The sequence below is a fragment of the Roseovarius sp. SCSIO 43702 genome (assembly GCF_019599045.1).
Taxonomy (GTDB): domain Bacteria; phylum Pseudomonadota; class Alphaproteobacteria; order Rhodobacterales; family Rhodobacteraceae; genus Roseovarius.
Genome location: NZ_CP080623.1, coordinates 3490176 through 3605518 on the forward strand (window position 1 = coordinate 3490176; position 115343 = coordinate 3605518).

General features: G+C 64.0%; 103 protein-coding genes, 3 tRNA genes and 2 pseudogenes (2 of these 108 cut by a window edge). 53 read left to right on the forward strand and 55 right to left on the reverse strand.

The window, feature by feature from the left end; genetic code table 11:
• On the reverse strand, positions 1-43 hold the start of the coding sequence (locus K1T73_RS17175) for an NAD(P)/FAD-dependent oxidoreductase (RefSeq protein WP_220601870.1). The gene continues 1169 nt to the left of window position 1, outside the view; the window shows 43 of its 1212 coding nt (coding positions 1-43); the start codon lies at positions 41-43; the stop codon falls past the left edge of the window.
• 86 nt (positions 44-129) lie between these two features.
• Between K1T73_RS17175 and K1T73_RS17180 the strand changes: the two genes are divergently transcribed.
• On the forward strand, positions 130-618 hold the full coding sequence (locus K1T73_RS17180; RefSeq protein ID WP_220601871.1) for a peroxiredoxin: 489 nt from the start codon (positions 130-132) through the stop codon (positions 616-618).
• 76 nt (positions 619-694) lie between these two features.
• On the opposite strand, the gene K1T73_RS17185 is transcribed toward K1T73_RS17180, so the two are convergent.
• Both K1T73_RS17185 and K1T73_RS17190 read right to left on the reverse strand, forming a co-directional pair.
• Positions 695-768: transfer RNA gene (locus tag K1T73_RS17185), tRNA-Gly, on the reverse strand.
• Positions 769-806: 38 nt separating this feature from the next.
• Positions 807-2018 carry a bifunctional alpha/beta hydrolase/OsmC family protein gene (locus K1T73_RS17190; protein ID WP_220601872.1) on the reverse strand — a complete coding sequence of 404 codons (1212 nt, stop codon included), beginning with the start codon at positions 2016-2018 and terminating at the stop codon, positions 807-809.
• A gap of 398 nt (positions 2019-2416) precedes the next feature.
• Between K1T73_RS17190 and K1T73_RS17195 the strand changes: the two genes are divergently transcribed.
• Positions 2417-2977 carry a hypothetical protein gene (locus tag K1T73_RS17195; RefSeq protein ID WP_220601873.1) on the forward strand — a complete coding sequence of 187 codons (561 nt, stop codon included), beginning with the start codon at positions 2417-2419 and terminating at the stop codon, positions 2975-2977.
• Complete coding sequence (locus K1T73_RS17200) at positions 2974-4068, forward strand: CsgG/HfaB family protein (protein WP_220601874.1); 1095 nt, start codon at positions 2974-2976, stop codon at positions 4066-4068. The genes K1T73_RS17195 and K1T73_RS17200 overlap by 4 nt, the downstream gene beginning before the upstream one ends.
• A 9-nt stretch (positions 4069-4077) precedes the next feature.
• On the opposite strand, the gene dddP is transcribed toward K1T73_RS17200, so the two are convergent.
• Positions 4078-5427: a dimethylsulfonioproprionate lyase DddP gene (dddP, locus tag K1T73_RS17205; protein WP_220601875.1), complete on the reverse strand. Its 1350-nt coding sequence runs from the start codon at positions 5425-5427 to the stop codon at positions 4078-4080.
• A 143-nt stretch (positions 5428-5570) separates the two neighbouring features.
• Between dddP and K1T73_RS17210 the strand changes: the two genes are divergently transcribed.
• Together K1T73_RS17210 and K1T73_RS17215 are read left to right on the forward strand one after the other, a co-directional pair.
• Positions 5571-6293, forward strand: coding sequence for a DUF3445 domain-containing protein (locus K1T73_RS17210; protein WP_220601876.1), 723 nt, complete (start codon positions 5571-5573; stop codon positions 6291-6293).
• 35 nt (positions 6294-6328) lie between these two features.
• Positions 6329-6937, forward strand: a complete 609-nt coding sequence (locus K1T73_RS17215) for an SH3 domain-containing protein (RefSeq protein ID WP_220601877.1) — start codon at positions 6329-6331, stop codon at positions 6935-6937.
• Positions 6938-6941: 4 nt separating this feature from the next.
• On the opposite strand, the gene K1T73_RS17220 is transcribed toward K1T73_RS17215, so the two are convergent.
• Together K1T73_RS17220 and K1T73_RS17225 are read right to left on the reverse strand one after the other, a co-directional pair.
• Entirely contained in the window at positions 6942-7763 is an 822-nt protein-coding gene (locus K1T73_RS17220) for a lytic transglycosylase domain-containing protein (protein ID WP_220601878.1), read from the reverse strand.
• Between the two features lie 119 nt (positions 7764-7882).
• Entirely contained in the window at positions 7883-8293 is a 411-nt protein-coding gene (locus K1T73_RS17225; protein WP_220601879.1) for a hypothetical protein, read from the reverse strand.
• Positions 8294-8534: 241 nt separating this feature from the next.
• Here K1T73_RS17225 and K1T73_RS17230 point away from each other — a divergent pair, with 241 nt between their 5' ends.
• Positions 8535-8960 (forward strand): hypothetical protein, encoded by a 426-nt coding sequence (locus K1T73_RS17230; RefSeq protein ID WP_220601880.1) that lies wholly within the window; start codon positions 8535-8537, stop codon positions 8958-8960.
• A 201-nt stretch (positions 8961-9161) separates the two neighbouring features.
• Here the strand turns inward: K1T73_RS17230 and glnA are convergent, their stop codons facing one another.
• Both glnA and K1T73_RS17240 read right to left on the reverse strand, forming a co-directional pair.
• On the reverse strand, positions 9162-10568 hold the full coding sequence (gene glnA / locus K1T73_RS17235) for a type I glutamate--ammonia ligase (protein ID WP_220601881.1): 1407 nt from the start codon (positions 10566-10568) through the stop codon (positions 9162-9164).
• 91 nt (positions 10569-10659) lie between these two features.
• Positions 10660-10998, reverse strand: a complete 339-nt coding sequence (locus K1T73_RS17240) for a P-II family nitrogen regulator (RefSeq protein ID WP_220601882.1) — start codon at positions 10996-10998, stop codon at positions 10660-10662.
• A gap of 173 nt (positions 10999-11171) precedes the next feature.
• Between K1T73_RS17240 and K1T73_RS17245 the strand changes: the two genes are divergently transcribed.
• Both K1T73_RS17245 and tig read left to right on the forward strand, forming a co-directional pair.
• Entirely contained in the window at positions 11172-12788 is a 1617-nt protein-coding gene (locus K1T73_RS17245; RefSeq protein ID WP_220601883.1) for an NAD(P)H-hydrate dehydratase, read from the forward strand.
• A 202-nt stretch (positions 12789-12990) separates the two neighbouring features.
• On the forward strand, positions 12991-14322 hold the full coding sequence (tig, locus tag K1T73_RS17250) for a trigger factor (RefSeq protein ID WP_220601884.1): 1332 nt from the start codon (positions 12991-12993) through the stop codon (positions 14320-14322).
• A gap of 111 nt (positions 14323-14433) precedes the next feature.
• On the opposite strand, the gene K1T73_RS17255 is transcribed toward tig, so the two are convergent.
• Positions 14434-15105, reverse strand: a complete 672-nt coding sequence (locus K1T73_RS17255) for a TIGR04283 family arsenosugar biosynthesis glycosyltransferase (RefSeq protein ID WP_220601885.1) — start codon at positions 15103-15105, stop codon at positions 14434-14436.
• Positions 15106-15173: 68 nt separating this feature from the next.
• Here K1T73_RS17255 and K1T73_RS17260 point away from each other — a divergent pair, with 68 nt between their 5' ends.
• Entirely contained in the window at positions 15174-15905 is a 732-nt protein-coding gene (locus tag K1T73_RS17260; protein ID WP_220601886.1) for a folate-binding protein YgfZ, read from the forward strand.
• Positions 15906-15914: 9 nt separating this feature from the next.
• On the opposite strand, the gene efp is transcribed toward K1T73_RS17260, so the two are convergent.
• Positions 15915-16478: an elongation factor P gene (efp, locus tag K1T73_RS17265; protein ID WP_220601887.1), complete on the reverse strand. Its 564-nt coding sequence runs from the start codon at positions 16476-16478 to the stop codon at positions 15915-15917.
• Between the two features lie 218 nt (positions 16479-16696).
• On the opposite strand from efp, the gene K1T73_RS17270 reads away from it, so the two are divergent.
• Both K1T73_RS17270 and K1T73_RS17275 read left to right on the forward strand, forming a co-directional pair.
• Positions 16697-17020: a DUF6280 family protein gene (locus K1T73_RS17270; RefSeq protein WP_220601888.1), complete on the forward strand. Its 324-nt coding sequence runs from the start codon at positions 16697-16699 to the stop codon at positions 17018-17020.
• 87 nt (positions 17021-17107) lie between these two features.
• On the forward strand, positions 17108-18565 hold the full coding sequence (locus tag K1T73_RS17275) for a cobyric acid synthase (RefSeq protein WP_220601889.1): 1458 nt from the start codon (positions 17108-17110) through the stop codon (positions 18563-18565).
• On the opposite strand, the gene K1T73_RS17280 is transcribed toward K1T73_RS17275, so the two are convergent.
• The 4 genes from K1T73_RS17280 to K1T73_RS17295 all read right to left on the reverse strand — a co-directional run bounded on the left by K1T73_RS17280 (position 18566) and on the right by K1T73_RS17295 (position 23763).
• Positions 18566-19465 (reverse strand): hypothetical protein, encoded by a 900-nt coding sequence (locus tag K1T73_RS17280; RefSeq protein ID WP_220601890.1) that lies wholly within the window; start codon positions 19463-19465, stop codon positions 18566-18568.
• A 118-nt stretch (positions 19466-19583) separates the two neighbouring features.
• The gene (locus K1T73_RS17285; protein WP_220601891.1) at positions 19584-21020 is read right to left on the reverse strand and encodes a TolC family outer membrane protein; all 1437 of its coding nucleotides are present in this window, start codon (positions 21018-21020) and stop codon (positions 19584-19586) included.
• Positions 21021-21055: 35 nt separating this feature from the next.
• The gene (locus tag K1T73_RS17290; protein WP_220601892.1) at positions 21056-21709 is read right to left on the reverse strand and encodes a protein-L-isoaspartate O-methyltransferase; all 654 of its coding nucleotides are present in this window, start codon (positions 21707-21709) and stop codon (positions 21056-21058) included.
• A 104-nt stretch (positions 21710-21813) separates the two neighbouring features.
• Entirely contained in the window at positions 21814-23763 is a 1950-nt protein-coding gene (locus K1T73_RS17295) for a nucleoside-diphosphate sugar epimerase/dehydratase (RefSeq protein WP_220601893.1), read from the reverse strand.
• A gap of 312 nt (positions 23764-24075) precedes the next feature.
• Here K1T73_RS17295 and glpD point away from each other — a divergent pair, with 312 nt between their 5' ends.
• Both glpD and glpK read left to right on the forward strand, forming a co-directional pair.
• Positions 24076-25665, forward strand: a complete 1590-nt coding sequence (gene glpD, locus K1T73_RS17300; protein WP_220601894.1) for a glycerol-3-phosphate dehydrogenase — start codon at positions 24076-24078, stop codon at positions 25663-25665.
• Between the two features lie 10 nt (positions 25666-25675).
• A complete protein-coding gene (glpK, locus tag K1T73_RS17305) occupies positions 25676-27160 on the forward strand; it encodes a glycerol kinase GlpK (RefSeq protein WP_220601895.1) in 1485 nt (494 codons plus the stop codon).
• 42 nt (positions 27161-27202) lie between these two features.
• Here the strand turns inward: glpK and K1T73_RS17310 are convergent, their stop codons facing one another.
• From K1T73_RS17310 to K1T73_RS17345, 8 genes are all read right to left on the reverse strand, one after another.
• Positions 27203-28462 carry a TRAP transporter large permease gene (locus tag K1T73_RS17310; protein ID WP_220601896.1) on the reverse strand — a complete coding sequence of 420 codons (1260 nt, stop codon included), beginning with the start codon at positions 28460-28462 and terminating at the stop codon, positions 27203-27205.
• Positions 28459-29001: a TRAP transporter small permease gene (locus K1T73_RS17315; protein WP_220601897.1), complete on the reverse strand. Its 543-nt coding sequence runs from the start codon at positions 28999-29001 to the stop codon at positions 28459-28461. The genes K1T73_RS17310 and K1T73_RS17315 overlap by 4 nt, the downstream gene beginning before the upstream one ends.
• Positions 29002-29074: 73 nt before the next feature.
• A complete protein-coding gene (locus K1T73_RS17320; RefSeq protein ID WP_220601898.1) occupies positions 29075-30058 on the reverse strand; it encodes a TRAP transporter substrate-binding protein in 984 nt (327 codons plus the stop codon).
• Between the two features lie 269 nt (positions 30059-30327).
• The gene (locus tag K1T73_RS17325; RefSeq protein ID WP_259400538.1) at positions 30328-31992 is read right to left on the reverse strand and encodes an amidohydrolase; all 1665 of its coding nucleotides are present in this window, start codon (positions 31990-31992) and stop codon (positions 30328-30330) included.
• 73 nt (positions 31993-32065) lie between these two features.
• On the reverse strand, positions 32066-33091 hold the full coding sequence (locus K1T73_RS17330; RefSeq protein WP_220601900.1) for an extracellular solute-binding protein: 1026 nt from the start codon (positions 33089-33091) through the stop codon (positions 32066-32068).
• Positions 33092-33143: 52 nt separating this feature from the next.
• On the reverse strand, positions 33144-33944 hold the full coding sequence (locus tag K1T73_RS17335; protein WP_220601901.1) for an ABC transporter permease: 801 nt from the start codon (positions 33942-33944) through the stop codon (positions 33144-33146).
• A complete protein-coding gene (locus K1T73_RS17340) occupies positions 33937-34818 on the reverse strand; it encodes an ABC transporter permease (RefSeq protein ID WP_220601902.1) in 882 nt (293 codons plus the stop codon). Before K1T73_RS17340 ends, K1T73_RS17335 begins: the two co-directional genes overlap by 8 nt.
• Before the next feature lie 13 nt (positions 34819-34831).
• On the reverse strand, positions 34832-35908 hold the full coding sequence (locus tag K1T73_RS17345) for an ABC transporter ATP-binding protein (protein ID WP_220601903.1): 1077 nt from the start codon (positions 35906-35908) through the stop codon (positions 34832-34834).
• A 256-nt stretch (positions 35909-36164) separates the two neighbouring features.
• Between K1T73_RS17345 and K1T73_RS17350 the strand changes: the two genes are divergently transcribed.
• The 12 genes and pseudogenes from K1T73_RS17350 to K1T73_RS17405 all read left to right on the forward strand — a co-directional run bounded on the left by K1T73_RS17350 (position 36165) and on the right by K1T73_RS17405 (position 47355).
• A complete protein-coding gene (locus tag K1T73_RS17350; RefSeq protein ID WP_310794400.1) occupies positions 36165-37460 on the forward strand; it encodes a nucleotide sugar dehydrogenase in 1296 nt (431 codons plus the stop codon).
• A gap of 13 nt (positions 37461-37473) precedes the next feature.
• Positions 37474-38421 (forward strand): Gfo/Idh/MocA family protein, encoded by a 948-nt coding sequence (locus tag K1T73_RS17355; RefSeq protein WP_259400348.1) that lies wholly within the window; start codon positions 37474-37476, stop codon positions 38419-38421.
• Entirely contained in the window at positions 38418-38990 is a 573-nt protein-coding gene (locus tag K1T73_RS17360) for an acyltransferase (protein WP_220601905.1), read from the forward strand. Before K1T73_RS17355 ends, K1T73_RS17360 begins: the two co-directional genes overlap by 4 nt.
• Before the next feature lie 5 nt (positions 38991-38995).
• Positions 38996-40087 (forward strand): DegT/DnrJ/EryC1/StrS aminotransferase family protein, encoded by a 1092-nt coding sequence (locus K1T73_RS17365; RefSeq protein ID WP_220601906.1) that lies wholly within the window; start codon positions 38996-38998, stop codon positions 40085-40087.
• Positions 40084-41244, forward strand: a complete 1161-nt coding sequence (locus K1T73_RS17370) for an O-antigen ligase (protein ID WP_220601907.1) — start codon at positions 40084-40086, stop codon at positions 41242-41244. The genes K1T73_RS17365 and K1T73_RS17370 overlap by 4 nt, the downstream gene beginning before the upstream one ends.
• A complete protein-coding gene (locus K1T73_RS17375; RefSeq protein ID WP_220601908.1) occupies positions 41241-41999 on the forward strand; it encodes a hypothetical protein in 759 nt (252 codons plus the stop codon). The genes K1T73_RS17370 and K1T73_RS17375 overlap by 4 nt, the downstream gene beginning before the upstream one ends.
• A gap of 292 nt (positions 42000-42291) precedes the next feature.
• Positions 42292-42594 (forward strand): annotated as a pseudogene (locus tag K1T73_RS17380) (glycosyltransferase); the annotation flags it as partial.
• Positions 42591-43679: a non-hydrolyzing UDP-N-acetylglucosamine 2-epimerase gene (wecB, locus tag K1T73_RS17385; protein WP_220601910.1), complete on the forward strand. Its 1089-nt coding sequence runs from the start codon at positions 42591-42593 to the stop codon at positions 43677-43679. The pseudogene K1T73_RS17380 and the gene wecB, both read left to right, overlap by 4 nt.
• The gene (locus K1T73_RS17390; protein WP_220601911.1) at positions 43679-44911 is read left to right on the forward strand and encodes a glycosyltransferase family 4 protein; all 1233 of its coding nucleotides are present in this window, start codon (positions 43679-43681) and stop codon (positions 44909-44911) included. Before wecB ends, K1T73_RS17390 begins: the two co-directional genes overlap by 1 nt.
• The gene (locus K1T73_RS17395) at positions 44908-45510 is read left to right on the forward strand and encodes a sugar transferase (RefSeq protein ID WP_310794401.1); all 603 of its coding nucleotides are present in this window, start codon (positions 44908-44910) and stop codon (positions 45508-45510) included. Before K1T73_RS17390 ends, K1T73_RS17395 begins: the two co-directional genes overlap by 4 nt.
• A gap of 2 nt (positions 45511-45512) precedes the next feature.
• The gene (locus tag K1T73_RS17400; RefSeq protein ID WP_220601912.1) at positions 45513-46133 is read left to right on the forward strand and encodes an acetyltransferase; all 621 of its coding nucleotides are present in this window, start codon (positions 45513-45515) and stop codon (positions 46131-46133) included.
• Position 46134: 1 nt separating this feature from the next.
• Positions 46135-47355, forward strand: coding sequence for a DegT/DnrJ/EryC1/StrS aminotransferase family protein (locus K1T73_RS17405; protein ID WP_220601913.1), 1221 nt, complete (start codon positions 46135-46137; stop codon positions 47353-47355).
• A 165-nt stretch (positions 47356-47520) separates the two neighbouring features.
• On the opposite strand, the gene K1T73_RS17410 is transcribed toward K1T73_RS17405, so the two are convergent.
• The 9 genes from K1T73_RS17410 to K1T73_RS17450 form a co-directional block, all read right to left on the reverse strand.
• Positions 47521-47901, reverse strand: a complete 381-nt coding sequence (locus K1T73_RS17410; protein ID WP_259400350.1) for an H-NS histone family protein — start codon at positions 47899-47901, stop codon at positions 47521-47523.
• A 334-nt stretch (positions 47902-48235) separates the two neighbouring features.
• A tRNA-Thr gene (locus tag K1T73_RS17415) sits at positions 48236-48311 on the reverse strand.
• A gap of 122 nt (positions 48312-48433) precedes the next feature.
• Positions 48434-49045, reverse strand: a complete 612-nt coding sequence (gene cobO / locus K1T73_RS17420; RefSeq protein ID WP_220601914.1) for a cob(I)yrinic acid a,c-diamide adenosyltransferase — start codon at positions 49043-49045, stop codon at positions 48434-48436.
• 83 nt (positions 49046-49128) lie between these two features.
• Entirely contained in the window at positions 49129-50250 is a 1122-nt protein-coding gene (locus K1T73_RS17425; protein ID WP_220601915.1) for a P1 family peptidase, read from the reverse strand.
• Positions 50247-51164 (reverse strand): MurR/RpiR family transcriptional regulator, encoded by a 918-nt coding sequence (locus K1T73_RS17430; protein WP_220601916.1) that lies wholly within the window; start codon positions 51162-51164, stop codon positions 50247-50249. Before K1T73_RS17430 ends, K1T73_RS17425 begins: the two co-directional genes overlap by 4 nt.
• Positions 51161-52765, reverse strand: coding sequence for an ABC transporter ATP-binding protein (locus K1T73_RS17435; RefSeq protein ID WP_220601917.1), 1605 nt, complete (start codon positions 52763-52765; stop codon positions 51161-51163). Before K1T73_RS17435 ends, K1T73_RS17430 begins: the two co-directional genes overlap by 4 nt.
• A complete protein-coding gene (locus tag K1T73_RS17440) occupies positions 52762-53565 on the reverse strand; it encodes an ABC transporter permease (RefSeq protein WP_259400351.1) in 804 nt (267 codons plus the stop codon). Before K1T73_RS17440 ends, K1T73_RS17435 begins: the two co-directional genes overlap by 4 nt.
• Positions 53562-54500 (reverse strand): ABC transporter permease, encoded by a 939-nt coding sequence (locus K1T73_RS17445; protein ID WP_220601918.1) that lies wholly within the window; start codon positions 54498-54500, stop codon positions 53562-53564. The genes K1T73_RS17440 and K1T73_RS17445 overlap by 4 nt, the downstream gene beginning before the upstream one ends.
• 79 nt (positions 54501-54579) lie before the next feature.
• Positions 54580-56079 (reverse strand): ABC transporter substrate-binding protein, encoded by a 1500-nt coding sequence (locus K1T73_RS17450; protein ID WP_220601919.1) that lies wholly within the window; start codon positions 56077-56079, stop codon positions 54580-54582.
• A gap of 120 nt (positions 56080-56199) precedes the next feature.
• Here K1T73_RS17450 and K1T73_RS17455 point away from each other — a divergent pair, with 120 nt between their 5' ends.
• The gene (locus K1T73_RS17455) at positions 56200-56994 is read left to right on the forward strand and encodes a M55 family metallopeptidase (RefSeq protein WP_220601920.1); all 795 of its coding nucleotides are present in this window, start codon (positions 56200-56202) and stop codon (positions 56992-56994) included.
• Between the two features lie 16 nt (positions 56995-57010).
• Here K1T73_RS17455 and ligD read toward each other — a convergent pair whose 3' ends face one another.
• From ligD to K1T73_RS17490, 7 genes are all read right to left on the reverse strand, one after another.
• The gene (gene ligD / locus K1T73_RS17460; protein WP_220601921.1) at positions 57011-59485 is read right to left on the reverse strand and encodes a DNA ligase D; all 2475 of its coding nucleotides are present in this window, start codon (positions 59483-59485) and stop codon (positions 57011-57013) included.
• Entirely contained in the window at positions 59485-60318 is an 834-nt protein-coding gene (locus K1T73_RS17465; RefSeq protein ID WP_220601922.1) for a Ku protein, read from the reverse strand. The genes ligD and K1T73_RS17465 overlap by 1 nt, the downstream gene beginning before the upstream one ends.
• A gap of 182 nt (positions 60319-60500) precedes the next feature.
• A tRNA-Cys gene (locus tag K1T73_RS17470) sits at positions 60501-60574 on the reverse strand.
• Between the two features lie 67 nt (positions 60575-60641).
• Positions 60642-62411, reverse strand: a complete 1770-nt coding sequence (locus K1T73_RS17475; RefSeq protein ID WP_220601923.1) for a TRAP transporter fused permease subunit — start codon at positions 62409-62411, stop codon at positions 60642-60644.
• Between the two features lie 64 nt (positions 62412-62475).
• Positions 62476-63426 carry a TAXI family TRAP transporter solute-binding subunit gene (locus tag K1T73_RS17480; RefSeq protein ID WP_220601924.1) on the reverse strand — a complete coding sequence of 317 codons (951 nt, stop codon included), beginning with the start codon at positions 63424-63426 and terminating at the stop codon, positions 62476-62478.
• Between the two features lie 91 nt (positions 63427-63517).
• A complete protein-coding gene (dacB, locus tag K1T73_RS17485; protein ID WP_220601925.1) occupies positions 63518-65026 on the reverse strand; it encodes a D-alanyl-D-alanine carboxypeptidase/D-alanyl-D-alanine-endopeptidase in 1509 nt (502 codons plus the stop codon).
• Between the two features lie 67 nt (positions 65027-65093).
• The gene (locus K1T73_RS17490; protein WP_259400353.1) at positions 65094-65699 is read right to left on the reverse strand and encodes a nicotinate-nucleotide adenylyltransferase; all 606 of its coding nucleotides are present in this window, start codon (positions 65697-65699) and stop codon (positions 65094-65096) included.
• 169 nt (positions 65700-65868) lie between these two features.
• Here K1T73_RS17490 and K1T73_RS17495 point away from each other — a divergent pair, with 169 nt between their 5' ends.
• Complete coding sequence (locus K1T73_RS17495; RefSeq protein ID WP_259400354.1) at positions 65869-67674, forward strand: bifunctional diguanylate cyclase/phosphodiesterase; 1806 nt, start codon at positions 65869-65871, stop codon at positions 67672-67674.
• A 44-nt stretch (positions 67675-67718) separates the two neighbouring features.
• Positions 67719-69374, forward strand: coding sequence for an energy-dependent translational throttle protein EttA (gene ettA, locus K1T73_RS17500; protein ID WP_220601928.1), 1656 nt, complete (start codon positions 67719-67721; stop codon positions 69372-69374).
• 86 nt (positions 69375-69460) lie between these two features.
• On the opposite strand, the gene K1T73_RS17505 is transcribed toward ettA, so the two are convergent.
• The 8 genes from K1T73_RS17505 to K1T73_RS17540 form a co-directional block, all read right to left on the reverse strand.
• Positions 69461-71203, reverse strand: coding sequence for a SulP family inorganic anion transporter (locus K1T73_RS17505; protein ID WP_220601929.1), 1743 nt, complete (start codon positions 71201-71203; stop codon positions 69461-69463).
• A 97-nt stretch (positions 71204-71300) separates the two neighbouring features.
• On the reverse strand, positions 71301-71864 hold the full coding sequence (locus tag K1T73_RS17510) for an HdeD family acid-resistance protein (RefSeq protein ID WP_220601930.1): 564 nt from the start codon (positions 71862-71864) through the stop codon (positions 71301-71303).
• A 4-nt stretch (positions 71865-71868) separates the two neighbouring features.
• Positions 71869-72795 (reverse strand): carbamate kinase, encoded by a 927-nt coding sequence (arcC, locus tag K1T73_RS17515; RefSeq protein ID WP_220601931.1) that lies wholly within the window; start codon positions 72793-72795, stop codon positions 71869-71871.
• Positions 72796-72798: 3 nt separating this feature from the next.
• Positions 72799-73800 (reverse strand): ornithine carbamoyltransferase, encoded by a 1002-nt coding sequence (argF, locus tag K1T73_RS17520; RefSeq protein ID WP_220601932.1) that lies wholly within the window; start codon positions 73798-73800, stop codon positions 72799-72801.
• Between the two features lie 12 nt (positions 73801-73812).
• Positions 73813-75042, reverse strand: coding sequence for an arginine deiminase (locus K1T73_RS17525; protein ID WP_220601933.1), 1230 nt, complete (start codon positions 75040-75042; stop codon positions 73813-73815).
• A gap of 15 nt (positions 75043-75057) precedes the next feature.
• Positions 75058-76506, reverse strand: a complete 1449-nt coding sequence (locus tag K1T73_RS17530; RefSeq protein ID WP_220601934.1) for a YfcC family protein — start codon at positions 76504-76506, stop codon at positions 75058-75060.
• 147 nt (positions 76507-76653) lie between these two features.
• Positions 76654-79296 carry a cation-transporting P-type ATPase gene (locus K1T73_RS17535; RefSeq protein WP_220601935.1) on the reverse strand — a complete coding sequence of 881 codons (2643 nt, stop codon included), beginning with the start codon at positions 79294-79296 and terminating at the stop codon, positions 76654-76656.
• A gap of 136 nt (positions 79297-79432) precedes the next feature.
• Entirely contained in the window at positions 79433-80062 is a 630-nt protein-coding gene (locus tag K1T73_RS17540; protein WP_259400355.1) for a TetR/AcrR family transcriptional regulator, read from the reverse strand.
• 270 nt (positions 80063-80332) lie between these two features.
• Between K1T73_RS17540 and K1T73_RS17545 the strand changes: the two genes are divergently transcribed.
• On the forward strand, positions 80333-80821 hold the full coding sequence (locus tag K1T73_RS17545; RefSeq protein WP_220601937.1) for a cytochrome c: 489 nt from the start codon (positions 80333-80335) through the stop codon (positions 80819-80821).
• A gap of 27 nt (positions 80822-80848) precedes the next feature.
• Here K1T73_RS17545 and K1T73_RS17550 read toward each other — a convergent pair whose 3' ends face one another.
• From K1T73_RS17550 to K1T73_RS17565, 4 genes are all read right to left on the reverse strand, one after another.
• Positions 80849-83965: an efflux RND transporter permease subunit gene (locus tag K1T73_RS17550; RefSeq protein ID WP_220601938.1), complete on the reverse strand. Its 3117-nt coding sequence runs from the start codon at positions 83963-83965 to the stop codon at positions 80849-80851.
• Complete coding sequence (locus tag K1T73_RS17555; protein ID WP_220601939.1) at positions 83962-85350, reverse strand: efflux RND transporter periplasmic adaptor subunit; 1389 nt, start codon at positions 85348-85350, stop codon at positions 83962-83964. The genes K1T73_RS17550 and K1T73_RS17555 overlap by 4 nt, the downstream gene beginning before the upstream one ends.
• An 828-nt stretch (positions 85351-86178) precedes the next feature.
• Positions 86179-86664 (reverse strand): hypothetical protein, encoded by a 486-nt coding sequence (locus tag K1T73_RS17560; RefSeq protein ID WP_220601940.1) that lies wholly within the window; start codon positions 86662-86664, stop codon positions 86179-86181.
• Positions 86664-87536, reverse strand: a complete 873-nt coding sequence (locus K1T73_RS17565) for a DUF6731 family protein (RefSeq protein WP_220601941.1) — start codon at positions 87534-87536, stop codon at positions 86664-86666. The genes K1T73_RS17560 and K1T73_RS17565 overlap by 1 nt, the downstream gene beginning before the upstream one ends.
• A 416-nt stretch (positions 87537-87952) precedes the next feature.
• Here K1T73_RS17565 and K1T73_RS17570 point away from each other — a divergent pair, with 416 nt between their 5' ends.
• Positions 87953-89212 carry a site-specific integrase gene (locus K1T73_RS17570; protein WP_220603808.1) on the forward strand — a complete coding sequence of 420 codons (1260 nt, stop codon included), beginning with the start codon at positions 87953-87955 and terminating at the stop codon, positions 89210-89212.
• A 26-nt stretch (positions 89213-89238) separates the two neighbouring features.
• On the opposite strand, the gene K1T73_RS17575 is transcribed toward K1T73_RS17570, so the two are convergent.
• Positions 89239-89835, reverse strand: a complete 597-nt coding sequence (locus tag K1T73_RS17575) for a hypothetical protein (protein ID WP_220601942.1) — start codon at positions 89833-89835, stop codon at positions 89239-89241.
• Positions 89836-90277: 442 nt separating this feature from the next.
• On the opposite strand from K1T73_RS17575, the gene K1T73_RS17580 reads away from it, so the two are divergent.
• The 14 genes and pseudogenes from K1T73_RS17580 to K1T73_RS17640 all read left to right on the forward strand — a co-directional run bounded on the left by K1T73_RS17580 (position 90278) and on the right by K1T73_RS17640 (position 104737).
• Entirely contained in the window at positions 90278-90523 is a 246-nt protein-coding gene (locus K1T73_RS17580) for an AlpA family transcriptional regulator (RefSeq protein ID WP_220601943.1), read from the forward strand.
• Positions 90520-90792, forward strand: a complete 273-nt coding sequence (locus tag K1T73_RS17585; protein ID WP_220601944.1) for a hypothetical protein — start codon at positions 90520-90522, stop codon at positions 90790-90792. The genes K1T73_RS17580 and K1T73_RS17585 overlap by 4 nt, the downstream gene beginning before the upstream one ends.
• Positions 90789-91181 (forward strand): VRR-NUC domain-containing protein, encoded by a 393-nt coding sequence (locus tag K1T73_RS17590; RefSeq protein WP_220601945.1) that lies wholly within the window; start codon positions 90789-90791, stop codon positions 91179-91181. Before K1T73_RS17585 ends, K1T73_RS17590 begins: the two co-directional genes overlap by 4 nt.
• Positions 91178-92203 carry a helix-turn-helix domain-containing protein gene (locus tag K1T73_RS17595; RefSeq protein WP_220601946.1) on the forward strand — a complete coding sequence of 342 codons (1026 nt, stop codon included), beginning with the start codon at positions 91178-91180 and terminating at the stop codon, positions 92201-92203. The genes K1T73_RS17590 and K1T73_RS17595 overlap by 4 nt, the downstream gene beginning before the upstream one ends.
• A 71-nt stretch (positions 92204-92274) precedes the next feature.
• Positions 92275-92676, forward strand: a pseudogene (locus K1T73_RS18095) (DNA cytosine methyltransferase); the annotation flags it as partial.
• 43 nt (positions 92677-92719) lie between these two features.
• Positions 92720-93373 (forward strand): DNA methyltransferase, encoded by a 654-nt coding sequence (locus K1T73_RS17965; protein ID WP_259400357.1) that lies wholly within the window; start codon positions 92720-92722, stop codon positions 93371-93373.
• Positions 93370-94023, forward strand: a complete 654-nt coding sequence (locus K1T73_RS17605) for a hypothetical protein (protein ID WP_220601948.1) — start codon at positions 93370-93372, stop codon at positions 94021-94023. Before K1T73_RS17965 ends, K1T73_RS17605 begins: the two co-directional genes overlap by 4 nt.
• Positions 94024-94102: 79 nt before the next feature.
• Entirely contained in the window at positions 94103-94516 is a 414-nt protein-coding gene (locus tag K1T73_RS17610; RefSeq protein ID WP_220601949.1) for an MbcA/ParS/Xre antitoxin family protein, read from the forward strand.
• Positions 94513-95202 carry an RES family NAD+ phosphorylase gene (locus K1T73_RS17615; RefSeq protein ID WP_220601950.1) on the forward strand — a complete coding sequence of 230 codons (690 nt, stop codon included), beginning with the start codon at positions 94513-94515 and terminating at the stop codon, positions 95200-95202. Before K1T73_RS17610 ends, K1T73_RS17615 begins: the two co-directional genes overlap by 4 nt.
• 117 nt (positions 95203-95319) lie before the next feature.
• Complete coding sequence (locus tag K1T73_RS17620) at positions 95320-100191, forward strand: type ISP restriction/modification enzyme (RefSeq protein WP_220601951.1); 4872 nt, start codon at positions 95320-95322, stop codon at positions 100189-100191.
• The gene (locus K1T73_RS17625; RefSeq protein WP_220601952.1) at positions 100188-100571 is read left to right on the forward strand and encodes a hypothetical protein; all 384 of its coding nucleotides are present in this window, start codon (positions 100188-100190) and stop codon (positions 100569-100571) included. Before K1T73_RS17620 ends, K1T73_RS17625 begins: the two co-directional genes overlap by 4 nt.
• Positions 100572-100670: 99 nt before the next feature.
• Entirely contained in the window at positions 100671-101681 is a 1011-nt protein-coding gene (locus tag K1T73_RS17630) for an exonuclease domain-containing protein (RefSeq protein WP_220601953.1), read from the forward strand.
• Positions 101682-102149: 468 nt separating this feature from the next.
• Positions 102150-103412 (forward strand): site-specific DNA-methyltransferase, encoded by a 1263-nt coding sequence (locus K1T73_RS17635; protein ID WP_220601954.1) that lies wholly within the window; start codon positions 102150-102152, stop codon positions 103410-103412.
• Positions 103409-104737: a site-specific DNA-methyltransferase gene (locus K1T73_RS17640; protein WP_220601955.1), complete on the forward strand. Its 1329-nt coding sequence runs from the start codon at positions 103409-103411 to the stop codon at positions 104735-104737. The genes K1T73_RS17635 and K1T73_RS17640 overlap by 4 nt, the downstream gene beginning before the upstream one ends.
• Here the strand turns inward: K1T73_RS17640 and K1T73_RS17645 are convergent.
• The 3 genes from K1T73_RS17645 to K1T73_RS17655 all read right to left on the reverse strand — a co-directional run bounded on the left by K1T73_RS17645 (position 104730) and on the right by K1T73_RS17655 (position 106138).
• The gene (locus K1T73_RS17645) at positions 104730-105110 is read right to left on the reverse strand and encodes a hypothetical protein (protein WP_220601956.1); all 381 of its coding nucleotides are present in this window, start codon (positions 105108-105110) and stop codon (positions 104730-104732) included. The genes K1T73_RS17640 and K1T73_RS17645 overlap by 8 nt on opposite strands.
• A 110-nt stretch (positions 105111-105220) precedes the next feature.
• The gene (locus K1T73_RS17650; RefSeq protein ID WP_220601957.1) at positions 105221-105772 is read right to left on the reverse strand and encodes a DUF3489 domain-containing protein; all 552 of its coding nucleotides are present in this window, start codon (positions 105770-105772) and stop codon (positions 105221-105223) included.
• 96 nt (positions 105773-105868) lie between these two features.
• Positions 105869-106138, reverse strand: coding sequence for a hypothetical protein (locus K1T73_RS17655; protein WP_220601958.1), 270 nt, complete (start codon positions 106136-106138; stop codon positions 105869-105871).
• A 121-nt stretch (positions 106139-106259) separates the two neighbouring features.
• Between K1T73_RS17655 and K1T73_RS17660 the strand changes: the two genes are divergently transcribed.
• Genes K1T73_RS17660 through K1T73_RS17700 form a run of 9 tightly spaced genes read left to right on the forward strand, consistent with a single transcriptional unit; the run spans position 106260 to position 114312 of the window.
• On the forward strand, positions 106260-106796 hold the full coding sequence (locus tag K1T73_RS17660; RefSeq protein WP_220601959.1) for a hypothetical protein: 537 nt from the start codon (positions 106260-106262) through the stop codon (positions 106794-106796).
• Positions 106744-108825 carry a phage terminase large subunit family protein gene (locus K1T73_RS17665; protein ID WP_220601960.1) on the forward strand — a complete coding sequence of 694 codons (2082 nt, stop codon included), beginning with the start codon at positions 106744-106746 and terminating at the stop codon, positions 108823-108825. Before K1T73_RS17660 ends, K1T73_RS17665 begins: the two co-directional genes overlap by 53 nt.
• Before the next feature lies 1 nt (position 108826).
• On the forward strand, positions 108827-109042 hold the full coding sequence (locus K1T73_RS17670) for a phage head-tail joining protein (RefSeq protein ID WP_220601961.1): 216 nt from the start codon (positions 108827-108829) through the stop codon (positions 109040-109042).
• A gap of 3 nt (positions 109043-109045) precedes the next feature.
• The gene (locus tag K1T73_RS17675) at positions 109046-110521 is read left to right on the forward strand and encodes a phage portal protein (RefSeq protein WP_220601962.1); all 1476 of its coding nucleotides are present in this window, start codon (positions 109046-109048) and stop codon (positions 110519-110521) included.
• Complete coding sequence (locus K1T73_RS17680) at positions 110521-111867, forward strand: S49 family peptidase (RefSeq protein ID WP_220601963.1); 1347 nt, start codon at positions 110521-110523, stop codon at positions 111865-111867. The genes K1T73_RS17675 and K1T73_RS17680 overlap by 1 nt, the downstream gene beginning before the upstream one ends.
• 35 nt (positions 111868-111902) lie before the next feature.
• The gene (locus K1T73_RS17685; RefSeq protein WP_220601964.1) at positions 111903-112283 is read left to right on the forward strand and encodes a head decoration protein; all 381 of its coding nucleotides are present in this window, start codon (positions 111903-111905) and stop codon (positions 112281-112283) included.
• A gap of 52 nt (positions 112284-112335) precedes the next feature.
• Positions 112336-113358, forward strand: a complete 1023-nt coding sequence (locus tag K1T73_RS17690) for a major capsid protein (RefSeq protein WP_220601965.1) — start codon at positions 112336-112338, stop codon at positions 113356-113358.
• Between the two features lie 10 nt (positions 113359-113368).
• A complete protein-coding gene (locus K1T73_RS17695; RefSeq protein WP_220601966.1) occupies positions 113369-113683 on the forward strand; it encodes a hypothetical protein in 315 nt (104 codons plus the stop codon).
• A complete protein-coding gene (locus K1T73_RS17700) occupies positions 113680-114312 on the forward strand; it encodes a DUF6441 family protein (protein WP_220601967.1) in 633 nt (210 codons plus the stop codon). The genes K1T73_RS17695 and K1T73_RS17700 overlap by 4 nt, the downstream gene beginning before the upstream one ends.
• 10 nt (positions 114313-114322) lie before the next feature.
• Here the strand turns inward: K1T73_RS17700 and K1T73_RS17705 are convergent, their stop codons facing one another.
• Positions 114323-115343, reverse strand: partial view of a permease gene (locus K1T73_RS17705; RefSeq protein WP_220601968.1) — the 3' portion only. It continues 11 nt past the right edge of the window; 1021 of the gene's 1032 nt are visible here — the last part of the coding sequence; its start codon lies off the right edge, out of view; the stop codon is at positions 114323-114325.

Sequence of the window (115343 nt, forward strand, 5' to 3'; positions counted from 1 at the left end):
ACGATCCCGCCTGCCCTGCCCCGATCACGACGATATCCGACATGTCCCCTCCCGATTGTCATGGTCACGCGCGTGGACGCGATCTATATATGCGGGAAAGATCACACGAGAACCAGACAGGAACCGACCATGAGCATCTCGACCGGCGACAGGATACCCGAAACCACGCTTCTCAAGCTCGGCGCGGAAGGGCCCGAACAGGTGGACCTGGGCGAGCTGGCCAAGGGCCGCAAGCTCGTGATCTTTGCCGTGCCGGGGGCGTTCACCGGCGTGTGTCACAATGCGCATATGCCGAGTTTCGTGAAGAACATGGACGAGATTCGCGGGAAGGGCGTGGACGAGGTTATCTGCGTGTCGGTTAACGATCCCTTCGTGATGGGCGCGTGGGGAGAGATCACGGGCGCGACCGAGGCAGGGATCACCATGCTTTCGGACGCCGAGTCGGAATTCACCAAGGCGATGGGAATGGATTTCACCGGGCGACCCGCGGGCCTGATCGACCGGTCGAAGCGCTACGCGATGATCGTCGAGGACGGCACCATCACCGCCCTCGAGGAAGAGGAAAACCCCGGTCAGTGCGATCTGTCATCGGGCGATTCGATCCTCGGCAAGCTCTGACGGGAGCGGCCGGAGGCTCTTGAGACGAGACCGCCTTCGGGCGGTCTTTTCGTTTCTCTGGAAGACCGGGAGATCCTGGAGCGGGTAGCGGGAATCGAACCCGCACCTTAAGCTTGGAAGGCTCTTATGATACCATTTCACCATACCCGCCCGGGCATCCCGTCACGTAAGAGATGCGCGCCCGCGCGTCAACCCGCCCGTGTCTCGATCTGCGAGGTTTTCTCGAGCGTTTTATGGACCGGGCAGCGGTCGGCGATCTCCATGAGCCGCGCGCGTTGATCCGCATCCAGATCGCCCTCGAGCGTGATGGTGCGCACGAACCTGTCGATCTTGGCATCGTCCGACATCTCGGCGTCCTGCGCATGCACCTTGTCGTGACAGACATCGACGCGCACATGGTCGAGCGGCCATTTCTTGCGGCGGGCATACATGCGTATCGTCATCGAGGTGCAGGCCCCGAGACCCGCCGCGAGAAACCCGTAGGGTGACATGCCCCGGTCGGTGCCGCCATAGCTGCGCGGCTCGTCTGCGAGGACGTGATGATGCGGGCCCGCGTTGATGTCCTGCAGGAACCCGTCGGGGTCGGCCTCGGATACGCGGACGATGCCCTCGGGGGCGCCCGGAGGGGGCGCGGGCGGCGCAAGATCGAGATAACGCGCGGCCCATGCTGCGATCACCTCTGCGGCGTATTCGGCATCGCGGGGGCGGGTGATGAGATGATCGGCGTCGTCGAGGGTCACGAAGCTCTTGGGATGCTTGGCGGCACGGAAAATCTCGCTGGCGTTGTCGATGCCGACGATGGCGTCGCGGGGGGCGTGCAATATGAGCAGCGCCTTGCGCAGGTTGGCGATTTCGCCGCTGAGGGTTTCGGCCTTCACGTCCTCGACGAAATCCCTGCCGATGCGGATGGGGCGGCCGCCGAGATCGACCTCGGCCACGCCGTCGCGGTCGATGGTCGAAAGGGCATCTCCGAAATTGCGGGTAACGTGGTCGGGATCGAAGGGCGCACCGATGGTGACGACGGCGCGCACGCTGTCGATGCTGCGCGCGGTTGCCAGGGCCGCGGCGCCGCCCAGCGAATGCCCGATGAGCAGGCCGGGAGCCATGCCGCGATCCGTCAGCGCCTCGGCGGCGCGGCGCAGGTCGTGGATGTTGGAGGTGAAGGTCGTGTTCTCGAACTCGCCGCCGGAATGGCCGAGACCGGTGAAGTCGAAGCGCAGGACGGCGATGCCCGCCCCGGCAAGCCGGGCCGAGATGCGCCGCGCGGCGGGGATGTCCTTGGAGCAGGTGAAGCAATGCGCGAAGAGCGCGGTCGCCAGGTGCGGGCCGTCGGGCAGGTCGAGCCGCGCAGACAGGTCGTGCCCGTCATGGCCGGTGAAGGTGAAACGTTCGGTGGGCATGGCGTGGGCTCCTCCCTGGGGATGATGCAGGAAAGGTAGGAAGCCCGCCGCCTGGAGACCAGCCGCATCGGGCCGGTTCACGGCATGGTGAGGCCCGAGGGGCACGGTGAGACATTAAGAGAACGTGAAGAACGGTGCGGGGAGTGCGGCGGGGTGGGCGCGGACAGGAGGCGCGAATCACCTGTTAACGCTGGGTTTCGGGGTGCGTTCGCAACGTCGGTATCTACGTCGGTATCCACGTCGGTATTGCGTCGGTGCAAATGGCTCCGGTGGGCAGGATTAACGGTGCGCACGGTCGATCGGGCGCTGCGGGCACGCTCGCGGCACCGGATTGACGCTGGACCGGATGGCGAAACGGCCTGTAGGCTGAGGCAAAGTCATTTTCGGAGAATGTCCCTTTGGCGGGCCGGTCGGCAAAAATCGTGACTGCGACCATTTTCGGCGGAGCGGTGCTGGGCGCGATTTACGATGGGGTCGGGCTGATGGACCGATGGCGGGCCACCGGCAGCAGCACGCCCGAGAAGGTCGAGCCGACCACGCCGGAGACGGAAAAGTCGGTGGTGATCACGTCGGCAGATGTGGTGCCGTCCGCGCCCACCCCGACCACGCCGCAGCAGGACGTGGTGTTCGCGCCGGCCGATCCTTTCGCGGCGCGCGTGGCAAAGCGGCTTCGGCTCGAGCTGGAGCGGTTGGGCTGCACGGGGGTCACGCTGACCGAGTTGAGTGTCGATCCGCGTTTTACCGAGGCCGCCGACGCAACATCGGGTTTCGACAGCCTCTATGTCGGGGTGACGGCGACCTTGCGGGCGGAGGAGGCGATCGCGGTCGTCGATCTTGCCGGTTCGGGGAAAGGCCCTGCGCGTGAGGCGCGGGCGCTGGAGGGCGTGGCAAGCGGCCTCGGGCGAGCGATGGGCGAACAGGGATTGGAGTATTCATGCAGCGGATTGGAAAGCAAATGACGGCACTTGCGAAGAAATTGATCTGGTCGCTGGTGGCAGGCGCGTGGTGCCTCGCCCCTGCGCAGGCGGCCGGCACCGTGGATGGCAGCCTCGAGGAGGTGGCCGCGCAGATCGTCACCCGGACCCAGGCCGACGAGCCGCCGACCATCGGCATATCCACCTTCACACATGGCGATGGCACGTGTTCGGAACTGTCGAATTACGTGACCGAGTTCATCGTGGACAGCCTGTTCAACGCGGGCGAGGGCAAGATCAACATCATCGAGCGGTCACAGCTCAGCGCGATCTTTCGCGAGATGGAGCTTGTCTTTGACGGAACGATCGCGCCGGACGCGGCCAAGCAACTGGGCGAGATCGAGGGTGTGGACGCGATCGTGACAGGATCGCTGATCCAGTTCGGCGAACAGGTGAAGATGCAGGCGCGGTTGATCAGCACCGAAAACGGGCGTCTCTTCGCCACGGCGCGGTCGAGCTTTCCCAGCGTCGGGAGCGTGGCGAACATGATGGCGACGCGCAGCCGTGCGCAATGCGGCTTCAGCCCGGAGGCGGACGATGCGGGCACCGGGACCGGCGCCGGCGGCACGCAGGTTGTCGTGGTCGATACCGGCGGCGCCGCAGGCGGAGGACAGGCACAGGGCCTGGCCGAGCCGTCGCGGAGGTTCTCGTCGGATGTCTACGAGGCGGAGGTGTCGAGCCTGGTCTATTCGAAATCCAAGGGCGAAATGAGCGTTTCCATGAGGTTCAAGAACACCTCCGAGAACCCGATCGGCCTGTCCTTCGTGCCGAAGACGTTGTCGGTGGCGGATGGTGCGGGCGGCTTCATGGAATACAAGGACAACTGGTCCGGTATCCGGACATGCTACAGCGCCAGCGCGCTGCATTACTGCAATACCAGCAGCCCGCAATATGCCACCACGGTCCAGCCCGGCAAGGTCAGCCAGCTCAACTTCCTCATGCAGGGCGCCAAGGACCTCGAGAGCCCGAAGATATCGCTGGCGATGGAGTTCGTGGTGACACCGAACACGGCGGATATCGACAGCTACGAGGTGCAGTCGGTGGGGTTCTACGACATGGTGCCGGACGGGGCCTGACGCCCCGTTCTAGGCCGGAACCTGTCCCATCAGCGCGGGATCGAAGGGATAGCGTGTCAGGTTCTCATACCCGTTTTCGGTGATGAGAACCTGGTCCTCGAGCTTGATCGAGAAATCGCCGCCCACCGCGCCGACCGCCGCCTCGACGCAGAGCACCATGCCCGGCTCGAGCGCGTAGTCGAAGGCGCCCGGCACGGCCTGGTCGGGATAGGCCACGAGGGGCCATTCGTCGCATAGGCCCACGCCATGCATCAGGCAGCCGTATTTCTGCGCCTGGAATTCTTCGTCCAGACGGTGCGCGTTGGCCGTCAATTCGGGGATCGTCACGCCGGGCTTCAGCATTTCCATGTTGGTCATGATGTGGTCATGCGCGTGCTGCATCGCATAGACCATGTCGGGGCGCGGGGCCTCGTCACCCACCCACCAGGTGCGCGAGATGTCGACGCAGATGCCGTAGCTGCCGATGAGATCGGTGTCGAAGGCGATGATCTCGTTGTTCTGCACGATGCGGGGGCCGCATTCCTGGAACCAGGGGTTCGTGCGGGGGCCGGAGGCCAGAAGGCGTGTCTCGATCCACTCGCCACCGCGGCGGATGTTCTCGGCGTGAAGCACGGCCCAGATGTCATCCTCGGAGGTGTTGCCGCGCGGAACCATTTCGCGGGCGTAAGCCTCCATCGCGGCAAGGGAGGTTTCGCAGGCGTGGCTTGCGCAGCGCATCGCGGCGATCTCGTCGGGGCCCTTGATCGCGCGGGTCTTCTCGGTCAGTTCCTCGCCTTCCATGATCTCGAAACCCTGCGCCTCGAGCGCGCGCAGGCCGTGCAGCATGATCTTGTCCACCGCAAGGCGCATGTTGCCACCGCCGTGGTCGGCCACGAGCGCGCGCACCTCGTTCGAGAAGACGTCGGCCGCCACGTCCACCTTGTCGCCGCGATCGAAGTAGAAGAGGTCCGCGCCCGAGCGTTGTTCGCGCACCAGGGGATTGAACGTCGAGAGGAAGGGCGAGTTCTTGTAATCCCAGATCACCATGTAGCCATCGGCGCAAAGCAGCACGGCACGGAAAGGGTTGTGCGTGTTCCAGAGCTGCATGTTGGTGGAATCGGTGGCGTAGCGGATGTTGAGCGGATCGAAGAGCAGCACCGCGCCGTAGTCGCGTTCCACGATGGCCCGCGTGAGGCGGTTCCAGCGGTATTCGCGCATGCGCGGCAGGTCGGGCAGCGCGAGACCGGCTTCGGCCCATTCGGAGAAGGCGAGCCGTGTCGGGCCGATCTCGATCCGGTCACTGTCGTTCGGGGTCATGTCGCCCAGCGTGGCGCCACGGGTCGGGTCGATCTTGCGCGTATCGCGGTAATGTCGGTTCATCTCGGTCCCTCCCCCTTCGGGTCAAGGATGTCGGGCCGGGGCGGCGCCGGCTTGTCAAAAACCGACATGCGCGGTCGTGGCTTTCGCACCGGCGCGGAGGCCGCTACATCTTGGCCGAGGAGAGGCGACGCGAAGGGGAAGCCATGCCCGAGATCCTGCAAGATGCCCTGCCCGCCGAGGCGCGGGATCGCCCGCGCCTTCCCGGCGTGAGCCCCGTGGCGATGGCAGACTGGATCGTCACCGACGAGGCCTTCGCCGCGCAGATGGCGCTGCGCGAGCGGCTGGTGTCCGAACGGCGGGACGTGGTGATCGACTTGCTTTCCGAGGGGCGGGCGGCGGCGGACGAGTTGCTGCGCGTGGTGCTCGGGCAGTTGTCGGAGCATCCGGGCTATGCCGTGGAGCACGCGCGGGTGACGCGGCCCGATGGTGTGACGGTGCAAGTGGACGAGAGCGACCCGCTCGGCACGCTGGGGCGGCTGGTGCAGGAAGATTTCTGCATCCTTCGCAAGCAAGGCGCCGAGCATGTGCTGGTGGGCGGTGTCCTCTGCTTTCCGTCAAGCTGGCGGCTGGCGGACAAGATCGGGCGGCCATTGGTGGCGATTCACGCACCGGTGGCCGAGTATGACGCCGATATCGCGCGGCGGGTCCAGCGGCTTTTCGACGGGGTGCGGGCGGGGCGGCCACTCGTGCGGCAAAACCTGTTACACTACGCCACGCCCGAGCTTCACCAGCCGGGCGGCAAGGCGCCGTTGCCCGAGGGGCCGCCGCCCTACCTGCGGTCCGAGCGGCAATGCGTGCTGCGCCTGCCCGAGACCGGGGCGGTGGTGTTCTCGATCCATACCTGGGTGACGCGGGCGGAGCCGTGAAGCCCGGCGCGCGAACTGGACGAACGGAGGTAATCATGCGGTTTCGAGACTGTTTCATCGCGCTGGCGCTCGCGCCGGTCGCCTTTTCCGCCGCGGCGGCGGAGCGCGCGGATTACCGCTGCACGGCGATGGGCGACGGGGCCTATCGCGTCACGCTGGCGGGCGATGAGCCGGACAGGGCGGTCGCGGTCTACGTGCTGAACGTCGGGGGCGCGCGGAGCGGGGAGATCGTGCTCGAGCGCGCGGTCGCGGGGTCGGGGTTCCTCTATCGCGGAGAGGGACTGGAGTTCCGGGGCGAGGGCGAAGTCGCGACGCTGAGCGACGGCGAACTGGAGGCAACCTGCGTGATCTACGAGGCCGGGGAGGACGAGGCGGACGGTGCCGCGGACGAGCCCGGCGAGGTGAGCGGCCCGGCGATGGCGCTTGGCGGGAACGTGCGCACGGGCCCCGGCACGCAGCATGACAAGATCGGGCGGCTGACGCGGGGAACGGAGATCACCCTGGTGGAGAGAACCGACGCGATGCTCGACGGTCATCCGTGGTTTCGCGTGACCCTGCCGAACGGGCGCGATGGGTTCGTCTGGGGCGGTATCCTCTGCGCGCCCGAGGGCGGTGTCGCGGGGTTGGCCGAAACCTGCGACTGAAGGCTCAGCCGCCCACCCGCTCGGCGGCATAAGCGATCGCGCGCTGGTAGTTGCCGCTGTCGTTCCACGCGGAAAGGACCTGGAAGTTGCGCGTTCCCTGGCCGAAGGGCTGCCCCGGCTGCCAGCCATGGGCGCGCAGCATATTGGCCGCCGAGGCGAGCGCATCCGCCGCGCTGTAGGGATCGGCGCGACCGTTGCCGTCACCGTCGACCCCGTATCTGAGCCAGTTACCCGCGAGGAACTGCATGTGTCCCAACTCGCCCGAGGGGCCGCCGCGGGTTCCGCTTGTGATCGTGCCGCGATCGACGAGCTTGAGCGCCGCGATCGCGTGCGGTTCGAAGCGGGGATAGCGGCGGCAATAGGAGGAGAGCGTGACCGCGCCGCTCACCACGGGTGTCTTGCCGAGATAGCCGCCCCAGCTCGTCTCGAGGCCCCAGATCGTCGCGAGCACGCTTGCCGGGACGCCGTAGCGCGCCTCGATCGAGCGGAAGGTGTTGGGATTGCGCGCGATGCGGTTGCGGACCTGTGCGATGAAGTTCTGCGCCGAGGTGCCGGAGCGCTTCGCGAGGAAGCGCGCCGGATCACCCTGTGCAACGCCGGTCTGGCTCGACGGGTTCGACTCGAACCGCCACGTGATCCCCGAAAGCTGCGCCGCACCAAGTGCCTGGAGGCCGCGCTGCCCGACGCCCGAGGCACGGGCCTTTTGCCCGAGATGCTGCTTGTATTGCGGGAAGGCCCCGGTCTGCTTGATGCATTGCGCCTGTGCTTGCGTCGTCAGCATGAGGCCCGCGATCAGCGCGGTCGGAAGGGAAAGGATACGAAACATGGCAATCATCCATCTGAAATGTCGGGTTCGAGTGTAGCGGTGCCGCGTGTATCTGCCTAGCCTGCATGAGGCAGGGCGCGATCCCGGGCCGCGGCACCGGCATCGCGGTCGGGCGATTGTCACTTGCAGCGGCGCAGGCTGACCTTGCCCTCGGGAGTGGTCGCGGTGATTTCGTCCTCGCCCGCGTCGTTGAAGATGATCTCGCGATCCTCGACCTCGATCGCGCCGTCGCGGCAGGCCGAGAGCGGAACGACCAGCCCGTCATCGGACCACGTCATCTTGCCGATGTCCTGACAGCGCACGGAGCCCGCATCGACGGCAAACGCGCTCAGCACCCAGACATCCGCCGCCTCGTCGTCGCAGGATCCGTCGTCCGCGCCATATCGGCCGATGAAGCGCGTCTCCCACGCTTCTTCATTGACCCGCGTGTCCTGACGGTCGCCCTCGGTCGCGCCGATTGCGGGTGAGGCGAGCAGGAGCGTGGTCAACGCAGGGGCGAGCGGGCGCAGGGCGGCTGTGAAAACGGGCATGGGGTCCTCCTGTCATTCCTGCTGTCAATGCGGGGAGGTCAGGATGGTTCCTTGCGGTCGGGCCGGAGGGGTCGGCAGGAAAAGGAGGCGCCCGTGCGAGTAGGTCCTTTGTCGGATGTGGGTGCGGATCAGCCCGCGCTGAACATGGGGTGGTGGCCGTTTCGAGCCCAGAGTGGCTAATGCTGCACGCGGCCGCAATGTCTGCTATCAGGCGAGGGCAAGGCAAAGGGAGACTTAGTGCATGTTTGGATTTGGCCGGCGATCAAAGGCAATGCCGTCTCTAGAGGGCAACTTGAAATGGTGGGTCATCGAAAGTGAGAGGTTCAATCTGGAAACGAAAGCTTCTTTCAGAGTCTTTGAAGCGGTGGTCGCACAGAGCGAAGAGATGGCAATTGAGCACTTGCGAATTTCTGACGAGAAATTGGACAAGACCCTCATGAATGCCGCCATTAGAGCGGGCAGAATCGAGGATGAATTTGATTGGGAGCCTGTCAGCACACATGTACAACACTTGTCGGTTTCATCGGTTACGACCGAGGCGGAAGTCGCTGAACACGATGAAGTGCTTCTAGGTATGTTGAAAGAGCACGACTTCTTTTTGGACGATTTCAAGGAAGACCCGCAGATGGCTGTCGGCGGCGGAATCTACGACTGGCCGAAGACTTAAGTAGACTTTGGTACAAGCGCAGCGAATTGGCGCTTTGTCCCGCACACCTGACATCCGAGACGACGACGCCCTAGCGGATTTCTGCGAGGGCGTCTGCATGCTGACACTTCATCCGCGCTGCGCGTTCGTGGTGGTGGTGCAACACATCTGGGAAGGGGCGCCCCGGCGAGGCGCCCCCTTGATCCCTGTTCGGGTGGCAGGTCAGCAGCTGTAATACATGCCGAATTCGACCGGGTGCGGCGTGTGTTCGTAGCGTTCGACCTCTTCCATCTTGAGCGCGATGTAGCTGTCGATCTGGTCCTTGGTGAACACGTCGCCGCGGAGCAGGTAGTCGTGGTCGGCCTTGAGTTCGTCCATCGCCTCGCGCAGGGAGCCGCAGACGGTGGGGATGCCCTCGAGCTCTTCGGCGGGCAGGTCGTAGAGGTTCTTGTCCATCGCCTCGCCCGGATCGGTCTTGGCCTTGATCCCGTCGAGACCGGCCATGAGCAGCGCCGAGAAGCAGAGATAGGGGTTGGCCGAAGGATCGGGGAACCGCGCCTCGACGCGCTTGGCCTTGGGCGACTCGGTCCACGGGATACGCACGCACCCCGAGCGGTTGCGCGCTGAATAGGCCCGCAGCACCGGGGCCTCGAAGCCCGGGATGAGCCGCTTGTAGCTGTTGGTCGAGGGGTTCGTGAAGGCGTTGAGCGACTTGGCATGCTTGAGGATGCCACCGATGAACCACAGCGCCTCCTGGCTCAGGTCGGCATACTTGTCACCGGCGAAGAGCGGCTTGCCGTCCTTCCAGATCGACATGTTCACGTGCATCCCGGTGCCGTTGTCGCCATAGATCGGCTTGGGCATGAAGGTCGCCGACTTGCCGTAGGCATGGGCGACATTGTGGATCACGTACTTGTACTTCTGCATCTCGTCGGCCTGCTTGGTCAGCGTGCCGAAGATGAGACCCAACTCGTGCTGGCACGAGGCGACTTCGTGGTGGTGCTTGTCCACCTTCATGCCGAGCCGCTTCATCGTGCTGAGCATTTCCGAACGCAGGTCCTGCGCGTCGTCGATGGGGTTCACGGGGAAGTAGCCGCCCTTGACGCCGGGACGGTGGCCCATGTTGCCCATCTCGTACTCGGTATCGGTGTTCCAGGACGCATCCTGTGCGTCGAGTTCGAAGGACACCTTGTTGATGGTGTTGGAATACCGCACGTCATCGAAGATGAAGAACTCGGCCTCGGGTCCGAAGAAGGCGTCGTCGCCGATGCCCGACGACTTGAGATAGGCTTCGGCCTTCTCGGCGGTGCCGCGCGGGTCGCGGTCGTAGGCTTCGCCCGTGTCGGGCTCGACCACGGTGCAATGCACGCACAGCGTCTTCTCGGCATAGAACGGGTCGACATAGGCGCTGTCGGTGTCGACCATCAGTTTCATGTCCGAGGCTTCGATGGATTTCCAGCCGGCGATGGAGGAGCCGTCGAACATGAAGCCTTCCTCGAGAAAGTCCTCGTCGACCATGTCCACGTCGAGCGTGACATGCTGAAGCTTGCCGCGGGGGTCGGTGAAGCGGACGTCGACATAGGCGATGTCCTCGTCCTTGATCGTCTCGAGCAGTTTGTCTGCGCTCATCGGGTCGGTCCTTTCGGTTTCTGATCTCGCGCCCCGGGTTTCGTCCGGGGCCATATGGGCGGGGATCCCGGGGCCAGGCCCGGGACGGGTATCACAGGGCGTCCGAGCCGGTTTCGCCGGTGCGGATGCGGATGGCCTGTTCGACGGGGCTCACGAAGATCTTGCCGTCGCCGATCTTGTCGGTGCGGGCGGCTTCGGTGATGGCCTCGATGGCAGCATCCACCTGATCGTCGTCGAGCACGACCTCGATCTTCACCTTGGGCAGGAAATCGACCACGTATTCGGCGCCGCGATAAAGCTCGGTATGGCCCTTCTGGCGCCCGAAGCCCTTGACCTCGATGACGCTGAGACCTTGCACGCCGACCTCCTGAAGCGCCTCCTTCACCTCGTCGAGCTTGAAGGGTTTGATGATGGCTTCGATCTTCTTCATGGGGGAATCCTCGTCACGGGTGCGTTGCGCGTGTTGCATCACGTCGCCCGAGCCGGAACAATCGAAGAGCGGTCGCGAATGCGGCGCGATGGTGCCTGACCGGCCACGCTGCACAAAATTTGTGCAGGTCGCCTGAATTTCAGGCAGAGATGAGATGCGAGGGAATACGAGACATGACCGAATTGCTGACCGCCGCGCAGATGCGGGCCATCGAGACCGCCGCGATCGAGTCGGGCGCGGTGACGGGGCTCGAGCTCATGGAGCGCGCCGGGCGGGGCGTGGTGGAGGCAGTGTTCGAGGAATGGCCGGAACTGGCCGCGACGTCGCATCGCGCGGTGATACTTTGCGGTCCGGGCAACAATGGCGGCGACGGGTTCGTCGTGGCGCGGCTCTTGAAGGCGTGGGGCTGGGAGGTGGACGTGTTCCTCTACGGCGATCCCGAGAAGCTGCCGCCGGATGCGAAGGTGAACTACGAGCGGTGGCGGGAGATGGGGGAGGTCGATGACCTGAGATACGCCCCGAAATTCGCGCATCAGGCCGATTTGTTCGTTGACGCGCTGTTCGGCACCGGGCTGGGGCGGCCCTTGGAGGGAGCCGCGCTTGACTGGGCCGCCGATCGCGTATCGGACCCGGACAGTCAGGCCAAGACGGTGGCCGTGGACATGCCCTCGGGGCTGTGCAGCGACAGCGGGCGCGAATTGGCCCGCGGCACAGAAACCGTGCTGGCGGCGCTGACCGTGTCATTTCATGCCCCGAAACTCGGGCATTACCTGGGCTGGGGTCCGTTCAAATGCGGCCGGACGGTGGTGGCCGATATCGGACTGAAGGGAGCGGAAGGGCGCGCGACCGCGCGGCTGGTTCAGGCGCCGGCAACGGGCCGGTTGGGCAAGGCCGACTTGGCGCACAAATACTCCAGCGGCCACGCGCTGATCCTGTCCGGCGGGCCGGGGCGCACTGGCGCGGCGCGGCTTGCCGCGCGCGGCGCGCTCAGGATCGGCGCGGGGCTGGTGACGCTGGGTGTGCCGGGCGCGGCGCAGCAGGAGGTGGCGGCGCAAGTCACGGCGGTGATGCTCGCCCGCGTGGACGATGCCGACGGGTTGCGCGCCGTTCTGGAGGATGACCGGATCAACGCGCTCTGCCTCGGGCCGGGGTTGGGGGTGGACAGGGCGCGGGAGTTGGTGCCGGTGGCCTTGAGGCAAACCCGCCCCGGCCCCCGGGCCGGGGCCTCCGGCGAAGAGGTCCCGGGTCAAGCCCGGGACGGGGGGTGCGTGCTCGATGCCGATGCGCTGACAGCCCTATCGCGGGAGGCCGCGCTTTTCGATTTGCTGCACGACCGCTGCGTGCTGACCCCGCATGGCGGCGAATTCGCGCGGCTCTTTCCCGACATCGCCGAGCGGCTCGACGCCACGCCCGTGAAAGGCCCCGCCTATTCCAAGATCGACGCCACCCGCGAGGCGGCGAAGCGGGCCGGTTGCGTCGTGCTCTTCAAGGGGCCGGACACGGTGATCGCCGCGCCGGACGGGATGTGTAGTGTCAATTCCGCAAACTATGATCGTGCCGCGCCGTGGCTCGCCACCGCCGGGGCGGGCGACGTGCTGGCGGGGTTCATCGCGGGATTGCTCGCACGCGGGTTTGCCCCGATGCAGGCCGCTGAAAGCGCCGCCTGGCTGCACGTGGAATGCGCGCGGTCCTTTGGGCCGGGTCTCGTAGCCGAGGATCTGCCCGAGGAACTTCCGAAGGTGTTCCGCGCTTTGGGAGTCCAGGGCGGGGCGTCTTGCTCTCGGCGGTGATCGGAGCGGTCTGAGGGAGGCGTGGTCGAGGCCCTGTCATGCGGGAACCCGGTGCGCTCATGGGCGAGCGGATGCGGGCCGCCCGGCCCCGTCGCGAGAGAAGACTCCGCTTGCGCCCCGGCAGCCCCAGCCATAGAAGGGCCCCTGATTTTGACCGCCGCGGACGCCTCCGCGGCCCGAATGCAATGGACAAGGACGAACGATGCAGGTCACCGAAACCCAGAACGACGGGCTGAAGCGCAGCTATGAGATGGTGCTCACGGCCAAGGAACTTGACGACAAGGTCACCGAGAAGCTGAAAGAAGCCCAGCCCGAGATCGAGATGAAGGGCTTTCGCAAGGGCAAGGTACCCCTGCCGCTTCTGAAGAAGCAATTCGGTCAGCGTGTTTTGGGCGAGGCCATGCAGGAAGCCGTCGACGGCGCGATGACGAAGCATTTCGAGGAAAGCGGCGACCGCCCCGCCGCCGAGCCCGCCGTCAAGATGACGAACGAGGACTGGAAAGAGGGCGACGATGTTCATGTCGAGATGTCCTACGAGAAGCTGCCCGACATTCCCGAGCCGGATCTCAAGTCGCTCAAGCTCGAACGGATGGTGGTGAAGGCCTCCGACAAGGACGTGGACGAAGCGCTTGAAAACCTGGCCGAGACCGCGCAGGACTTCGAGGATCGCAAGAAGGGCTCCAAGGCGAAGGATGGCGACCAGGTCGTGATCGACTTCGTGGGCTCGGTCGACGGCGAGGAATTCGAAGGCGGCGCCGCCGAGGACTATCCCCTGACGCTTGGCTCGCAGAGCTTCATCCCCGGCTTCGAGGAACAGCTTGTCGGCGTGAAGGAAGGCGAGGAGAAGGACGTCGTCGTTTCGTTCCCCGAGGACTACCAGGCCGAGCACCTGGCCGGCAAGGAAGCGACCTTCAAGTGCACCGTCAAGGCCGTGAAGGCGCCGAAAGCCGCCGAGATCAACGACGACCTCGCGCAGAAGTTCGGCGCCGAGTCGCTTGATGACCTGAAGCGTCAGGTGCGTGAACGGCTCGAGGCCGAGTATGTGGGTGCGGCCCGCGCGGTGGTGAAGCGCAGCCTTCTCGACCAGATGGACGAGATGGTGAGCTTCGAGCTGCCGCCCTCGATGGTCGAGGCGGAGGCCAAGCAGATCGCGCATCAGCTCTGGCACGAGGACAACCCCGATGTGAAGGGTCATGACCACGGCGAGATCGAGGTCAAGGACGAACACCAGAAACTCGCCGAGCGCCGCGTGCGCCTCGGGCTTCTCCTGGCAGAGATCGGGCGCCGCGCCGAGATCCAGGTCTCGGATTCCGAGATGACGCAGGCGATCATGAACGAGGCGCGCCAGTATCCCGGCCAGGAGCGCCAGTTCTTCGAGTTCGTGCAGCAGAACCCGCAGATGCAACAGCAGATGCGCGCGCCGATCTTCGAGGAGAAGGTGGTGGATTACGTGCTGGAACGCGCGGAAGTGACCGACAAGGAGGTGTCGAAGGACGAGCTCCAGAAGGCGGTCGAGGAACTCGAGGACGAGTGAGCGCGCCCAAGGTGACGCGGAAGGCCCCGGATCCGGCGATCCGGGGCTTTTTTCATGCGAGGGCGCTGCCCTCGCGCTCCCGGGATATTTCGGGCAAGAAGAAGGGGCGCGTCAGTAGCGATCCCGGAGGTCGCGCGGATCGGCGCCGGCGAGATAGCACAGCAGCAGCGACAGGTTGCGCGCGCCGCGCCGGAGCCAGCCTTCGCGCCGGTATCGTTCGGCCGAGGTCGTCGCGGTGGCATCGAGCGGGCGCAGGCGGCGACCGAGTTTGCGGGCGAGCGCCACGTCCTCCATCAGCGGGATATCCTCGTAGCCGCCCGCCACGTCATAGTCGCGGCGCGAGATGAGAAGGCCCTGGTCGCCGTAGGGCAGACGGAAAAGACGCGCCCGGAGGTTGGCCCAGCCAGCCACGAGCCGAGCGGCAGGCGATGCCTCGTCGAAGCGTAGCCGGAACCAGCCAGGGCGCCCGTCACCGAGGCGCGCTTTCACCGCCTCGCTCCAGCCCGGCGACAGCCGCGTGTCCGCGTGGAGAAACAGCAGCCAGTCGCCCGAAGCGGACGCCGCGCCGCGCCGCATCTGCCCCCCGCGCGAGGCCGGGCCGGTGACGAGGATCGCGCCGGTCGTCCCGGCAATGTCGCGCGTGGCATCGCCCGAGCCGCCATCCGAGATGACCAGTTCCCGCACGAGACCCGCTTCGACCCCTTCCGAGAGCGCCGCGAGGCAGCCGGGCAAGGCATCGCCCGCGTCGAGCGTGGGTATCACCACCGAAATCCCTGCCTGCATCCTGCCGCCCCCCTGTTGCGCCCGACAGGGCGATCTATATCTAGAAGGCGAACCGAAGGGGAGGGAACATGACGCGGCGCATCATCGAGATCACCGGCTCGGAGGCCACGGATTTCCTGCAAGGTCTTGTCACCAATGACGTCTCGAAGGTGAAGGATGGCCTTGTCTATGCCGCGTTGCTGACGCCGCAGGGCAAATACGTGGCGGATTTCTTCCTCGTGCCCGCAGAGGGCGCGATCCGGATCGACGTGGACGAGGCGCTGGGCCACATGCTGATGCAGCGGCTTTCGATGTACAAGCTGCGCGCCGACGTGCAGCTTGCAGAGCTGCCTGTCAAGGTCAGGCGGGGCACCGGCACGCCGCCGGAGGGAGCCTTTGCCGATCCGCGCCACGAGGCGCTGGGCTGGCGGCTCTACGGCGAGGAGGGCGGCGATGACGGCACCCGGTGGGACAGCATCCGCGTGGCCCATTGCATCCCGGAGACCGGGATCGAACTGACCCCCGACACCTATATCCTCGAGGCCGGGTTCGAGCGGCTGAACGGCGTGGATTTCCGCAAGGGGTGTTTCGTCGGGCAGGAGGTGGTGGCTCGGATGAAGCACAAGACGGAGCTTCGCAAGGGCCTTGCCACCGTCGAGATCGAGGGCGAGGCGCCGGTGGGCACGGCGATCACGGCGGGGGACAAGCCGACAGGAACGCTTTACACGCAGGCCGGAAGCCAGGCGATCGCCTATCTCCGCTTCGACCGCGCCAAGGGGGACATGACGGCGGGGGACGCGACGCTGCGCCTGGCGGAGTGAGCGCCCGGATTAGGCGCGCTCGGCATACTCCATCGTCTCGGTGTTGACGACGACATCCTCGTCCTGGCCGACGAAGGGCGGCACCATGATCTTGACCCCGTTCTCGAGCGTCGCGGGCTTGAAGCTGTTGGCGGCCGTCTGTCCCTTGACCACGGGCTCGGTCTCGGCGATGCGGCAGACGACCTTCTGCGGCAGCGTCGCGTTCAGCGCCTCGCTTTCGTAGAATTCCACGGTGATGGTCATGCCGTCCTGCAGGAATGGACGCCGTTCGCCGAGGATGTCGGCGGGAAGCTCGATCTGCTCGTAGGTCTCGGAATCCATGAAGACGAGCATGCCGTCGCTTTCATAAAGGAACTGCTGGTCCTTCTGCTCGAGCCGGACGCGCTCGACCTTGTCGGCGCTGCGGAAGCGCTCGTTCAGTTTCGAGCCGTTGCGGAGGTTGCGCAGCTCGACCTGGGCGAAGGCGCCACCCTTGCCGGGCTTCACGTGGTCGACCTTCACGGCGGACCACAGGCCCCCGTCATGGTCGAGGACGTTGCCGGGTCGAATTTCATTTCCGTTGATCTTGGGCATTGTGGCGAAACCTTGGCGAAAACTTGATCGGAGACTGGCGAGGTCTATATCTTGCAGACGGCATGGGGGCAAGTAGACGACATATCGTGCTGCACGTGCAGCAGACATGCGCCAAGCGCATAATAGCTATGCGTTTGCGGCCTATCCGAATCGGTCGAACTTCGTCATAACCATCGCCAAGCCCGAAAACACAAGAGCAATAAAAACAAGGACGGATCATGAAGGATTTCGTTGACGGTGCCGCTTTCAACAACGAGCAAGGCAATCGCGCACGCAAACTTTTCGCAGCCGTGGTACTGGCTGCACTGGACGACGCCATCTCCGACGACAAGAAGTATGGCAATGGTCCCGAACAGATCGCCCGCTGGGCCCGGTCGCGCGACGGGCGCGAGGTGCTGAGCTGTGCCGGTATAGACCCCAACGAGCGGGTCGTCGCCGGGCTGATGGAATTCGTGTCCAAGGGCGTGCGCACCTCGGTCGCATTGTCCCGCGAGGAGAGCGAGCGCCGCAATGCGGCCGCCGCCGCGCTCGAGGCGGCCTGAGCTGCCCCAGGTCGGGTATTCCCGGAATAGACCCCGCCGACGCGTTCGGCGGGGTTTTTTCATGCGGGCCGAGAGCCGGGCCGTCGCATGACGCGCGCGATCATGATCCAGGGCGCGGGATCGAACGTGGGCAAGTCGATGCTTGTCGCGGGGCTGGCCCGGGCCTTCACGCGGCGTGGCCTTTCGGTGGCGCCTTTCAAGCCGCAGAACATGTCGAACAACGCGGCGGTGACCGTGGATGGCGGCGAGATCGGTCGCGCGCAGGCGCTTCAGGCGCGCGCGGCACGTCGCCCGCTTCATTCCGACATGAACCCCGTCCTTCTGAAACCCGAGAGCGAAACGGGCGCCCAGGTCATCGTGCAGGGCAAGCGCGTCGGCACCACGCAGGCCCGCGATTTCGGCCGGGCGAGACAATCGCTGCTGGTGCCGGTTCTCCAGAGTTTCCGGCGGCTCTGCTCCGACGCTGAACTCGTCCTGGTCGAGGGGGCCGGAAGCCCCGCCGAGATCAACCTGCGCGAAGGCGACATCGCCAACATGGGGTTTGCCGAGGCGGCGGGCGTTCCCGTGATCCTGGTGGGCGATATCGACCGCGGCGGCGTGATCGCGCAGATCGTCGGGACGCAGGCGGTTCTGGCGGCCGGGGACGCGGGGCGCATCCGTGGCTTCGCGATCAACAAGTTCCGGGGCGACATCGCGCTGTTCAGCGGCGGGCTCGACGAGATCGAGGCGCGCACGGGCTGGCCATCGCTGGGCGTCGTGCCGTGGTTCGAGGCGGCATGGCGACTTCCGGCCGAGGATGCGCTCGACCTGGCGTCGCGTCCGGGTGGCGCGTTCAAGGTCGCGGTGCCGCGCCTTGGCCGGATCGCGAATTTCGACGATCTCGACCCCCTTGCCGCCGAGCCCGGTGTCTCGGTCGAGATCATCGAACCCGGGCGTCCGTTGCCCGGTGACGCGTCGCTGGTGTTCATTCCGGGAAGCAAGTCGACCATCGCCGACCTCGCGCAGTTCCGAGCCGAGGGATGGGATATCGACCTTGCCGCGCATATCCGGCGGGGCGGCGAGGTGATCGGGCTTTGCGGCGGCTACCAGATGCTCGGGCGCTGGATCGAAGATCCGGCGGGCATCGAGGGCACCGCCTGGCGGGTCGAGGGGCTGGGGCATCTCGATGTCGAAACGGTGATGCACCCCGAGAAGCGGCTGCGCGAGACCGAGGCGTGGTGCCGCCTGACCGGAACGCCCGTGACCGGCTACGAGATACATCTCGGGCGCACCACCGGCCCGGACTGCACGCGGGCATGGCTTGAGATCGACGGACGCCCCGATGGTGCAGCCGACCGGACCGGGCGGGTCCGCGGGTGTTATCTGCACGGTCTTTTCGCGTCCGACCGGTTTCGGAGTGCCTATCTGGCGCCCGGGGGTGCGGCGTCAGGACTTCGTTTCGAGGAAGGTGTCGAGGCCACGCTGGATGCACTGGCCGCGCATCTCGAGGCGCACATGGATCTCGATCTGCTGCTCAGCCTTGCGGAGCTGCCAGCGACGGCATGATCACTCGAGGTCCTGGATGGCGAGGGCGCGATGGATCTCGCGCCGGACCAGCTTGCGCACGTTCCGCGTGATCTTCTCGCCAAGGGTACCCTGGAGTTCCTCCCGCACGATCTCGGCCACGAGTTCGCGCAGGGTCTCCTCGTCGAGGATGTCTTCGGCGCCCGCCTCGTCACGGCGGTCACGCCGCTCGGACCGCAGCCCTTCACCAAGGTCCATCGGCGCCGGATCGGCCATCGGCTCGCCGTCGGCGGCTTCGTCGGTGTCCCATGTTCCGCCGCTCTCGGCGGGGTCCGCGTCAGACGTCCCTTCGGACTCGTCCGAATCGTCTTCGAGCGCGTCGAGCGATTCCTGGCCGGGTGCGTCTTCGGGCTCGTAATCCTCCCATGGGAGCGGCTCGACCGGCCCGCCTGCGTTGGCCCCCTCGCTGAGGCCATCGGGCTCCCACTCTTCCTCGCGGGCGGCCACGGCGATCTCCATCTCGGCGACGCGGGCCTTGAGCGCATCTTCGGCCGCGGTCGAGACAAGCGCGTCGGAGGTCATGACGAGTGTCTCGGGCGCAGCCTCGTTCGTCGCGTCGTCCTCGTCGCGGTCGGCGGGCGCGGTCTCGGGCGCGTCGTCTTCGTGATGGAGTTCCGTTTCGGCCTGGTCCGGCTGGCCGGAGTCCCGCGTGTCGGGCGACTGTGAGTCGGGAGGCGCTTCGCCGCCTGCGTCCTTCGCAGGATCGACCCGCAGCGAGGGTGTCAGGACAAGCCGGTCGCTGCCGGCCTCGGCGCTGTCCGACGATCGCGATTCGGCGGCGTCGGCGCTCTTGTCCGCGGGCTTCTTGTCCTCGCCCGACACGAGACGCCGGATGGAGGACAGAACGTCCTCGATCTCCACATTGGTGACGGGGTCCGACATGTCTACTACCACTCTTGCCTCGCCCCAGTGTATCGCCGACCGGCTTTCGGCACAACACGGAGGCCCGCCGGTTTCGCATCAAACTTGAAAGGAGCGGTATCCGCGCCGGGAACCCGAATTATTCCTTGCCGAGCGCCTTCAGGACCCGGTCGAGCTTCTGACCCTGCCTGCTGGTGACGGTGGGCGCGTCCTTGACGAGGTTGTAATAGGCGGCCGGATCATAGGTCTGAACGGCGAGGTTGAGATCGCGCACGGTCAACTGCCCCATGGATTCGAGCACGGCATAGGCCGCGATATAGACATCGGCCTGGGCGGAAATGAGAGTGGCCTGCGCGTCGAGAAGCTCCTGCTCGGCGTTGAGCACGTCGAGCGTCGTGCGCGAGCCGACCTTGGCCTCCTCCTGCACGCCGCGGAACGCGACCCGGGCCGCGCGGATGCGCGCACGGCTCGCCTCGACCTGCGCGCGGGCGGCGCGCAGCACGGCATAGGCGATGCCCACGTCGGCCCGCACCGTGTGGCGCGTGACATGCAGCGCACCGCGGAGCGCATCACGCTGCGCGATGGTCCGCCGCACAGTCGCGCTGAGACGTCCGCCCTGGTAGATCGGCCCGGTCACGTTGACCCCGAAGGAGCCGTTGCGGCCATAGGAATCGGAATTGAGTTCCTCGTTCAAGCCAAGCGTGCCGTTCAGCGACACGCGCGGCTTCATCGCCGCTTCCGCCGCTCGCACGTTCAGCTCGGCCGCGGCGATGTCGTGCTGCACCTTGCGGATATCGGGGTGGTGACGCAGGGCGACGATCTTGGCCGACTCCTCGGACCGGTCGAGCGTGGGCAGCGGCCCGGCGGATGTCAGGCGCTGCGGGGGATGGCCGATCGCGGCGGTATATTCCTCGATCGCCTGCGACAGATCGCCCCGCGCGACGGCAAGCTGGCTTTCGGATTCCGCGCGGCGGGCCTCGGCCTGGGCCACGTCGGTTCGCGTGACCTCTCCCACTTCGAAGCGTTCGCGGGCGGCGCGAAGTTCCTCGCCGATAAGCCGCAGGTTGTTCTCGCGCAGCGAGACGAGTTCGTAGTTGCGATTGACGTTCATGAAGGCCTGAACCGCCCGGAGGAGCACCTGCTGCTCGATCCCGACCAGCGTCTGCCGGGTCGCGAGGACGTTCTCCTTGGCCGCTTCGACCTGGAAGCGGGTGCGCCCGAAATCGTAGAGGAGGAGTTCGGCCGACAGTCCCAGGTTCGCGTCCGTGTCACCGCTTCGGACGGTTCCGAGGCCGGGCGTTCCGCCTCGGCCTTCCGAGAAGGTCCGTGTCACGTCGGCGGTCCAGTTCATGATCGGCCGCAACCCCGCCACGGTCTGCGCCACTTCCTCGTCCGCCGCGCGCAGAAGCGCGCGGTTCTGATCGAGCAGGCCCGAGTTCCTGTAGGCATCGACCAGCGCGTCGGCCAGGGTCTCCGACTGCGCCTGCGCCGAGAGGCCCGCGGCGAAGATCGCCCCCGCGACCGAGACCCGGATCACGCGCCGGGCGCCGTGAAATGCCTTGTTGAACGCTGTCATTTTCTGTTCCAATCCCCGCGCCCACGACGCCCTGTCTAGAAAGTGAATGCTGCGTGCTTCTCGAATCCGGGCAATACCGGTGCACCCGCGTTGAAAATATCGCGCCATGTCATGTGACCGTCGATCTTGTAGCCGATACGAACCACCCCGAGCGCCCCTTCGGAAAACAGGCACGCGATGCGTCCCCCTTCCTTGAGCTGCGCGGTGATCGCGTCGGGCAGATGCGCCACGGCGCCCTCGAGGACGATGACGTCATACGGGCCATGCTGCGGCGCGCCTTCGGTCAGCGCGCCCTGGTGCAGCACGACGTTGTCGGCACCCTGCTCCATCAGGATGGCCTGTGCCTCGCCCGCCATGTCCTCGTCTTCCTCGACGGCGATGACCGCCTCGGCCATCCGCGCCATCACGGCCGACGAATAGCCCAGGCCGCAGCCCACATCGAGCACCATGTCGTCAGGCCCGATATCGAGCGCGTCGAGCATCTTGGCGAGGGTGCGCGGCTCGAGGATCACCCGGTTGCCGCCAAGCGGGACGTTTTCGCCCACGTAAGCCGCCTCGCGCAGCGACGCGGGCACGAATGCCTCGCGCGGAACGGAAAGCATCGCGTCGATGATCGGAAACTTGGTGACGTCCGACGGGCGGACCTGTGTATCCACCATCATCGTGCGCCGCGCGGCGTAGTCGGTCATGGGTTAAACTCATCGGTTCGAAACTGTCGTTTCACCTTCGCACATCCGGTGTGGGGGGGCAACGGGAAGCGCCATGCCCGTGCCACCGGCAGGCAGGCGAAGTGTCAATTGGCCACACGCCGACGGGGCTCCGAGACCGCGTCCTGCCCCCAGAGGAGGTCGGCGATCTTGCGATCCGGCTTGTACCCGGTGGGAGCCGCGCTGATGAGGGACCGCAGCCTTGCCACATCCTGACGGAGGCATGCCTCGAGAAGCCGGTCGAGCAGCGCGTCGAGTTCCGAAGGCGTCAGCTTTTCCTCGGTCGCCGTCATGATCCGGGGATGGAGCGTCGGGCGGGCGGCACGTCCGATCAGCAATTCCTCGAACCGCTTCTCACCGGGCCGCAGCCCCGTGAACCGTATCTCGATATCGCCGGGAGGTTGGCCATCCTCGCCGCGTGGCGCGTCTTCGCGATAGGGCACGAAACCGCTCAGCCGTATGATGCGCTCGGCAAGGTCGACGATGCGAATGGGCTCGCCCATGTCGAGGACGAAAACATCGCCGCCCTGCGCCATCGCGCCGGCTTGAATCACAAGCTGCGCCGCTTCGGAGATGGTCATGAAATACCGCGTGATGTCCGGCGCGGTCACGGTGACCGGCCCGCCCGCCTCGACCTGCGCCCGGAAACGGGGGATGACCGAGCCGGACGACCCGAGGACGTTTCCGAAGCGCACCATGGAGAACACCGTGCGCGTTCCACGGGCTGCTGCGGCCTGGCAGACAAGCTCGGCCAGTCGCTTGGATGCGCCCATGATGTTCGTCGGACGCACCGCCTTGTCCGTCGATATGAGGATGAAGGCTTCGACCCCCGCATCCATCGCCTCGTCCACGAGGATTCTGGTGCCGAACACGTTGTTGCGCAAGCCTTCGACGACGTTGTGCTCGACAAGCGGGACGTGCTTGTACGCCGCAGCATGATAGATCGTCTGGACACCGAACCTGCGCAGCGCCGATCTCACCCGGCCGGGGTTCTGGACGGACCCGATCAGCGGCACCAGCCGCACGGCGAGCCCCTCGCGCTGGATCCTTTCGCGCAATTCCAGCTCGATCGAGTAGAGCGCGAATTCGGACATCTCCCATAAAACGAGCGTGGCGGGTCCCTGACCGAGGATCTGGCGGCACAGTTCGCTCCCGATGGAGCCGCCCGCGCCCGTGACCATCACGACCTTGCCGCTGATGTTCGACGCCATGAGCTCGGCCCGTGCGGGAACCGGATCCCGGCCCAGCAGATCCTCGACGGACACGTCGCGCAATTCGCTGACCTGCGCGCGACCCGAGACCAGGTCGGCCATGCCGGGGATGGTCTGGAACCGGACCGGCACGGCCTCGAGCCGGTCGATGATTTCCTTGCGCCGCGGCCGGCTTACGCTGGGAAGGGCGAGCAGAACCAGTTCCACGCCACGCAGCGCCACGAGCGATTCGATCTTGTCCGGGGCGTGAACGGGCATGCCGTTGATGACCGTGCCCTGCAATTCGCCGGCGTCGTCGATGAAGGCGACCGGATCGTATTCCTCGCCCTGCTGGAGCGAGCTCAGCAACTGCCGGCCCGAGGCCCCTGCCCCGTAGATCAGCACTTTCGTCCGCCCACGGCGTGCCCGCCTGCCGAAGAGCCGACGCATGGCCATCCTCACGCCGCCCAGCAGGCAGATCGCCAGAAGCCCGTAGATCACCGGCACCGACCGCGGGACAGGCAAGCCGAGAAGTTGCGATACGAGCAAGAGGATAAGCGCGGATGCGAAGATGCCGACGAAAACGATCTGGATCGCGCGGATCGTGATGAAACGGATCACCGCGCGGTAGAAGCCGAGTTTCGTGAAGATCAGCAGGCTCGGCAGAATGGCAAGCGCAATCGCCAACCAAGCCTCGGGTCGTGCCAGGGGTGCGAGGCTTTCGAACCGAAGCACCATCGCGGCCGCGAAGCTCAGACTCATCAGGGCCGCATCGGTCGCGAGCTGCACGATGCGCTTGTGTCGTCGCTCCAGGCGCAGAAGGCCCGTGATGATGGTCTCTAGCATGGGGCAACAGTCCCTCTACTTGCACTCGGGCGGCGGCGGCAAACCTCGGTTCATGCCGGTCGGGCCCGCACCCTCGTTCCAAAATTGCAAACTGAGATGCAACCTTCAGGAGTTCATCTTCACGTTGATATTCTGCAAGAGCACTAACGCATAAGAATGGGCAAGGCCAGCCTCGTCGGGCCACCGGCGCTTTGGCGCCCGCGGGTGTCCCGGGTCTTTCCGTGACCGGCGCCGCGCCGGATCGCTGTTTACTTCGACGGCCAATCCAGTATTCCCGGTTGAAAGCGCATTCTCGAGCAGCGACCGCCCCGCATGACCCAGTCTCAGCCCCCGGATTGCGACATCCTCGTCATCGGCGGCGGAATCAACGGGTGCGGAATTGCACGCGATGCGGCGGGGCGCGGCCTTTCGGTCATTCTTGCCGAGCAGGGCGACCTCGCCCAGGCGACCTCGTCCGCGTCGACCAAGCTCTTTCACGGTGGATTGCGTTATCTGGAATATTTCGAGTTCCGTCTTGTCCGCGAGGCCCTTGCCGAGCGCGAGACGCTCTTGCGTGCAATGCCCCATATCAGCTGGCCCCTGCGCTTCGTCCTGCCGCTTCATCCCGACATGCGCTTCGAAGGCGGGACGCCCACCTCTCGCCTTCTGGGGGCTCTCATGCCCTGGACTCGCGGCCGCCGACCCGACTGGCTGATCCGGCTGGGGCTCTTCCTCTATGACCATCTGGGCGGGCGCGGCATCCTGCCCGGGACGCGCACGCTCGACCTGCGCAGCGACCCGGCGGGCGTGCCGCTCAAGGCGAGTTTCGAGAAGGGATTCGAATACAGCGATTGCTGGGTGCAGGATTCGCGGCTCGTTGTTCTCAACGCCCGCGACGCCGAGGCGCGGGGGGCCGAGATCCTCACCCGCACCCGCGTCACCGAGGCGCGGCGCGACGGCGAATTGTGGCGCGTCACGCTTACCGACAGCGATACCGGCCTGACACGCGAGTTGCGCGCCCGCGCGCTGGTGAATGCCGGCGGGCCCTGGGTTGCGGAGGTGATCCGGGACGTCGCCCACCAGACGCCGCGCGAAGCCGTCCGCCTTGTCCGGGGAAGCCATATCGTCGTCAATCGCATCACCGAAGACGATCGCGCCTATTTCTTCCAAGGGTCCGACGGCCGCATCATCTTCGCGATTCCCTATGAACAGGAGTTCACGCTGATCGGGACCACCGACGCCGATCATCCCGACCCCGACACGAAGCCCGAGATCAGCGCGGCGGAACGCGACTACCTCATCGACTTCGCGAATGGCTACCTGGAACATGAAATCACCCGCGATGACATCGTCTGGACCTATTCGGGCGTGAGGCCGCTTTATGACGATGGCTCGAAATCCCCCACGGCGGCGACGCGCGACTACGTGCTCAGCCTGAACACCGACGGACCGGCGCCGCTGCTGAACATCTTCGGCGGCAAGATCACGACCTATCGCCGCCTGGCCGAGGCGGCGCTCGCGGAACTCGCGCCGTTCTTTCCCGCGATGGCGGGCGACTGGACGGCGGGCATGTCCCTTCCCGGTGGTGACTTCGCCGTCGAAAAGGCGGACGAGCTGTGCGCGCAACTGGGGCGTGATTACCCGTTTCTGGGTCATGACCACGCGCTGCGCCTCTTCCGTTGCCACGGCACCGAGGCGTGGGACATTCTGGGCCAGGCGCGCAGCCACGACGACCTGGGCAGGGCGTTCGGCGCGGGGCTGTCGGAGGCGGAACTGCGCTGGCTCATGACGCGGGAATATGCCCGCGACGCGGAGGACGTGGTGTGGCGCCGCACGCGGCTTGGCCTGCGCATGTCGGCGGACGAGATCGCCGAGGTCGACGCGTGGATGAAGGGCGTGGACCGGCCGGCTGCGCGCGGCTAGGCTGCAGGCGATGACCCGCATCCTCGCCATAGATCAGGGCACGACCTCGAGCCGCGCGATCGTCTTCGACGAGGCCCTCGCGCCCGTGGCGACGGACCAGCGCGAGTTCACGCAGCATTTTCCCGCTTCGGGCTGGGTCGAACATGACCCCGGCGAGATCTGGAGCACCGTGCGCGAGACCTGTCGCGGCGCGATGAAGAAGGCCGGGGTGACGGCCGACCGTATCGCCGGCATCGGCATCACCAACCAGCGCGAGACGACGCTTGTCTGGGATGCCGCGACCGGCGCACCGCTGGACCGCGCTATCGTCTGGCAGGACCGGCGCACCGCCGACATGTGCCGGGCGCTGCGCGAGGAGGGACATGAAGAGACGATCACCGCACGCACCGGGTTGCTTCTCGACCCGTATTTCTCGGGCACCAAGCTTCGCTGGCTGCTCGACCGGCACGCGGGCGCGCGGGACCGTGCCGCCCGCGGGGAGCTTCTGTTCGGCACGGTCGACAGCTTCCTCATCTGGCACCTGACGGGTGGGCGCGTTCATGCGACCGATGCCACCAACGCGTCGCGAACGCTGCTTTACGACATCCATCGCGGCGCGTGGAGCGAGGAGATCTGCGACCTGCTCGACATCCCCATGAAGATGCTGCCCGAGGTGCGCGACTGCGCGGCGGATTACGGCACGACCGATCCCGACCTATTCGGCGCACCGATCCCGATACTCGGCGTTGCCGGGGACCAGCAGGCGGCGACGATCGGACAGGCGTGCTTCGCGCCGGGAATGATGAAGGCGACCTATGGCACGGGGTGCTTCGCGCTGCTCAACACCGGGTCCGAGGCCGTGCGCTCGCGCAACCGGCTTCTGACGACCATTGCCTACCAACTGGACGGCACCCCGACATATGCGCTCGAAGGCTCGATCTTCGTTGCGGGCGCCGTGGTGCAATGGCTGCGCGACGGGCTGGGCATCGTGGAGGCGGCGAAGAAGACGCAGGCGCTGGCCGAAACCGCCGATCCCGAACAGGATGTCATCATCGTGCCCGCTTTCACCGGGCTCGGCGCGCCCCATTGGGACGCGCAGGCGCGTGGTGCGGTCTTCGGCCTCACACGGGCCACGGGTCGCGCGGAGATGGCCCGCGCGGCGCTGCAAAGCGTAGGGTTTCAGACGCGCGACCTTTTCGAGGCGATGCGCGCCGACTGGACCGCATCGACAGGCGCGGTACTGCGTGTTGATGGCGGTATGAGCGCGTCGGACTGGACGATGCAGTTTCTCTCCGACATTCTCGACGCCCCGGTGGACCGGCCCGGCGTGCTCGAGACCACGGCCCTCGGCGCGGCGTGGCTGGCCGGGATGCAGGCGGGCGTCTACCCGGGATGCGAAGCCTTCGCCGAGAGCTGGGCGCTCGACCGTCGGTTCGAGCCCGATATGGACCCCGACACGCGCGACGCCGCCTATGCACGCTGGCAGCGGGCGGTTGCGGCAACGCGCTCGGTCTGACGCGGGGTGGGGCGTCCGGAGCCTGCCGGCGCAAGTCGCGCGTCAGATGAGCGCGAGGGACAGGCTGGGGAAGTAGCTCAGCAGCACCAGCACTACCGCCACCGCGATGAGAAATGGCCAGAGCGAACGCAGGATGCGCCCCGCCGACGTGTCGCTCATCGACGCCGCGATATAGAGGCCGATGCCGACGGGCGGTGTCAGCAGACCCAGCACGAGGTTGAGGCAGATCACCACGCCGAACTGGTAGGGGCTGATATCGTAGGAGTTCATCGCGATGGGCAGAAGGATCGGAGTGATGAGGATCACCGCCGCGATGCCGTCGATCAACATGCCGACGAAGAGCAGGATGAGGTTGACGATCAGCAGGAAGACGAAGGGATTCTCGGTGATCGCGGTGATGAGCGCGGCGAGCTTCTGCGGCAACGCCTCGTAGATCACGACCCAGCCGAACACGCTTGCCGCCGCGATCATGAAGATGATCATCGACGCGTTGATGGCCGTGCGCTGGAACATGCGAAAGAGGTTGCGCGGCTCGAGCTCGCCATAGACGAGCCATCCCACCAGGAACGCGATCAGCGAGGCGACCGCCGCCGATTCCGTGGGCGTCGCCACGCCGAAGAGAATGCCGCCGATGATTGCCATCGGGATGAGGGCGGCGGGAAGGCATCGCAGGAGTGCCATGCCGGCCTCGCCCGCGCTCATCCATTCGCCGCGCGGAAACTGCTGCCTGAGCCCGATGAGGGTGATGACGGCCGCGAACCCCGCGACGAGCATCAGGCCCGGGATGATCCCGGCGAGGAACATGTCCCCGATGGGCACCTGCGCCAGCACGCCGAAGATGACGAAGATCATCGAGGGCGGGATCACCGGCGCGAGAAGCCCGCCTGCCGCCGTGCTCGCCGCCGCGAAGCCCCGGTCGTAGCCCTCCTTCTCCATCGTCGGCACCATGGCGCGGCTCATCACCGCGATCTGCGCGGGCGCCGAGCCGATGATCGCCGCCATGAACATGTTGGCCACGAGGTTGATATAGGCAAGCCCGCCCCGGAAGCCGCCAACGAAGACACGCGCCGCGTCGATCAGGCGCTTGGTCATGCCGCCCTCGTTCATCAATTCGCCCGTGAGCATGAAGAGCGGAATGGCCAGCAGACCGTAATTCTCGATCCCCGCGAACATCTTCTGCGCGAAGCTGTCATAGAGGATGACGTTGTCGCTTTCCCAGATATACCAGATCGCGGTCATCGCGAGGACGATCGCGACCGGCACGGCGATGAAAAGCTTGAAGGCGAAAATGAGCGGCGTCATGGCGTGTCGGGCGCCTCCCTGACGGGCGAGAAGTCGAGAAGATGTGCCAGGCTGTGCAGCGTCGCGCCCAGCGCGAAAAGCCACATGATCAGCCAGACGATGTATTTCGGGATCCCGATCGTGAGCGTCGGCTCGGCATAGACGAAATTGAAGGTGCTCGACTGGAACGTCGCGATGTCGAATCCCGCGCGGGCAAGATCGAGAGGCGCGAACCAGCGCCAGCAGAACCACAGCAGGAAAAGCGCGAAGGCGAAGATGATCGCGTCCACCAGCTTGGCCGCGCCCCATTTCAGAGTGCGTGGAAGAACGTCCGTCAGGATGGTGATCGCCACCGCGTTCCCGTAATGCACGGCGGCCGATGCGCCGAGGAAGGTCATCCAGATCATCGCGTAGATCGCCGCCTCATCCACCCAGTAGAGCGCGTTTCCCATGTAGCGGGTCACGACATTGAGCAGGATGAGGAGCGTCACGCCCACCGCGAGACACGCCGCCACGGCCAGCTCGATCCGGGCCCAGGCTGCGGATACGCGTTTCAGCATGTGTCATATGCCCCCAAATGCCGGGGGCGCGGCCAAGGTCGCGCCCCCCTGATGTTCGCCCCTGCGGGACGCCTTACCTGGTCTCTTCCGCCGCGGCGCGCAGATCGTCCAGCGCCGCCGACTTCTCCGACCACTTGGCGTTCCACTGGTCGATCGCGTCGCCGAAGAAGTCCGGGCCGACAACGATGTAATTCGTTCCGGTCTCCTCGACCTGCGTCAGCCATTCCTGGTCTTTCGCGACATAGCTGTCGATGCAACTGTCGACATGCTTGGCCATCAGTTCACGCACCATTTCGCGATCCTCGTCCGACATCCCGCTCCAGACCTTCGCGGACACGAGGCCCACCATCGGGAACATCATGTGGTTCGATTCGACCACGGTGTCGGCATGTTCATAGTATTTCAGCTTCCATATCAGCTCGGCATCCATGTCGATCGCGTCCACCTGCCCGTTGGCGAGCGCGTCATAGACCGCGGGAAGCGGCATCGGAGTCGGGGCGGCGCCCATGGCGTTGTAGAAGTCGAGGATCGGCTCGAACGGCGTGATCCTGAGCTTCTTGCCCTCGAGATCGCCGGCCGTCTCGACGGCGTCGCGGCTCACGATCTGGCGCAGGCCCGCCATGCCGTATCCGACACCGACGACGCCCACCTTGCCGGGCAGGTCGTCGAGCAGGCCCTTGGCCGTATCGGTGCGCAGGATGCGGCCCGCATGCGCGATGTCGTTCGCGAGATAGGGCGCATAGAACGCACCCAGATCGGGCGCGCGGTTCGACACCTCGGCCACCGTCATGAATGCCATGTCGAGCGCGCCGGTCTGCAACTGTTGCAGCATCTCGGCCTCGTCGCCCAACTGCCGCGCGGGGAAGACCGTGACGCTATGCGCGCCGCCGGACTTCTCGGCCAGCTCCTCGCCGAAGGCTTCGGCGGCCTTGGTCCAGATATGCGGCGGCGGCGTGATGAGGCCGAGACGGAAGTCCTTGGCCATGGCCGTGGTGGCGCCCGTGACGGCGACCAGTGCGGCGGCGACGCCCACGAGGCTCTTGATACGTTTGTTCATGTCTGTCTCCCTGTTCCTTCTGTGGTCTTTTGTCTTGTTCCGAGCCGGCTTTCGGACGGCTGGTTTCTCCGGATGGACCGAAGCGATACCGCTCGGCCGCGTCAAGCTGTTCCCCTGCGACCGGCGGCTCGTAACGATGTCCCGAGGTTCATGTCACCCGTTTCCCGAACCATATACAAGACTTCACCCTCTCCGACCGCGAAACTATGAGAAGATCGCGGTATCACCTCAATCGGCAATCTCGAAATCGGCTATCCGTTCTGATTATATCACGCCGCGAACGTCACCTCCCCGCCCGATAGCGTGATCGCCGCGCCCGTTTCCTCGAACCCATCGGGGTCCATCGCCTCGAGATCGTCGCGCATCACGACGATATCCGCCACGTAGCCGGGCGCGAGCCGTCCCTTGCGATCCTCGGCAAATTCCACCCAAGCGTTGTCACGGGTCATCGACGCCAGCGCGTCGTGCAATCCCTGCGCCTGTTGCCCCCAGGGCGGCGGCAACCGGCGCGGAGCGACAGCGGCGCGCAGGTTGGTCATCGGGTTCACGCCCACCACCGGCCAGTCGGTCGAGAAGCACACCCGCGCGCCGCTGGCCCGCATGTCCTGCCACGCATAGGCCAGCCGCTTCTGATCGTCATGCAGATGCACCCCCACCGCCTCGGGCGGATAGACGTGGCCCGCCGCCGCGTGGACGGGCTGATACGACGCGACAACGCCAAGCTCGGCAAAGCGCGGCAGGTCGTCGGGATGCAGCACCTCGATATGCTCGACCCTGTGCCGCGCGTCGCGCGCGCCGTTGGTGGCCCGCGCGGCGGCATAGCCGTCGAGCGTGCGGCGGACGGCCAGATCGCCGATGGCATGCACCGCGATCTGGAACCCACGCCTGTCCGCCTCGATGCAGGCCGCGTTGAAATGTTCGGGCGCGAAGACCGCATCACCGCAATGGTCGGTGCCGGGATAGGGGCGGAGCATCAACGCGGTGTGGCTCTCGATCACGCCATCCACGAACATCTTCACGCGGTTGCACCACAGTCGGTCACTTCTCCAGCGCCGGCGCATCTCCTCGGCTTCCTCGAAACGGTCCAGTTCGTCGAATGCCTTGAAGTGAAACGGCACCTCGATCCGGCAGGGGAGCGCGCCCTCGGCCTCGAGCTCGGCCAGGAGCTCCATCTGGTAGGGATTGCCATCCATGTTGTGCAGGCCGGTGATTCCATGCGCGGCGCAATGGGCGAGGCCGCGCCGGATCGCCTCGCGGTCGGCTGCGCGTTCCGCCGCGGTCGGCGCGGGCTCGGGGTCGCGGCCGGTCGCGATGCCAGCCTTCTCGCGTCCGCCATGCCGGGTGTAGCGCAGGAGTGGACCGAAGGCGCCCGGCTCCTGCAACTCGCCGGTGGCAAGACCGTCCTCGCCCATGACGATGCGCGATCCCGCCACGGTGTCGCCCCCGCGAAGCAGGCCCGCCAGTTCCAGCGCGGCGGTGCTCGCCCAGACGGTGTGATAATCGGGCGAATACATGGCCAGCGGCCGGTCGGGCAGGATCGCGTCGAGGTCGTGGCGTGTCGTCCCGTGCCGCTCGCCGAAGATGCCGTAATCCGCCTGGACCGCGAAGACGAGCGGCGCCTCGGGCCGTGCCGCCGCCTCCTCCCGCACCACGCGGGCCACGTTGTCGCGGCCCGTGACGCCCTTGAGGCTCAGCGTCTCGAGCTCGACCGATCCGCCGAAGATGTGCACGTGGCTGTCGATGAAGCCCGGCAGAACCGTGCCGCCCTGCGCGTCCGTGATGCGCGTGTCCGGTCCGGCCAGAGCCCGCATTTCCGAGGTCGAGCCCACGGCCACGATCCGCCCGCCGCCGATTGCAAGGGCTTCCGCCTGGGGGCACCCGTCCTCGAAGGTCAGAAGCCGCCCGTTCACGATGATCCTGTCCACCTTTTCCATCACGCCTCCCACTCCTGCAAACGCGAACGCGGCCCCCGCTTGAAGGAGGGCCGCGCTCCGGTCATACGTCGTCTTACTTGGTCAGTTCGGTCCAGATCTTCGAGTAGATCGCCTGAACCTCGGGCGGGCAGGTCTTGGCGATATATCCCGCATCGGCCAGTTCCTCGGGAATGACGACTTCGGGCGCGGAGGCCATCACTTCGTCCATGTATTCCTCGCTGCCCGCGATCCCGTTCGCATAGCGGGCGAAATTGGAGTTCAGCGCCGCGTTCTCGGGATCCATGATGAAGTTCAGGAAGAGCTTGGCGTTCTCGACATTCTGCGCGTCAGCGGTGATCGCCGCGTTATCCATCCAGATCGGGAAACCGGTCTGCGGATAGCCGAACGCGATATCCTCGTTCTGAAGCCGGGCGCGCATCGAGGCGCCGTTCCAGTTCAGCGTCGCGGCGATGTCCTCGTTCGCAAGCCGCTCGATATTGCCGTAGGCCATCGAGATCCAGTGCTGCTTGGCCTCGACCAGAGAGTCGCGAACCTTCTTCAGAAGCTCCTTGTCGCTGCTGCACTGCTCGCCGCCGAAATACTTGATGCTCACACCCATGAGATCGTTCATCTCGGGGACGACGTTGATCTTGCCCCGAAGCTCCTCGGGCGGTTCGACCACGATCGCGGCGGTGTTGATGTCGCCGTCATAGACGCTCGTGTTGACGCTCACGCCGACCGTGCCCCAAAGCCACGGCACCGTGTATTCCCGGCCCGGATCGAACTCCACGTCGACCCAGCGCTGGTCCACGTTCTTGAAGTTCTCGAGCTCGTTGGGATTGGACTTCATCAGCACGCCTTCGGAGATGAAGATCGGCACGTAGGTGCCCGACGGCACCACGATGTCGAAGCCGGCACCTCCGGCCTTGAGCTTGGCCAGTGCCGTATCGTTCGAATCGTAATCCGTAATCGTGACGTCGATATCGTGTTCCTTCTCGAACTTCTCGATCAACTCCGGGCTCGTATAGTTGCCCCAGTTGTAGATGTTGAGCTCTCCCTCGGCCTGCACCGCACCGGCGGCGAAGGCCAGGGCGCTGGCCGTCATAAAGATTTTTCTCATTTTTCGATCTCCCTGATTGTCGGCCCCGGTCCGGGGCCAGGATTGAGCCGGATCACTTGTTCTTCCGGCTGACGAAGAAAAAGGCGGTCACGAGCAACACCGAGATGGCCAGAAGCGCGGTCGAGATCGCGTTGATCTCGGGCGTGATCGCGCGCCGCAACTGTCCCAGCATATACGTGGGCAGCGTGTCCTGTCCCGCGGATTTGACGAATTCGGTGATCACCACGTCATCGAGCGAGATCACGAAGGTCAGCATCGCCCCGGCCAGGATCCCGGGCCAGAGCTGCGGCAAGGTGATGTAACGGAACACCTTGAAGGGCGTGCCATAAAGATCCTCGCCTGCACGTTCGAGCGTGAGGTCCATTCCCTGAAGCCGCGCGCGGATGGGCATGTAGGCGAAGGGGATGCAGAAGGCCGCGTGGGCGATGATCAGATACCAAAGCCCGGTATAGCCGGTCCAGACCTTGATCATCGAGAAGAAGATCAGGAGCGACACGGCGGTCACGATCTCGGGGACCATGAGAGGCTGGTTGATCAACGCGAAGGCGAGGGTCTGTCCGCGCCACGGCGTGCTGCGCGTCGTGGCGAGCGCCGCGAGGACGGCCGCCGTGGTCGAGATCGTCGACGCCGCGATGGCGATGACCACCGACCGGATCGTCGCGGCCTGCACCTGCTCGTTCTCCCATGCGGAGACATACCAGCGGAACGAGAACCCGTCCCATTGCGAAATCGATTCGCTGGCGTTGAAGGAGTAGATCACCAGCAGCACGATCGGCAGGTAGAGCAGCACGAAACAGGCGATCGCGACACCGCTGAAGCCCGGCTGGCGCTTGACATCGAAGGATCTAGCCATGGCTCGTCTCCTCGGTTCCGACAGCGCGCACGTAGAAGATCAGCGCGACCATCACGATCAGAAGAAGCGTGAGCGACAACGCGGCACCCAGCGGCCAGTTGCGCAACTGGCCGAACTGCAATTCGATCAGGTTGCCCAGCATGAGCTGCTTGCCGCCTCCCAGAACCCGCGGTGTCACGTAGGCCCCGAGGCAGGGCACGAAAACAAGGATCGACCCCGCCACGACACCCGGTTTCACCAACGGGAATATGATCTGCGTGAGGACTTTCCAGCGATTGCCGTAAAGGTCGTAGCCGGCCTCGACGAGCCGGAAGTCGAGCCGCTCCATGGACGCGTAGATCGGCAGGATCATCAGCGGCAGGTAGACATAGGTCATGCCCACCAGGAGCGAGAACTCGGTGTATAGCATCTGGATCGGCTGCGTCACGAGGCCCATCGCGATGAGCACCGTGTTGATCGTGCCCTCGTTGCGGATGAGCTCCATGATCGCGAAGGTCCGGATCAGAAGGTTGGTCCAGAACGGGATCATGATGAGAAGCATCCAGATGTCGCGGGACCCCTTGGGGCGCGTCGCGATGAAATAGGCGGTCGGGAAGCCGACGAGGAACGACAGCAGCGCCGTCAGCAACGACAGCTTGATCGACCGCCAGAACACCGTGAGATGCGCATCCGCCCAACCAAGCTCGTCGGTGAAGAAGTCCCGCTCGGCGACGACGTTGAACCAGGCATCGGTCGAGAAGTCCCACACCACGCCGCCGTAGTCGCCCGGCGTGAGAAAGGAATAGATCAGCACGATGACCAGCGGCCCCGCCGCGGCAAAGATCAGGATGAAAAGCGCCGGAGACAGCAGCAGCGCGCGGGAACGTGGTTTCATGTCGGCCACCCCCTCAATCCTTCAGAACCTGGCCGGCGTTCCGGCCGAACCGGATGCCCACCTTGTCGCCTTCGCGAAGCGTCTGATCGGCGTCGGGCTCGTTCTGCTTGCGCAGCACGAACGGCGTGGCCGCGCCGTCGATCGTCACGTGGAAATGCGTGTCGGTCCCGAAATAGACGATCTGCTCGAGAATGCCCGAAAGCTGTCCCTCACCCGGCGTCACGAGGTCGGCATGTTCCGGCCGGATCGCAAGTGTCACCTGACCTTTCGCATCGTCGGTGCGCGAGCTGCGCGTCTCGATCTCCTGGCCCGAGGGCAGGCGCACCCGCGCCGTGTCCTCCCGGGCCTCGATCATCTCGACCGGCAGAAAGTTGGTGTCGCCGATGAAATCGGCCACGAACCGTTCCGCGGGGTGGTCATAGATCTCGCGCGGACCGCCGATCTGGCGAATCTGCCCCTCGCTCATCACCGCGATCCGGTCCGACATCGTGAGGGCTTCCTCCTGATCGTGGGTCACGAAGACGAAGGTGATCCCGGTCTCGGATTGCAACCGCTTCAGTTCGAGCTGCATTTCCTTCCGCAGCTTGAAATCCAGCGCCGAAAGCGGCTCGTCCAGAAGAAGCACCTTGGGCCTCGGGGCCAGCGCGCGGGCCAGCGCCACGCGCTGCTGCTGCCCGCCGGAAATCTGCGCGGTCTGCCGGTCGGCAAGATGCGACATGCGCACGAGCTCCAGCATCTCGCCGACGATCTTCTCGATGTCGGCCTTCGAATTGCCCAGCATCTTGAGCCCGAAGCCCACGTTCTCGGCCACGGTCATATGCGGGAACAGGGCGTAGGACTGAAAGACCGTGTTGACCGGCCGCTTGTAGGGGGGCTGCCCGGCCAGGTCGGCACCGTCGAGCGTGATCGCCCCTTGCGTCGGCCCCTCGAATCCCGCGATCAGGCGCAGAAGCGTGGTCTTGCCGCAGCCGGAGGGCCCGAGCAGGGTGAAGAACTCGTTCTGACGCACGGTCACCGAGACATTGTCCAACGCGCGGAAAGCGTCGGCGCCCGATCCGAACACCTTGCTGACACCCTTGATCTCGATCATCTGCAACCTCTCGACCTCATGAGATTTGATCAAATCACCGGGAGGCATGATTTGACAAGAGTGCATCGAAGATAATTTTCTCCTGCCGCCCTGATCGCGATTCAATCCCCGGTGGATGACTCAGCCGTCAAGCGCTTTTTGGACTTGCCCCTCAACCTATCCGTGATATCCGGTGCCGCCAGAGAGCGGATGGCCTCGTCAAATGTGCGGAGCACCGGGAGAAAACGGTGCCCGGTAAAGCAGGATGGAGCAGGACGTGCACTTGGTAGAGAAATTCACCCACAAAGACGCAACTATCGGGATTCTGGGCCTGGGCTACGTGGGGATTCCGCTGGCGCTGGCCGCATCGTCGGCGGGCCTGCGGGTGGTCGGCTTCGACGTGGTACAGGGGCGCGTAGATGACCTGAACGCAGGCAAGAGTCCCATCAAGCATATCACCGGCAGCGATATCGCGGTGATGAAGGAAGCAGGTTTCGAGGCAACGACAGACTTCTCGCGCACCGGGGAATGCGACGCGCTGATCATCTGCGTGCCGACCCCGCTGAATCAATACCGCGAGCCGGATCTCAGCTTTGTCACGGCCACGATGGACACGATCACCCCTTACCTGCGCAAGGGCCAGGTGCTCAGCCTGGAGAGCACGACATGGCCCGGCACGACGAGGGAGATTCTGCTGCCCTATGTCGAGAAGGCCGGGCTCGAGATCGGCAAGGACTTCTTCCTCGCCTATTCGCCCGAACGCGAAGACCCCGGCAACGCCGACTTCGAGACCCACAAGATTCCCAAGGTCGCAGGCGGTCACACACCCCAATGTCTGAAGGTCGCCGAGGCGCTTTACGGCACCTTCATCGACAGGGTGGTCCCGGTCAGTTCCACCGAGGCCGCCGAGATGGTCAAGCTGCTGGAAAACATCCACCGCTCAATCAACATCGGGCTGGTCAACGAGATGAAGATCGTGGCGGACGCGATGGGCCTCGATATCTTCGAGGTGATCGACGCGGCCAAGACCAAGCCGTTCGGTTTCACCGCCTACTATCCCGGCCCCGGCATCGGCGGCCACTGCATCCCCATCGACCCTTTCTACCTGACCTGGAAGGCGCGCGAATACGGCCTGCACACCCGGTTCATCGAGCTGGCGGGCGAGATCAACGCCTCCATGCCGCAATACGTGGTGAACAAGTTGGTGCGGGCGCTGAACGAGGTCGGCAAGAGCCTGAAAGGTGCAAAGGTTCTCGCGCTCGGAATCGCCTACAAGCGGGACGTGGATGACATGCGCGAAAGCCCGTCGGTCTTCGTGATGGAGCGGCTGCGCAGCTGGGGCGCGGAAGTTCATTACTCGGATCCCAACGTCCCGGTCTTTCCAGAGATGCGGCAACATGAATTCGATCTCACTTCGGTCGACCTGTCGCCCAAGGTGATTGCCGGATACGATGCGGTGATCCTGCTGACCGACCACAGCGATGTGGACTACGAGATGATCCGGCAGAACGCACAGCTTCTGGTGGATACCCGTGGCAAGTTCCGCGGCGATGCCGCCGTCATCCGGGCGTGAGGAGACGACGATCATGATGACACGTTATGCGCTGATCGGCGCTGCCGGCTACATCGCGCCGCGGCACCTGAAGGCGATCAGGGACACCGGCGGCAACCTGGCTGTTGCCCATGATATCAACGACAGTGTCGGCGTCATGGACAGCTTTTTCCCCGATGCAGCCTTCTTCACCGAGTTCGAGCGGTTCGACGCGCATGTCGATGCACTTCGACGAGCCGGCCATGGTGTCGATTACGTCGGCATTTGCAGCCCCAACTACCTGCACAAGGCGCATATGAGCTTCGCGCTGCGCTCGGGCGCGGACGCGATCTGCGAGAAGCCACTGGTGCTCGAGGTTGGCGATCTTGACGACCTGGCGGCCCTCGAGAACGATACGGGGCGACGGATCAATTCGATCCTGCAACTCCGGCTGCATCCCGCCATCATCGCACTGCGCGACCGCATCGCGAATGGCCCGAAGGACAAGGTCTACGACGTGGATCTGGGCTATTTCACTTCGCGCGGGGCCTGGTACCATGCCAGCTGGAAAGGGTTCGAGCAGAAGTCGGGCGGGATCGCCACCAATATCGGGGTGCATTTCTATGACATGCTGAGCTTCGTCTTCGGCCCGATCCGCGAGAACATCGTGCATCATCGCGGGCCCGACGCGGCCGCGGGCTATCTCGAATTCGCCCAGGCCCGCGTCCGCTGGGTGCTGTCGATCAACCGCGACCACCTGCCCGCGCATACGCCCGAGGGGCAGACCACGCATCGCTCCATCACCGTCGAGGGCGATGAGATCGAGTTTTCCGGCGGCTTCACCGACCTGCATACGGCGAGCTATCAGAACGTGCTGGATGGAAACGGCTACGGCCTCGACGTGGTGCGCCCGTCGATCGAGGTGGTGAGCCACATCCGCACCGCGCCCGTCGAACCAGGCCGCGGTGAACAGCATCCTGATATCGGGAAGGTGTTGGGATGATCCACGAGACCGCCTTCATTCACGAGAGCGCATATGTCGATGAGCCATCGGAGATCGGCGCCGGCACCAAGATCTGGCATTTCGTGCATGTGCTGCCGCATACCAAGGTGGGCGCGGATTGCGTGCTGGGTCAGAACGTCATGGCCGGGCCGCATGTGACCATCGGCGACGGCTGCAAGGTGCAGAACAACGTGGCGCTCTACAAGGGAGTCACGCTCGAGCAGGACGTGTTCTGTGGGCCGTCATGCGTGTTCACCAACGTCCTGACCCCGCGCGCCCATATCGAGCGCAAGGACGAGTTCGAAGAAACGCTGGTCAAGCGCGGAGCGACGATCGGCGCCAACGCAACGGTGGTCTGCGGCAATACGCTCGGGGCCTATTGCATGATCGCAGCCGGGGCCGTGGTGACGCGGGACGTGCCCGACCATGCCCTGATGGCGGGTATCCCGGCGCGCCGGATCGGATGGGTGTCGCGCTCGGGTGACCGGTTGGGGGCGGACCTGACCTGTCCGCGCACGGGTGAGCGTTACACGGAAGATGGCGAGACTTTGATTTTGCTCGAGGATTGACCGACATGCAATTCGTTGACCTGGCCGCCCAGCAGGACCGCCTGCGCCACGAGATCGAAACCGGCATCGCCCGCGTTCTGGCGCATGGCAAATACATCATGGGCCCCGAAGTGGCCGAGCTGGAAGAGGCTCTGTGTGGCTATACAGGAGCGGGGCACTGCATCTCTTGCGCCAATGGGACCGATGCCTTGCAGATCGCGCTGATGGCGCTCGGGGTGGGGCCGCAAGACGAGGTCATCACGCCCGGTTTCAGCTATATCGCCACCGCCGAAACGGTCGCGGTGCTGGGCGCAAGACCGGTCTACGTCGATATCGATCCGGTCAGCTACAACATGAATCCGGACAGTCTGGAGGCTGCGATCACGCCGCGCACCAGGGCGATCATTCCGGTATCGCTCTACGGTCAGTGCGCCGAGTTCGACGCGATCAACGCCATCGCGGAAAAGCATGGCCTGCCGGTGATCGAGGACGGTGCGCAGAGCTTCGGCGCCTCGTACAAGGGGCGCAGGTCGGGCAACCTGTCGACCATCGGCTGCACCAGCTTCTTCCCCTCGAAACCGCTGGGCTGCTATGGCGATGGCGGCGCGATCTTCACCAGCGACGACGAGCTGGCGCGGGTCATTCGGCAGATCGCGCGGCATGGACAGGACCGGCGCTACCATCATGTTCGTGTCGGGGTGAACAGCCGGTTGGACACCATTCAGGCGGCGATCCTGCTGCCCAAGCTCGCGATCCTCGACGAGGAACTCGCCGCCCGCCGGAAGGTGGCGGAGCGCTATGACGCGATGCTCCGGGGCGGCAACCTGCTGAGCCTGCCGAAGATCGCCGATCACAACCTCTCGGCCTGGGCGCAATACACCGTGCGGGTGAAGGAGCGCGAGCGAGTGCAAGCCGCCTTGAAGGAGGGCGGCGTGCCGACAGCGGTGCACTACCCGCTGCCGCTCAACCGCCAGCCCGCGGTGGCGGACCCATCGGCCCACCTGCCCTCCGGCGACCGCGCGGCGGAGGAGGTCCTGAGCCTGCCGATGCATCCCTATCTGGGTGCAGAGGAGCAGGAGAGGGTCATCGAGGCCTTGAGGAAGAATACGGAACAATGAGGTATGGAAGCATCCATCTGCTGCTTGCCACGAGCCTCGTCTATTTGGCGCTGGCGACAGGGACGCTGTTGCCAAAAGTGCTCGGTGACATTGTGATTGTTCACCACACAGTTATCGCAGGTATTGCAATTCTCGTTCTTATGGCCAAATCTAATCTGGCGACGTTTGGCGCGGCGGCCATAATTGTCATCTCACCCATCATTGCAGTTTTGATTTTCCGCGGGATGGTCGCGCATGACATTCCTTTTCTTATAGAGAAGGTTGACGGAGCGGTGCTTTCAACAATCTTCGTAAGTTCGATTTCAGCCCACCTCATAACCAAGTTCGGTGAAGAGCGCTTTTTCCAAGCCTTTGTTTTCGTGGCAATGTTTGTTCTGGCCGCGACCTTGGCCTACAAGGCTGTCTTCGGATTTTCCGTGCGATCAGTGCGCTATCTCATAAATGGCCCAATTGTATTTGGCTGGTTGATGGCGCTCTCGAGCCTCACCAGCGTGTACCTCATGCTACAGGGCAGGTTCTTGGCGAACGGAACGCGCGCTGCCTTGTTCCTTGCAGCAACGTTTTGGGCAATGTCCAAGGGGCCAATCGTTGCATTCGCACTGGCAGCTCCTCTGCTCGTCTTTCGGCTGTTTTCGTTCAAGCGCGCGGTTTTGGTTTCCCTTTGTATGGTTTCACTTGGGTATGTCGTCATCTGGTCATTGCCGTCTGAGTTTCTTGTACGATACGAGGCAATCTTCCGCGTTCTTGCAGACGATGCCGGGACGCAAGACTTTGGTTCGATCGGCGCCAGGCAACATATGATGGCGGATGCGCTGGAGCTTTATCGAGAAAACCCACTCTTGGGAGTTGGAGTCACGAACTTCCAAGTGGCTACCAGTGGTGGATTTGCATATCCTCATAACCTCACGCTCGAGATCATGAGCGAGATGGGGGTCATCGGGCTGGTCGCATTCGGGCTGGTGTTTGCTTTCGTACTCTGGAAGAACACGCCTTTCGGGCGTGCAGTCTTTCTGTTCATCTTTATCTGTACGTCTTTTAGTGGCGATATGAGCTATCTCAGGATTCTCCTCTTCATACCGCTAACTTATACTCTCCTTCTTGTATCGCCGACGTCGGTTAGAAACCCCGCAGAAGAACCCGGAAGAGATTTGGCATGACTGTCTGGATTTTCGTCATTCTGGTCATTTCGGTCTTTTCCTGCTCCGTATTTCTGGACGCTGTTTCCGTCTTGCCGAGGGTCGCCGGTTCGATTGTGGGACTAAATGCCATCGCTTACTCGGTGCAAGTGATCGTAAACACCATAAAACGCGTATTCATCGTAACTTACCCCCCTTTGGTAGGCGTGATCGCGCTGGCAGATGACCTGGAGCTTCTGCTGACGGCAATCTTTCTGTCCTATGCTGTCTCAATCGTTCCGCTCTTTGCTTGTATCTTGTTCCGCGAAAAAATCGTCTACTACTTTTGTGACTTGCTTTCCCTCTACCATTCCGATGGTCGTCTTTTTGCCTCCATCCTGAAGGCGAGACCGCGGCCAGCACCTGACGCGCAGACTATTGACAACAAGCTTTTTCAAAAACGAACTTTGTCTCTTGCGCGAAGAGATATCGCGCCCCGCGTTTTCTTTGTCGCCGCGTGGATATTTGTTTTCTATGGCTCTTCCATGTTCCTGATCAATCTCATTGCATTCAGGTTTCAGGACGCTTCTACAGTGGTTCTTCAGCTTACAGGTTTCATTAACGCTTGCGGCACTGTGGTACTCGCATTCTATCTTGATCCAATGCTTTCTCGTAAATACGAGATCGGTGAAAATTTGCATGAGACCCTGAACTCACTTCTCCTTGCACATGTTGCAAATGTTGCGCTTCTCGGACCACTGATAATCGCGGTCGCAACCGCCATCCTATACCTCTGAGGGAAAATTCCATGTGCCTACATCTGACATGTTTTTTCCGCGGCGCCAGATTAACCCGGGCGATAACGCTTAACGAACCGAGGAAGACAAAAAAATGAGGTGGGGAAACCACAGAGTACCCAAGCGAACGTACGAGTTGTCGACGAAGGCAGGAAGCGAATGAGCCGTATCTGGATCATCAATCAATATGCCTCGACGGCCGATACCGGAATTGGTGGGCGGCATCACTATCTGTCACGCGAACTGGCCGCGCGGGGACATGACGTGACGTTGGTGGGGCGCCCAGCCGAACAAGCTGTTCGAGTACATGGGCGCCGGGCTGCCTGTCATCGCGTCAGACTTTCCGCTATGGCGACAGATCGTGGACGGGGCCGGGTGTGGGCTTCTGGCGGATCCGCAGGACCCTCGGGCTATCGCGCGGGCGATGGACTGGATACTGGACAACCCGGACGAAGCAGAAGAAATGGGGCGCCGGGGCAAGCACGCGGTCGAGACGACTTACAATTGGCCGACCGAGGCCGAAAAGCTCGTGGCTTTCTACAATGAACGTCTCGGCGTGCCGTTGAAATCCACAAAACAAAAGAAAACGACATGACCAGTATACTGACCGTGATCGGGGCACGCCCCCAGTTCATCAAGGCCGCGGCCGTCTCGCGCGAAATCGCGGCGACCGACGGAATCGAGGAGATCCTCGTGCATACGGGCCAGCATTACGATGTAAACATGTCCGACATCTTCTTCGAAGAGATGGGCATACCCGAACCCGCGCATCACCTCGAGATCTCTGGCGGATCGCACGGGCAGATGACGGGACGGATGCTGGAACGGATCGAGGCCGTGATGCAGTCCGAAAAGCCCGATGCGGTTCTGGTCTACGGGGACACCAATTCAACCCTTGCCGGGGCGTTGGCGGCGGCCAAGCTGCATATTCCGGTGGCCCACGTGGAAGCTGGCCTGCGGTCGTTCAATCGCACCATGCCCGAAGAGATCAATCGCGTGCTGACGGATCATTGTTCGGACCTGCTGCTGACCCCCACCGATACGGCGACGCGCAACTTGCTCGACGAAGGACTGGAGGCGAGCCGCGTGCATCAGGTCGGTGATGTCATGTACGATGCCGCGCTCTATTTCGGCGAGATCGCGGCGGGCAAGTCCGACATGCTGGCGCGTAGCGGTGTGAGCGAGGGCGATTTCGTTCTTGCCACCATTCACCGCCAGGAAAACACCGACGATCCTGCGCGGCTGGCGGCGATCTTCGAGGGGCTGGGACGGGTGGCGCGCGACATGTCCGTGGTACTGCCGCTGCATCCGCGCACGAAGGCGCGGCTGGTGGCTTCCGGATTGGCGCATCTGACCGAGGCGCTGACCGTCGTTGCGCCGATGGGCTATCTCGAGATGGTGGCACATGAGAAGGCCGCCGCGGTGATCGTCACGGATTCGGGCGGGGTACAGAAAGAGGCGTTCTTTTATGGCGTTCCCTGCGTCACTCTGCGCGACGAAACCGAATGGGTCGAGCTGGTGGATGCGGGCTGGAACCGGCTGGTGCCGCCGCGAGACCCCGCAGAGGTGCAGCGCGTCGTTTCCGGTGCCGCCGGCACCAAGGGCTCGGACATCGTTCCTTACGGCAGGGGTGATGCGTCGGTCCGGATTCTGGACGCGCTCAGAACGGGTTTGCGGTAATGGGCAAGGTCTGGATCATCAATCAGTATGCTTCGACGCCCGACACCGGGATAGGTGGACGGCACTACTATCTCTCTCGCGCACTGGCTGCGCGGGGACACGAGGTAACGGTGATCGCGGCCCGCTGGCATCATCTGCTGCGCGATCAGAGGGCTGCGGCGGCGGCCGCTAGTGTCGAGGAGCGGGACGGCTATCGCTTCGTCCGCGTGCCCGTGCCGCGCTACGCCCATGCCCACGACAAGCGCAGGGTGCTGAACTGGCTACTGTTCGGGCGACGATTGCGTCATCTGCCCGGACGGCTGGGTGAGTCACCTGACACGATCCTTTATTCCTCGCCGTCGCTGCTGGGGTTCAGCGGCGCGGAACGTCTGGCCCGGAAGACCGGCGCTCGGCTGGTGTTCGAAGTGCGCGACATCTGGCCGCTGACACTGGAGGAAGTGGGCGGACAATCGCCACGACACCCGCTGATGGTCTGGATGCAGCGGGTCGAGGACCGGGCCTATCGCGTATCGGATGCGGTGGTCTCGAACCTGCCCAACGCTGTGGATCACATGACGACGCGCGGCATGGACCGGGCCAAGTTCACCTGGGTCCCCAACGGGTTCGACCGAGGCGAGGTGGAAACGCCCGAACCACTCTCAGACGCCGCTGCCGACACCCTGCCGAAGGGCAAGTTTCTGGTCGGCTATACTGGGACCATCGGCGCCGCAAATGCGCTCGAAACGATGGTGGAGGCCGCCGCGAGACTTGAGGATCACGAGGATATTGCCTTTGTCATCGTTGGCAGCGGTCGGGCCCGCGACAGCATCGCCGCGGATATCGCGCGACGCGGATTGCGCAACATTCTCGTGATCGACCCCATACCGAAACGCCAGGTACAATCCATGCTGGCGCGGTTCGATGCTTGCTATATCGGATTGACCCACGATAGCCTGTTTCGGTTCGGCGTCTCGCCCAACAAGTTGTTCGACTATCTGGTGTCGGGCACACCAATCCTCTACGGCATAGATTCCGGGCGCTATCGCCCGGTCGAGGAGTTGAGAGCAGGACTGCAGATTCAGCCCCAAGACCCTGCCGCCCTCGCGGACGCGGTTCTGAAACTGAAGGCGCTTCCCGAAGCGGAACGTGCGGCAATGGGCGCGCGCGGACGCCGCGCCGCCCTGGAAACCCACGAGTACGGTGCCCTTGCCCGGCGGTTGGAGGAGGTTCTGTTCCCAGAGGGCGCGTCGTGATCAAGCGGGGTATGGATATCCTCGGCGCTCTCATCGGCCTGATCCTTTTCTCGCCGCTGCTGATCCTGCTTTTCGTCCTCATCCGGCGGGACATGGGCGCGCCGGTGCTCTTTCGGCAGACCCGGCCCGGAAAGGATGGCAAGCCGTTCGAGATGATCAAGTTCCGCTCCATGAAGGATGCCCGTGGCCCTGACGGCACGCCGCTGCCCGATGCCGAGCGGATCACGCCGCTCGGGCGGAAATTGCGGTCGACCTCGGCTGATGAGTTGCCCGAATTGTGGAATGTACTGAAGGGCGACATGAGCCTGGTCGGCCCGCGCCCGCTGTTGATGGAATACCTGCCGCTCTACAGTGCCGAGCAGGCCCGCCGCCACGAGGTCCGCCCCGGCATCACCGGGTGGGCGCAGGTCAACGGACGCAACGCGCTCAGCTGGGACGAGAAGTTCGCCCTGGATGTCTGGTACGTGGACAATCGCACGCTCTGGCTGGATCTCAGGATTATCTGGATGACGCTGGCGAAGGTTATGAGGCGCGATGGTATTTCCGCATCCGGTGAGGCGACGATGCCGCGGTTCACGGGACAGAATGGAGAGAACTAACCATGAAGTTTGTTTACAGCCATGGCGGTTTCGCTCGCGAGATTATGAGATCAGTGCGGGAGAACTTCCCGAATGATAAAATTTTTTTTGTTGATGATAATGCGACAGGCGATGCAATTAGCTATGACGAGGCATTAAACCGACGGGCAGAATCTGCATCTTCATTCGTGATCGGATTTGCCGATTCGAATCTTCGTCGACAAAAAACTGAAATGGTGCTTTCTGATGGCTTTAGTATTTTTTCCGTTCAAGCTCGTACGGCCATCATTGGTGAAAACGTCAGTCTAAGTGCGGGTGCCGTAGTCAGTGATTTCACCATTCTTACTGCGGACGCGCAGATAGGGCATTCGTTTCATTGTAACATCTACAGTTATGTTGCTCATGATTGCATAGTCGGAGATTTTGTTACGCTCGCGCCACGTGTTTCGGTCAACGGCCGCGTCGAGATCGGCGATGATGTCTATATCGGCACCGGCGCTACGATTCTGCCAGGCCGTGCAGATCAGCCTCTGAAGATCGGACGGGGCGCAATCATTGGTGCGCATTCACTCGTGACGAAAGACGTTCCTGAAAATACGGTAGTGATCGGAGCGCCGGCGAAACCTCTTAAAAGGAGGACATGATATGCTCACGGGACCGTTCCCTCCTTGGCCCGCCTTCACGCAGGAAGAGGCTGACGCTGTTTCGGACGTATTGCTTTCGGGCAAGGTCAATTACTGGACAGGAGAGGAGGGGCGCGCGTTCGAGCGGGAGTTCGCGGAATTCGCGGGCACAACGCACGCCATTGCGGTGGCCAACGGCACGCTGGCGCTGGACCTGGCGCTGCATGGGCTGGGGATAGGGTCGGTCAATGGCGGGGCGGCCAGCGACGAGGTAATCGTCACGCCGCGCAGCTTCATCGCGTCGGTCTCCTCGGTCGTGAACGCGGGCGCGCGGCCGGTTTTTGCCGACGTGAATGCCGATAGCGGCAACATCGCGCCCGATACCGTGGCGCCCGTCATCACCGCCAATACCCGCGCGATCCTTTGCGTGCACCTGGCGGGCTGGCCCTGCGACATGGAGGGTATGCGCGCGGTGGCGGGCGATGACATCCGCCTGATCGAGGATTGCGCGCAGGCCCATGGCGCAATGTACAAGGGGCGCCCCGTCGGGGGGTTGGGGGATGTCGCCACCTGGTCGTTTTGTCAGGACAAGATCATGACCACCGGCGGCGAAGGCGGCATGGTCACCTGCGACGACGAAGAGCTTTGGCGGCGGATGTGGGCCTTCAAGGATCATGGCAAGAGCTATGCCGCAGTCCACGAGCGCGAGCACGCGCCGGGGTTTCGCTGGCTCCACGAAAGCTTCGGCACCAACTGGCGTCTGACCGAAATGCAGTCGGCTATCGGGCGCATTCAATTGTCGCGAATGCCGAGTTGGCACGCGGCCCGTACCGCTAACGCCGACGCGCTGATTACGGCCCTGACCCCGTTCACCGGGCCTGACGGACCCGTGCGCCTGCCATTGCCCGAGCAGGGCGGCGGCACCCGGCATGCCTGGTACAAGTTCTATACCTATGCACGGCCGGAGAACCTGAGCGGGGGCTGGCACAGGGACCGGATCGCTGCCGAGATCTCAGCGGCGGGCGTGCCCTGCATGCAGGGGTCGTGTTCGGAGATCTACCTGGAGAAGGCCTTCGACAATACCGGGCTACGCCCCGACACCCCTCTGCCGGTCGCGCGGGACATGGGCGAGACCAGCCTGATGTTCCTGGTGCATCCGGGGCTCGGGCCCGAACATCTTCAACGGTCGAAGGAGGCCATCGCCAAGGTTCTTGGTAAAGCCGGCCGATCCAATTCTTTCTGAATTACGCGGCGGCGCAAAGAGAAATTGAAACGTCGACCAATCTACTGCGAGTTCGCCCGGTGGTCTGCAAGAAACGCCGAAGATCTATTTATTGAAGAGCCGATTACATTATATTTCCCTCTATAAGTGTTTTCCGGCTGATTTCATTTCCCCAACCGGATACCTTCATGTCTTGTCGATCAAGAAGTCATCCACGTTGCCGCCGGACTCGAGGTGTTCCTTGATCCAGCGCGGCTGACGTCCGCGGCCGGTCCAGGTGAGTTCGGGGTTCTCGGGGTGCCTGTATTTGGGGGCAACCTTGGTCTTTTTCCGACCGCCAGCGCTGTTCTGTTTGCCTTCGACACCGAAGTGTTCCTTCATCAGGGTTTCGAAATCGACACCTATTTCCCTGGCGACTTCGCGCATCTTCTGGAGAGCCTCCGCCCGGGCCTGCTTCTTTCTCTTCTCGATCTGCTTTTCAGTGGCCAACTGAATGCGTTTGAGATCATCGAGCTCCATGTTTTCCAGGCCGCCGACGATATCGTCTTTCGTGAGCTTTTTCGGCATCCATTAAATCCTTTTCAATATATGACGGATCATGTTTAGATATCCTGATCATATCGCGCAAGGTTTAACTTCTCGGGCATCTTTCATGAGAATAATATCGAAATCCGGTGAACGGTTATTTCGTGCGAATATCGGCTTGATAGATCGGGGCGGTTTATCCGACTGATCCCGTGGTTTCCTTGACAATCCGCCGTCCAGTGTAGGCAGCCATGGAAAGTCAGCCACGGCGGATCATCCATGCAGTCCGGGCGTGGGCATCCATCCAGAACGGCCTTCTGGCGCACGAAGGCACGGTAATCAAGCGTGCGCCGAAGATATGGGCAAGCGGGGGAGCTGGTGCTGCTGAAGGGACTCGAACCCCCGACCCATGCATTACGAATGCATTGCTCTACCAGCTGAGCTACAGCAGCAGCACTGCGCGTCTAGTAATAAGCGAGAGGGAAAGCGTCAAGATGATCTTGCGGGCATCGTTTCCATGGTGTTCCGAGCGCGAGGTCCAAGGGGTTCGTTCCGGCCACGCGTGGTGGATCACCTAGAATTCCACGCCCCGCTGCGCCTTCACCCCGTCCTTGAACGGGTGTTTCACCAAGGACATCTCCGTCACGAGATCGGCTGCTTCCAGCAACTCGGGCTTCGCGTGGCGTCCGGTGAGGCAGACATGGGTCATCCGCGGCTTCTCGTGGAGCAGGAATTCGACCACCTCGTCGATGTCGAGATAATCGTAGCGCAGGGCGATGTTGATCTCGTCGAGCAACACGAACCCGATCTCGGGATCGAGGATCTGTTCGCGGGCGATCTTCCACCCGTTACGCGCCGCCGCGATGTCGCGCTCGCGATCCTGCGTTTCCCATGTGAAACCTTCCCCGGACACGAAGAAGCGGCATTCATCCGCGAAGCGGTCGCGCAGAAAGGTTTTTTCGCCGGTCTCCCAGTTGCCCTTGATGAACTGCACGACGGCACAAGGAATACCGTGCCCGATGCAGCGCATGACCATGCCGAATCCCGACGACGACTTGCCCTTCCCGTTGCCGGTATGGACGATGATAAGGCCTTTCTCTTCGGTTTTCGTGGCCATCAGCCTGTCGCGTGCCGCCTTGATCTTGCGCATTTTCTCGGCGTGGCGGGTGTTCAGGTCGTCATCCATGGTCCGTCTCTTCGAGCTGGTCGAGTCGTGCAGCTATGACAGACTGCGCATGTCTCGCACAATCCGATTCCGGCAGGTCGCAGTCAATCCGCGTGCCGGCCCGGCGGCTTCGCGTGATGCGCGAGCAGATCGCGAAGGCGGTCGTGATCTATCGCCCGGACCGGCCGCCCTTGGGGCTTCACGGCGATCCGGTCCTCCGCCGCGATCATGGCGTTGACCACGGCTTCCTCCGTGGCTTGCACGGCGGCGGTATAGAACGCGTCGAGATGGGTGTCCTTCAGCGCATCGAGCTGCATGATATCCGGCGCGTTCCAGGGGTTCTCCTGCGGGTTCGACGTACTGAAGGCGAGGAAGATGTCCCCCGAGCCATGGCCGCCGCTCGTGCCGTTCCGTCCGATCCCGATGCTCCCGCGCCGGGCGAGCCGGTCAAGTTGATGTGGCAGGAGGGGCGCATCGGTGGCGATGACCACGATGATCGATCCCTGCTCGCGATCCAACACCAGGTCATCGCGCATGTAGCGCCCTACCGGCACGCCCGAAATCTCGAGCGCGTCGCGCGAGCCGTGGTTGGCCTGCACGAGTACCCCCAGCGTGTAGTCGCCGCCTGCCACCTTGACGCGGCGGGAGGCGGTGCCGGTGCCGCCCTTGAACTCGTAGGCGATCATCCCCGCTCCACCGCCCACGTTGCCTTCGGCCACGGGCCCCGGTTGCGCCGCGTCGAGCGCGGCACGCGCATGGGCCTCGGTCACGCCCCGGGCATTGATGTCGTTGAGCACACCGTCATAGGTCTCACCCACGACCGGCAGGCACCAGATATGATCGCGCGCGAAGACCTCCGGGTGCCGCTCGATCATCCAACCAACGACCGCATGGCTGACGATGCCCACGCTGTGCGAATTGGTGAGCATCACCGGCCCCATGAACCAGCCCAGATCGCGGATGTGATGGCCTCCGGTCAGCTCGCCATTGCCATTGAAGGAATGAATACCCGCCCAGACCGGCGTGATCGCGCCGCTTTCGCCCCTCGGGATGATGGCGGTGACGCCGGTGCAGAGCCCCTTGTGCCCGCCTTTTCCCTGCTGCGCGTCCTCGATCACCGTGGTGAACCCGACGGTGACACCCGGCACATCGGTGATGGCGTTCTGCGCAGCGGGCTCGCCTGAGAAGCGGAGTCCGATATCGCGGGCGCGTATGGGATCGCTCATGATCTGTCCTTGTCGTCGTCTCGGGTCAGGATCGGGCGACTCTTGCTGCCCGGATCATAGGAGAAGGGGTCGAAATGCTCGGCGAGTGCGCGCATCTGCTCGAGCCGTTCGGTCGTGCCCGCGCCGCGCCGTGCGGCCACGCTGTTCAGGAAGAGCCCCAGAAGGGCCGAGAGACCGGCCATGCTGTCGAGAAAGGCGCGGGTCGCCGTCGCGACGCTCAGGACGTGGGGCGTGTATTGCCGTGGCCACGCCCCATAGCGGTCCGTGATGATGACAAGCGGCATGTTCCGCCGCAGGCAGAGATCGGCGATCTTCACCGCCTCATGCGCATAGGGCACCACCTCGATCATGACGAGGCAGGATTTCTCCGGTTCCTCAATGAAGATCTCCGACCAGGTGCCGCTGCGCCCGTCGGTGAAACGCACGCCGGGACGCGCGTATTTGAGTCGCGTGGCGAAATCCATCGCCATGCCCTTGACGCCCTGGAAGCCGGTGACATTGACATGCTCCGCGCGTTCCACCACGTCGAGCGCGGCGGCCCATGGCGCGCTCGAAGCCAGGTCGTAGACCTCGACGATGGCGTCGATCTCGCGGCGGAGCATCGCGTCACGCTCGCCTTCTGCGGTGGGCGGGATCTGCACGCGTGACGCGCGCGAGGTGCCGGCGCCTTCACCGCCGCCGCCGCGATACTCGGCACTCACGGCGGCCTTGAATGCCTTGAAATTCCTGTATCCCAGTCGTCGCACGAAACGGCTCACGGTCATTTCGCTCACGCCTGCACCCACAGCGAGCTCGGCGGCATTCACGAAGGGCAGGCTGTCGTAGTGGCGCTCGACCCAGAGGGCAACCTCTCCCTCGCCCTTCGAAAGGTTGCGCGCCTGCGCGATGCGCTCGCGGGCGGTTTCATCGGTCATGCCGCGCCTCCGTGCAAATGCGGGATCGCGTCGATCAATTCGCGCGTATAGGCCTCGCGCGGGGTGTCGAAGACCTGCGCCGTCGGCCCTGCCTCCACGATTTGCCCCCGGCGCATCACGATGACCGAGTTACACAACCGGCGGATGACGGCAAGGTCGTGGCTGATGAAGATCATGGTCAGCCCGCGTTCCCCCTGCAACCGGGACAAGAGCGCCAGCACCTGCGCCTGAAGCGTCACGTCGAGCGCCGATGTCACCTCGTCCGCGATGATGACGCGCGGATCGAAAGCCAGCGCGCGGGCGATGGCGACCCTCTGGCACTGTCCGCCCGAAAGCTGGCCCGGCAGGCGCCGCGCCAGGTCGGGCGCGAGATCGACCTGCTCCATCAGAGCGCGCACGCGCGCCTTCACCTCGCCCGGAGGGCACAGCCGGTGGCGGCGCAGCGGCTCCGCGATGGCCGCCTCGACGCGCATCCGCGGGCTGAGCGCCTCGTAGGGGTGCTGATAGACAAGCTGCATCTCGCGCAGGTAGGCGATGCGCCCCCGCCCGGTGGGATCGGCGGGCCTGCCATCGAACATGAACGTTCCGCGGTCCGGCGTCACCAGTCCGACGAGCGCGCGCGCCAGCGTGGATTTTCCCGATCCGCTCTCGCCCACGATCCCGAGGCTTTCTCCCGGTCTCACCGCGAACCCGGCATCCCTGACCGCCACGAACCCGCCCTCCTGCCCTGTCAGCAAGTCGGTGAGTGTCCGGCCGCCATATCTGATCCGCACACCCTTCGCCTCGACCAGCGGCGGCGCGTCCGGCACTTCCTCGAGCGGACTCGCCTGGAGCCGATCGGGGTGGGACGAGATGAGTTTCCGGGTATAGTCGTGACGCGGCCTGTCGATCACCTGCCGCACCCGCCCGCTTTCCACCAGCTTCGCACGCCGCATCACAAGCAGGTCGTCGCAAACCTGGGCCACGGCACCGAGGTCGTGGCTGACGAAGATCATCGAGAGGTTCCGCTCCCGCCGCAACTGCGCCAGCAGGTCCAGCACGCTTTTCTGCACGGTGGCGTCAAGCGCTGTGGTCGGCTCGTCCGCCAGAAGGACATCGGGCTCGCAGGCCAGCGCCCCGGCGATCATGGCGCGCTGTTTCATGCCGCCCGAGAGTTCGTGCGGATAGGCGCGTGCCCAGCGCTCGGGTTCGGGAATGCGCACCACGTCCAGAAGGCGCAGCACCTCCTCGCGCATGTCGCGCCCGCGCATGTCTGTATGCTTGCGCAATGTCTCGGCGACCTGGTCGCCGATGCGCATCAGCGGGTCGAGGTGGCTCGCGGGGGTCTGGAAGATCATCGCGATCCGACGCCCCCGGATGCGGTTCAGTTCGGCCTCGGGCATCGACAGAAGGTCGCGCCCCTCGAACTCGGCCAGCCCCCCGATTTTCGCGGTGCGCGGGAGGAGCCGCATGAGCGCGCGGCAGGTGACGGATTTGCCAGATCCGCTCTCGCCGACGATGCCCAGCGCCGCACCTCGTTCGAGGTCGAACGACACCCCGTCAACAGCCCGGGTCTCGCCGAAATCGACCGTGAGGTCACGCACCGACAGGAAACCGCTCATCGCTCGATCCTCAGCATTCGCGCCAACCCGTCCCCCATGAGCGCGAAGCCAACACCGATGAGGACCATCGCGAGACCGGGAAAGAAGCTGATCCACCACGCGGTCGAGATATAGGTCTGCCCCTCCGCGATCATCACGCCCCATTCGGCGGCGGGGGGCGACACGCCCATCCCGAGAAAGCCCAGCGCCGCGCCGAAGAGGATCACCAGCGTCACGTCGGTCATCAAGTAGACCACGACGGGCGACAGTGAATTGGGCAGGATGTGCCGCACGAGGATATAGCCGTGCGAGAACCCCATGGTACGCGCCGCCAGGACGAATTCCGCCTGCCGCAGCACCATCGCCTCGGCCCGGGCCAGCCGCGCGTAGCCGACCCACCCCACGAGCGCGAGCGCGATGAAATAGTTCTCGATACCCGGGCCCAGGACGGCCACGATCGACAGGACCAGAACGAAGAACGGGAACGGCACCGTGATGTCGAGAAGGCGCATTGCCACGGTATCGACCCATCCCCCGAAATACCCGGCAAGCAGGCCGATACTCATCCCGATGAGCATGGGCGCGACCACGCCCAGCAGTCCGATATAGAGCGCCAGCCGCGCACCATAGATCACCCGGCTGTAGGTGTCGCGGCCCACGTTGTCGGTTCCGAACCAATGGCGCCCATCGGGCGGATTCAGGATCGCCTCGAAGTCGATGGCATAGGGGTCATGCGTCGCAAGAAGCGGCGCGCAAAGCGCGATCAGACCCCAGACCGCCACCAGCGCCACACGGATCACGAACATGGGCGAAAGCTTCATGGCTTCACCCTCGGGTCGATGACCGCAGAAACAAGATCCACGGCCAGCATCACGAGGATAGTGGTCAGCGCGAAGACGAGTGTCGCCCCCTGCACCACGAAGTAATCCCGCGCGAGGATCGAATCGACCATCAGCTTGCCCATCCCCGGCACCGCGTAGACCGTTTCGACGATGACCGACCCGCCCAGGAGATAGGCCACGATCACTGCAAAGAGGTTGAGCGTCGGCAGGACCGAGTTCGGGAAGACATGCGTGCGGAACACCTGCCGCTCACCCAATCCCTTCGAGAGACCGGTCAGCACGTAGTCCCGGTTCATCTCGTCCAGCAGAGCCGAGCGCAGAGTGCGCACGAGGATCGGCACCACCCAGATCATCGTGCTGAGCGCCGGCAGGAAGAGATGGAGGATATGTTCGCCGAAGCCCTCGCCATACCCGCTCACCGGGAACCAGCCCAGTGTTACGCCGAAGAAGCGCGCGAAGAGAAGCGCAAGCCAGAACACCGGCACGGCAAGGCCCAGCACGCCCAGAAGGCGAATGGCCTGGTCCGCGATCCCGTTGGGGCGACGTGCCGACCATACGGCCAGCGCGATGACCGGCGGCAGGGTCAGGAAGATGGTGTAGAGCACGAGGAAAAGCGTCACCGGGTAATGCTGCGAAATCAGCTGCGACACCGGCACGCGGTACCGCAGTGAGGCGCCAAGATCGCCCTGCACGAGGTTCTTCAGATAAGTGAAATACTGCACGAGGATCGGCTCATCGAGGCCATACCGGTCGCGGATCGCCGCGATGGTTTCCGGCGTCGCCCTGTCGCCCACCAGAAGGCGCACCGGATCCCCCGGCGTGGCGGCCATCAGCGTGAAGGTGATGATGCTCACCCCGAGAAGGACCGGCAGCGCCTGAAGAAGACGCATGGCGATGAAACGTAGGGTTTTCACTGGAGAAATCCGTTCGGCAGTCCGGCGGCGGGTGGAAACGGCGGCGCGGTACTCCGCGCCGCCCGGACGTCACGGGTCCTCACTCATCCGCGAGCTCGGCTTCCTCGAGCGTCCATTGCAGCGACGGCGTGAGAGTCAGCCCCTTCACGTTCGTTGCATAGCCGTTGGCGAAGGGTGAATAGTAGAGCGGGATCTGGGCCAGTTCCTCGGTCGAGATCTTCTGGATCTCGGCATACATCTCTCCGCGCTTTTGCTCGTCGCGTTCCCGCAATGCCGCCTCGGTCAGTTCGTTAACCCGCTCGTTATTGTAGTTGGTATAGTAGGAACGGTTGCCGCAGGCCCCGCAGACCGCCCAGCGTGCGGCAAGGTCGGGATCCTCGGTCTCGTTATACCACCACGAACTCGTGACCTGGTAATCGCCATCCGTGAGCTTGCTCCACCAGAGGCCCGCATCGACGCGTTCCACAGTTGTCTTGAAGCCGACCGCGTCCCACTGTGCCTTGAGCAGAGTGGCGATCTGCTCGGCGCTCGGCGTGATCATGAGCGTGACCTCGGTCCCGACCGCATCCTCCTCTTCCAGGAGCGCCCGGGCGCCCTCTGGATCGTAGGCAGGTGGCGAAACGCTCTCGTCATGGAACTTGAGCGCATTTGGCAGGGTGCTGTTGGCCACCGTCGCGTTGCCCAACGTCACCGCCTTGGTGATGGCTTCGCGATTGAGCGCCATCGCCGCAGCCTTGCGGATGTTGAGGTTGTCGAAGGGCGGCTTGTCGTGGTTCGGCATCACGCCGTAAACAACGGTCGACGGCTCGAGCACGACCTTTGCCTTTCCCGATCCGTTGATCTCCTCGATCTGCGCCCAGGGCACGCCCCGGTTCACGTCGATCTCGCCCGCCATGATCATCGTGCTGCGCGCGTTGTCGTCGCTCACCTCGATCAGGTCCGCACCGTCGAGCCTGGGATACCCCTCGCGCCAGTAATTCGGGTTGGCGCTCAGCGTCAGGCGGTCGTTGGGCTTCCAGCTTTCCACCATGAACGGCCCCGATGTCACCGGATCCGAGGCGAACGCCTCCTCGCCGCGCTCTTCCAGGTCATCCTTGCTCACGATCCCCGCGTTGAAGATCTCCATGTAGGACAGCATCGGCGCGCTCGGATATTCGAGGGTCAGCTGCACCGTGTCCTCGTCCACGGCGGTGAATTCCTTCACCGGCGCGTAGGCCGCCGGATAGGCCGAGCCTTCGTCCTTGGCCACGCGGTTGAGGCTGAAGGCCACGTCCTCGGCGGTGATCTCGCTCCCGTCCGAGAACTTGGCGTCGCGAAGCTCGAACGTGTAGGTCAGCCCGTCCTCGGACACGTCCCAGCTCTCGGCGAGGCCCGGCTGCAACTGCCCGTCACGATCCTTGCGCAAAAGCCGCGCGTAAAGCTGGCCGAACGCCTCGATATTGCCCGCCGCGGCGCTTGCGATCGGGTCGAGGGTCGTCACCTTGTTGGGCGAGGCGATCCGTATGACATCCTGCGCGCTCAGGCTGGTGCCGAAAAGCATCAGCGCGGCGGCCGTCAGCGTCGTTCCTTTCGATTTCATCTTGTGTCCTCCCTGGGTCTGTCCTTCCATTACGTTAGCAAACTACCTTTGCTTCTGGAAAGCGTTATTTTTGTATCAAGAAAGCGGGCCGCACATGTCCGCAAGCCGAGGGTGCGAAACATGAAGGTCATGATCAGCGTCGATATCGAAGGCATTGCGGGTATTGCCCATTGGGACGAGGCGCTGAAGCCCCGCGACGAATACCCCGCCTTCCGCGATCTCATGACAGACGAAGCTATCGCCGCATGTCAAGGCGCACGCGCCGCCGGCGCGACCGAGATCTTCCTGCGCGACGCGCATCAGACGGCGCGAAACCTCGACATTTCCCGCCTGCCAGAAGGCGTCCGGGTGATCCGTGGCTGGTCGGGACATCCTTTCAAGATGCTTCAAGAGCTTGACGAGAGCTTCGATGCCGTCGCCATGGTCGGTTGGCACGGGGCGGCGCGCGATGGGGGTAATCCGCTGTCGCACACGATGACGGGCCGGTTCGCGGACATTACGCTTAATGACGAACCGCTCTCGGAATACGGGCTGCATGCACGTCTCGCGGCATCAGTCGGCGTGCCGGTCGTGTTCCTTTCGGGTGACGCGGCCATCTGTGCCGAGGCGCGCGGGATCAACCCCGCGATCAACACCGTTGAAACCAAGGTTGGGCGCGGTGCCTCTGTCGTCACGTTGGTGCCGCGCGACGCCTGTGCCCGGATCGAGGCGGGCGTGGCCTCGGCCCTCGCGACGCCGCGCACCGATCACGCGATGCCTGTGGCACAGGCGCACCGTCTCGACCTGCGCTTTCCGCATCACGAGTTGGCCTATCAGAAATCCTTCTATCCCGGCGCACGGCTTGTCGCGCCCGATACCATTCGGGTCGAGGCGGACACGATCTTCGAGATCGCCCGCGCCCTCTGTTTCATGTAGCCTGCGGACGCAGCGGTCAGCTCTCGTCTTCGGACCCGCTGAACTCCTCCAGCGCGTCGATGACATCCTCGGTAAGACCTTGCAGACGATCCTGTAGGTCTTCGGCCGGACAGGCGCGTTCCAGGCGAGCCGGCATCTGCGCCATGGTGAAACTGTTGGGCGCATCCAGCTCGGCCAGTTCATCCCACGTCACCGGAACGGCCACCGGCGCTCCGGGTCGGGCACGAAGGGAATAGGGCGCGATCGCCGTCGCGCCGCGTTCGTTCCGCAACCAGTCGATGAAGATGCGGCCCTTGCGCTTGGCCTTCGACATCGTCGCGGTATAGCGGTCTGGCTCCTGCGCAGCCAAGGCATGCGCGAAGGTCTTGGCGAAGAGCTTCACGCTGTCCCAGCTCCGCGTGCGCCGCAGCGGAAGCCAGACATGCACGCCCTTGCCGCCGGTCACGATCGCCCCCGACTCGAGACCGAGGCGCTCGAGCACGTCGCGCACGTCGAAGGCCGCGTCGCGGACATCCTCCCAATCCAGCCCTTCATCGGGGTCCAGATCGAAGACCAGCCTGTCGGGCCGGTCGAGCCGGTCGCGACGCGCGCCCCAGACGTGGAACTCCAGCGTGCCCATCTGCGCCGCCGCAACGAGGCTTTCGGGGCGGGTGGCATAAAGATACTGTGCAGTCTCTCCATCGCTCTCCTCGATCGAGACGCGTCCGAGCGCGCGGGGCATCCCCTCGCCCGCGTGTTTCTGGTAGAAGCACTGACCTTCGATGCCCGTGGGACACCGGAAAAGCGAGAGGGGCCGCTGCCCGATGAGAGAGATCATCCGCTCGCCCACCCGCTCGTAGTGGCGCGCCACGTCGCCCTTGGTACATCCCGCCTCGGGATATACCTCGCGGCCCGCATTGCTGATGCGAACGCCCGCCACTTCCGTTTGCTCCGCTTCGTGCATCGGTTTCTCCAATGTGATCTCATCCGCCGTTTTGTCCTCCCGCAAGCCAAGGAAGGCGCCGTGCCGGATATGACCGTCGGCGGTGAACTCGGTGAATTCGACCTCGGCCACCAGTTCTGGACGGAGCCAGACCGCATCCCGCGCGATGGTATCCGGCACGCCCCGCGCGGGCGGTGTCTTGCGCGTGGTGAAGGCGTGGGCCAGCGTCTCCATGGCCTCTTCGGAAAACCCGGTGCCGACACGCCCCTTGTAGCGCAGTTCTCCGTCCTCGTGCGTCGCCATCAACAGGGAAGCGAAAGGACGCGTCTTCTTGTCCGAGGGGCTGTAGCCCACGATCACGAATTCCTGCCGGCGTGAGCATTTGACCTTGACCCACGCCTTGCCGCGCTTGCCCCGATAGGGCGCGTCGACGCGTTTCGAAATGATGCCCTCCGCGCCTTCCTTGCAGGCAGCGGCGAAGACCTCGGGTCCATTTCCCAAGACGTGATCGCTTACACGGAGCGCCGCGTCCGGCGCCACACCCGCGAAAAGCTCGGTCAGACGATCGCGGCGGGCCATCTGGTCCAGATCCCGCAGGTCCTCACCATCGACGCGCAGCAGATCGAAGGCAAAATAGACCAACCCGCCTCCGCCTTTGAGCGCCCTTTGCAGGGAGGAAAAGGGCGAGCCCTCGATGCGCGCGGCCATCACTTCGCCGTCGATCAGGGCGGCATCGCAGGGCAGCACGTCGAACGCCTCGGCAAGCGGCGCGAATTTCTCGGTCCAGTCCTTGCCCGACCGCGTATAGAGCCGCGTACCGCCTTTCCCAAGCGCGGCGAGACAGCGATACCCGTCGAACTTGGTCTCGTGGATCCAGCCGTCGCCCTCGGGCGCTTCGTCCACGAGCGTGGCAAGCTGGGGCCTCACGAAGGCGGGGCGTTTGCGGCGCCGATCCGGCCCTTCCGCCTCAGGCTCCTTGGCCGGGGCGCCCTGGGCGATCTCGTCCATGCTGCGGCCGGTCTTGACCGAAGTCGCGAACCCGTCCACCAGCGCGTCGGGATCATCCATCGCGTAATCGTCGCGTTCCTTGATCAGCAGCCAGTTCTCGCGCGTCTCGCCTTCTTTCCCGCGCATCCGCACCAGCGCCCAGCCGCCACGCATCCGCTGGCCCTGAAGCGTGATCTTGAGCTTGCCCGTCTCCAGCCCCTCGGCCACATCCTCCTGCGGGGTCCAGGTGCCGTCGTCCCAGAGCATGACGGTTCCGCCGCCGTATTCGCCCTTGGGGATCGTCCCCTCGAAATCGGCATAGTCGAGCGGATGATCCTCGGTCCGCACCGCCAACCGCTTCTCGCCCGGATCTGGGGACGGACCTTTCGTCACGGCCCAGCTCAGCAGCACACCCTCCCATTCCAGCCGGAAGTCGAAATGCAGCCGCGAGGCCGCGTGCTTCTGGACGATGAAACGGCGCGTGCGCCCGCCGGCGGCGGCGATGCGGCCGCGGGGCTCGGCGGTGCGGTCGAAATCGCGTTTGGCGTTGTAGTCCGCCAGACGGTCGGGCGCGCGGGACATCACGATGCCTTCTTGCGGCGCGGCTTCTTCTTGTCGGACGCCTTGGCTTCCTTGAGGCTCTGCTTCAGCGCGCTCATCAGGTCGACCACGTTGTCGCCGCCATCCTCGCCCCGCTCGCTTTCGTCGCGGGCGCGCGGCGTCTTCTTGTCCTTCCGCTTGGCCGCGAGAAGCTCGTGAAGCGCCTCGGCGTATTTGTCGGTATAGGCGCCCGCGTCGAACGGGGCGCTCTTGCGCTCGATGAGCGAGGTGGCCACCTCGAGCAGATCGGGATCGGCCTCCTCGTCCTCGATATCGGTGAAGACGCTGTCCGCCTCGCGCAGCTCGTCCTCGTAGCGCAGCGTCTCCATCAGCAGGCCGTCGCCGCATGGCTTCACGGCGGCGAGGTATTCCTTGCCCCGCATCGTCACCTGCCCCAGGCCGACCTTCCCGGCCTTGCGCAGCGCATCGCGCACGACGCGATAGGCATCCTCGGCCAGATCGTCGGCGGCAGTGATGTAGTAGGGTTTGTCGAAATAGAGCGGGGGTATCTCGCAGGCATCGACGAACTGCACCAGCTCGAATGTCTTTTTCGTCTCGAGCTTGATCGCGTCGATTTCCTCGGGGTCGATCAGGAGATACTCGTCATCTCCGATCTCGTAGCCCTTCACGATGTCCTCGGCCTTGACCGGACCAACCCCCGGCACGGTCTTCTCGTAGCGCACCTTCCTGCCCGAGGGCTCGTGGATCTGACGGAAGGATACCCGTGCGCCCCGCTTGGTCGCGGAGTAGATCTCGACCGGGATCGACACCAACGAAAGCCGCAACTGGCCCTTCCATAACGCGCGTGGAGCCATCGGAACATCCTCCCCTCCAAGGTGAACCAAAACGCCCTGCCATCTCTCTGGGTTCCATCAGGGCCCGCACACCCGGATACCGACCCGCAGCCTCAGGTCATGAATAGACGAATGGGGCCGAATAGCTCGCCCGTGGTGGGAGCTTTTCCGATGGTCCGGGGGATGTGATTTTCGGGAAGTGGTGGAGGCGAGTACCGGAATCGAACCGGTGTACACGGATTTGCAATCCGCTGCGTCACCACTCCGCCAACTCGCCTGACCATGCGGTGATCTTCCACTTATGACAGTCGCGTCTGCGGTGCAAGGGGATTGCGGCGCGGGGTCTACCCGGCGAACGCGAGCACCGGGCGGAAGAAGACCACCGCGAGGCCGGCTACGAGCAGCGCCACGCGAAGCACCGCTGCCTGGCGCCCCACGATCGCCGCCGACATGAGACCGAGACCCACGCCCACCTGCAGCATGGTCACGAGCGCCGCCAAGGGCGTTTCCTCGAGCCTGATGAGCGAGGGGTTCGCGATCATGGCAAGCGGCACCACATAGAGCCCGAAGCCCAGCGCCATCGCCGTCAGCGCGACCTTGAGCCAGTTCTCCCCGATCATCCCCGCCGCGATGAAGACCGCGCCGCAAACGGGTGGCGTGATCGTGGACAAGAGCGCGAACCAGAAAACGAAGAGATGCGCCTGGAGCGGCTCCAATCCCAGCTCGATCAGCGCAGGCCCGGCGACCGAGACGCAGATCACGTAGGCCGCCGTCGTCGGCACCTCCATCCCGAGGACAAGGCACGCCACTGCCGTCAGCAGGAGTGCGGGCCAGAGCGCGCCGCCCGATCCCGAGAGGATGAGCGACGTGATCTTGACGCCGAGCCCGGTGATCGACAGCACCCCGATGATGATCGCGGCGCAGATGATGATGGCCGCGATCATCGACACCTGCCGCGCCGCCGTCAGAAGCGCCGTCTCGACACGCGCGGCAACGCCGCCCCAGGGTTCCATCCCCTGCGCGTTGAAGAAGAGCAGCGCGAAACAGGCGAAGATCGACAGGCAGGCCGCGTATTGCGGGGTGACCTCGAGGCCGAACATCCCCCAGAGGAGGATCGCGAAAGGCACTGCGAAGAAGCCCGTGGTGATGATCACGTCGCGCAGCGCGGGCTGGTCACTCTTGTCGACCCCGCGCAGCGACAGCCGGTTCGCGTATCCGTTCACCCCGATCCACACGGCGGCGAAGTAAAGCACCGCCGGGAGCAACGCCGCTGCCATGATAGATTCGTAGGGGATGCCGGTCAGTTCCACCATCACGAAGGCGCCCGCCCCCATGAGCGGCGGCATGATCTGCCCGCCCGAGGACGCCACCGCCTCGACCGCCGCCGCCAGCCGCTTGGGATACCCCAGCCGCGTCATCGCGGGAAGGGTGATGGCCCCCGTCGACGCGACGTTGGCCGAGGCCGAGCCGGAGATGGACCCGAAAAGCGCCGAAGACAGAACCGACACCTTCGCCGCCCCGCCCTTGAGCCGTCCGGCCGCCGCCGAGGCGAGGTTCATGAACCCCTGTCCGGCCTCACCGGCGTTGAGCACCGCGCCGAAGATCACGAAGATCGCCACCACGTTCACCGACACGCCCGTGAGGCTGCCCCAGATGCCACCTTCCGCGATCGTGAGCGTGCCTAGGAAGCTCGGCAGCGGCGTGCCGGAATGGCCGAACTCGCCCGGTATGTGCTGTCCGAACAGCCCATAGAGCAGCGCGAGCGCCGCGACCATGGGCAGGGGCCAGCCGATCGCCCGCCGCGCGGCCTCGAGCACGACGACGAGCAACACCACCGCGATCCCCGTCTGGAGCGGCCCTTCGAGAAATCCGTATTGATCGGCCAGGCGGTCATGCGACAAGGCCACCCAGAGCGACGCGGCCACACCCAGCAGGGTGAGCACGAGACCACTCGCCCACATGGCGCGTCCTTGCGCACCCACAAGCAGGATCCACGGTAGCGCCAGTGCGAGGTGCAAGGGACGGCTCACGAGGTTCGGGACCAGCCCCGAGAAGACGAGAGCGAGGTGAAACGCGACAAGCGCGAGCGCCGCCGCAACGGAGATGAGCCGCATCGTCTTACCTCGATCCCCGGGGGGGGGGTGGCGCCGGGACCAGGTGATCCGGCGCCCGCCCGCGTCACTTCTGCGCGTCGCTCAGCTCGAAGCCGGCCTCTTCGTAATAGCGCACCGCGCCGGGATGGATCTTGCCTTCGATCGTGTCCATCAGGTTTCGATCGACCGCAAGCCACCACGCCGCGCTCTGCCCCATCTTCTCGCGCTCTTCCCAGAACGTCCTGGTGAGCTCATAGGCCACGTCGTCGCTCATCTTCGTGGTGGTATAGGCGACCACGGGCAGCGACGTCGTGACGATATCGGCGTCTTGCCCCGTATAGGTGCCCGCCGGGATCACGATGCGTGTGCGGCCCGTCTCGGCGATCTGCTCGTCGTCGAGCGACAGGATGGTAACGCCCATCGACGCCGCCGCCTCGATCACGTTCGGCGCGGGGTAGGAGCCGGCGGTCACGAACCCGTCGATCCGGCCGTTCTTCATCGCATCGACCGCGTTGGAAAGCTCGACCTCGGCCAGTTCGACCTTGTCATCGAGGCCGAAAAGCTCAAGGTATTTCGCCCCTTCCTTCGCGCCGAAGGATCCCTTGCCCAAGAGGAGGGTCTTGCCCTCCATCCCGGCGAAATCGGTGACGCCGCTATCCTCGGACATGACGAAATGCATGGTGAGCGACGGGATCGGGAAAAGCGCGCGGATCTCGTCGAAGGCCGGATCGCCCTTGCCCTCGAACATGGCCTTCCCTTCCTGCGCGAGGCGCACCAGCGCGGGGGGCGTGGTGAAGACGTAATCGGCGCCGCGGGCGCGCACCTCCATCACGTTCTGCACCGATCCCTGGCTTTCCTCGACCGTGACGATGATGTCGCCATCGGTGCCGGCCTTCATCGCCTCGGCGATCTGCACGCCCATCTGGTAGTAGGAACTGCTCGATTTCGCGGACTTGTAGGTCACGCGCTCCTCGGCGGCGGCGGTCGTGGCCAGTGCGGCCATCGCGACGCCCATCAGGATATGTCTCATCTTCATGTCGGTCCTCCCGGCGAAGGGCGCCCCCTGTCGCTCGCGGGTGGCGCCGAATTCTACTGGGATCATCTTGTCCGGCTTGCGGGGCCAAAGGTCAACCGCCCCGGCGCGCCTTGCCCGTGTAGGTCAGCGCCCAGCGCTCGATAAGCGCCTGCTGCAGCCGCTTCGCCCGTTTGTTCCAGCTTCGCGATCCCGGCGCGGTGGTCTGGGTCGCCCGGTCGATCCCGGCGCGTGTCTTCTCGTCGGCGGCGAAAATCGCGAAGGCGAGGACCGTGCCGTCCTGGGCCGTTGCATATCCCGCGAGCGCGCTGACGAAGATGAGTGTGCCGGTCTTGGCCTGTACCTTGACCGGATGCGTCGGGTCCGGACTGCCGTCGGCATTCCGTAACGGGATATCCTTGAGGATCGGCCCGATCTCGCCCTCCCGATGCGCGCGTGCCAGAGCCCGCGCAAGGCCAGTGGGAGTCACGCGACTTCGATCGCCCAGACCCGAGTGATCCACGAAGATCGCTGCATCGCTCAAGCCAAGCTCCTCGCGCGCCCAGGCGGTCATCTCGGCGCCCGACGAGGCGAGCGAACCGACGTCGCCCACCCGCTTCCCGGTGGCGGCGAGGCCCACCAACTCGGCGGTGATGTTGGTCGAGTACTTGAGCATGTCGCGCAGGATGCCGCGCAACTCCTCGCTCTCATGGGTGACGAGCGCGGTGCCCTCGGGCTCCGCCTCCGGCTCCGGCCCGCGCTCGAGCGTGATGCCCTGCGCGCGCGCGAAATACTGGAAGACCTCGGCCGAGTAGTTCGCCGGATGCCGCGTCGGAAGCCAGCGTGACCCACCTCCGCCCAGCGCGCCCCGCGCGACGGTCCAATTGTCGTGATCGCCGCCATTCGCATAAGTGTAGACCGGCATCTCGCGGCCCACGACGCGCATCCGCGCCATGCGCACCTCGGGGCGATACTTGGCCGAGCGCGCATCCATCGTGACGGTATAGTCGCTCCCCTGCCGCTTCCACTCGAAATGCACACGGTTGAAGTTGAGGTTCAGCCCCGAAACCGCCGGGTTGTAGCCCACGTGATCGGGCTGTGTCGTGTCGATCTCGGGCGCGTAGGGAAGCGCGCCGGACCAGGTGCGGAACCGCCCCGTGACCGACCGTATCCCCGCCGCCTTGAGATCGGCCGCCATCTGGGCGAGCGCGTTGGTGTCGAGCGTCGGATCGCCCCCACCCGCCAGCACCAGGTCACCCTCGATCACCCCGTCCACGATCGGCCCCGCCGCGATGAGCCGCGTGCGGAAACGGTGGTTCGGTCCCAGCACCTTCAGCGCATAGAGCGCCGTCACCACCTTTGCGACACTTGCAGGTGGCAAGCCCTCCTCGCCGGCCCGTGTCTCCAGAAGCCCGCCGGTTTCCACGTCGACCACGGCGAAACCAACCCGCCCGCCAAGCTTTGCCTCACGGATGAGCGTTGCGGCCTCGGGCGCCTCGACCTTGCCGAGCGTATCCGGGCGTGCCCGTGGGCGCAGCGATGTCGCGGGGGCATCTGCCAGCGCCCCGGTCGCCACGGCCGAAAGCGCGGATGAAAGAAAAGCACGTCGCGTGAAACTCGTCATGGAGAGGAGTTAATCGCAGCAATCCGTCCGCGACAAGGGATCATCCGCGCAATCCCGCGTCACTCCGTCACGGCCATGACCCGGTCGCCCGAAGCCGGGTCGAGGACTGCGCCACCATCGGCACGTTGACGAAGCACCACGCGGGCGCCTCTGCGCGCGGCAACGCTTGGCTCATCGAGGCGGGCCACCGCGCGTGGCGATAGGTGCGTGCGGCGACCGATCGGAGCGCGCCTTGCCGCGCGCCGGGTCGCGCCATCACCCCGACCGGCACCGTCTCCATGATCCATTGCCAATCGCGCCATTCGTGGAACTGCGCGAGGTTGTCGGCGCCCATGAGCCAGACGAATCGCACCCGCGGCCTCAACGCGATGAGCGCGGAAAGGGTTCGTGCAGTATAGCGGGTGGCAAGCTGCGCCTCGAGATCGGTTACGTGAACACGGGGGTGATCCATCATCGCACGCGCCGCCGCCATCCGCTGGTCGAACGGCGCAGGGCCGTGCGCCTTCAGCGGATTGCCCGGGCTGACGAGCCACCACACCTGATCGACGTCGAATCGCTTCAGCGCCTCGCGCGTGATGTTCACGTGCCCCTCGTGCGGCGGATCGAAGGAGCCGCCGAGAAGGCCCACGCTCCGGTCCGGGCCTATGATCGGCAATGAAACGTCGCTCTGCACCAAGGGACCCCCTGTCACGGACGCACGCGGAAGCGCGCCACGCTTAACGCTGTGTAAAGTATTCGGCCACGGAATGTTAATCCATCGCGCGCATACTGCACGGACCGACAACGGAAATCTGCGGGTGCGGCGCTTGGCACGGGACGAAACGGAACACGCAGGACACCGATTGCGGCTTCCCCCCGGTCTTAGCTGCGATCGACCCCTGCCGGAACTCGTGCTCGAACAGGTGAGGGACGGGGTCGGCGTTCTGGACATGCGTGGGCGGATCAAGTGGATGAACGCGGCACTCGAGCGGATGATCGGCTATTCCCTGGACGAGGTGGCCGGCCACAATCCCGAGGAATTCCTGCTGCCTCCCGAGCGTCGCCGACCCCCCGAGATGCTGGCCACGTTTCGCTATGATCCCGACACCACGCTCTTTCGCCGCTACCGTGTGGCCGAACACATGCGCCGCGACGGCACACGCTACTGGAACCAGCAAACCCATGCGCTCATTGATCTCGGGCCCGATCCCGATGACAAGCTCGTCGTTGTCGCCTGCCGCGACATCACCGATCAGGTCCGGACAGAGGCCGCGCTGCACCAAGCCAAGGACGAGCTTGAACATGCGGCGTTTCATGATGATCTGACCGGCCTTGCCAATCGCAAGCGGCTCTCGACCTACATGCGGTCCGAGGCGGTGTGCGACTTCCTCCGCAAGGGTCAGATCGGCGTTCTGCAAATCGACCTCGACAAGTTCAAGGAGGTGAATGACACGCTGGGCCACGCCGCGGGCGACGCGACGCTCAGGCACGTGGCCGACGGGCTGAGGCGCAATGCCGGTCCCGACGATCTGGTCTGTCGCACCGGCGGGGACGAGTTCCTGCTCATCTGCGCGCGCGTCGCCTCGCAGGAAGCGTTGATGGCCCGCGCCGAACTCGTGCTGAATGACATTTCGAGGCCGCTGGAATGGCAGGATCAGAAGATCATGATCGGCATCTCCATCGGCGCCAGCATGCCTGTCTCCGATACCGTGACGGGCGAGGCATTGATCCAGCAGGCGGATCAGGCGCTCTACTCTGCCAAGGCCGGCGGCCGGGGCCACGTTGCCTTTTATTCCGAAGCGATGGGGCGCCGCTACCGCGCGCAGCAGGAGCTCGCCACCGACCTGCGCCGCGCGGTCGAGGAAAACCAGTTCGAAGTTTTCCTCCAGCCCCAACTGCGCCTCGCCGACGATGCGATCACGGGGTGCGAGGCACTCATTCGCTGGCGCCACCCCGAAAAGGGCCTGCTCAGCCCTGGCCACTTTCTTGAAGAGGCTCGCCGCTCCCAGCTTCTCGCGGATATCGACTACATCTCCATGACCCTCTCGCTCGACGCGCTCAAGGCGCTTGATGATGCGGGCCATCGGGACATGACTCTCTCGCTCAATGTCTCGAGCCCGATCCTCGCGGACGAGAACTATCCCGGCATGCTCGACTGGGCGCTCCAGTCTCGCGGCCTCGCCCCGTCACGTATCTGCGTCGAGATACTCGAGACCACGATCCTCGACGGCGGGGATATCGACGTGGTCGCCGCGGTCGAACGGTTGCGCAAGCTCGGTGTCCAGGTGGCGCTCGACGATTTCGGCACGGGCTACGCGGGTCTTGCGCATATGTCCGCGTTCGAGATCGACGCGATCAAGCTCGACTTCTCGATGGTCCGGCGGCTGGGGGATGATCCACGCACCCGCGTCATCACCCGGTCGATCATCCGCCTCTGCCGGCTCCTGGGGATGGAGGTGGTCGCCGAAGGGGTCGAGACCACCGAGCAGCTCGACATACTGCGCCGCGCAGGCTGCCCCTGCATTCAGGGCTACGGGCTGGCGCGGCCCATGCCGGTGACCGACCTCATCGCCTGGCTCGACGCCCACTTGCCGCTCGGCTCGCCGCTGTGCTTTCCGGCCCGTTCCGACGCCGCGCCGCCCATTGCCCCCACCGCCCACGCCCGCTAAACACGGCCCGCGAACGCGGGCTTTTTCCAGGACGGAGCGGTATCATGGCAGCCTATCAATACGTCTACCACATGCAGGGGGTCTCCAAGACCTATCCGGGCGGCAAGAAATGCTTCGAGAACATCCACCTGAGCTTCCTGCCCGGCGTGAAGATCGGCGTCGTTGGCGTCAACGGTGCGGGCAAGTCGACCCTCATGAGGATCATGGCGGGTCTCGACACCGACTATACCGGCGAAGCCTGGGCCGCCGAGGGCGCCCGCGTGGGCTACCTTCCGCAGGAGCCCAAGCTCGATCCCACCCTCACGGTGCGCGAAAACGTCATGCTGGGCGTCGCCGAGAAGAAGGCGAAACTCGACCGCTTCAACGAACTGGCGATGAACTACTCGGACGAAACCGCCGACGAGATGGCGCAGCTTCAGGACGACATCGACAGCAACAATCTCTGGGATCTCGACGCGCAGATCGACGTTTCGATGGAGGCGCTGCGCTGCCCGCCCGACGACGCGGACGTGACCACGCTCTCGGGCGGCGAGGCGCGGCGCGTCGCGCTCTGCAAGCTCCTGCTCGAGGCGCCCGACATGCTGCTTCTGGACGAGCCGACCAACCATCTCGACGCCGAGACGATCGCCTGGCTGCAACAGCACCTCATCGACTACAAGGGCACGATCCTCATCGTCACCCACGACCGCTATTTCCTTGACGATATCACCGGCTGGATCCTCGAACTCGACCGCGGCCGCGGCATCCCCTACGAGGGGAACTATTCCGCCTGGCTCGAACAGAAGGCCAATCGCCTGGCGCAGGAGGCGCGCGAGGACAAGTCGAAGCAGAAGACGCTCGAGCGCGAGCTTGAGTGGATGCGGCAGGGCCAGAAGGCCCGCCAGGCCAAACAGAAGGCCCGGATCAACGCCTATAACGAACTCGCCAACCAGTCGGAGCGCGAGAAGATCGGCCGCGCACAGATCGTCATCCCCAACGGTCCGCGCCTCGGGCAGAAGGTGATCGAGGTCAACGGGCTGCGCAAGGCGATGGGCGACAAGCTCCTGATCGAGGATCTCACCTTCTCGCTGCCGCCCGGCGGCATCGTCGGGGTCATCGGGCCCAACGGCGCCGGCAAATCTACCCTCTTCAGGATGCTCACCGGCCAGGAACAGCCCGACGCCGGCGCGATCGATTATGGCGATACGGTGCACCTCAGCTACGTCGACCAGTCACGCGACGATCTCAAGCCGGATGACACGGTCTGGGAAGCGATCTCGGGCGGCGCCGAGGTGATCGAGCTGGGCGATGCGCAGATGAATTCCCGCGCCTACTGCTCGGCCTTCAACTTCAAGGGCGGCGATCAGCAGAAGAAGGTCTCGCTCCTCTCGGGAGGTGAGCGCAACCGCGTCCACATGGCACGTCTTCTCAAGGAGGGCGGCAACGTCCTTCTGCTCGACGAGCCTACGAACGATCTCGACGTCGAAACCCTTCGCGCACTCGAGGACGCGCTCGTCGATTTCGCGGGCTGCGCCGTGGTCATCAGCCACGACCGCTTCTTCCTCGACCGCATCTGTACGCATATCCTCGCCTTCGAAGGCGAGGCGCATGTGGAATGGTTCGAAGGCAACTTCGAGGATTACGAGGAAGACAAGAAGCGGCGCCTCGGTGCCGACGCGCTTGAGCCCAAGCGGTTGAAACACAAGAAGTTCGCACGCTGAGAATTTACCGGCGAACGGCTTCATGGATCCGCGCGGGGATCCGCGCACCGACCGACAGGACGGATCACCGGGCTCGTGTCAGGGGTTCAGGTTGAAGGCCGATGTGACCGGCCGGCGGCGGGGAGGCCCAGTTTTCGCCAGGCATCGTACTGCGACAGGAACACCTCCCCGTTCAACTCATCAAGGAAACGCGAGGTTTTCAACCGGTCCATCACCGGGCCCTTGACCTCGGACATGTGCAGCCCCACACCCATGTCCTTCAGGCGGCGGTTGATGGCCTCCAGGCTTTCGAGCGCCGAAAAATCCACCTCGTTCACGGCCGAGAACATCAGCACGACGTGCTCGATGGCGCCGCCCTCGGTGACGCGTTCCTGCACCAAGTCCTCCAGGAACCGGGCGTTCACGAAATAGAGGCTTTCATCGACCCGAAGCGTCAGCAGCGTCGGATCGGTCTCGACCTCGTGGCGGTTGATGTTGCGGAAATGCTGGGTTCCCGGAACCAGCCCGACCTCGGCCACATGGGGCCGCGAGGTCTTGTAGAGATGCAGCAGGACCGAAATGGCCACGCCGCTGGCAACCCCCATCTCGACCCCCGCCAATAGCGTGAGCAGGATGGTGGCGGCGACGGCGGTGAAATCAGCGCGGGAGTAGGTCCAAGTCTTCTTGAGTATGGAGAAATCCACGAGGCTGAGAACGGCAACGATGATGGTCGCGGCCAAGGTCGCCTTGGGCAGGTAGTAGACAAGCGGCGTGAGGAACAGCGAAGCCATGAGCAGCCCGAGTGCCGTGAAGGCTCCGGCGGCCGGTGTCTCCGCACCGGCATCGAAATTGACCACCGACCGGGCGAAGCCACCCGTAACCGGGTAGCCTCCCGTGAAGGCCGCTCCGAGGTTGGCCACGCCGAGGCCGATCAGTTCCTGGTCGGGGTCCACGCGCTGACGCTTCCTGGCCGCGAGCGTCTGGGCGATCGAAATCGATTCCACGAAGCCGATCACCGAGATCAGTATCGCGGGCATGAAAAGCGCCCCCAGAAGATCGGGCTCGAAGGAAGGCATGGTCAGCGGTGGAAGGCCCTGCGGAATCTCGCCCACGATCGCCACCCCATGGCCTGCGAGGCCGAAGCCCCAGACGGCGAGTGTCGTCGCGACCACGGCGGCCACCGGTCCGGCCTTGGTCAGAAGATCGGCGAGGAAGGGCGAAAGGCCCAAGTGCCGGAGAAAATGTTTCAAGCCGCGGCGCACCCAGAACAGGAAGGCCGTTGCCGATGCACCGATCGCCACCGTCGCCCAGTTGACCTCGCCCAAGTGTGCCAGGACCGAACCCAGCATCTCCGGCAGGGTGTGACCCTGCGCGCTGATGCCGAGAATATGCTTGAGCTGGCTCGTCGCGATCAGGATACCGGAGGCGGTGATAAACCCGGCTATCACCGGGTGGCTGAGGAAGTTGGCGAGAAACCCGAGCCTGAGAACACCGAGCAGGACAAGAAACCCGCCCGACAGCGCCGCCAGCGTCAACGCGGCGATCGCATAGCCCGCGGTGCCCTGTTCGGCGACCTGCCCCACCGCCGAAGCCGTCAGCAAAGAGACCACCGCAACCGGCCCCACGGCCAGCGCCCGGGAGGTTCCGAAGACCGCGTATAGAAGGATTGGGGCAATCGAGGCGTAGATACCCGCCTCGGCCGGAAGGCCGGCGAGAAGGGCATAGGCGAGCGATTGCGGGATCAGCATGATCGTCACGATCACGGCGGCGATCATGTCGTTGGCGAGCGCGCCGCGATCATAGCTGCGGCCCCAGTCAAGGATCGGCAGGTAGCGGCGAAGTGCTTTCATTGTCGGGATTCCCGTTATGCGCGCAGTGGGGAACCAATGCCTTCCGGGCGTTTCGAGGTCCACCCCCCGTTCGGACCGATGTGAGACAGCATGTCGATCAGGCGTGCGTCTCGGTCCCGCGGCCGAGCTTGCGCAGGTGAACCGCGAGCAGAATCAACAAGATACCGAAGCCCAGCGCATAGAACCCGATGATCCACGCGAGTGTGATCAGGCCGGCCTGCGGCAACGCGATCAGGAGGCCACCGAAGAGGATCGAAAGCAGCCCGTTGGCGAGGAGGAACCATTCGCCAGTGATCTCATGGCGTATCTGGAACGCGAGGACGACCCGCAGCAGTCCGCCGAGCACGGCCCAGGCCGCGATGAATGACAAGAGCACCAGCGCCGTGACACCCGGCCAGAACGGCGTCAGCAGACCGACGACAATTCCGAGGATCGATTCCAGCACCAACGGCCAGACCCGGCCCAAACGGTCCCGATAACGTATCGCGTCGACGAGGCCGAAAACACCATCGACCAGCACGTAGACACCGAAGATCACCACTAGGACCGCTAGTGTCAGCGCCGGCCAGAGGAACGCCGCGATTCCGAATGCGATCGCGGCAAGGCCCCGCAGCAGGAAAATCCACCAGCTGCGTTGCAGGTAATCCAGCATCTCATTCATCGTCCTACCCTTTCTCGTCTGCCCCGTCCGGGATCACGCGGGTCCCCGCTGTTCCCTCCAGGATGTCCGTGGCCTGATCCAGCCGGCCAATGCCCGCGAGACCGCCATAGGCGGCAAATCCCGCGGCGGCGATCATCTTCGGCCCCATGGAACCCGCCGGCAAATCGAGCTCGAATGCCTCGCCCGGTGTCAGGCTGGCGATGCGCGCCTGATCTTCGGAGCCGAAATCGCGATAGACCCCGTCCACGTCGGTCAGCAGAAGAAGCGCGTCGGCGTCCAGTTCTTTCGCCAACAAGGCACTGGCCGCGTCCTTGTCGATCACCGCCTCGACACCGCTCAGGCTGCCATCGGGCCGGCGGAGCACCGGAATGCCTCCGCCACCGGTGCAGATGACGATCACGTCCTGATCCAGCAGCAGCGTGAGCACGCGGATATCGGGGATCTCGACCGGGCGGGGCGACGGCACGACGCGGCGCCATTTGTCGCCATCCTGCGCGATGGTCCAGCCTGCCGCCTTGGCGCGCGCCTCGGCCTCGTCACGCGAATAGACCGGACCGATGAACTTGGTCGGGTTCTGAAAGGCGGGATCGCTTGCTTCCACCACCACCTGTGTCAGCAAGGTGGCCACGGGACGCGAATGATCCAGCGCATTCTCCAGCTCCTGTTCGATCATGTAGCCGATCATGCCGCCGGTTTCCGCGCCCAGCACGTCCAGCGGATAGGCCTCATCGGGCTTGTAAGCCGCGCCTTGCAGCGCCAGCAGCCCCACCTGGGGCCCGTTGCCATGGGTGATGACCAGATCATGGCCGGCACGCACGATCTCGGCCAGAGCGGCGGCAGCGGTGCGCGCATTGGTGCGCTGGTTCTCCGCCGTCAGGGGCTGCCCACGCTCCAAGAGCGCATTGCCGCCGAGGGCTGCAACGACGAGCATCCCTCAGGCCCCCAGTGTAGCGACAAGAACCGCCTTGATCGTGTGCATCCGGTTCTCGGCCTGATCGAAGACGATGGACGCAGGCCCCTCGAACACCTCCTCGGTGACCTCCATGCAATCAAGGCCGAACTTGTCGTGAATCTCCTTGCCCACATCGGTATCGGTGTTGTGGAAGGCCGGCAGGCAGTGCATGAATTTCGCGCGGGGATTGCCCGTCTTCTCCATGACTTCGGCTGTCACCTGATAGGGTTTCAGAAGCTCGATCCGCTCGGCCCATTTATCGTCACTCTCGCCCATCGACACCCAGACATCGGTGTAGACGTAGTCGGCGCCCTTGACGGCTTCGTCCACGTCCTCGGTGATCGTGATGCGCGCGCCGGTCGCCTTGGCCACCTCCTGCGCTTCGTCCTGAATCGCCTGCGTGGGCCAGAGCGATTTGGGCGCACAAAGCCGCACATCCATGCCCATCTTGGCCCCGCCGATGAGCAGGCTATCGCCCATGTTGTTGCCCGCATCGCCCATGAAGCAATAGGCGATCTCGCGCAGCGGTTTCTCGCTGTGCTCCTGCATGGTCAGGAAGTCGGCAAGGATCTGCGTCGGGTGGAATTCGTCCGTCAGCCCGTTATAGACCGGCACGCCGGACCACTCCGCCAGCTCTTCCACGATCTTCTGGCCGAAGCCGCGATACTCGATCGCGTCATAGACACGGCCCAGCACGCGGGCGGTGTCCTTGACCGTCTCCTTGCCACCGATATGCGTGCCGGAGGGGCCAAGGTAGGTGACGGTCGCGCCCTGATCATGCGCCGCCACCTCGAAGCCCACGCGGGTGCGGGTGCTGTCCTTCTCGAAGATAAGGGCAATCTCCTTGCCCTTCAGCGTCTCGACCTCGGTGCCGGCATACTTGGCCGATTTGAGATCTGCCGACAGTTTGAGCAGAAAGCCGATCTCGGCCGGGGCAAAGTCGCGCAGCGTCAGGAAGCTGCGGTTTTTCAGATTGAAAGCCATTTCAAATACTCCTCAAACGGCGTCGCGGATGGTCGGGCAGGACATGCAGCGGCTGCCGCCTCGGCCCCGGCCCAGCTCGGCGCCCGGCATCTCGATCACCTCGATGCCCGCCGCGCGCAGGTCGGCGTTGGTGTCATCGTTGCGGTCATAGCCCATGACGACACCGGGACGCAGGGCAAGCACGTTGTTGCCGTCGTTCCATTGCTCGCGCGATTGCTCGAACGGATCGCTGCCGCCGGTGGGCACGACGTTCAGCTTCTTGAAGCCCATCACATCGGCCACGACATCGAACATGGGCCGGGTGTCGTGGCGCATGTCGAGCGGCTTGCCCCCCTCACCGGGGTGCAGGTCATAGCAGGTCATCTCGTCGGCCACTTCCTTGAAACTGGTCACGATGTTGTCGCCGCAGAAGGTGAATACCGTGTCCAGATGCATCGCCGCGCGCGACTTGGGCATCTGGCAGGCGACCACACGCTCCGCGCGACCCTGATCGAAAAGCGCCTGCGCCAGAAGGCCGACGGCCTGCGGCGACGTCCGCTCGCCCATGCCGACGAGGACGACACCCTTGCCCACGGGCATGATGTCGCCGCCTTCCAACGTGGCGAGGCCGTAATCCTCCAGCGGATCGCCCCAGATCACCTCGACCTTGCCCTTGAACTTGGGATGGAACTTGTAGATCGCCGCGGTCAGCAGCGTTTCGGGGCGCCGCGCCTGCCAATACATTGGGTTGAGCGTGACGCCACCATAGATCCAGGCGCTGTTGTCACGGGTAAAGAGGAAGTTGGGCAGCGGCGGCAGGATGAAGCCGTGCTTGCCCAGGTAGGCGCCGAACATGCTGGTCGCCTCGAAGGGCACATCGGCGACGGTCAGCCCACCGATCAGCCATTTCGACAGTTCCTCGCCCGGTAGCTCGTCCATCCACTCGCGCAGCTCGCGTCGCGCACCGACGCCGACATGTATCGCCGCGATGCGATGATCGAGCACCCATTTCCGCGCTTCGGGAATATCCATGGTCTCGGCCAGAAGCACGCCGGTTTCCAGAACCTCCACGCCCTCATCGGTCATCGCCTTCCCGAAGGCATCATGATCCTTCTGCGCCTGCTTGACCCAGAACACGTCGTCGAAAAGCAGATCCTCGCAATTCTCGGGCGTCAGGCGGCGATGCGCAAGGCCGGGTCGGCAGATGATGACTTGCCGCAGTTTTCCGGTTTCGGAGTGAACGCCCAGTGTTTGATCGGACATGACGTTGCCTTTCGTTCAGAGGAATGCCGCGACGCTGAGCGCGACGGAGATGAAGACCAGAAGGATCAGCATCAAGGGCCAGATGAAGACGATCCAGCGGTCATATGACACGCGTCCGATCGCCAGCCCGCCGATCACGACGGCGAATGTCGGGTTGATCAGGTTCACAAGCCCGTTGGCCGATTGATAGGCCGTCACGACCAGGTCGCGCCCCACGCCCGCGAAATCCGCGAGGGGAGCGAGGATTGGCATCGACAGCACCGCAAGACCGGAGGAGGAGGGCACGAAGAAGCTCATGCCGATCTCGATCCAGAACATCAGGTTGATGAAGGCGAGATCGTTCAGGTCGGCCAGAGATTGCTCGGCGCTGAACAGGATCGTATCGGCGATCAGACCCTGTTCCATGATGACGACGATACCGCGTGCAAGTCCGACGACCAGCGCGACACCCAGAAGGTCCCGCGCGCCGTCGACGAAACTGCCTGTCAGTCTCTTCTCACCCAGCCGTCCGACGATGCCGACGACGATGGCCGCACCAAGGAACAGGGCACCCATGCGGGCCATCCACCATCCCTGACTGGCGACACCCCAGATCATCACCGCGAAGGTGATCGCAAAAAGCACAAGGATGATCTTCTGCGTGCCGGTCAGGCTGTCGCTTACCTCCGCACTGCCCGGATCGGCCAGAAACAGCCGGCGATGGGCGTCGGCCTGCCGCGAGACGACCGAACGCGAGGGGTCGGCTTTCACGCGGCTCGCGTAACGCATCACATAGACCGCGCAGATCGCCAGACCGCCCAGCAGGATGATCAGGCGCAATATGATGCCGTCCGTGAACGGTATCCCCGCCGCGTCCGAAGCAATGACCGTTGCAAAAGGGTTGATCGTGGAGCCCAGCACGCCGATCCCGGCCCCGATCAGGATGATCGCGACGCCGGTCACTGCGTCATATCCCGCGGCAATCATCACCGGGATCAGGATCGCGTAGAAGGCCAGCGTTTCCTCGGCCATGCCATAGGTGGTGCCGCCGATCGCGAAGAGCGTCATCATGATCGGAATCATCCATATCTCGCGGCCCTTCATGCGGGCCATCGCGGTGCGTATCCCCGTGTCGATCGAGCCTGTGGCGTTCACGACGCCCAGGAAGCCACCCAGCAACAAGACGAAAAGCGCGACGTCGATGGCATTGGCGACATAGCTGTCAGGGTCGTAGAACCCCGCGATCGGCGCCAGCATCACCTCGACGAAACCTTGCGGGTTCGGCTCGACCTCGCTGTAGGTTCCGGCCACGGCGATCTCGCGGCCAACCTCTTCGTTCATCACGCGCTCGTATTGCCCCGCGGGGATGAACCAAGTGAGGGCAGCAACCAGGATGATCAGTCCGAAGAGGATCGTGTAGGCGGTGGGAAATCGCGACGAGAGGTCCTGTTCGGAGTCGGTCGGCGCTTGGGTTTCATCAGCCATGGGGAAGCCTCTCCTTTGCTTGGCGTCGTCCATAAACGCCTATCTTCCCCTCCGATCTGCGCATTAACCGGCGTTAACGGCCGAGACCCCGCTTGATCTGCCCATGATCGGACGCATGTTGATTTGAGGCGACTTGGGCCGCGGCCATCATGCGCGTTCAGGCGGGGCGAGCCAAAGAATGATCTGACCACCGATCATTGTGACGAGGCTGAAACCCGCGGCCACGGCCAGACCGTGCGTCCCCGGCGAGGGAAGACGCAAGACATCCGACAAACCCGGAAGCCAGATCGCGGCGGCAATCAAGCCAAGACAGAGCGCGGTCGCGCCCCAGACCCACGGGTTGCGCGTGACCTCGTTGCGCAGCACGCCCGCCCCAGGCGCGCGCATGTTGAACGCGTTCCAGACCTGCGCCAACGCAAGCGTGACGAAAGCCACGGTGATCGACTGCGCCGCCGGCAGGTTCAGGCTATGAAGGGAGACAACGAAAGCCCCGAGCGTGGCGAGCGTGATCACCGCGCCCATAAGGGCAATGAAACCCCACCGCCGGTTGTCGATGATCGGTTCCGACGGATTGCGCGGAGGGCGGTCCATCACCGTATCGTCCCCCTTTCCAAGCCCCAGTGCGAAGGCGGGGAAGACGTCGGTCACCAGGTTCAGGAACAGGATCTGCAACGGCAGGAGCGGTGCGGGCAGCCCGGCCCCGACCGCGACGCCCACCACCAAAACCTCACTGACGTTGCATGACATGAGATAGACGACGAACTTGCGGATGTTGCCGAAGATCACCCGCCCCTGGCGCATCGCCATGATGATCGTGGCGAAGGCGTCGTCGTTCAGCACCATCTGCGCGGCTTCGCGGGCCACCTGCGTGCCGCGCTGACCCATGGCGATGCCGATATCCGCCTTCTTGAGAGCCGGCGCATCGTTGACGCCATCGCCTGTCATCGCCACGATCTGCCCGCTTTTCTGGTAAAGCGTCACGATCTTCAGCTTGTCGGCCGGGGCGACACGGGCAAAGACATCCGCCGCCAGAAGCCGCGCACGGTCCTGCTCGCTCGGGGTGTCAAGATCCATGTCGCGGATATCGGCTCCTTCCAGCACGCTCAACTCGCCCTCGATCAGCCCGGCCTGACGCGCGATCTCGGCCGCCGTGTCGGCGTGATCTCCGGTCATCATCACCACCCGCACACCCGCCCGCCGGCTGGCGGCAATGGCATCGGCCACATCGTCGCGGATCGGATCGGAGAGACACACCATCCCGATCAGCATCAGGCCCCGGTCGGGCGCAGCGTCGGGATCCGCGGTCTTGGTCGCCAGGCCCAGAAGGCGCAACCCCCGCGCGGCCTGTGCATGAACTCGGTCGGCCCAGTCGGCGCGGTCCGCGTCGCTCAGGGGTCGCGGGCCCTCGGCCGTGATGACCCGGTCGCAGGCCGCCAGCACCGCCTCCGGCGCCCCCTTGACGGCGAAGACGGCCCCGTCAGGCGCGTCATGGACCGTGGCCATCATCTTGGTGTCGGGATCGAAGGGATGCTGCCTTTCTTCGGGACAGTCCTGCAACAGGTCCTGCCGTGGGCGCCCGGCCTTTTGGGCCGCTTCCAGAAGCGCCAGTTCCATCGGGTCGCCCACGCGCTCGCCGCCATCCCCGAGACTCGCGCCGTTGCACATCGCGCCGACGCTGATCGCCAAGGCGAGGGGTTCATCATCGGGCGACTCGGCCACATCCGAGGCCGCGACATCGCCCGAGGCCAGCAGGTAACCCGCCACACTCATCCGGTTTTCCGTCAGCGTGCCGGTCTTGTCGGTCAGGATGATCGTGGTGGAGCCCAAGGTTTCAACCGCCGACAGCCGCGACAGAAGCGCGTTGCGCTGCGCCATCCGCCACATGCCGCGCGCCAGGCACAGCGTCGCCACGACCGGCAGGCCCTCGGGTACCGCCGCCACGGCCAGCGCGATCCCGGTCTCGACCATCTGGGTCAGCGGCTGACCCCGCGAAATGCCCGCGATGACGATAAGCGCGGCCAGCGCCAGGGTGAGCCACACCAGCTTGTGCCCCAGCCTGTCAAGGCGCTGTTCCAACGGTGAAGCGTCGGCTTCGGCCTCTTGGGTCAGCGCACTGATCATGCCCAATTGGGTCGTCATTCCGGTGCCGGTGACGACTGCCTCGCCGGTTCCCTGCGTAACGGACGATCCCTTGAACACCATGTTCGTGCGCTCGGCGACCACCGTGTCACCCGGGACGGCATCGGTCTGCTTGAGAACGGGCACGGACTCGCCCGTCAGCACGGATTCGTCCACATGCAGATTGGAAACCTGCACCAACCGCATATCCGCCGTCACGATGTCACCGGCATCGAGCAAGACCACGTCGCCCGGCACAAGCGCCTCCGCATCGACCAGGCAGGTCTCGCCCTCACGTCGCACCCTTGCCGTCACCCGGGCAATCTTGTGGAGCGCCTCCATCGAGCGCGCGGCCCGCAATTCGGTGAAGAACCCGATCGCGCCATTGATCAGGAGAACTCCGACAATCGCCAGCGCCTCGACCACGTCCCCGAGGAACAGCGAGAAACCGGCAGCCGCGGCCAGAAGCCAGACGATGATGCCCTGAAACTGGTGGATCAGGATGGAGAGCGTGCTCTTGGCCGCCTGTCTGTGAAGCGTATTCGGCCCGAACTGTGCTCTGCGCTCGTCCATCTCGGCACCCTGCAAGCCCACGGCGGGATCGACGCCAAGTTCGGCGACGACAGTGCCAACATCCCGGGAAAAAGCGGCTTGCTCGGTCGGTGCGTTCATTGGAAGAATCCAACAGTTGCTGTTCCGCGACCGACCTATCTCAGTCCGGAGTGGCGCCAATTAACGCAGATCAATCGGCCGGGGAAAGAATAGAGCCAACAGCGCGAATTACGTAAGCAGGGCCACGACGGGCATGTCAGCCTCGCCCGGCAGTGGGCGTGTCCGCTTCGATACCGCGTCTGTAGATGCCAAAGACCCGCGGTGCATCGGCGCGCATCCGGTCCATGTCGCCGGAGATCAGGGATTGCATCACAAGCCCCTGAATCGTACCGATAAAAAGGGTGGCTGCTGCTTCGACATCGAGGTCGCTGCGCAGCTCGCCGCTGGCCTTGCCGTCCGCGATCACGCCGCGGAGCCGTTCCGCATATTGTTTCATCATGCTTTGCGCCAGCCGTTTGGCCGGCGTCTTTCGCGCGCCTTGGAGCTCTCCGAACAACATCCGCGGCGCGCCCGGATGATCGGCGACGAAGGCGATATGAGCGAGGAACATCGCCTCCATCTTCTCTCTCGGCGACGCGATATCCCCGGCGGCGCGATCAAGCCGCGCCATCAGGTTCTTCGCCACCCAATCCATGACCGCTTTCCAGATGGCATCCTTGTTCGGGAAATGGCGAAAGATCGCCCCCTGTGTCAGCTTCATGTGCTTCGCGATGGCGGCCGTCGTTATGCTGTCCGGATTGGAAGAGCCTGCGAGGTCGATGACGGCTTCAACGGTGATGTTCCGACGCTCTTCCGCCGGGATTTTTTTCGGTCTTGTCCTGGTCAACAGCCTGCCTCCGCCTGCCATCCGCGCAGCCCCGCCTGTCACCGTATCGACAATCGAATTGGCGACACATCTTGGCTTGGAATCAACATAGCAACCAATTACTATCTTGATTCGTGGTTGTCCATAGCCAACCAGCGAAGGGATATCCAGGTGACGGCCGTCCTCGTCGCGCTCCCGGCGGACTCGCGGTCCTCACTCCGGTCGGGTCGATCGGGAGTCGCAAGGCGACCATCGCCGAAACATGCATTCACCAACGAAAGGGAACCCAAGATGCAGCGGTATGAACGGACAGGACGGACGCGGCTTCTCGCCGCCACGATCGCGGGAACGCTCGGCTTGGCGGTTGCATTACCCGCAGTCGGTGAGGAGATGAGCCCGGTTTCCCCGGACTTGACGCCCAAGCTGCGGGACCTGCTTCGCCAGGAGATGCAGTCGATCGAACAGGCCAGCAAGGACATCCTCTCGGCGCTGATCGCCGGCGACGATGCCAGGGTCGCGGACCTGGCGCAGCAGATCCACGACAGTTTCATTCTGCAGCAATCCATGACACCAGAGGACAAGCAGGACCTGATGGCTGCAGTGCCCGAGAACTTCGTGGCACGAGACAAGGCCTTTCACCGGCTTTCGGCCGATCTTGCGCAAGCGGGCCGCGATGGTGACCGGGGCGCGCAGCATGCCGAGTTCGGCCGGATGATCGAGGCTTGCACAGCCTGCCACGCCCGATACGCGACCGATCGCTTTCCGATGCTGGCGGAATAACGCAGAGAAAAGCCGCCTGCTTCGTCGTCAAGATGTCGGGACACGGCTCACCGGCGTCCGCCCGGCCCGCGCCAGCCCCATGTCCGCGAGTATGGCGTAGAAGGCAGGAAGGACGATCAGCACGAGGATCGTGGCCGAGAAGAGGCCGAAGACCACCGAGATCACCAGCGGCTTCAACGTCTGCGCCTGTGTGCTGGTTTCCAGCAGCAGCGGGACCAATCCCATCACGGTGGTCGAGACCGACATCAGGATCGGGCGGAACCGGGCGCGGCTGGCTTCACCTGCGGCGCGGGCCACATCCATTCCTTCGGTGATGCGGAGCTTGATGACCTGCACCAGAAGGATGGCGTTGTTGACCACGATTCCCGCCAGCGAGGCTGCGCCGATAAGCGACGGCATCGAGATGTTGTAACCCATGATCAGATGTCCGGCCACGACGCCGATGAAGGCCAGCGGAATCGACAGCATCACGATCACCGGCTCCACATAGCTGCGGAACTGGAAAGAAAGCACGACGTAGATCCCGATCAGCCCGATCAGGAAGCCGCGCAGGATCGAGGCAACGGTTTCGGCGGAATTGGCGCTCTGCCCGCCGATCTCGAAACTCAGACCGGGCATGTCGGAGATCAGTCGCGGCAGGAAGCCGTTCGCCAGTTCCGCCACTATGGCGTCGGCGTTGCCGATGCGGGTATCCACGTCGGCCTGCACCGTCACGGTGCGTTGCCCGTCGACATGATTGATCGCAGACCATCCCCGTGCCGCATCGATATGCACCACGGTCGAGAGCGGCACCGCCTGCCCGTCAGGCAGCGTGATGGTGAAGTCGCGCAGGTCGTCCCGCGAGTTACGATCGTCCTCTGCCTGCTCCAGTTGCAACTCGTAAGAGATGTCGCCCTGCTGGACAGTGGTGATCACCCTCCCCAGGAAGGCAGCGCCGACCTGATCGGCCACGTCGCGCGCGCTCAATCCCAGCCCGGCAGCACCCTCGGCCATGCGGAGGCGCAGCTCGGGCTTCCCGGGACGCAGGTCGTGTATCGCGTTGAACACGCCGGCATAGCTCCGCGTCTCGGCCAGCAGCAGGTCGGCGGCCTCCGCGAGCCGATCGAGGTCCGGCCCGGACAACCGGATCTCGATGGCGATCCCCTGTGGTCCAAGTCCCGGCTCGGTCAACAGGATCGCGATGGCGCCGGGCACATCGCCGATCTCCGCGCGCCAAAGTGTCACGATCTGGTCCAGGGTGACGGTCCGCCTTTCAGCGCTCAGGAGGTCGGCGGCGATGGTGGCGACATGCGGACCGGATTCGCCCGCCGTGGCATTGTGGTTGAACCGCGTCTGCACCGATCGCACCAGTACCGCGCTATCAGGTTGGTCGGGCGTGAGTGCGGCGTTGACCCTATCAAGGGCCGCGCTCACCCGCTCTGCCACCTCCTCGGTACGGGCCAGCGGCGCGCCTTGCGGCATGAGGATACGCGCCTCGATCACGTCGCCGTCGATAGCCGGGATCGCCTCGCGCTTGAGATGCCCCCCCGCCAGCAGGGCGGCGGTTCCGATCATCGCGGCGATGGTCAGCCCGGTCACGAGGTAGCGCCAGCGGATCGCGAGATCCGCCAGCCCGCCGATCCGTCGTTCGCGGAATCGCTCGAACCGCGCATCGAACGCCGCGCGGAACCGCGAGGACGGCTTATCGGCTCCTTTCAGCCCGTGGCCCAAGTGATGCGGCAGCACCCAGAACGCCTCAGCCAGGCTTGCCGCAAGGGCCGCGATCAGTACCAGTGGCACCACTTCGAGGATGGCCCCCAGCTCCCCGGCGAGAAAGGCCAGCGGGCCGAATACCGCGATGGTGGTCGCGAAGGAGGACAGCACCCCCGGCATCACCGACAACGTGCCCGTCACCGCCGCCTCCGCGCGTGAGGCCCCGCGTGCGGCCGCCTCGGAGATGGCGTCGGAGATTACAATGGAATCGTCCATCACGATCCCAATCGCCATCAGCAGCGCCACAAGCGTCATCATGTTCAGTGACAGGCCCAGCAACGCCATCGCGGCGAAGGCGCCCATGAAGGCCACCGGCAGGCCCATCGCCGCCCAGATCGCGAAGCCGGGGCGAAAGAAGACACTCATTATCGCGACGACCAGTATCAGGCCCAGCACGCCGTTCTCGACAAGCATCGTCAGCCGGTCGCGCACGATGCTGGTCATGTCCTTGACAACCTCCAACCGGAGTGTGTCCGGCAGAACGTCGCGCTCGGCCGCCACCAGGTCACCGACGCTGTTGAAGACCTTCAGCGCATCGGCACCCAGTGCCTTGTTCACCTGAAGGAAAGCCGCGCGCTGTCCATCCAGCAATGCGCGTTCCTCTTCGGGGTTATAACGTTCTGTAATCGTCGCGATCTGGCCAAGGGTCAGTTCGGCGCCGTTCGGCCGCGACGTCACCACGAGTGCATCGAGCTCGGCGGCGCTGCGCCTCTCATCCGTGAAACGCAGACTTATCTCGCGATCAGGGGTTTCAAGCGTGCCAAGAGGGCGGTCGATACTTTGTGCGCCGATGGTCTCGGCCAACCCGGCGACTGTCAGACCATGCTGCTCCATCACGGCGCGGGGAACGGTGATACGGAACTGCCGCTCACCGAAACCCGAAAGCGTCACTTTCGCCACCCCGGAAAGGGCAGACAGCTTGTCCTGAAGCTCCGTCGCGTAGCGCTCCAGGTGAGCGGGCGGCAAGTCGCCCGCGATGGCGACCGAGGTGACGTTGTCGGTGCGGTGAAGCTCGCGCACGATGGCGGGATCGGCCTGGTCGGGGAAATCGTCGATCGCCGTCACCTCGGTACGGACGTCATTGACGAAGCGCTCGGCATCGGCGCCTGCCTCCATCGTGGCGACGGCCCGCGCGATGCCGCCCTGCGCGGTGCAAGTCAGTTCGTTCAGGTTCTCGACGCTTTCGACCGCATCCCAGATGCGGCGGCAGATGGCATCCTCGACCTCCTCGGCAGTGGCACCGCGATAGACAACGCTGATCTGCGCCTCGGTGGGGCGGAAATCGGGGAAGGTTTCGCGCTTCAGCGTCGGCGCGGCCATCAGACCAGCCGCGAAGATGAGCACGAGCAGAAGGTTGGCCGCGGTGGGATGCAAGGCGAACCAGCGGATCATTCCGATCGCTCCGCCGATTTCACGAGCATGCCGGGGATCGCCGGCATCAGGTCGTCGAGGATCACTTCCTCGCCCGGCGCGATGCCGTCCGTCAGCATTGCCATCCCGCCCTGCCTCCAGTCGACCGTGACCGCGCGCTGTTCCAGCCTCCCCGCGTCATTCCGCAAGTAAACGATATCGCCCTCGTGAACCGCGCTGGCCGGCACGGTCACCCGATCATCGCCCGCCGGTCCCGTCAGGATCACCTCGACATACATGTTCGGCACTAGCGGCAGGCGCAGCGGCGGGTTCGCCCCGGCATAGGGATCGTCGACCGCGATAATCGCCGGCACCGATCGTGCCTGAGGGTCAAGTGCGCTTTCCACCCGCACCAACCGGCCGGTCCAGACCTGCGAAGGGTCCGAGACCAGCCGCACCTCGGCAGAAACGTTCGCGAAGCGCTCGGGCATCCTTGCGGGGGTCATTGGATCACCGTCGGCGGCTCCGCGCAGCAGGCGCCGGAAGGACTGGACCGGCATCTGCGCGGTGATCTCGGCGCGACCGATATCATCGGCCGACACCAGCGGCTGCCCGGTCGCCACGTATTGGTGGCGCTCGACATGTACCTTTCCGACCCTGAGATCGAAGGGCGCCACGATCTCGGTCTTGGCAAGGTCGCGCCGTGCACGGGCCAGCTTCGCCTCCGTGCGCGCCATCTGCGCATCCACCCGGGCGCGGCGCGACGGGATCAGCGCACGCGCGTTGCGCAATTCTTCCACGCTCCGGCGCACCTGCAGGGTTGTGCGCTCCTGCGCGTCGAGCGCCGATTGCGTCGCCACGCCACGCCCGGCGAGGTCGCGAATGCGCGCGAGTTCGGCGCTGGCCAGCGCCAACCGTTCTTCCTCGAGCGCGAGCAGTCCGGCGGTATTCGCCTCGTCGACAGCGAGTTGCGCGGCGTCTGCGTGCAATGCGGCCCGATCGGCTTCTGCCTCGGCAACGGCCAGTTCATAGGCGGTCGGGTCGATCCGCAGAACCGTGGTTCCTCCGGGAATGACATTGCCGGTCTCCAGATCAGGATGCCGCCAGGTGACGGTTCCAGCGACCTCGGCCACCGCTTCCCAGTTGCGGGCCGCCTTCACGTTCCCATATCCACGCGCCACGGTTTTCACCTGCCTCGCCTCCGCCGTAAGGATACGGGCGACGACGCTGCGTTCGGTCTGTTCGATCCGTTCGGGGGCCTCCGCCGCCAGCATCAGCCAAACGGCGATACCGACGCCCAACGCGATCGGCGGAAGGATCCACAATGAACGTCGAATCTTCATCATCCGTCTCCTTCGGCCTGCTGCCCGAGCGGACGTCACGGGAAGCAGCGAGCGCGATGTCGTGGCGGATGACGCCGAGCCCACATTAGATAGTATCCACTTACTATTTCAAGTCTCCCGATGCAATGGTATTCGCCCGGACGACGAGACCGGGCTCGGTGTTCGCACCGTCCGCTGCGAACCGGCGTCCGGATGCGCGATCCACTCGAGGCCGCTATCGGCGATGGTAGATAGATCCCAGCGAAGACGCTCGAGGGACGCACCTCTGGACGCCTTTGACATCAGGCTATCGGATGATAGCGACCAATACACGACACGCTTTCAGACCGAGGGGAACCACCCCCGGATACTCCCACGCGGCCCGCGCGGACGTGAGCCAGAAATGCGAAAACCTCCGCGGCAAAGCCTGCGGAGGTTTTCGCAAATAATATGGTTGGTTGCGGGGGTAGGATTTGAACCTACGACCTTCAGGTTATGAGCCGATAATACAACGATTACAATAACTTATGTACTTCAATGACTTACGCGCCAAGCCTTTGATTGCGCGCATTTTCCACTCCGACGACATCCGACATTGACCGGTTTTGACCGTCATCGACCGCGCCAAAACGACGTATGCGGGTTGAGGTGGCGTTGAGGTGGCCAATCCTTTATCCCACTGGATATGATCACGAACGGCCTTAACCTGCCGTTCGTGCCTCGCACAGCCGACGTCTGGAGGCAGCCCTTTAGCTGGTGGTCAATCTAAGCGCAGGACGCGCCAGATGGCAACAAAACAGCGGAAGGAAGTGCTTAGTGTAGCCTATGAACTCCTCCGTCCGCAGCTGCGAATCGCAAGGCGCACGGCATCAGCTATCACCAGCGCGAAGCTAATTGTTGTGCGAAGCGCAGCAGGTAATCGGAGGTTGTATTTCACTCCGTGTTCGCATCATGGTCAACAATGCTGAAGAACATCGACACACAGCGGGCGAAGTTCACACCGATCAAAATGACGATCCAAGACCAAGCAAAAACAACCACTTGGACAATACTCCACAAGGCAAAGTTTTTGGGCTCAACAATCGTCAGAATGAACGTCACGCCGATTGCCATAAGGGTCCACAATATGGTGAACTTCAGCAGACCGAGCATCTGCTTGAAAGTGATCGTGTTCTTGATTGCCTCTAAAAACTTGTTGCTCTTAGTCGCGATGAAAACGAAGAACGTAGCTAGGAATCCTGCGAACAGTGACAGAAGGCCGAAGACACCTGAGTATATCGAGGATACGTTGAACTCGTCACCCTGCGAAGCGGCTTGGATCAACAGCGCAGCAACCATTGCCAACCCTAAAGCCTTTGCAACTGGGGCACTGGACAGGAAGGTGTTAGTCTTCCTCGATATCGTGGCTGTTAACTGCATTACGCTCCATAAAGCCTCCGCAGGATCGGGAGGTGATCGTTAAAGCTCTGAGCAAGGAATGCACGGCGTGTTGCGTAATTCCTGTCGACGTTATGGCTGTCAAGATCAAGAACGTCGACCACCTTCATCTGCTCAGAGAAGATATCGATTGCGTCGGGTTCTTCGTTAATCTTGACCTGCAACTTCTCGACATGGTCACGATTTCCCGTAGCCCACCGGATGGTCCGAGCAATCGCATTCTGGCTCAGGATGCCGTCTCGGTTTCCTCGGGGCCAACTCGCCGTCACTTCAATATTTGGTCCCTCAAAGTGGTTTTGCAACCTTGCTAGATTCTCCTCTAAACCGAGGTCTTCGCCCTCAACTACCTCCATCTCAGCTGGGCGAGCGACTCTGAATGTAACACGTCTGGGGGTGCCGTTGCGCAGTTTTTCAAGCGCGGCCTGAGACAGGACCGGTGACAAGAAGAACCCTCGGTGAGGGTTCAGGCGCGCCTTGACCAAGGCATCCATCCGAATGGGCGTCACAGCCTCGCGTCTGCTCTCCAGCAGAAGCACATTTAACTGAGCGTGATATCGAAAGGCACAGCGATGCCCCAGTGGACGGACGTTCCCTTCGAGCGGTTGCCCCTGCTCTGCGAAAGGCGGGATGTTGTCTGTCTGCTGGCGCACAAACTCCCCGTCAATGAACCCGTCGCCGACTACAGCCGGATCGTTGGCAAAATTCTCAATTCTGACCCGGACATCGCCGTAGATCGTCTCATAGGCTGTGCGGTTGGCGTGGGCCCATAATTGATGCAGGCAATCAAATAACGTGGCGTCTTCTTTTCCAACATTTTCGACTTGATAAAATCGCGCTTTAATCTTCGCGTCCATTCGACACCCCAGTAGTTTATGCTAATGATGACAGCATCTGCTTTTTAGGGTCAACCACCAAGTAGGACAGCCGTGCGGCGGCGCTCGCAGAGACTGTTCTCAGCTCTGCGCATGGCACCCTCGGTTTACGGACCTCATCACCTTCTGAACCGAGTGCAACCTTTTCGTGATCTGATCGCCCGGCGCGGACGGTTCTTGGCGTCACACTGATGAGCCGATTCCCGTGCGTGCTGCCGTTTGTGAAGGGTGTAGCGAAGGTCCGTGGTCGGCCCATCGAACCCTCGAGTCATCTCCGGGTGGCGCGCCGCGGTCACATGACCGCCACCCTGCGCCACCCCGCCACCCTCCTCGCCATGCTTCGCTTGATCGCGGCACGAATTTACGCGTCATGGAGTGACGAAGGAAGGGTGAGTTGCATGGTCAACCGATTGCGTCTGAATGAAAAGTCAGTCCGTGACGCCGAACCGGCGCAGGGACGGGACTACCAGATTTTCGACACAGATGTTCGCGGGTTCGCCGTCTGCATCTACCGCTCGGGGAACCGGGCGTTCACCATCGATTACCGCCATGCCGGGCGGCAGCGTCGGATGACCATCGGCCGTTGGCCCGAATGGTCGACCACAGCTGCGCGCGAGAGGGCGAAGGAACTGCGCCGCGAGATCGACGCCGGGGCCGACCCGCTGGGCCAGAAGGAAACCGGGCGCGATGCGCCGCGCGTGAAGGATATGATCGAGCGCTATACCGAGGTGCACCTGCCGCACCTATCACCGACCAACGCCTCGGACCAGAAATCAATGCTGGCCAAGCTGGTGGCACCGGATTGGGGCAACCGGCTGGTGACGGAAATCACGCCCTACGATGTCGAAAAACTGCTGAACAAGGTCGCGGCCGGTCGGCCCCGGCCCTCGAAAGCCAAGCCGAACAACCGGGCGCGAAAGCTGCAGGGGGCCAAGCCGACCCCGGTGCGCGCCAACCGGACCGGCGAAGTGCTGCGCAAGATGTTCACCTATGCCGTGAGCTGGGGGTGGCGCGAGGACAATCCGGCGTCCGGCTTCCGCCGCCGGATCGAAAATCCACGCGAACGTTTCCTGTCACACGAAGAAATCCGCAAGCTGGCCGAGGCGCTGGAGACGGCTGAGGATCGCCGGTCGGCCGACATCATCCGGCTCTGCATGCTGACCGGCGCGCGGGTTGGTGAGGTCCGCCAGGCGCGGTTCGAGCATTTCAACCTCGAGCATCTGAGCTGGTCGAAGCCCGCCAGCATGACCAAGCAGCGCAAGATTCACCGCCTGCCGATCTCGGACGAGGCGGCGGCGATCGTGCGCCAGCGCCAGCTGCTGGTACCGCGCGGCTGCGCCTTGCTGTTTCCGGGCGATGTGCCGGGCCAGCCCGTGAAGGAAATTCGCCGCTTCTGGGCGAACATCCAGAAGCAGGTCGGGATCCCCGACGTCCGGATCCATGACCTGCGCCATACCTTTGCCTCCCTGCTGGTCAGCGGCGGCGCATCGCTGGAAATGATTGGCAAGCTTCTGGGTCACAGCCAGATGCAGACAACACAGCGCTACGCCCATCTGATGGACTCGCCGCTGCGCGCGGGCGTCGATGCGGTCGCCAGCGCATTCCGGCCCAAGCCGAAACTGGTCCATGATTCCGGCGAGGAGCAGAAGACGGCATGATCTTCCGCGCCTCGGCATTCTGATGATCAGCAGGTCTCGCGCAGCGCTTTCCAGATCGGCGTGAGTCTGCGCCGGATCGTCCGCTCATCCGGCACCTCGCCGCTTTCGGACTTTTCCACGAACCATTCCTGCACCTCCCCGACCCATTCGGCCTGTGTTTCAGGAATGCCGTATTCATGAACGCGGCGGATCAGCGAGATGTACATCCCATCCCAGTCATAGCGGGCGGTCGACCCGATGTGCGATGCCGGGCGGCGGAGCAGATCGCACTCCGTCTCGAAACGGCGAACCTCCTCGGCCATGATCAGCAGGTCTGCCAGCGTGACCTCGATCCGTTCGGCCGGGTCCGCGATCATGATCCAGTCCTCGTGATTCTTCAGCCGCACGCGTCGCAAAAAGCACTTTGTCGGCCCGGTTCCGCAGCGCCGGAACATCTGCAGGATGTCCGTGACCGAGACGACAACGTATCCGGCCACAATCTGCGATCCCGATGTCACCGGCGCGATGGCCGTGACGATATCGAACAGACCGACGGACGCCCAGCCAGCAATGTCGGCGAGCGTGCAGTCCCAGCGGGCTGCGGCTTCGTGCAATGTAAAATAGACGCGCGGTGGCAATGCCATGCCTCACCTCCCTTCTTAACTATTTGGCGTTGACCAACACAGCGCGCTCGTGACGGAAGCGGCCTGAGGCCTGGCAGACAGCGAATGGAAATCAGCCGCGCGCAAAGCCCGCGATGGCAGTGGGCGGGGAAAGACCAGGCTCGGATCAAAAATAACCTCACCCATATTTGCTGGCCCCTTTCGCTGTGATTCTCCAAACGACTCTCCCTATGGATGAACGCCAGAACAAACAGCGAACACAACCGAACTCCTTTCTTGACAGTTGAACTTGCTGATTGATTCGTTCCGATCCAGAGCGCCCCCTCGCAAAACATCAATAGAACAAGGGGTGGCATCGGTGCTGGCAAATGAGCGCCACCCTGCGCCACCCCGCCACCCCTGCCGATCTGTTCTCGCTGTCTGACGACATCCGCCCACGCCGGGCGGCAAACAGGAGGCAGAGATGATTCAATCACAGACTGAACCGGAGACGACCGCCGCAGCCCTGCTGTCGGGCTGGATCAGCCGCAAGGAACTGGCCGATGCGCTGGGCGTGACGGTCGACACCCTCGGGCGATGGGAAGCCCGGCGGGTCGGACCGCCCTGCGTGCGGGCGGGGCGCATGGTGCTCTATCGGCGCCGCGCGGTGGAAGACTGGCTGGCCGCGCAGGAAATGCCGCGGGTCAAGACAGCGGGAGGTCGGCGATGAACGCGCCCACCCCCGTTCGCGGACCCCACGCGCGGGACGCGGCTCGCGCGGACTGGATCGACGAGCGGCGGCGCGAGGCCCGCGCCGTCCTGGCCGACGTGGTCCACCATTCGGACCACCTGGTCCGGCTCGCCTGCAATATGCTCGTTCAGCATGGCGAGACCGAACAGGAATGCGAGGACGCCCGCATTCTGCTGGTGGTCATCGACGCACGGCAGTCAGCCCGATCAGTCCAGCGGCGGGATCAAGATGGGAGGGGCGCGCAATGACGCGGCGCGGCACCCCCGAGGCCGATCTGCAGCGCGCGGTCGTGCAGGCGTTGCGCGTTGCCCTGCCGCGCACGGCCATCATCCATCACTGCGCCAATGAGGTGACCGTAGCTGGCCCCCGCGGCGCGAAACGCCAGGCTATTTTGGTCGGTATGGGCGTGTACGCAGGTTTTGCCGACCTGATGGTGCTCTGCGACGGGCGCGTCCTGTTTCTGGAATTGAAGGCCCCGAAGGGTCGCCTGCGCCCCAACCAGGAGGCGTTTCGCGACGCCGTGCTGGCGCAGGGCTTCGGCTGGGCGCTCGTGCGCTCGCTCGACGACGCGCTGGGCGCGTTGGCCGATCATGGCTTCACCAGCCGTGTCCGCCCAGCGCGGAGGGCGTCGCCATGAGTCACGAGGCCACCAACTGGGCGATCAAGCAGCGCGGACTGAAACCCACCACCAAGATTGTGCTCTGGCATCTCAGCGACCGGTTTAACCCGGATTTCGGCTGCTTTCCATCGCAGGAGCGGCTGGCGAACGATTGCGAGATCAGCCGCTCCACCCTGAACGCGCATCTGGACCTGCTCGAGGCAGCCAGGCTGCTGCGCCGGGTGCCGCGCCTCGATCCGGTCAGTAAAAGACAGATGTCGACACGCTATATCCTGGGCTTTGAGAAAGGCTTTACGCCAGATGATCCCGAGCCATGTCCGGAAACCGGACACGGGGTTTTCGACCTCGATCATGAGCCAGAAACCGGCCCGGAAAACTCAACCCATGCAGCCGGTCAGACCGAGCCGTGTCCGGAAATCGCACATGGCAAAACGCAAAAAGCCGTGTCCGATTTTTGCCCCGACCCGTGTCCGAAAAATGGCCAATCCCGTGTCCGGAATCCGGACACTAACCCTGTAAGAGAACCACTAAGGGAACCACTAAAGGAGGAGGAGGACGCGGCTGCGCGCGAGGCCGATTTTGATCGGTTCTTCGCAGAGCTCTGCGGCGCGCTGGGCTTTGCCGGCAATGCGACCCTACCGAGCTGGTGGCAGGGTTGGCCAGCGCGGTCGCACGTTCGCCGCTGGATCGATGACCTCGGGCTCTCCGAAGATCGGATCATTGAGGTCGCGACCGAGTCCCGCTGCGATCACCCCAATCCGCCTGATGGCCCCAAGGCGCTGGATCGGTTCATGGAACGCGCCGCCCAGCGCGATGTGCAGGCAGCCGCGGAAAATGCAAGCGGCCGGAAAGCCAAACGCAGCCGCAAAACCCACGGCAAGCCACCACCCAGCCCGGATGAACTGGCGGAATTCTACGCCGCCAAGGTCAACTCCGACGAATACCTGCCCAACGGCATGATCAGCACCGCCATGTGCAGTTTGATGCTGGCGCGCGGGCTGGTTACGGCCGAGCGGCTGCGGCTGCGGGGAGTGCGGTGAATGGCATGGTGTCACGTCCCCGGCACGGATTGTCCCTCTGCGCAGGCGGCGGAGGCCTCGATCTGGGCCTCATGCTCGCCGAGCCCGGATATCACACCCGCGCCTTTGTCGAATGGGAGGACTGGCCCCGCGCGGTTCTCATCGCCGCCCAGCGCGCGGGATATTTCGCCCCGGCATCGATCTGGGACGATCTGCGAAGCTTCGACGCCCGGCTCTTCCGCGGTGCCTTCGACACCGTCCTCGCCGGATATCCCTGCCAACCCTTCAGCGCCGCCGGAAATCGCGGAGGGGCCGACGATCCCCGCCACCTCTGGCCCGAGGTCGCCCGCATCATCCGCGAATGTAACCCCGAATGGGTCTTCCTCGAGAACGTCGCCGGGCACGTCACCCTCGGCCTTGAAACCGTGCTGCGAGAGCTTTGGGACATGGACTACACGCCTGCGGCGGGCCTGTTCAGCGCGGCAGAAGTCGGCGCGCCGCACCAGCGGCTGCGCATCTTCATCCTGGCCCACACCGATGGGTCTGCATCCCGGCACCGCGAGCTACAACCCGGCGGGGAACAGCGACTTCACCCGCAAGGCAGAAGCGCTGGCGCTGGGCATCACCAACTGGTCGACGCCGAAGGCGACGGATGGCGCGAAAGGCGGTCCGGGGCAGAATTACGGCTCGGGCGGGAGGCCGCCCCTGCCAGCGCAGGCAGCGCAATGGCCGACACCGGCCGCACAGAACTGGAAGGGCAGCAGCCCGGCCAGCGTGACCCGCGCCGATGGGAAGTCCCGGATGGATATCCTGCACTATCGGGCGGAACAGGGCTTCACCCGCCCGGACCAGGGGACCCCGCCGGATGGGCGGCAATCCTCGCTGCACGCCCCGATCTCGCGCCCGCTTTGGGCCTATCTGATTGCCTCGCATGGGCGGGCCGTCTCGCGGCGTATCCTGAGAGCCCGGGCGCGGCGGCGGCTCAATCCGCTCTTCGTCGGATGGCTGATGGGTTGGCCCATCGGGCACGCGCTCTGCGCCTGCTCGGCAACGGCGTTCATCCACTGGCAGCAGCGTATGCGTGGCGCTCTCTCGCGGCTGCCCATGGCCTCGGGCCCGTGGATCTGGCGACCGATGGACGAGCCGGAAGACCCAGCGCAAATGAACCTTTTTGAAGGATTGCAGCCATGAGCATGCAGGAACGGATTGGCCGGGCTGGCGGGACAAAGGTGAAACGCGCGCTAAGCGTGCAGGCGGCACTGGAATGGGCATTCCGGGTGGAAAAGGCACAGCTGGAACTGCCGCCGCCGGAGGATGTGGTTGAGGAGGGCTTTGGGTTTGGCCTCGAATACGTCCTGATGCAGCGTGCTGCGCTGGGCTGCAAGGTCGATGGCGGCCAGCACAAGATGGGCAGCTACACCCATGCGGATGCTGAGGTGATTGCCGCCACCGTCGCCGGAATGCCCGACAGCCTAGGCGGCATCCGCATGGCGATCCGCGTGGCAGAGCTGGCCCGCGCCGGGCTGACCCCGGACTGGATGCCCGGCGTCGTGCCGCGCTGTGTGCCGGTTGAGACGCGGCAAAACCAGCATGGCGTTCGGGCCGTGACGGAAGTTGTAGGCACCGAACGGGTGCAGACCCGGGGCAAATGGCGGACAGTGGAGGTTCTGGCCTGCCCGGTCACCTGGCGGCCGCATCCTGAGCAGATCGCCTCCGCCCGGCGCGGCTACGAGGATTGGTGGCAGGCGCTGGATTGGGTGCGTGATGGACTTGTGGCAGGCGGGATGCTGCGGGAGGTAGAGGTGACAGCGGCAATGCCGAAAGTGCGACCGTGGCACTGACGCGCGGAGCGATCTCACCGGAAACTGATCCTTGCCAAATGGCATGTAACCTATATATATTTGCCACAGGAGATTTGCCATGCAGTTTGCCACGATCGAACCCACCGCGTCCCGCCCGGACCTTCCCGCCATCACGGACGAGGAGGCGGCTGCTCTCGCGCGCACCACCGTAAACCTGTTTCGCGCCTGGCAGCTCAGCGATATCGAGGCCCGCACCCTGCTGGGCGACATGGCCCAGCGCACATGGGCGCGCTGGAAGGACGGCAGCATCGGTCGGATCGACCGCGATCTGCGGGCGCGCATGGCGATCCTGATGGGGATTCACAAGGGCCTGCGCTATCTGTTCACCGATCCCGCGCGCGGCTATGACTGGATCAGAAAACCAAACGCGGCCTTCAACGGCCAAAGCGCGCTCGACATCATGATGCGCGGCGAGATCACCGACCTGATTGACCTGCGCAGCTATCTGGACGCCGAGCGCGGGGCGTGGTGACCGCACCGGTGCGCCGCGTGATCTGGCCGCGCACAGCCCGGATCATCCGCTCGATCTATCCGCCGATTGACCTGTTCGAGGACATTGCCGACCCTGCCGATTGGGAGGCGCTGGCCTCGGCCGAAGCCAAGTTCAACCCGCGCATCCGCGACAGCATCGGCGATCTCGCAAAGGTCCCCGTGGCCCGGCGCGTCACAGGAACCGGCGCAAGCTGGGTCATGGCCCCCTTCGTGCATTGCTCGCCGCGGCGGCCGGGGCGATTCTCCGATGGAACATTTGGCCTCTACTACGCGGGCGACAGCACCGAGGTCGCGATTGCCGAAACCATCCATCACCACACCAGAACCATGCTGGCTACGGACGAAGCTCCCGGCTGGACATCGCAGTTTCGCGAGTTGATCGGGTCTGTCGATGCCGAATTTGACGATGTCACCGGGATGGCCGACCTGCTGGATCCCGACGACTACGCCGCATCGCAGCTTTTTGGCGCCCAGCGCCGCGCGGCGGGTTCTGACGGCATCACCTGGCCCAGCGTGAGGTTTGCGGGCGGCAACTGCATCGCCGCGTTCTGGCCCGACGTGGTTCCGATCCCCGCACAGGGGGCGCATTTCGCCTACCACTGGAACGGCAGCGCGGTCGATTACGTCAAGAAGCTGGATACCGGTAAGATCATGAGCGTGCGCTAAAGCGGGCGGCTATGCCACAGCGCAACTTCAAATCAGGTGGCCCAAGGTGCAGGAAATATGGGTCGCACGTCACGTTGATGGGCGCTAACCTGAAGGAAAATATTACTTGGGACGTTTATGACTGCTATCGATCGAATCCTTCAATCCTATCGCGATGCAGCCGTCACCGAGCGCGAGAAAGGCACCTACTTCGAGCGCCTCGCCTTGGCATTCTTTTTGAACGACCCAGTCCAGGCCGAAGAATACGAAGCGGTCTGGTCGTGGTCTGAATGGGCGCAGGCTAACAGCTGGGATGGCAAAGATGTCGGCATCGATTTGGTCGCCAAACTGCGCAACGAGGATGGGTTTGCAGCGATCCAGGCAAAATTCTATGCCGCCGATACCCGGATCCAGAAATCGCATATCGACAGCTTCATCTCGGCCTCCGGCAAGGAGCCGTTCCGGCGACGCGTGGTTCTGGACACGACAGAGCGCGAATGGGGCACGAACGCCGAAGAAATGATCCGGGGGCAAACAATCCCCGTTGTCCGGATCGGCCTCACCGATCTTCGGGACAGCCGGATCGACTGGACGATCTTCGAGGCACGCGGCGAAATCGTCCTCAGCGCCAAGAAGTCCCTTCTGGGCCACCAGCGTGACGCGCTGGCCGAAGTTGCGCTGGGTCTGGCCGAAGCTGATCGCGGCAAACTGATCATGGCCTGTGGCACTGGCAAGACCTTCACCTCTTTGAAAATAGCGGAATCCATCGCAGGAAAAGGCAGGCGGGTGCTGTTCATGGTGCCCTCGCTTGCACTGATGTCCCAGACTGTACGCGAATGGACCAATGACACCGAAACGCCGATCCGCGCCTTCGCTGTCTGCTCGGATGCCCACGTCGGCAAGCGTCGCAAAAGCACCGACGACATTGCCGAAATCGAGATCCATGATCTGGCGTTTCCCGCCACCACGGATCCGGCCAAGGTCGCCGAAAATGCGGGCGAGCACGATCCCGAGCGGATGACGGTCATCTTCTCGACCTATCAATCGATCGTCACCCTGACGCGCGCTCAGGAAGCTGGCCTGCCGGAATTCGACCTGATCATCTGTGATGAGGCGCACCGCACCACCGGTGCGACGCTTGGTGGCGAGGAAGAGTCGAACTTCGTCAAGATTCACAGCGACGATCACGTCAAAGGTCGCAAACGGCTCTACATGACCGCCACGCCCCGGATCTTCGGCGACAACGTCCGCAGCAAGGCGGATGAAGTTGGCGCCGAACTGGCATCGATGGACGATCCCGCCCTCTTTGGCGAAACGCTGTTTTATCGCGGGTTCGGCTGGGCGGTGCAGAACGGGTTGCTGACCGATTACAAGGTCATCGTCCTGGCGATGGACGAGGGGCTGGTCAGTGCGGCGGTGCAGAAGCGGCTTGGCGATGCGGGCAGCGAACTGGTGCTGGATGATGCGACCAAGATTATCGGTTGCTACAAAGCGTTGACCAAGGTCGACCTCAAGGCCGACGTCACCGCTGATCCTCACCCCATGCGGCGCGCACTGGCCTTTGCGAAGGACATCCGCAGCTCCAAGCTGATCCGGGACGAGTTCACCACCGTCGTGGATGAATACCTCGACCAGGACAGCTTGGTTGAGGCCCACGCGCCGTCCAGCCATCTGCAATGCGAAATCGAACATGTCGATGGCACCTTCAACGCCAAGACTCGTGGCGCTCTGCTGGATTGGCTAAGAGTCGGCGGCGGCGAGAACACTTGCCGTATTCTGACCAACGCGCGCTGCCTGTCCGAAGGCGTCGACGTGCCCGCCCTCGACGCGATCATGTTCCTGCACCCGCGCAAGAGTCAGATCGACGTGGTGCAATCGGTTGGCCGCGTCATGCGCAAGACCGACACCAAGAAGATGGGCTATGTCATCCTGCCGGTCGGCGTTCCCGCAGGGGTTCCGCCCGAACAGGCGCTGGCCGACAATGAGCGTTATCGCGTCGTCTGGCAGATTCTGAACGCGCTGCGCGCCCATGATGAACGCTTTGACAGCACCATCAACAAGATGTCGCTCGGGCAGGACATCAGCGATTCCATCGAGATCGTTGGAATAGATGCAGCATCAGAAGAGCTGAAATCTGTCACCGCAGTTGTCGACAAACTGCCCACCAAGACCAAGGCGGCAGGTTCCGGCATCGGGTCTGGCAACGGCGGCGCCGGGGATGAGGTGCTCGAAAGTGATCCGCTTCAGACCGAGATGACCTTCTCCGTCGACGAATTCTCCCGCGCCATCATGGCCAAGATCGTCAAGAAATGCGGCACCCGCGATTATTGGGAGGACTGGTCCGCCTCCATCGCCGAAATCGCCAAGAACCACATCACCCGCCTGACCGCCTTGTTGAAAGACCCGGATACAGACGCCCGCAATGCCTTCGATGCCTTCCTGGCCGAACTGCGCGACGATCTGAACGACACCATTTCCGAAGCCGACGCCATCGAGATGCTGGCCCAGCACATTATCACGCGGCCCGTGTTCGAGACCCTGTTCGAAGGTCACAAGTTCACCGCTGAAAACCCCGTGTCGCGCGCGATGCAGCGCGTACTGGATGTGCTGAACGAGGCCAACCTCGACAAGGAATCCAAGGACCTCGAAAAGTTCTACGCCAGCGTCAAGATGCGCTCGACCGGGATCACCGATCCGCAGGCCAAGCAGCGCCTGATCGTCGAGCTCTACGACAAGTTCTTCCGCAACGCCTTCCCCCGCACGACCGAGAAGCTGGGTATTGTCTATACGCCGGTCGAGATCGTCGATTTCATCCTGCACTCGGTCAACGAGATGTTGCAGGAGCATTTTGGCCAGACGCTGGGGTCCAAGGGCGTCCACATCATCGACCCCTTCACCGGCACGGGCACCTTCATCACGCGGCTGCTGCAATCCGGCCTGATTGCACCAGAGGAGCTGGAGCACAAGTTCCGCAACGAGATCCACGCCAACGAGATCGTCCTGCTGGCCTACTACATCGCCGCAATCAACATCGAGGCCGTCTATCAGGGGATCGCCGAGAGCGACGACTACGTGCCGTTCGAGGGCATCTGTCTCACCGACACCTTCCAGATGTATGAGGGCAAGGACGAGCTGGCGCTCTACATGCCCGACAATTCCGAGCGCCGCAAACGGCAGAAGGAGGTCGACATCCGGGTGATCGTTGGCAACCCGCCGTATTCGGTGGGGCAATCGACCGCGAACGATGACAATGCCAATGTTATCTATCCGGGGCTGGACGCACGGATCAGATCAACCTACGCGGCACGGTCGGCGAACACCAACATGCGGTCGCTCTACGACAGCTATATCCGAGCGATCCGCTGGGCCTCAGATCGGATTGGGGATGCTGGCGTCGTGGCCTTCGTTACGAACGCGGGATGGGTGGATGGAAACGCCGCTGATGGGATGCGCGCATGCCTGGCGGAAGAGTTCACGGACCTCTATGTTTTCCACCTACGCGGCAACCAGCGGACCAGCGGGGAAAAGTCCCGCAAGGAAGGTGGCAAGATTTTCGGTTCGGGCAGCCGCGCACCGATTGCCGTAAGCGTCTTCGTCAAGAACCCAGACGCGGTGGAACATGGTCGGATCTTCTTCCACGATATCGGCGATTATCTGGATCAGAAGCAAAAGCTCGCGATCATTCGGGATTTCGGTGCGGTTGGCGGGATTACCGATGCCGAGGCATGGGAGAGGGTTACGCCCAACGAGAATTTCGATTGGCTGGGACAGCGAGATGCCGACTTCGGAAAGTTTATCGATATATCCGAGAAGAATGGCTCCCAACCAGCCGTTTTCGAAACGCATTCTGCCGGACTAAAAACAAACCGAGATTCTTGGGTATACGGTTCATCCAAATCCGATTTGGAGAACCGAATTGAGACATCGATTTCGTTTTATAATCGTCAGGTCGACGAGCGCCGCTCCGATAGCGATCACAAGCCGGATACACGCGCTGATCGATTCAAGTGGTGCCAATCCACTCTGAGATCCTATGAGAAAGGCAGAAATCTATCTTTCAACGAGGACCGGCTTCAGCAGGCCATCTATCGACCTTATCAAAGCATATGGCTGTATAAGGACAAGGACTTGAACTGGAGCAGCTATCTTATGCCCCGGTTCTTCCCAAATCGAGAAGCCGTGAACCGCGTGATAATGATCAAGCAAAGATGGCACGGAGACGGTCAACTCGCACTAATGGTTGATCGCGTTCCCGATCTTCAAAGCGATGGCGGAACTCAGTGTGTCTCGCTCTACCTTTACGACCAGCATGACGAGGATCCCGGCGGCCTCTTTGAGGGCCAGTCCACCGGGCTCCAGCGCCGCGACGCGATCACCGATGCCGGGCTGGCGCATTTCCAAGCGGTCTATCCGGGCGAGGAGATCACCAAGGAGGACATCTTCTACTACGTCTACGGCCTGCTGCATTCAAACGACTACCGCGACCGCTACGCCGACAACCTGACCAAGGAACTGCCCCGCATTCCCTGCGTCAAAACCTACGCCGACTTCCGCACCTTCGTCGACGCCGGGCGCGCGCTGGGCGATCTCCACGTCAATTATGAGACCGTGGAGCCCTATCCAGCCACCTATAAGCAGGGCGATCCGCGCACTTGGGTGGTCAAGGACGCGCAGGCTTTCTACCGCGTGACCAAGATGAAATTCGCGGGCAAGCGCGGCGACACCGACAAGACCACGGTGATCTACAACGCCAACATCACCATGACCGACGTGCCGCTGGAGGCCTACGATTACATCGTCAACGGCAAGCCCGCGCTGGAATGGGTGATGGAGCGCCAGGTGGTCAAGACCGACAAGGCCAGCGGCATCGTCAACGACGCCAACGATTACGCCAACGAGACAATGAACAACCCAGCCTATCCGCTGGAGCTGTTCCAACGCGTCATCACGGTGAGCCTCGAGACGATGAAGATCGTCCGCGCGCTGCCAAAACTGGACCTCCCGGAATGAAAATCAAAACGCTGCTCTTCACCATCGCGCTGATCCCGTCGGGCGCGCTCGCGCAACAGGGCTTCACCTGCTCCTACGGTGACCGCGGTGCTTGCCTCGGCTATGGCGATACGGTCTGCTCCAGTTCGGGCAAATGCGTGAGTGAGAACGCTGCCTGTTTCGACAGCTACCAATGCGATTACGAAGGGTTCACCTGTAAATCCAACGTGACCGAATGCGCCGAGGCGCATGACGCGCTGCTGAGAAAGCACAACGACTTGGTCGACGATTTCAACGAGAACCTCGAAATCGCGAGGGGAATGGCGGCGCGGCTGGAGGACGTGGAAACCTGCCTGATCTACGCGAGCACGCTCGAGGATGCGAAGCTGTGCGCTCCATGACCGTCAATCCGGCACGCACACGCCCGGATTTTGGGGCGAATATTGGAGGTTGGCCGGAGCTATGCGGCCCGTTGCGGTATTTTTCAGAGAGGTTGTCCCATGGCGCTTTTTGACTGGCTGTTCGGCCGTACTCCGGAACCGTCTCAACGAAACCAGCCTCGTTCCGTCGCTACCGGACACCGAACGCCGGAAACCGTCCGTCCTCCTGCCAGACCGGCATTCGACCATGCAGACCGCGTGCCGGAGGGCAGCTTCCGCTTCGTCGCGCTGGACGTTGAAACCGCCTGCAGCGATGTTGCCAGCATCTGCCAGATCGGCCTGGCCTGTGTTGAGCCCGACAACCAGATCCAGACCTTCTCGATGCTGGTCAATCCACGCACACGGTTTGACCCGTTCAACATCCAGCTGCATGGAATCGGCCCTGATCATGTCGCGGATGCGCCTCATTTCCCCGACGCGTTGGAATCACTGCTGCAGTTGCTGACAAATCATCACCTCGTCCAACACAGCAACTTCGACAAGCGGGCTATGAATGCAGCCTGCGGTTTCTGCGGTATTGACGCCCCGGACCTGCGTTGGAGCGACAGCGTCCAGATTGCAAGGCGTGCTTGGCCAGAGTTGAAGGGGAACGGCGGACACGGGCTGGCGAACCTGAAGCGCACGCTGAACCTCCAGTTCCATCATCATGACGCTGGCGAAGACGCGCGTGCCGCGGCGATGGTCGTGCTGCACGCCGAAGCTCATCTTCGACTTCCCTTTGAGGACCTGATCAAGCCTGCTCCCAAAAAGAGTTTTCCTGCCGCAATCACCAAGGACGGCGATCCTGCCGGTGCACTGGCCGGTTCCGTGGTGGTCTTCACCGGTGCACTGGGCATGTCGCGGAATGAGGCCGCTGAACTTGCGGCCCGCGTCGGCATGACGGTGAAGGCGGGAGTGACCAAGCAGACAACGCATCTGGTCGTTGGCGATCAGGACCTGACAGTCCTTGCCGGGCACACCAAAAGTAGCAAGCACCGAAAGGCAGAGGAAATGCAGAGCGGCGGGCATCCCATCCGCATTATTGGCGAAAGCGACTTTAAGGCCCTTGTCGCCAACGCCAAGGCGAGTTGATCCCCCCTCCCAATGGTTCCTCCCCGCGCCCGAACGTATACGGGGGGGCGCAGCGCGGCATTTCGCTAGCGACTGGCTTCTTCACCGGGGAATCCACTTGGAAGCCACCTCGGTGAAAGCGCGAAATAAAATCACAATATTACAGCGCCTTACGTTGGTCCTCCCGGCTCTCAGGGTGGATTTTACTGTTTCTGTCAAGAATCCACCCCGTGAAATCCAGGGAAGCCTCCTGAACCAGAAGCCAGGCTTCGGAAGCCACCCACGGAGAAGCCTTTGAATCCACTTCCGTTTTTCAATTGACAAAGCTGCCCCCCTTGACCTACCTATTGATCATCGAAGAATAGCGCCCGGAGGAAATCCCTCTCGGGCGCTTTCGTTTTTCTCCACATCGCTGATCCCGATTCGGCCGCTGCCACACTCGGCCGCGCGCACCGGCATGTCTGCCCTGCCCAAAATGAGAGTCATCCCATGGACCTTGTCTTCGCGCCTAGCGAGATCGAGACGTGGCCGATCGACCGGCTGCGCCCCTATGCTCGCAATGCCAAGATGCACGGCGACGACCAGGTGGCCAAGATCGCGGCCAGCATGGCGAAGTTCGGCTGGACTGTGCCCTGCATGGTGGCCGACGATGGCGAGCTGATTGCCGGACATGGGCGGGTGCTGGCGGCGACAATGCTCGGGCTGACCGACGTGCCGGTGATCCGGCTCGGCCACCTGGATGAAGCCGAGCGGCGGGCCTACCGCATCGCCGACAACAAGCTTACCGAGCTCGGGGAATGGGACGAGGCGATACTGCGCGACGAGATCGCAGGGCTGCTGGCCGAAGATTTCGACCTGTCGCTGCTCGGGATCACCGACGAGGACCTGGATGCCCTGCTGCGGGATCCGGACGCGCTGGGCGACGACGGGCCCATTGAGGGCGAGGATGACATTCCGGAACCGCCGGTCACGCCGGTGTCGGTCGCGGGCGACCTCTGGCAGCTTGGTTCGCATCGGTTGATCTGCGACGACAGCACGTCCGCCGATGTGGTCGGACGGCTGCTGGGCTATGTGACGCCGCTGCTGATGGTGACGGACCCGCCCTATGGCGTGGAATATGACCCGTCCTGGCGCAACCAGACGGGAGCCGCCAAGACCAAACGCACCGGCAAGGTGCTGAACGATGATCGTGCCGACTGGCGCGAGGCTTGGGCGCTGTTCCCCGGCGACGTCGCCTATGTCTGGCATGGCGCGCTGCACGCGGCGACCGTCGCCGAGAGCCTCGTCGCAGCGGGTTTTGCGGTGCGGTCGCAGATCATCTGGGCCAAGGACCGGCTTGTCCTCAGCCGGGGCGACTATCACTGGCAGCATGAACCCTGCTGGTATGCTGTGAAGAAGACCGGCAAGGGGCACTGGGCGGGCGACCGCAAGCAGACCACGCTCTGGCATATCTCGGGCAAGGATCAGGATGCCGCCACTGTGCACGGCACCCAGAAGCCGGTGGAATGTATGCGCCGCCCGATCCTGAACAATTCCAGTCCCGGACAAGCGGTCTTTGAACCCTTCATGGGATCAGGCACCACGCTGATCGCGGCCGAAACCACTGGGCGTGTCTGTCTCGGGATTGAATTGAACCCGATTTACGTCGATGTGGCCATCGAGCGCTGGCAGCAATTCACTGGCGCCGACGCTGTGCTGGCCGAGACAGGCGAGACCTTCGCCGAACTGAAGGCCAAGAGGCTCGCGGCATGAACGCTCCAATCCTGCCGGGGCAGATTGAACACTGGCCCATCGCCCGGCTGAAACCATACGTCCGCAACGCCAAAACCCACGAGGCCGACCAGGTCGGCAAGATCGCTGCCAGCATGGCCGAGTTCGGATGGACGGTCCCGGTGCTGGTCGCCGCCGACGGCGAGTTGATCGCCGGGCACGGTCGTGTCCTGGCTGCCACCCAGCTCGGACTTCCCGAGGCCCCCGTCATCGTGCTGGGTCATCTGACCGAGGCCCAACGCCGGGCTTATCGCATCGCCGACAACAAGCTCACCGAGCTGAGTGGCTGGGACGAGGCGCTGCTCATGCAGGAATTGCAGACGCTGCTGGCGGAGGATTTCGACCTCGGGCTGATCGGCATTCCCGAGGATGAACTGGACGCATTGCTGACCGATGCCGAAGAGCGACCGGCGATTTCCGACGATACCGCCGACGTGGTCCCCGAACCGCCAGCCGAACCGATCACACGGCACGGCGATATCTGGGCGCTGGGCAAACACCGGCTGTGCTGCGGCGATGCCACCGATCCTGCCGCCGTGGCCAGGCTGATGCGGGGCGAACAAGCGACACTGATGTTCACCTCGCCACCCTATGCCCAGCAGCGCGACTATGGCGCGGCCAGGGAAAAACTCGGCGACTGGGATGTGCTGATGCAGGGCGTCTTCACAGCGGCCCCGGTCGCGGGCGAAGCGCAGCTGCTGGTCAATCTCGGCCTCGTTCATCGAGACGGTGAATGGCTGCCCTATTGGGAGGGATGGGTTGAATGGATGCGCGCCTCTGGCTGGCGACGGTTTGGCTGGTATGTCTGGGATCAGGGCCCTGGTCTGCCGGGCGACTGGAATGGCCGACTGGCCCCGTCGCACGAGTTCATTTTCCATTTCAACCGCGCGCCCCGCAAACCGCACAAGACAGTTCCATCAAAGCACGCGGGCACAACCCTCGGCGGCGGTGGGCTGCGCGGGGCCGACGGCACCGTTCACGCCAAGACCGGCACCGGCAACGCGATCCAGAGCCACCGCATTCCCGATTCCGTATTCCGCATCATGCGCCACAAGGGCGGGCTTGGGGCGGCCGGATCGCACCCGGCGGTGTTCCCTGTGGCGCTGGTCGAAGCAGTGCTGACCGCTTTCAGCGATCCGGGCGACCTGATCTATGAACCCTTCTGCGGCTCCGGCACCCAGTTGATCGCTGCCGAACGCGCTGGGCGGCGGTGTTTCGCGATGGAGCTGGACCCGGTCTATTGCGACGTTGCGGTGCGGCGGTGGGAGATGGCGACGGGGCGGACGGCTGAATTAGCGCTTAGCTGACGATAAATAAAAGGGAAAAATCATTCGGCTTTACGAGCTTTCGCACCTGGCCCGGATAACAGTTTCCCATCCCCGAACTGACCCGATTAGTTTCACGAGCCTGTGCGTTGCTTAACAGATAAAAGGTCGGCGTGATCGTCCTGAGATCAAGTTCGACGAACAGGAAAAAATCTGCGTCGCCTTTCGTGCCAAGATCAACAGGCCACCTGCTAATCTCGGTCGGTCGCTCCCGAAATTGACGAGTCTTTACCTCGATGGATTTCGGCTGGCCGTTAATAATTGTAATAAGATCATGCCCCGGAGCGCCCTCAGGGCTAACGTAAGCAGCCAGCCCAAGTGTGTTCAGCTTGGCGAGGGCGAGCAATTCGCCCAAACTCCCGGATTGTTGGTGTGATAATTTCTGCAAACCAATACAAGCTCCATCGGATGCAACTGTAATCGTCGCCTTGGTCGCGTTGCAACAGCTGCCGCACGTTGCTGGGATCAGGAGCAGACGTCATCGTTACCCAGCCGGTACACCGTTCCCCTTCCATCGATCTTCTCTGACGTGACATGCAGGCCCAGCTTCTTCTTCAGCGCCCCCGAAATCATGCCCCTCGCGCTGTGAGCTTGCCAACCGGTTGCCGCGACAATCTCGGCGATAGTAGCACCCTCGGGACGCTGCAGAAGGGTAATGATCTGCGCCTGCTTGGTTCCGGTGCGCGGTGTCGGCGGTTTGGGCGCGGGCGGTTGGGCGGCATTCGTGCGGATCGCGGCTACGGTCTTGACCACCACCGGCTCGATCCCGATGGCGAGCAACCCTGCGTCGGTGACCACCAGCGTGGTGCCGTGGCCGTCACCAGTCTCACGCCAGAGCGGTTCGCCCTTGCGGATGTTGCCGTCGACCTCCTCGAGCCAGCCGCGCCCGATCATCATGGTGACGACCTTTTTCGCGGCAGCGCCATGCAGGCCCTTGGGCAGCGGCATGGCGATGTTGTCGCGACGCTGGGCCCCGGCGCTGAGAATGATGGTTTGCGTGTCGGTGAGTTTGTGCATGTGATCCTCCGGTTTCCGAGGGCCAGCGCCGTTGCCAGCCCCTCTACCGGGTAAAGCCCGCCGCATGGACGGGCCGCGCCATCGCCCGCGCTCGCGTTATTCGGCGTGCTCCCCCTCCCTGAAGGCGCTGTCGGTGATGCGCTTGAGGAGGCGCGCGTAATGCTCGAGGGTGCCGACGTCGCCCCAGTTGATCTCGTCGGGGTGAGTCTCGAAATGATCGGCGCTCAGGGTTTGCAGGCGGGCGAGCATCGCGTCGATTTCGGCCTTCTTGCCGATGAACGCGTTCAGCGCGGCTTCGCGGTTGTGGCGGACCTTCTCGGCGCGCAACTGGTGACGTGGCGTGGTGATCGGGTTCAGGCGTGTCATGGTTTGGCCTCCGGAGGGGATGAGCTGCATCGTTTTCGTGCAATCAGAATCGCTCGCACTCGAAGTGTAATCAACTGAATACCAAGCAATATCATTGCTTTAATCGAGGGCAGACAGCGCCATGGAGGGGATGAGCGAGCGCGAGTATTCGGTTTATTCCGGCCTGTCGCGCGGGGCGATCCAGAAGGCCAGGAAAGCCGGGCGGCTGGTCGTGTATGGCGACGGGTCGATCAACGCCGCTGCCTCGGACGTGCGGCGGGCGGAAATGACCGATCCCGATCAGCAGCGGCGCAGCACCGGCGGCGACAGCGGCTTCTCGGGGCCAGCTGACAGTTCATCGTATCTGAAAGCCCGCACGGCGCTGACCGTCTACCAGGCGCAGGAACGTCAGCTCGCGATCCAGAAGAAGAAGGGCACGCTGGTTGATCGCGCCCGGGCGGAAACGCTGGTGTTTCGCCTCGCGCGGCAGGAACGCGACGTCTGGGTGACCTGGCCCAGCAGAGTGGCCGCGCTGATGGCAGCCGACGTGGCCGCGGAGGTGGAAAAACAATCCGGCGAGCCGGTGATCATCGAGGCCGCGATCCTGCAGAGGGTGCTGGAAACCCATGTCAGAGCGCAACTCGACGCCCTCGCCGATCTCCGGGTCAGCCTCGGATAACGGCGACGACAGGACCGACACCGATCCGACCGAAGATCAGCTGACGGACGGGCTCGACCTCGGCTTTGACGGTGCCGAAGATATCCTGAGGTCCTGGCGGCGCGGGATGCGGCCCGATCCGGATCTGACGGTGTCGGAATGGGCGGATGACCATCGCTGGCTGTCCTCGCGGGCATCCGCGGAACCGGGGCGGTATCGCACCGCGCGCACACCATACCTGCGCGAGATCATGGATGCCCTGTCGCCCCGCCACCCGGCGCAGCGCATCAGCTTCATGAAAGCGGCACAGGTCGGGGCAACCGAGGCTGGCAACAACTGGATCGGCTTCGTGATCCACCATGCGCCGGGGCCAATGCTGGCGGTGCTGCCGACGGTGGAGATGGCGAAACGCAGCTCGCGCGGGCGGCTCGATCCGCTGATCGAGGACAGCCCGGCGCTGAAGGAGCGCGTGCAGCCCGCCCGCTCGCGCGACGCGGGCAACTCGATGCTGTCCAAGGAATTTCCCGGCGGTATCCTGGTGCTGACCGGGGCCAACTCCGCCACCGGCCTGCGCTCGATGCCCGCGCGCTACATCTTTCTCGACGAGGTCGACGCCTATCCGGCCTCGGCCGACGAGGAAGGCGACCCGGTCACGCTGGCCGAAGCACGCACGACCACCTTCTCGCACCGGCGCAAGGTGTTCATGGTGTCGACCCCGACGATCCGGGGATTGTCGCGGATTGAACGCGAATACGAGGCGTCCGACCAGCGGCGCTTCTTCGTGCCGTGCCCGCATTGCGGGGCGATGCAATGGCTGCAGTTCGAGCGGTTGCGCTGGGACAAGGGCCGCCCCGACAGCGCGGCCTATCACTGCGAGGGCTGCGAGCAGCCAATTGCCGAGCATCACAAGACGCAGATGCTGGAGGGCGGCGAATGGCGGCCAACGGCTGTGGCGGGCGATCCGCATTCCATCGGCTTTCACCTCTCGGCGCTTTATTCGCCGCTGGGCTGGAAAAGCTGGGCGCAGATCGCACAGGACTGGCTGACAGCGCAGGGCTCGGAAGAAACGTTGCGCGCCGCGCGCAACACGCTGCTGGGCGAGACATGGGTCGAGTCGGGCGATGCGCCGGAATGGCAGCGGCTGGCGGACCGCCGCGAAGCCTTCGGGACGCAGATCCCCGAGGGCGGTCTCTTCCTGACGGCGGGCGTCGATGTGCAGAAGGACCGCATCGAGGTCGATGTCTGGGCCTGGGGTCGCGGGCTGGAAAGCTGGCTGATCGATCACATCGTCATTCCGGGTGGTCCAGATGATCCGCAATGCTGGGACAAGCTGACGGCTTTGCTGGGCCGAACATGGGCCCATTCAAACGGCGCGGTAATGCCCGTTGCCAAGCTGGCAATCGACACCGGCTATGAAGCGGCGGCGGTCTACGCATGGGCGCGGGCGCAGGGTTTTGAGCAGGTTTCTCCCATCAAGGGGCTGGAAGGCTTCAACCGCGCCACGCCAGTATCGGGCCCAACCTTTGTCGACGCCACCATCGGCGGCAGGCGTCTGCGGCGTGGCGCGCGGCTGTGGTCGATTGCCACCGCCACCTTCAAGACCGAGACCTATCGCTTCCTGCGTTTGGAGCGACCTTCGGATGAAGACCGGGCGCTGGACCTGCCCGACGCACCGGGCACCGTGCACCTGCCCGACTGGATCGACACCGAATGGCTGAAGCAGCTGGTGGCCGAGCAACTGGTCACCGTGCGCAACAAGCGCGGCTATGCCCACCCCGAATGGCAGAAGATGCGCGAGAGAAACGAGGCGCTGGATTGCCGGGTCTATGCAAGGGCGGCCGCGTGGATCCTTGGCGCGGATCGCTGGGACGAGGCCACATGGCGGCGGCTTGAAGAACAGGCCGGGGTGGAAACGCGCCCGCCGCTCGCCCCGGCTGCCGTCGATAGTGCGGCCCCGGAACCTGACGCACCCCAACCCGCCAGGGCCGGAACACCAACCACCCCGCGCCGCAAGCGCCGGGCCTACACACCCAACTTCATGAGGGACTGAGATGGATCTGGAACGGATGCGCGCGCTGCTGACCGCACTGCAGGAGGCACGCTACGCGGGCGTCCGCTCGGTCAGCTATGACGGCAAGACCATCACCTATGGCTCAGATGCGGAACTGACGAACGCAATCTCCGATTTGGAAACCCGCATTGCCACGGCCACCTCAGGCACCCCGCGTCGTCGGCGCTGGGGCACTGTCGCCACGAAGGGTCTGTGATCCATGGCGTTTGCAGCCTTTCGCCAGCGCATCGGCAGCATCATCGGCGGCTTTGACGCGGCACAGGCCCACCGGCGGCTGCGGGGCTTCCGCGCCTCCCGCGCCCATGTGAACACGCTGATCGCGGCCTCGGGCGACACGATCACCGCCCGCGCACGCTGGCTGGCGCGCAATAACGGCTATGCGGCCAATGCAGTCGAGTCCTTCGCCAGCAATGTGGTCGGCGATGGCATCAAGCCGTCCTCCTCGATCGCCGACGCGGCGCTGAAGGAAGAGCTGCAGGCACTCTGGCTCGCCTGGACCGATGACGCCGACGCCGAAGGGCTGACCGATTTCTACGGGCTGCAGCGCCGCGCCGCGCGCGAGGTCTATCTCGCGGGCGAGGTCTTTATCCGCATCCGGCCGCGCCGGGCGGAGGACGGTCTGACCGTGCCGCTGCAATTGCAGATGCTACCCGCAGAAATGCTGCCGCTCGATATGAACCGCGAACTGCCGGGGGCAGGGCTGATCCGGCAGGGCATCGAATTCGACGGTATCGGCCGCCGCTTGGCCTATCATTTCCTGCGCCGTCATCCCGGCGATACGACCGATCCGGGGCTTGCGGGCGAGACGACACGGGTGCCTGCATCCGAAGTGATCCACGTCCTTGACCCGATCGAGGCCGGTCAGCTGCGCGGGGTGTCGCGATTTTCCGCTGCGGTCGTCAAGCTGTTCACGCTGGACCTCTACGACGATGCCGAGCTGGAGCGCAAAAAGATCGCGGCGATGTTCGCGATGTTCATCACCTCGCCCGCTCCGGAGACCCCGCTGGAACCGACGGACGAGGATCTGGAGGTTGAGCCCGGCCAGGTGGTGCGCCTTGATCCCGGCGAGGACGTCTCCACCCCGGCGACGCCGGACTCGGGTGGCACCTACGAGCCGTTCCAGTACCGGACCCTGCTGCAAATCGCGTCGGCGCTGGGCATCCCTTATGGTTATCTGACCGGAGACACGGCGAAGGGAAACTTTTCCAACACACGGATATCGCTGCTGGACTTTCGGCGCCGCATCTCGGCCTTCCAGCACAGTGTGATGGTCTATCAGATGGGCCGCGCGGTCTGGTCCCGCTGGATGGATGTGGCCGTTCTGTCGGGAGCCATCGATCTGCCCGGTTATAGCGGCCAGCGCCGCCAGTATCAGGCCTGCGCCTGGTTGCCGACCAAATGGGACTGGATCGATCCGATGAAGGACGCTTCGGCAGAGATCCTTCAGATCGAAGCGGGCCTCAAATCCCGCACCCAGGCCATTTCCGAGCGCGGCTATGACGCCGAACAGGTCGACCGCGAGATTGCCGCCGAGCGCACGCGCGAACTGGCGCTGGGCCTCGATTTCCGCCGTCCGGGGTCGCCCGCGCAGGCGCCGGGCAACGGGGCCAGGAAGGATGACGACGAGATGTACGACAGCGCCGGGGACAAATCCGACCCCAAGGATGAACCGTGATGCACCACGCCCAGATCGCCCAGCGCGCCTTCAACACGCCGCTGATGGTGGACCCTGCCAAGGCACTGGCGTTCCTGTCGGGGCTGGGCCCGCGCATCACGGGTCAGGATGTCACGTTCGCGGGCGTTGAATTGCCCACCAGTGATGTCGAACACGCAGCTTTGCCTGCCCGCGCTTCGCTGTTCGGCACTGACCTCGCCCAGCGCCACCAACGGAATGGACGCCAGCCTTACGCAGTGATCGACGGCATCGCGGTGATCGAAATCGCCGGAACGCTGGTGCATCGCGGGGCGTGGATTGGCCAGTCGTCCGGTCTGACGTCATACGAGGGCATTGCGGCGCAGATCGACGCGGCGATTACGGATCCTGCAGTGCGCGGCATTGCGCTCGACATCGACAGCTTCGGCGGTGAGGTCGCAGGCGCCTTCGATCTGGCCGACCGCATCCGCGCCGCGCGCGCTCAAAAGCCGGTGCACGCCTTCGTCGCCGAACATGCACTTTCCGCTGGCTACGTTCTCGCCAGCCAGGCTGAGCGGATCATCCTGCCGCGCACCGGTGCTGTCGGCAGCATCGGTGTGGTGGCGCTGCACACCGACATGAGCGGGGCACTCGACCAGAATGGCATCGCCGTTACGCTGATCCATGCCGGGGCGCACAAGATCGATGCCAACCCGTACCAGCCGCTGTCCGAAGCCGTGGGCGACCAGATGCAGCGCGAGCTGGAGGTCGTGCGCTTTCTGTTCGCGGAGACCGTTGCCGTCGGTCGCGGGGATCGTCTGCCCAATGCCGCTGCGCTTGCGACAGAAGCGGCCGTATTCCGGGGAGCTGATGCCGTTGCCGCCGGTCTTGCCGACGAGCTGGCCGATCCCGTCACCGCCTTCCGCGCCTTCGCCGCCGCCCCAGGGGGCATCAATCCTACCAGCAGAAAGGGTTCACAGATGACCACCAATTCCACCGACACTCCAAATCCGACCCCGATTGCAGATGCCGTGCCGTCCACCGAATCCGGCGCACCGAGCACGCCCGAACCGCCCGTCGAAGCGCCCACGCCCACGTCTGAGGCACTTGCTCCGGACGCGGCCGTGATGGACGCCGACGCCATCCGCGCCGAGGCAGCCGAGGTGGCGCAGGTCTGCGCGCAGGCCGCCCGGCTGGGGGTGGACATCGACGCCGCCGATGCCGTCGCGCGCGGGCTGAAACCCGAGGCCCTGCGCGCCCGCGTGCTGGCCGATCTTGCCTCGCGCGGCGATGCGGCGGGCATCATCGCCACTGCCCCGGCTGCCGCTGCCGCCAAAGACAGCCCAATTATCGCCGCCGCAAAGAAGGCGGCCACAGCCTCGCGCTGATCCCGCGCCCAACCCCAAAGCATGGAGACTGACCAATGCCCGTCCTGACGGAACCGCCCAGCATGGGCGATGTCCTCAAATATGAGGTCAACCCGAACTACACCCGCGAAGTGATCACCCTGCTGCAGGGCATGCCCTATCCGGTCGGCTCGGTGCTCGGCCAGATCACCGCCAGCGGCAAATACAAGCTGTCGACCAGCGGCGGCTCGGACGGCGCGCAAACCGCCAGCGCCGTGCTTCTTTATGCGGTCGACGCCACCCTTGCCGATGCGACCGGCATCGTCGTCATGCGCGGCCCCTCGATCGTCTCGCGCACAGGCCTCGCTTACGACGGCACCGTCGATGACATCGCCAAGATCACCACCAAGATCGGCCAGCTGGCTGCCGTCGGCATTATCGCACGCGACGGCGTCTGATCCCGAACCAGCCCAGCGCATCCCCATCCATCCCTCTTTTCCCGGAGCCCCCATGACCCTTGTCCGCAACCCCTTTGACGCTGGCGGCTATTCGCTGGCCGAGATGACGCAGGCCATCAACATCCTGCCCAACCTCTATACCCGCCTCGGCCAGATCGGCCTGTTTCGCTTCGAGGGCGTCAGCCAGCGCTCGGTGATCATCGAGCAATACGAGGGCGTGCTGAACCTGCTGCCCTCGGTGCCGCTGGGCGGTCCCGCGACCGTCGGCACCCGCGAAGGTCGTGCCATGCGCAGCTTCGCCCTGCCGTGGATCCCGCATGACGACGTGATCCTGCCGGGCGACATCCAGGGAAGTCCCGCGCTGGGCACCTTCGATGCGGCCGATCCACTGGTTGAGGTTATGAACCGCAAGCTGATGCTGATGCGTCGCAAGCACGCCCAAACCCGCGAATACATGGAGATGAATGCGCTGCGCGGGATCGTGAAGGATGGGGCTGGCACCACGCTCTACAATTACTTCACCGAGTTCGGCCTGGCGCAAATCTCGGTGGACTTCCTGCTCGGCACCGCGGGCACCAATGTTCAGGGCAAGGTGCGCGAGGTCTTGCGCGCGGTGGAAGACAACCTGCTGGGCGAGACGATGTCCTCGGTCCACGCGCTGGTCAGCCGCGAGTTCTTCGACAAGCTGATCTCACACCCGAAGACCGAGGAGGCCTACAAGTTCTATGCGGCCACCGGGGCCCAGCCGCTGCGGGAGGATATGCGTCGCAACTTCCCCTTCGCGGGTATCGTCTTCGAGGAGTATTCGGGCACCGTCACGCTTTCAACCAACGCCAGCGAACGATTGGTTCCAGCGAGCGAAGGCATCGCGTTCCCGCTTGGCACGATGGACACCTTCACCACCTATGGCGGCCCGGCCAACCTGCTGGAGGCGGCCAACACCATGGGCCTGCCGCTATATGCCCGGCAGCATCTCGACGAGAAAGGTCGCTGGATCGACCTGATGACCGAAGCCTCGATCCTGCCGGTGAACAAGCGACCGCGCATCGCGATCCGCCTGCATACCTCGAACTGACGGACCCGTCATGAATGTCTTTTCCGCCGCCACGGACCGGATCTTCGCCAACCCGTCCATGGCGGTGGCCGCATTGTGGATCTCGGGCACCACGTCACAGGAAAGTTCCATCCGTGTCATCCGCCGCGCCCCGGATCGTATCACCGCGTTCGGCGCGGCGCGGCTCATGAGTGACACGATGGTGCTGGATGTACGCGTCTCCGACCTGCCTGATCCCCGCCCGGACGATCTGATCGTGATCGACACCGACAGCTTCACGATCCAGGGAGAGCCTTTGCGTGACAGCGACCGCCTGATCTGGACGTTGGACCTGCGGCCGTCATGAAGCTGAAGCTCGACATTGATCCGGACATTGTCGCCATGATGGCAGCGGAGGTTGCGGCAAGCGAACGCGCTGTGTCTGCCGCCATGCGCGAAGCCGGAACCGGGCTGAAATCCGACTGGCGGGGACAAATCATTGGCGCGGGGCTTGGTCGGCGGCTTGCGAACTCGATCCGCAGCCAGAATTTCCCACGGTCGGGCGAAAGCCTTGATGCCGCAGCGTTGGTCTGGTCCAAGGCTCCGGAGATCATCAGTGCCCATGATACCGGCCCGCTGATCCGCTCGAAGGGCGGGTTCTGGCTGGCAATCCCGCTGCCCGCAGCAGGCAAATCCACACGCGGCGGCCGGATCACTCCCGGCGAATGGGAGCGGCGGCGCGGCCTGCGCCTGCGGTTCGTCTACCGCCGCACCGGCCCAAGCCTGCTGGTGGCCGAGGGACGGCTGAACACAAAGGGTCAGGCGGTAGTGTCTCGTTCCAAAACCGGGCGCGGCAAGGTCACCGCGCCGATCTTTCTGCTGGTGCCGCAGGTGAAGTTGCCGAAGCGGCTGAACCTCGACCGGGATGCAGACCGGGCGCTGGACAGCTTGCCGGAGTTGATCGTGGCGAATTGGGTGGGGGTACGGCTGACTTGAGCGCCTCTTGTCAGGAAGTACCGATCCACGCACCAAACAGCCATCCCGACAGCATCGAACCAACGACGGCCAAAACCAGGTAGAGAACAAATGTGCGCAATTTCAGCACTGGCGCGATGGCCATGGCACCCCAGATGCTGACCACCCCGCCCGACACGAGAAAAGCCATCGCCGCGCCGTGGGCCATCCCGGCGTCCATAAGCGCGCGAGTGAGCGGCAGCGCGGCGTATCCGTCGATGTAGGCTGGCCCTCCAACCAGCACGGCCAGTGGCACGGCGAACGCACTTTCGGTGCCTACGTAAGCCGACAGAGCATCGGGTGCGAGCGCGGCGTTGAGCGCATATTCTGCCGCGAAAGCAGGGATAAGCACGACCAGCATGAGCCGGGTGACCGACCAAGCTTCGCGTCCGAAGCGGGCGCGGCGGGCGGGCTCAGCCCAGATCGCCACACGGAAATCGACGTTTTCCTCCCCACAAGACTGCCCGAGCGCCCCGGTGATGCGGTTCCGGCGTAGCGGGTTCGTCGTCCAGCTTGAGCCGTCCAAAATCGCCGTCGCGAAACCACCGAAGAGACCCAACCCAATGGCCGCGACCGTCTTTCCAACAGCAAACTCCCAACCGAGCGTCGCAGCAGTGAGAGACAGCATCGCCGGATCGGTGATGGGCGATGACAGCCAAAACGCCATTACCGGCGCCAGTGGCACACCCGCGGCGAGCAGTCCCGCCATCAGCGGAAGAACTGTTACACCACAAACAGGAGTAACCGCGCCAACGGCTGCTGCGAAGACAACTGTCAGTGCCATCCGACCTCGCATGACTTCCGCCACGCGATCACTCGCCCCGCTCGCGGTGACCCATGCGGCGAGCAGTATTCCAGGAATAACGATCGGCATGACATTGATGAGCCCCATGACAACGAAACCGGTAGCCGCCAGCGCATGACCAGGCGCAATGGCAAGAACGGCGACAAAGCCCACGACAAGGGCGAAATATACGACCCGTAGCCAAGGCGGGGTGATGCGAAGGGTTTCG

Excerpts from the sequence above, each read along its gene's own strand:
- K1T73_RS17180 (WP_220601871.1), top strand. The coding sequence starts at position 130 with ATGAGCATCTCGACCGGCGACAGGATACCCGAAACCACGCTTCTCAAG.
- K1T73_RS17190 (WP_220601872.1), bottom strand. The coding sequence starts at position 2,018 with ATGCCCACCGAACGTTTCACCTTCACCGGCCATGACGGGCACGACCTG.
- K1T73_RS17200 (WP_220601874.1), top strand. The coding sequence starts at position 2,974 with ATGACGGCACTTGCGAAGAAATTGATCTGGTCGCTGGTGGCAGGCGCG.
- dddP (WP_220601875.1), bottom strand. The coding sequence starts at position 5,427 with ATGAACCGACATTACCGCGATACGCGCAAGATCGACCCGACCCGTGGC.
- K1T73_RS17210 (WP_220601876.1), top strand. The coding sequence starts at position 5,571 with ATGCCCGAGATCCTGCAAGATGCCCTGCCCGCCGAGGCGCGGGATCGC.
- K1T73_RS17215 (WP_220601877.1), top strand. The coding sequence starts at position 6,329 with ATGCGGTTTCGAGACTGTTTCATCGCGCTGGCGCTCGCGCCGGTCGCC.
- K1T73_RS17220 (WP_220601878.1), bottom strand. The coding sequence starts at position 7,763 with ATGTTTCGTATCCTTTCCCTTCCGACCGCGCTGATCGCGGGCCTCATG.
- K1T73_RS17225 (WP_220601879.1), bottom strand. The coding sequence starts at position 8,293 with ATGCCCGTTTTCACAGCCGCCCTGCGCCCGCTCGCCCCTGCGTTGACC.
- K1T73_RS17230 (WP_220601880.1), top strand. The coding sequence starts at position 8,535 with ATGTTTGGATTTGGCCGGCGATCAAAGGCAATGCCGTCTCTAGAGGGC.
- glnA (WP_220601881.1), bottom strand. The coding sequence starts at position 10,568 with ATGAGCGCAGACAAACTGCTCGAGACGATCAAGGACGAGGACATCGCC.
- K1T73_RS17240 (WP_220601882.1), bottom strand. The coding sequence starts at position 10,998 with ATGAAGAAGATCGAAGCCATCATCAAACCCTTCAAGCTCGACGAGGTG.
- K1T73_RS17245 (WP_220601883.1), top strand. The coding sequence starts at position 11,172 with ATGACCGAATTGCTGACCGCCGCGCAGATGCGGGCCATCGAGACCGCC.
- tig (WP_220601884.1), top strand. The coding sequence starts at position 12,991 with ATGCAGGTCACCGAAACCCAGAACGACGGGCTGAAGCGCAGCTATGAG.
- K1T73_RS17255 (WP_220601885.1), bottom strand. The coding sequence starts at position 15,105 with ATGCAGGCAGGGATTTCGGTGGTGATACCCACGCTCGACGCGGGCGAT.
- K1T73_RS17260 (WP_220601886.1), top strand. The coding sequence starts at position 15,174 with ATGACGCGGCGCATCATCGAGATCACCGGCTCGGAGGCCACGGATTTC.
- efp (WP_220601887.1), bottom strand. The coding sequence starts at position 16,478 with ATGCCCAAGATCAACGGAAATGAAATTCGACCCGGCAACGTCCTCGAC.
- K1T73_RS17270 (WP_220601888.1), top strand. The coding sequence starts at position 16,697 with ATGAAGGATTTCGTTGACGGTGCCGCTTTCAACAACGAGCAAGGCAAT.
- K1T73_RS17275 (WP_220601889.1), top strand. The coding sequence starts at position 17,108 with ATGACGCGCGCGATCATGATCCAGGGCGCGGGATCGAACGTGGGCAAG.
- K1T73_RS17280 (WP_220601890.1), bottom strand. The coding sequence starts at position 19,465 with ATGTCGGACCCCGTCACCAATGTGGAGATCGAGGACGTTCTGTCCTCC.
- K1T73_RS17285 (WP_220601891.1), bottom strand. The coding sequence starts at position 21,020 with ATGACAGCGTTCAACAAGGCATTTCACGGCGCCCGGCGCGTGATCCGG.
- K1T73_RS17290 (WP_220601892.1), bottom strand. The coding sequence starts at position 21,709 with ATGACCGACTACGCCGCGCGGCGCACGATGATGGTGGATACACAGGTC.
- K1T73_RS17295 (WP_220601893.1), bottom strand. The coding sequence starts at position 23,763 with ATGCTAGAGACCATCATCACGGGCCTTCTGCGCCTGGAGCGACGACAC.
- glpD (WP_220601894.1), top strand. The coding sequence starts at position 24,076 with ATGACCCAGTCTCAGCCCCCGGATTGCGACATCCTCGTCATCGGCGGC.
- glpK (WP_220601895.1), top strand. The coding sequence starts at position 25,676 with ATGACCCGCATCCTCGCCATAGATCAGGGCACGACCTCGAGCCGCGCG.
- K1T73_RS17310 (WP_220601896.1), bottom strand. The coding sequence starts at position 28,462 with ATGACGCCGCTCATTTTCGCCTTCAAGCTTTTCATCGCCGTGCCGGTC.
- K1T73_RS17315 (WP_220601897.1), bottom strand. The coding sequence starts at position 29,001 with ATGCTGAAACGCGTATCCGCAGCCTGGGCCCGGATCGAGCTGGCCGTG.
- K1T73_RS17320 (WP_220601898.1), bottom strand. The coding sequence starts at position 30,058 with ATGAACAAACGTATCAAGAGCCTCGTGGGCGTCGCCGCCGCACTGGTC.
- K1T73_RS17325 (WP_259400538.1), bottom strand. The coding sequence starts at position 31,992 with ATGGAAAAGGTGGACAGGATCATCGTGAACGGGCGGCTTCTGACCTTC.
- K1T73_RS17330 (WP_220601900.1), bottom strand. The coding sequence starts at position 33,091 with ATGAGAAAAATCTTTATGACGGCCAGCGCCCTGGCCTTCGCCGCCGGT.
- K1T73_RS17335 (WP_220601901.1), bottom strand. The coding sequence starts at position 33,944 with ATGGCTAGATCCTTCGATGTCAAGCGCCAGCCGGGCTTCAGCGGTGTC.
- K1T73_RS17340 (WP_220601902.1), bottom strand. The coding sequence starts at position 34,818 with ATGAAACCACGTTCCCGCGCGCTGCTGCTGTCTCCGGCGCTTTTCATC.
- K1T73_RS17345 (WP_220601903.1), bottom strand. The coding sequence starts at position 35,908 with ATGATCGAGATCAAGGGTGTCAGCAAGGTGTTCGGATCGGGCGCCGAC.
- K1T73_RS17355 (WP_259400348.1), top strand. The coding sequence starts at position 37,474 with ATGATGACACGTTATGCGCTGATCGGCGCTGCCGGCTACATCGCGCCG.
- K1T73_RS17360 (WP_220601905.1), top strand. The coding sequence starts at position 38,418 with ATGATCCACGAGACCGCCTTCATTCACGAGAGCGCATATGTCGATGAG.
- K1T73_RS17365 (WP_220601906.1), top strand. The coding sequence starts at position 38,996 with ATGCAATTCGTTGACCTGGCCGCCCAGCAGGACCGCCTGCGCCACGAG.
- K1T73_RS17370 (WP_220601907.1), top strand. The coding sequence starts at position 40,084 with ATGAGGTATGGAAGCATCCATCTGCTGCTTGCCACGAGCCTCGTCTAT.
- K1T73_RS17375 (WP_220601908.1), top strand. The coding sequence starts at position 41,241 with ATGACTGTCTGGATTTTCGTCATTCTGGTCATTTCGGTCTTTTCCTGC.
- wecB (WP_220601910.1), top strand. The coding sequence starts at position 42,591 with ATGACCAGTATACTGACCGTGATCGGGGCACGCCCCCAGTTCATCAAG.
- K1T73_RS17390 (WP_220601911.1), top strand. The coding sequence starts at position 43,679 with ATGGGCAAGGTCTGGATCATCAATCAGTATGCTTCGACGCCCGACACC.
- K1T73_RS17400 (WP_220601912.1), top strand. The coding sequence starts at position 45,513 with ATGAAGTTTGTTTACAGCCATGGCGGTTTCGCTCGCGAGATTATGAGA.
- K1T73_RS17405 (WP_220601913.1), top strand. The coding sequence starts at position 46,135 with ATGCTCACGGGACCGTTCCCTCCTTGGCCCGCCTTCACGCAGGAAGAG.
- K1T73_RS17410 (WP_259400350.1), bottom strand. The coding sequence starts at position 47,901 with ATGCCGAAAAAGCTCACGAAAGACGATATCGTCGGCGGCCTGGAAAAC.
- cobO (WP_220601914.1), bottom strand. The coding sequence starts at position 49,045 with ATGGATGACGACCTGAACACCCGCCACGCCGAGAAAATGCGCAAGATC.
- K1T73_RS17425 (WP_220601915.1), bottom strand. The coding sequence starts at position 50,250 with ATGAGCGATCCCATACGCGCCCGCGATATCGGACTCCGCTTCTCAGGC.
- K1T73_RS17430 (WP_220601916.1), bottom strand. The coding sequence starts at position 51,164 with ATGACCGATGAAACCGCCCGCGAGCGCATCGCGCAGGCGCGCAACCTT.
- K1T73_RS17435 (WP_220601917.1), bottom strand. The coding sequence starts at position 52,765 with ATGAGCGGTTTCCTGTCGGTGCGTGACCTCACGGTCGATTTCGGCGAG.
- K1T73_RS17440 (WP_259400351.1), bottom strand. The coding sequence starts at position 53,565 with ATGAAGCTTTCGCCCATGTTCGTGATCCGTGTGGCGCTGGTGGCGGTC.
- K1T73_RS17450 (WP_220601919.1), bottom strand. The coding sequence starts at position 56,079 with ATGAAATCGAAAGGAACGACGCTGACGGCCGCCGCGCTGATGCTTTTC.
- K1T73_RS17455 (WP_220601920.1), top strand. The coding sequence starts at position 56,200 with ATGAAGGTCATGATCAGCGTCGATATCGAAGGCATTGCGGGTATTGCC.
- ligD (WP_220601921.1), bottom strand. The coding sequence starts at position 59,485 with ATGTCCCGCGCGCCCGACCGTCTGGCGGACTACAACGCCAAACGCGAT.
- K1T73_RS17465 (WP_220601922.1), bottom strand. The coding sequence starts at position 60,318 with ATGGCTCCACGCGCGTTATGGAAGGGCCAGTTGCGGCTTTCGTTGGTG.
- K1T73_RS17475 (WP_220601923.1), bottom strand. The coding sequence starts at position 62,411 with ATGCGGCTCATCTCCGTTGCGGCGGCGCTCGCGCTTGTCGCGTTTCAC.
- K1T73_RS17480 (WP_220601924.1), bottom strand. The coding sequence starts at position 63,426 with ATGAAGATGAGACATATCCTGATGGGCGTCGCGATGGCCGCACTGGCC.
- dacB (WP_220601925.1), bottom strand. The coding sequence starts at position 65,026 with ATGACGAGTTTCACGCGACGTGCTTTTCTTTCATCCGCGCTTTCGGCC.
- ettA (WP_220601928.1), top strand. The coding sequence starts at position 67,719 with ATGGCAGCCTATCAATACGTCTACCACATGCAGGGGGTCTCCAAGACC.
- K1T73_RS17505 (WP_220601929.1), bottom strand. The coding sequence starts at position 71,203 with ATGAAAGCACTTCGCCGCTACCTGCCGATCCTTGACTGGGGCCGCAGC.
- K1T73_RS17510 (WP_220601930.1), bottom strand. The coding sequence starts at position 71,864 with ATGAATGAGATGCTGGATTACCTGCAACGCAGCTGGTGGATTTTCCTG.
- arcC (WP_220601931.1), bottom strand. The coding sequence starts at position 72,795 with ATGCTCGTCGTTGCAGCCCTCGGCGGCAATGCGCTCTTGGAGCGTGGG.
- argF (WP_220601932.1), bottom strand. The coding sequence starts at position 73,800 with ATGGCTTTCAATCTGAAAAACCGCAGCTTCCTGACGCTGCGCGACTTT.
- K1T73_RS17525 (WP_220601933.1), bottom strand. The coding sequence starts at position 75,042 with ATGTCCGATCAAACACTGGGCGTTCACTCCGAAACCGGAAAACTGCGG.
- K1T73_RS17530 (WP_220601934.1), bottom strand. The coding sequence starts at position 76,506 with ATGGCTGATGAAACCCAAGCGCCGACCGACTCCGAACAGGACCTCTCG.
- K1T73_RS17535 (WP_220601935.1), bottom strand. The coding sequence starts at position 79,296 with ATGAACGCACCGACCGAGCAAGCCGCTTTTTCCCGGGATGTTGGCACT.
- K1T73_RS17545 (WP_220601937.1), top strand. The coding sequence starts at position 80,333 with ATGCAGCGGTATGAACGGACAGGACGGACGCGGCTTCTCGCCGCCACG.
- K1T73_RS17550 (WP_220601938.1), bottom strand. The coding sequence starts at position 83,965 with ATGATCCGCTGGTTCGCCTTGCATCCCACCGCGGCCAACCTTCTGCTC.
- K1T73_RS17560 (WP_220601940.1), bottom strand. The coding sequence starts at position 86,664 with ATGCAGTTAACAGCCACGATATCGAGGAAGACTAACACCTTCCTGTCC.
- K1T73_RS17565 (WP_220601941.1), bottom strand. The coding sequence starts at position 87,536 with ATGGACGCGAAGATTAAAGCGCGATTTTATCAAGTCGAAAATGTTGGA.
- K1T73_RS17570 (WP_220603808.1), top strand. The coding sequence starts at position 87,953 with ATGGTCAACCGATTGCGTCTGAATGAAAAGTCAGTCCGTGACGCCGAA.
- K1T73_RS17575 (WP_220601942.1), bottom strand. The coding sequence starts at position 89,835 with ATGGCATTGCCACCGCGCGTCTATTTTACATTGCACGAAGCCGCAGCC.
- K1T73_RS17580 (WP_220601943.1), top strand. The coding sequence starts at position 90,278 with ATGATTCAATCACAGACTGAACCGGAGACGACCGCCGCAGCCCTGCTG.
- K1T73_RS17585 (WP_220601944.1), top strand. The coding sequence starts at position 90,520 with ATGAACGCGCCCACCCCCGTTCGCGGACCCCACGCGCGGGACGCGGCT.
- K1T73_RS17590 (WP_220601945.1), top strand. The coding sequence starts at position 90,789 with ATGACGCGGCGCGGCACCCCCGAGGCCGATCTGCAGCGCGCGGTCGTG.
- K1T73_RS17595 (WP_220601946.1), top strand. The coding sequence starts at position 91,178 with ATGAGTCACGAGGCCACCAACTGGGCGATCAAGCAGCGCGGACTGAAA.
- K1T73_RS17965 (WP_259400357.1), top strand. The coding sequence starts at position 92,720 with ATGGGTCTGCATCCCGGCACCGCGAGCTACAACCCGGCGGGGAACAGC.
- K1T73_RS17605 (WP_220601948.1), top strand. The coding sequence starts at position 93,370 with ATGAGCATGCAGGAACGGATTGGCCGGGCTGGCGGGACAAAGGTGAAA.
- K1T73_RS17610 (WP_220601949.1), top strand. The coding sequence starts at position 94,103 with ATGCAGTTTGCCACGATCGAACCCACCGCGTCCCGCCCGGACCTTCCC.
- K1T73_RS17620 (WP_220601951.1), top strand. The coding sequence starts at position 95,320 with ATGACTGCTATCGATCGAATCCTTCAATCCTATCGCGATGCAGCCGTC.
- K1T73_RS17625 (WP_220601952.1), top strand. The coding sequence starts at position 100,188 with ATGAAAATCAAAACGCTGCTCTTCACCATCGCGCTGATCCCGTCGGGC.
- K1T73_RS17630 (WP_220601953.1), top strand. The coding sequence starts at position 100,671 with ATGGCGCTTTTTGACTGGCTGTTCGGCCGTACTCCGGAACCGTCTCAA.
- K1T73_RS17635 (WP_220601954.1), top strand. The coding sequence starts at position 102,150 with ATGGACCTTGTCTTCGCGCCTAGCGAGATCGAGACGTGGCCGATCGAC.
- K1T73_RS17640 (WP_220601955.1), top strand. The coding sequence starts at position 103,409 with ATGAACGCTCCAATCCTGCCGGGGCAGATTGAACACTGGCCCATCGCC.
- K1T73_RS17650 (WP_220601957.1), bottom strand. The coding sequence starts at position 105,772 with ATGCACAAACTCACCGACACGCAAACCATCATTCTCAGCGCCGGGGCC.
- K1T73_RS17655 (WP_220601958.1), bottom strand. The coding sequence starts at position 106,138 with ATGACACGCCTGAACCCGATCACCACGCCACGTCACCAGTTGCGCGCC.
- K1T73_RS17660 (WP_220601959.1), top strand. The coding sequence starts at position 106,260 with ATGGAGGGGATGAGCGAGCGCGAGTATTCGGTTTATTCCGGCCTGTCG.
- K1T73_RS17665 (WP_220601960.1), top strand. The coding sequence starts at position 106,744 with ATGTCAGAGCGCAACTCGACGCCCTCGCCGATCTCCGGGTCAGCCTCG.
- K1T73_RS17670 (WP_220601961.1), top strand. The coding sequence starts at position 108,827 with ATGGATCTGGAACGGATGCGCGCGCTGCTGACCGCACTGCAGGAGGCA.
- K1T73_RS17675 (WP_220601962.1), top strand. The coding sequence starts at position 109,046 with ATGGCGTTTGCAGCCTTTCGCCAGCGCATCGGCAGCATCATCGGCGGC.
- K1T73_RS17680 (WP_220601963.1), top strand. The coding sequence starts at position 110,521 with ATGCACCACGCCCAGATCGCCCAGCGCGCCTTCAACACGCCGCTGATG.
- K1T73_RS17685 (WP_220601964.1), top strand. The coding sequence starts at position 111,903 with ATGCCCGTCCTGACGGAACCGCCCAGCATGGGCGATGTCCTCAAATAT.
- K1T73_RS17690 (WP_220601965.1), top strand. The coding sequence starts at position 112,336 with ATGACCCTTGTCCGCAACCCCTTTGACGCTGGCGGCTATTCGCTGGCC.
- K1T73_RS17695 (WP_220601966.1), top strand. The coding sequence starts at position 113,369 with ATGAATGTCTTTTCCGCCGCCACGGACCGGATCTTCGCCAACCCGTCC.
- K1T73_RS17700 (WP_220601967.1), top strand. The coding sequence starts at position 113,680 with ATGAAGCTGAAGCTCGACATTGATCCGGACATTGTCGCCATGATGGCA.